This is a genomic window from Streptomyces sp. NRRL B-1347, assembly GCF_000720325.1.
Lineage (GTDB): Bacteria > Actinomycetota > Actinomycetes > Streptomycetales > Streptomycetaceae > Streptomyces.
Genome location: NZ_JOJM01000046.1, coordinates 1 through 86,310 on the forward strand (window position 1 = coordinate 1; position 86,310 = coordinate 86,310).

Annotated in this window: 72 protein-coding genes and 3 pseudogenes; 41 read left to right on the plus strand and 34 right to left on the minus strand. The window is 73.4% G+C overall.

Annotated elements, in window-relative coordinates; genetic code table 11:
* Positions 1-115: 115 nt before the first annotated feature.
* Both IG74_RS0130700 and IG74_RS0130705 read left to right on the plus strand, forming a co-directional pair.
* Positions 116-496 (plus strand): YidH family protein, encoded by a 381-nt coding sequence (locus IG74_RS0130700; RefSeq protein ID WP_030684037.1) that lies wholly within the window; start codon positions 116-118, stop codon positions 494-496.
* A 4-nt stretch (positions 497-500) separates the two neighbouring features.
* Positions 501-821 (plus strand): DUF202 domain-containing protein, encoded by a 321-nt coding sequence (locus IG74_RS0130705; RefSeq protein WP_030684040.1) that lies wholly within the window; start codon positions 501-503, stop codon positions 819-821.
* A gap of 184 nt (positions 822-1,005) precedes the next feature.
* Here the strand turns inward: IG74_RS0130705 and IG74_RS0130710 are convergent, their stop codons facing one another.
* Positions 1,006-1,962 (minus strand): NADP-dependent oxidoreductase, encoded by a 957-nt coding sequence (locus IG74_RS0130710; protein WP_030684041.1) that lies wholly within the window; start codon positions 1,960-1,962, stop codon positions 1,006-1,008.
* 112 nt (positions 1,963-2,074) lie between these two features.
* Here IG74_RS0130710 and IG74_RS0130715 point away from each other — a divergent pair, with 112 nt between their 5' ends.
* The 3 genes from IG74_RS0130715 (at position 2,075) to IG74_RS0130725 (ending at position 4,795) form a co-directional block, all read left to right on the plus strand.
* On the plus strand, positions 2,075-2,371 hold the full coding sequence (locus IG74_RS0130715) for a hypothetical protein (RefSeq protein ID WP_030684042.1): 297 nt from the start codon (positions 2,075-2,077) through the stop codon (positions 2,369-2,371).
* 165 nt (positions 2,372-2,536) lie between these two features.
* A complete protein-coding gene (locus IG74_RS0130720; protein ID WP_030684044.1) occupies positions 2,537-3,571 on the plus strand; it encodes a phosphotransferase family protein in 1,035 nt (344 codons plus the stop codon).
* Positions 3,572-3,580: 9 nt separating this feature from the next.
* A complete protein-coding gene (locus tag IG74_RS0130725) occupies positions 3,581-4,795 on the plus strand; it encodes an acyl-CoA dehydrogenase family protein (RefSeq protein WP_030684046.1) in 1,215 nt (404 codons plus the stop codon).
* Positions 4,796-4,886: 91 nt separating this feature from the next.
* On the opposite strand, the gene IG74_RS0130730 is transcribed toward IG74_RS0130725, so the two are convergent.
* Positions 4,887-5,480: a TetR/AcrR family transcriptional regulator gene (locus tag IG74_RS0130730; protein ID WP_030684047.1), complete on the minus strand. Its 594-nt coding sequence runs from the start codon at positions 5,478-5,480 to the stop codon at positions 4,887-4,889.
* A 122-nt stretch (positions 5,481-5,602) separates the two neighbouring features.
* Positions 5,603-6,361 (minus strand): SDR family oxidoreductase, encoded by a 759-nt coding sequence (locus IG74_RS0130735; RefSeq protein ID WP_420709966.1) that lies wholly within the window; start codon positions 6,359-6,361, stop codon positions 5,603-5,605.
* A gap of 330 nt (positions 6,362-6,691) precedes the next feature.
* Between IG74_RS0130735 and IG74_RS0130740 the strand changes: the two genes are divergently transcribed.
* A complete protein-coding gene (locus IG74_RS0130740) occupies positions 6,692-8,029 on the plus strand; it encodes an erythromycin esterase family protein (protein WP_030684050.1) in 1,338 nt (445 codons plus the stop codon).
* A gap of 73 nt (positions 8,030-8,102) precedes the next feature.
* Here the strand turns inward: IG74_RS0130740 and IG74_RS0130745 are convergent, their stop codons facing one another.
* A complete protein-coding gene (locus tag IG74_RS0130745) occupies positions 8,103-9,122 on the minus strand; it encodes a LysR family transcriptional regulator (protein ID WP_030684052.1) in 1,020 nt (339 codons plus the stop codon).
* A gap of 333 nt (positions 9,123-9,455) precedes the next feature.
* On the opposite strand from IG74_RS0130745, the gene IG74_RS46390 reads away from it, so the two are divergent.
* Positions 9,456-9,974 (plus strand): hypothetical protein, encoded by a 519-nt coding sequence (locus tag IG74_RS46390; RefSeq protein WP_051855706.1) that lies wholly within the window; start codon positions 9,456-9,458, stop codon positions 9,972-9,974.
* Between the two features lie 147 nt (positions 9,975-10,121).
* Positions 10,122-11,396, plus strand: a complete 1,275-nt coding sequence (locus IG74_RS0130755) for a hypothetical protein (RefSeq protein WP_030684056.1) — start codon at positions 10,122-10,124, stop codon at positions 11,394-11,396.
* A 105-nt stretch (positions 11,397-11,501) separates the two neighbouring features.
* Here IG74_RS0130755 and IG74_RS0130760 read toward each other — a convergent pair whose 3' ends face one another.
* A complete protein-coding gene (locus IG74_RS0130760) occupies positions 11,502-14,321 on the minus strand; it encodes a penicillin acylase family protein (RefSeq protein ID WP_030684057.1) in 2,820 nt (939 codons plus the stop codon).
* Between the two features lie 402 nt (positions 14,322-14,723).
* On the opposite strand from IG74_RS0130760, the gene IG74_RS0130765 reads away from it, so the two are divergent.
* Positions 14,724-15,323, plus strand: coding sequence for a hypothetical protein (locus tag IG74_RS0130765; protein WP_030684058.1), 600 nt, complete (start codon positions 14,724-14,726; stop codon positions 15,321-15,323).
* Between the two features lie 13 nt (positions 15,324-15,336).
* Here IG74_RS0130765 and IG74_RS0130770 read toward each other — a convergent pair whose 3' ends face one another.
* Both IG74_RS0130770 and soxR read right to left on the minus strand, forming a co-directional pair.
* A complete protein-coding gene (locus tag IG74_RS0130770) occupies positions 15,337-15,855 on the minus strand; it encodes a hypothetical protein (RefSeq protein ID WP_030684061.1) in 519 nt (172 codons plus the stop codon).
* 187 nt (positions 15,856-16,042) lie between these two features.
* Positions 16,043-16,510, minus strand: coding sequence for a redox-sensitive transcriptional activator SoxR (gene soxR / locus IG74_RS0130775; protein ID WP_030684062.1), 468 nt, complete (start codon positions 16,508-16,510; stop codon positions 16,043-16,045).
* 95 nt (positions 16,511-16,605) lie between these two features.
* Between soxR and IG74_RS0130780 the strand changes: the two genes are divergently transcribed.
* Positions 16,606-17,070 (plus strand): MaoC family dehydratase, encoded by a 465-nt coding sequence (locus IG74_RS0130780; RefSeq protein ID WP_030684064.1) that lies wholly within the window; start codon positions 16,606-16,608, stop codon positions 17,068-17,070.
* Here IG74_RS0130780 and IG74_RS0130785 read toward each other — a convergent pair.
* Both IG74_RS0130785 and IG74_RS0130790 read right to left on the minus strand, forming a co-directional pair.
* Positions 17,061-17,717 (minus strand): TetR/AcrR family transcriptional regulator, encoded by a 657-nt coding sequence (locus IG74_RS0130785; protein WP_030684065.1) that lies wholly within the window; start codon positions 17,715-17,717, stop codon positions 17,061-17,063. The genes IG74_RS0130780 and IG74_RS0130785 overlap by 10 nt on opposite strands.
* Before the next feature lie 98 nt (positions 17,718-17,815).
* Positions 17,816-18,970 carry an acyl-CoA dehydrogenase family protein gene (locus IG74_RS0130790; protein ID WP_030684066.1) on the minus strand — a complete coding sequence of 385 codons (1,155 nt, stop codon included), beginning with the start codon at positions 18,968-18,970 and terminating at the stop codon, positions 17,816-17,818.
* A 71-nt stretch (positions 18,971-19,041) separates the two neighbouring features.
* Between IG74_RS0130790 and IG74_RS0130795 the strand changes: the two genes are divergently transcribed.
* Both IG74_RS0130795 and IG74_RS0130800 read left to right on the plus strand, forming a co-directional pair.
* Positions 19,042-19,686 (plus strand): TetR/AcrR family transcriptional regulator, encoded by a 645-nt coding sequence (locus IG74_RS0130795; RefSeq protein WP_030684068.1) that lies wholly within the window; start codon positions 19,042-19,044, stop codon positions 19,684-19,686.
* Between the two features lie 55 nt (positions 19,687-19,741).
* A complete protein-coding gene (locus IG74_RS0130800) occupies positions 19,742-20,701 on the plus strand; it encodes a DMT family transporter (protein ID WP_051855687.1) in 960 nt (319 codons plus the stop codon).
* A 17-nt stretch (positions 20,702-20,718) separates the two neighbouring features.
* Here the strand turns inward: IG74_RS0130800 and IG74_RS0130805 are convergent, their stop codons facing one another.
* Together IG74_RS0130805 and IG74_RS0130810 are read right to left on the minus strand one after the other, a co-directional pair.
* Positions 20,719-21,801 (minus strand): zinc-binding dehydrogenase, encoded by a 1,083-nt coding sequence (locus IG74_RS0130805; protein ID WP_199818905.1) that lies wholly within the window; start codon positions 21,799-21,801, stop codon positions 20,719-20,721.
* 44 nt (positions 21,802-21,845) lie between these two features.
* Positions 21,846-23,234 carry an aldehyde dehydrogenase family protein gene (locus IG74_RS0130810; RefSeq protein ID WP_030684074.1) on the minus strand — a complete coding sequence of 463 codons (1,389 nt, stop codon included), beginning with the start codon at positions 23,232-23,234 and terminating at the stop codon, positions 21,846-21,848.
* Between the two features lie 234 nt (positions 23,235-23,468).
* Between IG74_RS0130810 and IG74_RS0130815 the strand changes: the two genes are divergently transcribed.
* A complete protein-coding gene (locus IG74_RS0130815; RefSeq protein ID WP_030684075.1) occupies positions 23,469-25,016 on the plus strand; it encodes a CitMHS family transporter in 1,548 nt (515 codons plus the stop codon).
* 8 nt (positions 25,017-25,024) lie between these two features.
* Positions 25,025-26,260: an MFS transporter gene (locus tag IG74_RS0130820; protein WP_078869146.1), complete on the plus strand. Its 1,236-nt coding sequence runs from the start codon at positions 25,025-25,027 to the stop codon at positions 26,258-26,260.
* Positions 26,261-26,304: 44 nt separating this feature from the next.
* Here IG74_RS0130820 and IG74_RS0130825 read toward each other — a convergent pair whose 3' ends face one another.
* Together IG74_RS0130825 and IG74_RS0130830 are read right to left on the minus strand one after the other, a co-directional pair.
* Entirely contained in the window at positions 26,305-28,641 is a 2,337-nt protein-coding gene (locus tag IG74_RS0130825; RefSeq protein ID WP_078869147.1) for a molybdopterin oxidoreductase family protein, read from the minus strand.
* Between the two features lie 73 nt (positions 28,642-28,714).
* Complete coding sequence (locus tag IG74_RS0130830) at positions 28,715-29,347, minus strand: TetR/AcrR family transcriptional regulator (RefSeq protein ID WP_051855690.1); 633 nt, start codon at positions 29,345-29,347, stop codon at positions 28,715-28,717.
* 141 nt (positions 29,348-29,488) lie between these two features.
* Here IG74_RS0130830 and hmgA point away from each other — a divergent pair, with 141 nt between their 5' ends.
* The 6 genes and pseudogenes from hmgA to IG74_RS53620 all read left to right on the plus strand — a co-directional run.
* Positions 29,489-30,823, plus strand: a complete 1,335-nt coding sequence (gene hmgA / locus IG74_RS0130835) for a homogentisate 1,2-dioxygenase (protein WP_030684082.1) — start codon at positions 29,489-29,491, stop codon at positions 30,821-30,823.
* A gap of 52 nt (positions 30,824-30,875) precedes the next feature.
* Positions 30,876-31,625, plus strand: a complete 750-nt coding sequence (locus tag IG74_RS0130840) for a GntR family transcriptional regulator (RefSeq protein ID WP_030684083.1) — start codon at positions 30,876-30,878, stop codon at positions 31,623-31,625.
* A gap of 25 nt (positions 31,626-31,650) precedes the next feature.
* Positions 31,651-32,850, plus strand: coding sequence for a type ISP restriction/modification enzyme (locus IG74_RS0130845; protein WP_030684084.1), 1,200 nt, complete (start codon positions 31,651-31,653; stop codon positions 32,848-32,850).
* A 198-nt stretch (positions 32,851-33,048) separates the two neighbouring features.
* The gene (locus tag IG74_RS0130850; protein ID WP_030684085.1) at positions 33,049-34,053 is read left to right on the plus strand and encodes a zinc-binding dehydrogenase; all 1,005 of its coding nucleotides are present in this window, start codon (positions 33,049-33,051) and stop codon (positions 34,051-34,053) included.
* On the plus strand, positions 34,050-34,340 hold the full coding sequence (locus tag IG74_RS52290; protein ID WP_158857838.1) for an alcohol dehydrogenase catalytic domain-containing protein: 291 nt from the start codon (positions 34,050-34,052) through the stop codon (positions 34,338-34,340). Before IG74_RS0130850 ends, IG74_RS52290 begins: the two co-directional genes overlap by 4 nt.
* Before the next feature lie 152 nt (positions 34,341-34,492).
* Positions 34,493-34,762: pseudogene (locus IG74_RS53620) on the plus strand (helix-turn-helix domain-containing protein); the annotation flags it as partial.
* Between the two features lie 204 nt (positions 34,763-34,966).
* Here the strand turns inward: IG74_RS53620 and IG74_RS0130860 are convergent.
* The 3 genes from IG74_RS0130860 to IG74_RS0130870 all read right to left on the minus strand — a co-directional run bounded on the left by IG74_RS0130860 (position 34,967) and on the right by IG74_RS0130870 (position 36,749).
* Entirely contained in the window at positions 34,967-35,236 is a 270-nt protein-coding gene (locus IG74_RS0130860) for a hypothetical protein (RefSeq protein WP_030684087.1), read from the minus strand.
* Between the two features lie 116 nt (positions 35,237-35,352).
* Positions 35,353-36,096 carry an anti-sigma factor gene (locus tag IG74_RS0130865; RefSeq protein ID WP_030684088.1) on the minus strand — a complete coding sequence of 248 codons (744 nt, stop codon included), beginning with the start codon at positions 36,094-36,096 and terminating at the stop codon, positions 35,353-35,355.
* 74 nt (positions 36,097-36,170) lie between these two features.
* A complete protein-coding gene (locus IG74_RS0130870) occupies positions 36,171-36,749 on the minus strand; it encodes a sigma-70 family RNA polymerase sigma factor (RefSeq protein ID WP_078869148.1) in 579 nt (192 codons plus the stop codon).
* Positions 36,750-36,918: 169 nt separating this feature from the next.
* Here IG74_RS0130870 and IG74_RS0130875 point away from each other — a divergent pair, with 169 nt between their 5' ends.
* The 4 genes from IG74_RS0130875 (at position 36,919) to IG74_RS0130890 (ending at position 43,047) form a co-directional block, all read left to right on the plus strand.
* Positions 36,919-38,466 (plus strand): DUF4331 domain-containing protein, encoded by a 1,548-nt coding sequence (locus IG74_RS0130875; RefSeq protein ID WP_030684092.1) that lies wholly within the window; start codon positions 36,919-36,921, stop codon positions 38,464-38,466.
* Between the two features lies 1 nt (position 38,467).
* The gene (locus tag IG74_RS0130880) at positions 38,468-39,814 is read left to right on the plus strand and encodes a tetratricopeptide repeat protein (protein ID WP_324607524.1); all 1,347 of its coding nucleotides are present in this window, start codon (positions 38,468-38,470) and stop codon (positions 39,812-39,814) included.
* Positions 39,811-41,277, plus strand: coding sequence for a sulfite exporter TauE/SafE family protein (locus IG74_RS0130885; protein WP_078869149.1), 1,467 nt, complete (start codon positions 39,811-39,813; stop codon positions 41,275-41,277). The genes IG74_RS0130880 and IG74_RS0130885 overlap by 4 nt, the downstream gene beginning before the upstream one ends.
* 108 nt (positions 41,278-41,385) lie before the next feature.
* Positions 41,386-43,047, plus strand: a complete 1,662-nt coding sequence (locus IG74_RS0130890) for a serine/threonine-protein kinase (RefSeq protein WP_234334510.1) — start codon at positions 41,386-41,388, stop codon at positions 43,045-43,047.
* A 16-nt stretch (positions 43,048-43,063) separates the two neighbouring features.
* Here the strand turns inward: IG74_RS0130890 and IG74_RS0130895 are convergent, their stop codons facing one another.
* Positions 43,064-43,885 (minus strand): SGNH/GDSL hydrolase family protein, encoded by an 822-nt coding sequence (locus IG74_RS0130895; RefSeq protein WP_030684098.1) that lies wholly within the window; start codon positions 43,883-43,885, stop codon positions 43,064-43,066.
* Positions 43,886-44,119: 234 nt separating this feature from the next.
* On the opposite strand from IG74_RS0130895, the gene IG74_RS0130900 reads away from it, so the two are divergent.
* The 6 genes from IG74_RS0130900 to IG74_RS0130925 all read left to right on the plus strand — a co-directional run bounded on the left by IG74_RS0130900 (position 44,120) and on the right by IG74_RS0130925 (position 52,699).
* Entirely contained in the window at positions 44,120-44,476 is a 357-nt protein-coding gene (locus IG74_RS0130900; protein ID WP_030684099.1) for a hypothetical protein, read from the plus strand.
* A gap of 34 nt (positions 44,477-44,510) precedes the next feature.
* The gene (locus IG74_RS0130905) at positions 44,511-45,614 is read left to right on the plus strand and encodes a GNAT family N-acetyltransferase (RefSeq protein ID WP_030684101.1); all 1,104 of its coding nucleotides are present in this window, start codon (positions 44,511-44,513) and stop codon (positions 45,612-45,614) included.
* Between the two features lie 429 nt (positions 45,615-46,043).
* Positions 46,044-46,940 (plus strand): glycosyltransferase family 2 protein, encoded by an 897-nt coding sequence (locus IG74_RS0130910; protein WP_234334506.1) that lies wholly within the window; start codon positions 46,044-46,046, stop codon positions 46,938-46,940.
* Positions 46,937-47,944, plus strand: a complete 1,008-nt coding sequence (locus tag IG74_RS0130915) for a glycosyltransferase family 2 protein (protein ID WP_030684103.1) — start codon at positions 46,937-46,939, stop codon at positions 47,942-47,944. The genes IG74_RS0130910 and IG74_RS0130915 overlap by 4 nt, the downstream gene beginning before the upstream one ends.
* Positions 47,941-48,744, plus strand: a complete 804-nt coding sequence (locus IG74_RS0130920) for a polysaccharide deacetylase family protein (protein ID WP_030684105.1) — start codon at positions 47,941-47,943, stop codon at positions 48,742-48,744. The genes IG74_RS0130915 and IG74_RS0130920 overlap by 4 nt, the downstream gene beginning before the upstream one ends.
* On the plus strand, positions 48,737-52,699 hold the full coding sequence (locus IG74_RS0130925; RefSeq protein WP_030684106.1) for a hypothetical protein: 3,963 nt from the start codon (positions 48,737-48,739) through the stop codon (positions 52,697-52,699). The genes IG74_RS0130920 and IG74_RS0130925 overlap by 8 nt, the downstream gene beginning before the upstream one ends.
* 24 nt (positions 52,700-52,723) lie before the next feature.
* Here IG74_RS0130925 and IG74_RS0130930 read toward each other — a convergent pair whose 3' ends face one another.
* Positions 52,724-54,148, minus strand: a complete 1,425-nt coding sequence (locus IG74_RS0130930; RefSeq protein ID WP_030684108.1) for a GH39 family glycosyl hydrolase — start codon at positions 54,146-54,148, stop codon at positions 52,724-52,726.
* A gap of 133 nt (positions 54,149-54,281) precedes the next feature.
* Here IG74_RS0130930 and IG74_RS0130935 point away from each other — a divergent pair, with 133 nt between their 5' ends.
* Positions 54,282-55,376, plus strand: coding sequence for a DUF5925 domain-containing protein (locus IG74_RS0130935; protein ID WP_030684109.1), 1,095 nt, complete (start codon positions 54,282-54,284; stop codon positions 55,374-55,376).
* Positions 55,377-55,455: 79 nt separating this feature from the next.
* Here IG74_RS0130935 and IG74_RS0130940 read toward each other — a convergent pair whose 3' ends face one another.
* Positions 55,456-55,839: a GntR family transcriptional regulator gene (locus tag IG74_RS0130940; protein WP_030684110.1), complete on the minus strand. Its 384-nt coding sequence runs from the start codon at positions 55,837-55,839 to the stop codon at positions 55,456-55,458.
* 69 nt (positions 55,840-55,908) lie between these two features.
* Between IG74_RS0130940 and IG74_RS0130945 the strand changes: the two genes are divergently transcribed.
* The 4 genes from IG74_RS0130945 (at position 55,909) to IG74_RS0130960 (ending at position 59,215) form a co-directional block, all read left to right on the plus strand.
* Positions 55,909-56,841: a GNAT family N-acetyltransferase gene (locus IG74_RS0130945; protein WP_030684112.1), complete on the plus strand. Its 933-nt coding sequence runs from the start codon at positions 55,909-55,911 to the stop codon at positions 56,839-56,841.
* Entirely contained in the window at positions 56,822-57,340 is a 519-nt protein-coding gene (locus tag IG74_RS0130950; RefSeq protein ID WP_030684113.1) for a DUF402 domain-containing protein, read from the plus strand. The genes IG74_RS0130945 and IG74_RS0130950 overlap by 20 nt, the downstream gene beginning before the upstream one ends.
* Positions 57,341-57,414: 74 nt before the next feature.
* A complete protein-coding gene (locus IG74_RS0130955) occupies positions 57,415-57,984 on the plus strand; it encodes a TetR/AcrR family transcriptional regulator (RefSeq protein WP_030684114.1) in 570 nt (189 codons plus the stop codon).
* Positions 57,985-58,036: 52 nt separating this feature from the next.
* Positions 58,037-59,215 carry a GDSL-type esterase/lipase family protein gene (locus tag IG74_RS0130960; RefSeq protein ID WP_030684117.1) on the plus strand — a complete coding sequence of 393 codons (1,179 nt, stop codon included), beginning with the start codon at positions 58,037-58,039 and terminating at the stop codon, positions 59,213-59,215.
* 131 nt (positions 59,216-59,346) lie between these two features.
* On the opposite strand, the gene IG74_RS0130965 is transcribed toward IG74_RS0130960, so the two are convergent.
* From IG74_RS0130965 to IG74_RS0130980, 4 genes are read right to left on the minus strand one after another with little or no spacing between them, the layout of a single operon-like run.
* A complete protein-coding gene (locus IG74_RS0130965; RefSeq protein ID WP_051855694.1) occupies positions 59,347-59,832 on the minus strand; it encodes a GNAT family N-acetyltransferase in 486 nt (161 codons plus the stop codon).
* Positions 59,829-61,337 carry a tripartite tricarboxylate transporter permease gene (locus IG74_RS0130970; RefSeq protein ID WP_030684120.1) on the minus strand — a complete coding sequence of 503 codons (1,509 nt, stop codon included), beginning with the start codon at positions 61,335-61,337 and terminating at the stop codon, positions 59,829-59,831. Before IG74_RS0130970 ends, IG74_RS0130965 begins: the two co-directional genes overlap by 4 nt.
* Position 61,338: 1 nt before the next feature.
* Positions 61,339-61,869: a tripartite tricarboxylate transporter TctB family protein gene (locus tag IG74_RS0130975; RefSeq protein WP_030684122.1), complete on the minus strand. Its 531-nt coding sequence runs from the start codon at positions 61,867-61,869 to the stop codon at positions 61,339-61,341.
* Positions 61,866-62,867, minus strand: coding sequence for a tripartite tricarboxylate transporter substrate binding protein (locus tag IG74_RS0130980; RefSeq protein WP_051855712.1), 1,002 nt, complete (start codon positions 62,865-62,867; stop codon positions 61,866-61,868). Before IG74_RS0130980 ends, IG74_RS0130975 begins: the two co-directional genes overlap by 4 nt.
* Positions 62,868-63,025: 158 nt before the next feature.
* On the opposite strand from IG74_RS0130980, the pseudogene IG74_RS53625 reads away from it, so the two are divergent.
* Together IG74_RS53625 and IG74_RS53630 are read left to right on the plus strand one after the other, a co-directional pair.
* Positions 63,026-63,376 (plus strand): annotated as a pseudogene (locus IG74_RS53625) (response regulator); the annotation flags it as partial.
* Between the two features lie 360 nt (positions 63,377-63,736).
* The gene (locus tag IG74_RS53630) at positions 63,737-64,723 is read left to right on the plus strand and encodes a lytic polysaccharide monooxygenase auxiliary activity family 9 protein (protein WP_030684125.1); all 987 of its coding nucleotides are present in this window, start codon (positions 63,737-63,739) and stop codon (positions 64,721-64,723) included.
* Positions 64,724-64,726: 3 nt separating this feature from the next.
* On the opposite strand, the gene IG74_RS0130990 is transcribed toward IG74_RS53630, so the two are convergent.
* The 4 genes from IG74_RS0130990 to IG74_RS0131005 form a co-directional block, all read right to left on the minus strand.
* Positions 64,727-65,626, minus strand: coding sequence for an esterase/lipase family protein (locus tag IG74_RS0130990; protein WP_030684126.1), 900 nt, complete (start codon positions 65,624-65,626; stop codon positions 64,727-64,729).
* Between the two features lie 190 nt (positions 65,627-65,816).
* The gene (locus IG74_RS0130995) at positions 65,817-66,494 is read right to left on the minus strand and encodes a pentapeptide repeat-containing protein (protein WP_030684129.1); all 678 of its coding nucleotides are present in this window, start codon (positions 66,492-66,494) and stop codon (positions 65,817-65,819) included.
* A gap of 309 nt (positions 66,495-66,803) precedes the next feature.
* Entirely contained in the window at positions 66,804-67,772 is a 969-nt protein-coding gene (locus IG74_RS0131000) for a DNA polymerase Y family protein (RefSeq protein ID WP_030684130.1), read from the minus strand.
* Positions 67,769-71,236, minus strand: a complete 3,468-nt coding sequence (locus tag IG74_RS0131005; RefSeq protein ID WP_030684133.1) for a DNA polymerase III subunit alpha — start codon at positions 71,234-71,236, stop codon at positions 67,769-67,771. The genes IG74_RS0131000 and IG74_RS0131005 overlap by 4 nt, the downstream gene beginning before the upstream one ends.
* A 242-nt stretch (positions 71,237-71,478) precedes the next feature.
* On the opposite strand from IG74_RS0131005, the gene IG74_RS0131010 reads away from it, so the two are divergent.
* The 3 genes from IG74_RS0131010 (at position 71,479) to IG74_RS0131020 (ending at position 74,504) form a co-directional block, all read left to right on the plus strand.
* On the plus strand, positions 71,479-72,486 hold the full coding sequence (locus tag IG74_RS0131010; RefSeq protein WP_037826313.1) for a membrane protein: 1,008 nt from the start codon (positions 71,479-71,481) through the stop codon (positions 72,484-72,486).
* A gap of 81 nt (positions 72,487-72,567) precedes the next feature.
* Positions 72,568-73,716, plus strand: a complete 1,149-nt coding sequence (locus tag IG74_RS0131015) for an AAA family ATPase (protein WP_030684135.1) — start codon at positions 72,568-72,570, stop codon at positions 73,714-73,716.
* A gap of 353 nt (positions 73,717-74,069) precedes the next feature.
* Complete coding sequence (locus IG74_RS0131020) at positions 74,070-74,504, plus strand: subtilase-type protease inhibitor (RefSeq protein ID WP_030684136.1); 435 nt, start codon at positions 74,070-74,072, stop codon at positions 74,502-74,504.
* A gap of 129 nt (positions 74,505-74,633) precedes the next feature.
* On the opposite strand, the gene IG74_RS0131025 is transcribed toward IG74_RS0131020, so the two are convergent.
* Positions 74,634-75,716: a hypothetical protein gene (locus IG74_RS0131025; RefSeq protein ID WP_234334508.1), complete on the minus strand. Its 1,083-nt coding sequence runs from the start codon at positions 75,714-75,716 to the stop codon at positions 74,634-74,636.
* 163 nt (positions 75,717-75,879) lie between these two features.
* Here IG74_RS0131025 and IG74_RS0131030 point away from each other — a divergent pair, with 163 nt between their 5' ends.
* Complete coding sequence (locus IG74_RS0131030; protein WP_037826314.1) at positions 75,880-78,684, plus strand: M4 family metallopeptidase; 2,805 nt, start codon at positions 75,880-75,882, stop codon at positions 78,682-78,684.
* Between the two features lie 123 nt (positions 78,685-78,807).
* On the opposite strand, the gene IG74_RS0131035 is transcribed toward IG74_RS0131030, so the two are convergent.
* The 6 genes and pseudogenes from IG74_RS0131035 to IG74_RS53635 all read right to left on the minus strand — a co-directional run.
* Complete coding sequence (locus IG74_RS0131035) at positions 78,808-80,499, minus strand: dipeptide ABC transporter ATP-binding protein (protein WP_051855701.1); 1,692 nt, start codon at positions 80,497-80,499, stop codon at positions 78,808-78,810.
* Positions 80,496-81,488, minus strand: a complete 993-nt coding sequence (locus IG74_RS0131040) for an ABC transporter permease (protein WP_030684142.1) — start codon at positions 81,486-81,488, stop codon at positions 80,496-80,498. The genes IG74_RS0131035 and IG74_RS0131040 overlap by 4 nt, the downstream gene beginning before the upstream one ends.
* A gap of 3 nt (positions 81,489-81,491) precedes the next feature.
* Complete coding sequence (locus IG74_RS0131045; RefSeq protein WP_051855703.1) at positions 81,492-83,264, minus strand: ABC transporter substrate-binding protein; 1,773 nt, start codon at positions 83,262-83,264, stop codon at positions 81,492-81,494.
* A 56-nt stretch (positions 83,265-83,320) separates the two neighbouring features.
* Positions 83,321-84,277 carry an ABC transporter permease gene (locus IG74_RS0131050; RefSeq protein ID WP_234334509.1) on the minus strand — a complete coding sequence of 319 codons (957 nt, stop codon included), beginning with the start codon at positions 84,275-84,277 and terminating at the stop codon, positions 83,321-83,323.
* A 418-nt stretch (positions 84,278-84,695) separates the two neighbouring features.
* Positions 84,696-85,781 (minus strand): S1 family peptidase, encoded by a 1,086-nt coding sequence (locus tag IG74_RS0131060; RefSeq protein WP_030684147.1) that lies wholly within the window; start codon positions 85,779-85,781, stop codon positions 84,696-84,698.
* A 288-nt stretch (positions 85,782-86,069) separates the two neighbouring features.
* A pseudogene (locus IG74_RS53635) lies at positions 86,070-86,310 on the minus strand (slipin family protein); the annotation flags it as partial.

The window sequence follows — 86,310 nt, forward strand, 5'->3', positions numbered from 1 at the left end:
CACGATGACGGGCGGGCCGGGCGGGCCGGGCGGGCCGGGCGGGCCGGACGGGCCGGACGGGCCGAGAACGGGCGAGGCCCCGGCGGCGGCCGGGGACGGGGCCGGGGCCGGGGCTCTGCGGAGCATCCGGCTGTGGTTCAGCCCCGCCCGGCTCCGGGACGAGGGCGCCACCCCGGACTACCGCTTCTCGCTGGCCAACGAGCGCACCTTCCTGGCCTGGCTGCGCACCGCGCTCGCGCTGGTCGGCGGCGGCTTCGCCGTGGACCAGTTCCTGCCGGACCTGCGCTGGGGCGCCCGCGTCGGGCTCGCGCTCGCGCTGCTCGCCGCCGGGGTGCTGTGCTCGCTGCGGGCGGTCAACCACTGGGTGCGGTGCGAGCGGGCCATGCGGCGCGGCGAGGACCTCCCGGCCTCGCGCTTCCCCGCGCTGCTCAGCCTCGCGGTGGCCGTGGTCGCCCTCGCGATGGTGGCGGTCGTCCTCTTCGGGTGGGAGGGGTGAGGCGGTGACGCACGGGGCGGTCGCGGCCCGGGACCCGGGGCTGCAGCCCGAGCGCACCCGGCTCGCGTGGCGGCGTACGACGCTGACGTGCACGGTCGCCGCGGTGCTGGCGGCGCGGACGGCCCTGCACCGCGGCGCGTCGACGGCGGGCGTCGTGGCGTGCGCGCTGTCCCTGCTGCTCTGGCTCGGCTTCCTCGCGGTGGCGCACCGCAGGATCACCGACCTGGCCGTGGCGCGGCCGCGCGCGCTGAGCGCGCGGGCGGCGACGACGGCGGCCCTGTGCACGGCGGCGCTGGCACTGTGCGCGCTGGTGACGGTGTTCTAAGCGGCCTTGGTGAAGTCCGCTGCGGTACGGGCGCGCCCCGAAGGGGCGCGGGGCTGTGCACATGTGCGGCTCCGCCGCGTGGGCGCGACCAGCCACGATGGCGCCGCAGCAGAAGGACGGCACAGCGCGACACTTCCAGCGAAGCGCTTAGGCCTTGCCGCCGGCGCGGCGCCGGCGGCAAGGCCTAGGGCTGGGCCGCCTCCCCCTCCGCCGCCCAGTCCACCGTGACCACGATCTTCCCGCGGGTGCGCCCCTGTTCGCTCAGCCGGTGCGCGTCCGCCGCCCGCTCCAGCGGGAACGTCGCGTCGACGTGGACGGTGAGCACGTCCTGCTCCGCGAGTTCGGTCAGGCGCCGCAGGTCGTCCGCGTCGGGGCGGACGAAGCAGTACTGGCCGCCGAGGCCGATCACGGAGCCGTCGGCGACGGAGGCGAGCCGGCCGCCGGGCGCGAGCAGCTCCGCGGAGACCTTCAGGGTGTCGCCGCCCACGGTGTCGAAGGCTGCGTCGACGCCCTCCGGGGCCAGGGCGCGCACCCGGTCGGCGAGGCCTTCGCCGTAGGTGACGGGCTCGGCGCCCAGCTCCCGCAGATAGGCGTGGTTGCGCTCGCTCGCGGTGCCGATGACGCGGGCGCCCGCGTGCCGGGCGAGCTGGACGGCGAAGGAGCCGACGCCGCCCGCGGCCGCGTGCACCAGGACGACGTCGCCCTCGCCCACGGCGAGCGCCTTGTGCACCACCTGGTACGCGGTGAGCCCGGCGAGCGGCAGGCCCGCGGCCTCCTCGAAGGTGAGGTTGCGGGGCTTGCGGGCCAGGGTGCGCACGGGCGCGGCCACGTACTCGGCGAGCGTGCCGCGGGACAGGAAGTCCTCGCGCACGTAGCCGATGACCTCGTCGCCTACGGTGAACTCCGGGACGGCGACCCCTGGCTGGACCACCACGCCCGCCACGTCCCAGCCGGGGATCACCGGGAAGACCGGGTCGAGGACGGCGTCGAGGTACCCCTCGCGGCACTTGTGGTCGACCGGGTTGACGGCCGCGGCCCGCACCTTCACCAGGACGGTGTCGGGCCCGACCTTCGGGTCGCGCACATCGCCGTACTCCAGGACCTCGGCACCGCCGTACGCGCGGTAGCTGATCGCTTTCATCGAGTCGCCTTACGCAGTCATGACACTACGGAGAACGGTGGCACAACGGGACCAAAGGGGCATCGAGGACTAGCCTGAGAGGGTCATCCGGCCCCTTTCGGGAGGCAGACCCATGACCACCGCCCACCAGGAACACGCCGCCCACGACCACGCGCACGGCCCCGCCTGCGGCCACCCCGAGGTCCCGCACGGCGACCACGTCGACTACGCCCACGACGGCCATCTGCATCGCGCGCACGGCGGCCACTACGACGAGTGCGAACCGGGCGGGCACGTCCCGCACGACGGCCACGACCACCAGCACGGCACGGACTGCGGACACGCCTCCGTAGCGCACGGCGACCACGTGGACTACGTGCACGACGGGCACCGGCACGCGGCCCACGACGGCCACTGGGACGACCACTGACCGCCCGGGTCCCGCACCCGACCGCCTGAAGGCCCCCTGCGGCCGCGATCCTGATCACGTTCGAGCAGCCTCTCTGGACGACATACCGACTGGTCGGCATCATGAACGCCAGCGCATTGTCCGCCAGTTCGACGACTGCCCGTCCACGATCAGGAGCGACCGCCCATGAGCGCAGACCATCCGCCCGGCCTCGACCTCGACCGGCTGCGCGGCCACCTCGACCGCGAACGTCCGGGACTGCTCGGCGGCGGCCCGCTCACCGCCCGCCTCATCGAGGGCGGCCGGTCGAACCTCACGTACACCGTCACGGACGGCACCGACCGCTGGGTGGTGCGCCGCCCGCCGCTCGGGCACGTGCTGGCCACCGCGCACGACATGCGGCGCGAGCACCGCGTGATCAGCGCGCTGCACCCGACCGCCGTGCCGGTGCCGCGCCCGGTGCTGCTGTGCGCGGACGAGTCGGTCATCGGGGCGCCCTTCTACGTCATGGAGTTCGTGGAGGGCACGCCGTACCGCACCGCCGAGCAGCTCGTGCCGCTCGGGCCCGAGCGCACCCGGGCCGCGGTGCTCGGCCTCGTCGACGCGCTCGTGGACCTGCACGCGGTCGCGCCCGACGCCGTGGGGCTCGACGACTTCGGGCGGCCCGAGGGGTTCCTCGACCGGCAGCTGCGCCGCTGGGGCAAGCAGCTCGCGGCCTCGCGCGGGCGCGAGCTCGCCGGCATCGACGAGCTGCACGCGGCGCTCGGCCGGGCGCTGCCCGCCTCGCCCGCACCCGCCGTCGTCCACGGCGACTTCCGCCTGGACAACGTCCTCATCGACTCCTCCGGCGGGACGGACCGCATCGCGGCCATCCTCGACTGGGAGATGTCGACGCTCGGCGACCCGCTGACGGACCTGGGCCTGCTGGTGATGTACAGCGTGCGCCTGGAGGTGCCCGAATCGCCCGTAAGCACCACGGCGGGCGCTCCGGGGCACCCGGACCCCGCCGAACTGATCGAGCGGTACGCGGCCCGCTCCGGGCGCGACGTGTCCGCGGTCTCCTGGTACACGGCGTTCGCCTGGTTCAAGCTCGCCGTGATCCTGGAGGGCATCCACTACCGCTACACCCTGGGCCAGACGGTCGGCGCGGGCTTCGACCGCATCGGCGAACTGGTGCCGCTGTTCATCGAACACGGCCTGACCACCCTCCAGGAAGGCTGATCCGGACCCATGGACTTCGCATTCGACGCCCGTACCGAAGAGCTGCGCGGCAAGCTGCTCGCCTTCATGGACGCGCACGTGTACCCGGCCGAGCGGGTCGCCGACGAGCAGCGGGCCCGGCTCGCCTCCCCCTGGGACACGCCCGCCGTGGTCGAGGACCTGAAGGCCGAGGCCCGCCGCCAGGGGCTGTGGAACCTCTTCCTGCCGGACGCCGAGCACGGCGCGGGCCTGACGAACCTCCAGTACGCGCCCCTCGCGGAAATCACCGGGCGCAGCCCGCATCTGGCGCCCACGGCCCTGAACTGCGCGGCGCCCGACACCGGCAACATGGAGGTGCTCGCCCAGTTCGGCACCGGCGAGCAGCAGAAGCGCTGGCTCACCCCGCTGCTCGCGGGCGAGATCCGCTCGGCGTTCGCGATGACGGAGCCGGAGGTGGCCTCGTCCGACGCCACGAACATCACGACGCACATCCGGCGCGACGGCGACGAGTACGTGCTCACGGGCCGCAAGTGGTACATCTCCGGGGCGATGAACCCGCGCTGTGAGGTCTTCATCGTCATGGGCAAGACGGACCCGGAGGGGCCGGACATCCGCCGCCAGCAGTCGATGGTCCTCGTCCCCCGCGACACCCCCGGCGTCGAGGTGCGCCGCGCCATGACGGTGTACGGGTACGAGGACCACTCCCACGGAGGGCACGCCGAGGTCGTCCTCGACCACGCGCGCGTGCCCGTGACGAACCTCGTCGGCGAGGAGGGCGGTGGCTTCGCCATCGCCCAGGCGCGGCTCGGCCCCGGCCGCATCCACCACTGCATGCGGCTCATCGGCATGGCCGAGCGGGCGATCGAGCTCATGTGCCGCAGGGCGGTCGACCGCACCGCCTTCGGCAAGCCGCTGGCCCGGCAGGGCGTGGTGCAGCAGTGGATCGCCGACGCGCGCGTGACGGTGGAGCAGCTGCGGCTGCTCGTGCTCAAGACGGCGTGGCTGATGGACACCGTGGGCAACAAGGGGGCGCACACGGAGATCCAGGCCATCAAGATCGCGACGCCCCGTGCGGTCGTCGACATCCTGGACCACGCGGTGCAGCTGCACGGCGCGGGCGGGGTGAGCCAGGACTTCCCGCTGGCGGAGCTGTGGGCCGCGGCACGGACGCTGCGCCTGGCCGACGGACCGGACGAGGTGCATCAGCGGTCGTTGGCGCGGCGGGAGCTGAAGCGGTACGTCTGACCTGCGGTGGGCCGGGACGGCGCTGCGACGGGTCAGCGCCCGGGGCCGTGCCCGTCCCGTCGGGCGGGACGGGCACGGCCCCTGCGGAGCCTTACGGGCGGAGGGCCCTCAGCAGCAGGTCCGCCAGGTGGTCCGCGACCTGCTGCGGGGACAGCGGGCCGTCCGGGCGGTACCACGTGGACAGGTGGTGGACCGAGCCGAAGTGGTAGTCCACCACCAGGTCCGCCGGGGTCGCGGAGGAGAAGACACCCGACTCCTGGCCCTCCTCGACCAGCGCGCGGAAGCGTTCGTGGTAGCGGCGGCGCTCGGCCCGCACCTGCTTGTGCTTCTCGGGGCTGAGGTGGTGCATGGACCGGAAGAAGATCGCGGCGTCGTCGAGGTTCGCGATGGTGGTGACCACGACGTCGGCCGCCGCGTCCCGCAGCCGCCGCTCCACGGGCGCGTCCGCGTCCGCGAAGGCGTCGAGCCGCTCCTGCTGGACCCGCAGCATGCGGGCGTAGACCTCGTGCAGCAGGTCGTCCTTGGAGCCGAAGTAGTGGTACAGCGCGCCCTTGGTGACGCCGGCCGCCTCCACGATCTCCTGCACGGACGTGCGGTCGTAGCCGCGGTCGGCGAAGAGCCGGGTGGCGGCGGCGAGCAGCCGCTGCGGGACGGGCGTGCCGTCACCGTCCGTCGTCCTGGCCACTGCCGCCACCTGCCTTCCGTTTCCTGTGGTGCCCGCTGATGCGTGCGCATGACTGTGTTCGATCGTTCACACGGTCTCCGGTGACAACGCGGTTCCCGCCGAAGGATCTTCCCACTGACCGGCTACGGCAGCCGCGTCGCCTCCCACTTCCGCTGGATGTGGTTCATGCTGGTGAGCCACTTGTCGGGGGCGGCGGCCCGGGCCCGGTAGTACTCCGCGACCTCCGGGTGCGGCAGGATCAGGAAGCGGTCGTCGGCCATCCCCGCGAACAGCGCGTCGGCGACGTCCTCCGGCTCGACGGCGGTGGGCACGAGCACGAGTTCGCCCGCGGACCCGGCGGCGGTGAGCATGTCGGTGCGCACGCCCTGCGGGCAGATCGCGTGCACCTTGAGGCCCCGGTGGCGGTAGGTGAGGGACAGCCACTCGGCGAAGGCGTACGCGCCGTGCTTGGTGACGCTGTACGGGGCGGCGCCCACCATGGTGAGCAGCCCGGCGGCGGACACCGTGGACACGAACCGGCCCTCGCCGCGCTCCAGCCAGGCGGGCAGCAGCGCGTGCGCGGCCCGTACGTGCGCCATGACGTTCACGTCCCAGGCGCTCGCCCACACCTGCTCGTCGGCGGCTTCGGTGCCGCCGGACGCGAGGCCCGCGTTGGCGCAGTAGACGTCGACGCGGCCGTCGAGGGCGGCGAGCGCGGCGGGCGCGATCCCGGAGGCGTCGCCCGGCACGGCGAGCCCGCCGATCTCCTCGGCGACGGCGGTGACCTTGGCCGCGTCCAGGTCGTTGACGACGACCCGGGCGCCGGCCGCGGCGAAGCGGCGGGCCAGCGCGGCCCCTATCCCGCCCCCGGCGCCGGTGACGACGACTCCCTTGTCCCGCAAGCTCTCCACGGTCTCCCCTTCGGCCTCGACCACACACTGCCGCACGCGGCCTCACTGCCGCGCGGCCTCACTGCCTCGCTGCTGCCTCGCTGCTGGCTCGCTGGCGTGGCGCGACAGCAGACTAACCGGTCGGTATGCCAGGTGGAAGGGGACATCCGGACCGTGCCGGGCCGCGGCTCCGCGTCCCCTACCGGTTTTCCGGTAGTCCTCAGGGTGCGCGTACCCCCCTCCCGTCCTGGGGGCCTCCCGGCTGGTGACGAGTCGTCGCAGCCGGGATCGTGATTCAGGTCGAGGCGGTTGCGCGGCAGGCGAGTTGAGGGGTGGTTCGGGATGGCACGGACGGCAAGGACGGCGCGGCGCACGGCCCCGCTGCTGGTGGCGGCCGCGGTCGGCGCGGGGGCGCTGATCGCCCCGCAGAGCGCCGGGGCGGCGGCGCGCGAGGACGATCCGGTGCGCGCCCTCGAAAGCGTCGCGCACCCGCTGCGGTCGACCGGACCGGGCGGCGCGGACAAGGACCTGCGGCCGCTGGACGCGATGGTGGGCGGCGCCACGGTGGTGGGCCTCGGCGAGGCCACGCACGGTTCGCACGAGTTCTTCACCATGAAGGACCGGGTCTTCCGCCACCTGGTCGAGGACAAGGGTTTCACCACCTTCGCGCAGGAGGTCAGCTGGACGACCGGGCTGCGCTTCGACGCCTATGTGCGCGGCGGCCCGGGCGACGTGCGCGCGCTCGTCCACCGCGAGCTGGCGAAGACCCCCTGGGACACCGAGGAGTACGTGGACCTGCTCACGTGGATGCGCGCGTACAACGACGAGCACCCGAAGCGGCAGCTCCGCTTCATGGGAAACGACCTCAACTACCCGCAGACGGGCGAGGAGCTGTACGACGGCGTGACGGACTACGTGCGGCGGCACGAGCCCGACCTGCTCCCCCGCATCACCGAGCTGTACGCGCCGCTGCGGCGCCTGACGGACGGCGACGCGCACATGGGCAGGCCCCAGGCGGAGCGCGAGCGCCTCGCGGAGCGGGCCCGGACGGCCTACCGGCTCCTGGAGGAGCGCCGGCCGGAGCACGGCGGCAAGCGGTTCGCCCTCGCCCTGCACCACGCCCGGTCCGTCCAGCAGACCGCGACGATCTACGCCTTCGAGCTGAACACCCCGGACGGCGACCGCGCCGCCATGCTGTACCGCGACCGCATCATGGCGGAGAACACCGCCTGGTGGCAGCGGCACACCGGCACGAAGGTCCTGCTCTCCGCGCACAACGCCCATGTCTCATACGCCTCGTACGACCCGCGCTATCCGAAGATGCAGGGCGCCTTCCTGCGCGACCGCCTCGGCAAGAAGTACGTGAGCGTGGGCTTCACCTTCGACCGGGGCTCCTTCATGGCGCAGCCCGGCGGGGACGGGGCCTGGAAGTCCTTCTCGGTGGGCCCGGCCACCCCGGAGATGAACGAGCACACACTCGACCGGGTCCGCCACGACAACTACTACGTCGACCTGCGCACGGCCCCTGAGGCCGCCCGCTCCTGGCTCCGCACGGCCCGGACGACGTACAGCATCGGCGCGGGCTGGCCCGACGGTCCGTACAAGATCGCGCTGACGCCGTCGCACGACGTGCTCATACATCTGCACGACGTCACGGCGGCCCACCGGCAGTCCTCGTGAGGCAGGGGCGGCGGGACGGTCGGGGCGGGGGGGCGGTCGGGGCGGGGGCTCCGGCCGTGCCGGGCGCGGGGGTTCACTCGCTGAGCCACCAGCGTTCGTTGTCCTTGGCGAGCGCGCCCCACAGGAGGTTCAGCGGGTGGTGCGCGTCGTAGGAGGCACGGTCGCCGCGGCGGGTGAAGACGCCCACCAGGACCTCCGTCCTTGGCCCGACGTCGCCGATGACGTCGAGGCGGCGCAGGCCGCCCGCCTCGGGCAGGCTGCCGGACTCGGCGGCCTCCGCGATGCCGCGCGTGACCAGCATCGCGCCGCTGACCACACCGGAGCGCAGGAGTTCGAAGCCGTAGTGCGCGGCCTCGATCTCGGCCGCGATGGACATCTCCTTGCGGAAGTCGGCGCCGTACCAGGCGGTGAGGAAATGGGCGATGAGACCGCCCGCGGACACCACGAGCGGCAGGCCGGTGAGCGCGCTCGCGGGCAAGGTGGGCCCCGGCAGCTTCCCGGGCGGCAGGTTCGTGAGGATCGAAAGGCCGCTGCGGCGCCACTCGATCACCTCGTAGGGATCGAGCTCCGCCTCCTGGCCCTCGGTGACGACGATGCTGCCGCACACCAGGTCCAGCTCCTTGGACCGCAGCCGGGCGAACAGATCGCCGGTGCGCACATGCGTCACCTTCAGGTCGACGCCCCGGCGTTCATAGGCGTCACTGACGCGCTCCACGGCGTCGAGGAGGAAGCCCAGGGTGTAGCGGGTGGAGCCGACGGACAGGGTGCGGCCGAGCCGGCGGCGGGCGTCGTGGATGCCGTCCGTCCAGGCGGTCAGCGTGCCGCGCGCGAGGGCGACGAGATGCTCGCCGGTCGCGGTGAACAGGACGTCCTTGCCCCGGCCGCGCTTGAGGACGAGCGCCTCACCGCACAGCGTGCCGAACGTGCGGTTCAGCGTGTCCAGTTGCTTCTGCACGCTGGACTGTTCACGGCCGAGCTGGCGCGCGGCGGCGAGCGCCGTGCCGTGCTCATGGACGGCGAGCAGCGTCCGCAGCTGATCCATGGTGGTGTCGAGCAGTTCCGCGGGGTACTGCGGAGGACCGGATAAGACCATGCGAACTTTCTCTCTCCGCTTCCTTTGACGCTCATGGCTGATGCTCTTTGCGTTTTACGGCATTGCAGCATAGCCGCAGCGGAAACTGATCCCCCGATCACCCCAAATTATCTGGGGATTTATTCCAGAAAAACCTGGATGCGTTCGCGGTACCCGTGGAAAGGTCAAGGCAATCCCGATCAACCACCATCTCTGCGAGGAGAGTTGAACCCCGTGAGTCAATACCAGGTCGCGCCCGCGCCGCCCGGCCCCCGCAGCGCGGCCCGAGCGGCCCGCGCGACCAGGCGCCCCGGTTCCCTCACGACCCTGGTCTGGACCTCTGCCGTCTCGGTGGTGTCCGCAGTGATCGGCGCGGTGGTCGTGTTCGCGGGCGGCGACGGCCTGGCCGAGGAGAACATCCTGGACGTCGTCGACGACCACCCGGACGTCGTGGGACTGCCGTCGAATACGTCGGCGGCCGACATCAAGTCCCTCTCCGGACCCCTCTGGGACGAACTGGTCAGCGAACGGGCCGGTACGCTCGCGGCGCGCGCCGGGTTCGCCCTATTCACCGCCGTGGCCGTGCTCGTATTCACGCTCTGCGCCCGTAAGAAGGCGGCGACGTGGACGCGCGTTCTCCTTACCATTTCGGGTGTGATCGCCCTGTTCCCCCATTTCCTCATCTTGGGGGACTACGAACCCGATTCCGTCATGGCGTTCAGTTTCGTGACGCTGCTCGCCACGGTCGCGCTGATCGTGTGTGCCTGGCTGCCGGGCACCAACCGTTACGCGCGCGAACGGAAGGCCGCCGCCGCGCCCGTGGCCGCGCCGCCCGCCGCGCCGGGCGATGGCTACGGCCACCCGCCCCGGTGACGCACGGGGGCCGGTGCGTCCGGGGGACGGCACCGGCCTCCGTGTCCTGATTTGCTGCCTGTTTCCGCCGTCCAGTGTCCCGTGATCACAGGAAACATCCGGTATGTCATGCCGCGGATCTGGCCAGCGGCCCCGTGCGGCGGGACGATGGTGGTCGTGGAGCCCTACTGGGAGTTGACCTTCGACGCCGACGGGGACGTCGACGCCGCGCAGCGCGACCGGCTCCTGTCCGGCGCCGAGGACGAGCGCGTCACCGATCTGCTGGTGTTCGCTCATGGCTGGAACAACGACCAGCGGCGTGCCCGCGCGTTGTACCGGCGCTTCTTCACCCCCTTCGCCGCGCTCGCGGGGCCGGACGTGCGCCTCGGCTACGTCGGCGTGCTCTGGCCCTCGGTGCGCTTCCCCGACGAGCGCATCCCGGACTTCGAGCCGTCCGCGGCCCCCGGGGTCCCCGCGCCGCCCGCCCTCGACGAACCGACGCGGCGGCTGCTCGCCCAGGTGTTCCCCGGACCCGAGCAGGCGGCGCGGATCGACCGCCTGGCCCGGCTCCTCGAAGAGCGCTCCGAGGTCCGCTCCCGCCTGGACGAGTTCGCGCGGCAGGTGCGCGACCTGGTGGCGGTGCGCGAGTCCAGCCCCGCGCACGAGTTCGCCGACGACACCGGCGCGGGCGAGCCCGCGATGCTCACCGACGACGCGGTCGAGGTCTGCGAGGTCCTGGCCGCCGCCCTCGCGAGCACGGGCGACCACCCCGAACTCCTCGGCGGGCTGCGCAAACGGCTGTGGCACGGGGCCCGCGAACTGCTGCGCCAGGGCTCCTACTACGCGATGAAGCGCCGCGCGGGCGCCGTCGGCCAGTTGGGCCTTGGGCCCGCGCTCGGGCTGCTCGACGCGGACGTGCCCCGGCTCCGGGTGCACCTGGTCGGGCACAGCTTCGGCGCCCGCCTGGTGTCGTACGCGCTGCGCGGCATGCCCGCGGGAGTGGAGTGCGTGAAGTCGGCGACGCTGCTGCAAGGGGCCTTCTCGCACTACGCGTTCAGCGAGCGGCTGCCGCACGACCGGTCGCGCGGCGGTGCCCTGCGCGGGGTGCAGCAGCGGGTCGACGGCCCGCTGGTGGCCTGTTTCTCGCGCCACGACGACGCCCTCGGCAAGCTCTATCCGCTCGCCTCCAAGCTCGCCGGGGACTCTGCGAGCTTCCTGGCCCTGTGGGAGCGGTGGGGCGCCGTCGGGTTCGACGGATTCAAAGCCACGGACGGCGCCGGGCGCGTGCGGCTCGGCTCCGCGGTGCCCCGGCGGGGGTGCGTGAGCGTGGACGCCGCCGCGGTGGTGAGGCGGGGTGGTCCTCCCGGCGGGGCGCACAGTGACATCTGCCACGAGGAGCTGGCTCGGGTTGTGTGTGCGGCCGGGCGGATTGGTGGGGTGTGAGCGCCGTTGGGGGTGTGAGCGCCGTTGGAGTGTGGGTGGGTGGGGAGCTGCGCGTTCGTTGTGGCTGAGCGCGCAGTTCCCCGCGCCCCTTCGGGGCACGCACCGTCAGCGGTGTCGGGGGAACTCCACCACCTGTTGGTACGTCGGGCGGTTCTGCCATTGGATCGGGCGGTGCGTGATGCCGCCGAGGGGGCGGTGGATCACCGCGTCCGCGCACCACTGGTCGCCCGCCTTGCAGGCGGCGTCACCGGGGTAGACCTCTGACGCCGGGGCGGCGACGGCCTGCTTGAGGGTGGTGAGGAGCGTCTCACGGCAAGCGTCGAGCGTGCCGCCGCCGCAGTACGCGGTGCGGCTCCAGCCCTCGGCTGGCTGTCCGAGTACGGTCCGCAGGTCCTTGTCGACATAACCCCACCAGCCGTACTGGAAGGCGGATCCGGCGTGCGCGCCGGTCGGGCCGTGGCCCGCGGACGGTGCCTCGTCGACGCCGAGCTGCGCGGTCAGCGCGTCGTAGAGGTCCTTGCCGAGACCGGGCTTGAACGCGGCCTCGACGAGCCTCGGCCACCAGGCGTCCATGACGCGCACGGCGTCGGGGTGGGCGTAGGTGTGCGAGCCGCGCGCCGTCTCCTTGCGCTGGGCGCCCGCCTTGCGCCAGGCCTCCAGCTGCTGCACGGCCTTGGCGAGTTCGGGGTCGTCGACGGCCTTGGCGCCGATGACTTGGAGCAGCTCCGGCAGCACCTGTTCGCCGCGCAGGTCGGTGACGGCCGCCTCGGCCATGGCCCGGGTGAGCGAGGCCCGGGTGACGCCGCCGCCCGCGACGAGCGCCTTGACCCGGTCGTCGAGCAGGTCGCCGCGGTGCACGGCGCCCATGCCGAAGCCGCCGGAGGTGTAGTCGGTGGCCTGCTTGTTGTTCCAGGAGACGTAGTAGTCCTGGTTGACGGACTGCGGGTGCGCGGCGGGCGGTGTCTGCGCCGAGGTGTTGTCCCGCGGGTCGAAGTCCCGCCACTCGTAGGCCTGCTGGGCGTGGACGGGGAAGTTCGGGTCGACGCCGTCGGCGCGCTCGGGGTTGGCGCCGCTGTTGTAGTACGCGGTGTCGCGGGAGTCGGCGTAGAACCAGTTGAAGGCGTAGGAGATGTGCTGGGCCGCCTGCTTGAAGGAGGCGGCGTCCTTGACGTGTCCAGGGTCGTTCAGCATCTGGAAGCCGATGATCGAGTCGGCCTCGTGGCGGTAGGTGGAGCGCAGCGAGACGTACGCGACGGGCTTGCCGTCGATCGTGGCGCGGTGCGTGACGACGCCGAGCTGCGTGCGGAACACCTGCATGCGGTAGGAGCCGGCGGCCGTGGAGTCGGCGACGGTCGGCTTCCAGGCGTTCTTGCGCTCCAGCTTCTCCATGGGCGTGCAGGTGCCCCGGTAGCGGTAGTGCGCCGACTGCTTGGTGGGGCTGCCGCCGCCCGGTTCGCACAGCTCGACGGCGTACGTGTCGGTGATGTCCTGCGTCGCGGAGGTCGCCGACCACGCGTAGTCCTGGCCGCGGCCGAGCTGGACGTACATGCCGACACCGGCGAAGGACACGCCGCGCGCGCTGATGCCGGGGCCCTGGAGCTCCTGCTGCATCAGGAGCTGCGGGGCGAAGTAGCCGGTCTGCGGCCCGAAGACGGCGACGGGGTGGCCGCTCGCGGTGTGCCTGCCGGAGACGAGCAGGGCGTTCGACATGCCCTTGTGCTGCCCCGTCCTGCCGAACAGGTCGGCGGGCAGCACCCCGTCGTCGTACATCCCCTGGAGGGGCTTCAGCTTCTTCGGGGCCCTGACGGGGTCCTTGGCCCGGGTCTTAGCGCCGCCCTCGCGGTCGTACACGAGCTGTTCGCGCTGGACCGAGCCCGGGTCGGGCAGGGCGGTGCCGCGCGCTTCGTCGGGCTTGCCCGCGTACGGGAAGCGGGTGCCGTCGTGGATGGTCTGGACGGTCTCCGGGTCGTTGCGGGCGCGGAACTCCTCCCAGATCCGGCTGCCCTTCTCGACTCCGTACTTGTTCTGCGCGGCGAGCAGCGAGAGCGCGGACTCGACCTCTCCGCCGCCGCCGTTGCCGAACAGGCCGCCGACCACGGACGCCAGGGCGATCATGTCGGTGACCTTGAAGGGCTCGATCTCGCCGACGTTCGTGATCGCGTCGATCTTGCCGGTCAGGACGTACTCGCCGGGGAAGTAGCGGCCGTTCTTGGACTGCGTGCGGTAGGCGTTGAGGCCGTCGATGTAGGCCTGCGCGTCCGCCATGGCCTGCCGGCCGCGCTCGCCCTGCGTGGTCCTGATGTACTCGACCTGCCGCTCCAGGTCCTGCTCGGTGTACGGGGCCTGCGGCCAGAACTGCTGCTCCAGGCCCTGGTTCGACGGCGCGCCGCCCGCGAACGGGGTCAGCTGGCCGCGGCCGATGTGCCGGAACAGGTCGATGAGCCAGAGCCGGTCCTGGCCCGCGGCGTAGCCCGCGCCGAACTCGGTGCCGTAGCGGGTGCTGCCCTGGATGTGCGGGACGCCGTACTTCTTGTCGCGCGTGATGGTCACGTCGTCGCGCGGCTTGGTGACGGAGGCGACCTGGTCCGGCTCGACGCCGAAGGAGGAGTCGCCGAAGAACTCGCCGAGCTTGTCGTCGGTCAGCGAGGGGTAGCCGGTGGCCAGCGCGTCGTACGGGCCGACCTGGTCGTCGGCGTGGGCGGGCCGGGTGCCGAGGACGCGGTGGCTGAGGATCTCGGCGAGCGTGGCGTTGCCGTTGGCACCGGGCGGCAGGACGTCCGCGCAGCCGTCGCCGCAGAAGTCGGGGGCGGCGGGCGGCGGTTCGGCGGCGGCCGCGCCGGGGCCCGGCGCGAGCAGCAGGGAGGCGCCGAGGGCCAGGGCCGCCGAGGTGGTGAGGGTTCTGAGCCGTGCGCTGCGTAGTCGCATGGATGCTCCTCCGGATGGCCGTCGCGGCGGAGGTTACTGCTGGGTTGTCGAACCTGAAAGATGAACAACCGTCGCCTTTTCACAACCGCCACAAGCCGTCGCTCCGCCGTGGCCGCCCGTCTCCGCCGCGGCCGCCCGTCACCGATGCGGCCGCCCCGCCCCGGGCGGTCCGCGGGTGCGCGCGGGGGCTCGCTCCGGACCTGTGCGAAGTCTGTGCGCGACCTGTGCGCCCCGGCCCCCACGGCACCTCCACATCCGTCACGCATTGACGCTGACCTGCGGGGAACGCGCTGATGAGTAGCCATCGGAAATCGGATGGCACCAAATCGCGTGTCGATACGTCTACTCGATGTCCGCCGGGTCACTGGCGACGTCCGAGAAGTGTGACGGAGGTGCAGGGCGATGGCCGGATTCCGGAGTCTCGCGAGACAGGTGCGTGACCCGCACAGCGACTTGGCGCTGCGGCGGTACTCACTGCGCAAGTGCTTGGAGAGATTCGCCCCCTACGGCCACCGGGCGACCTGGGACCACCTGTGCTCCCGCGCGGGTTTCGGTCTCGAGGACCGGTCGCCCGACCCCGCGCGGCTCGTGGCCGCGCTCGACGAACTGCAGGCGGCCCGCACGGTGTGGCTCGCCTATGAGGAGAGCTTCGCGCGCCGCCGCCGCCGGGAGAAGCACGACGGCCTGCGCCGGCCCGGCAGCGTCGACGACTGGCACCGCTGCACGTGGGGCGGGCACGGGGTCGCCTGGTGCGACGACCCGGACGTGCACCCCTCCGCGCCGCTCGCCGACGTGCTGCGCAGGCTCATCACCGCACTGGAACGAGAGCCGGGCGCCGCCTGCCCCGTGTGCGGCGACGCGGCCCTCGAATGGCGCTACGGCCTGGCGCACGTCCCGTCGGCAGGCCCCGTCTGCACCGGCTGCGGCATCGTGGTGCCCGCGCCGGTCCTCACCCCCGAGGCGGTGCGGCGGTCGCGCTCGCGATCGCTGGTCTCCGCCTGAGGGACAGCCGAACCTAGGGCCTGACGACGTCCGTCTGGATGGCCAGCTTGAGCTCGGCCAGCATGAGCGGCGCGGCGAGCTGCACGTCGCCGGGGCCGCGCGCGGAGATCTTCAGGCCCACCGGCGTCCCCGGGTGCACGAACATCTGCCAGCTGTACGTGCGGTACTGACCGCCGCGGGTGGGCACGAAGTCGGTGGTGGCGGTGGAGTCGTAGCCCGTCGAGAGGTTCAGCGGGTCGCGCACGAAGCGCGCGCGGTACTCCGTCGGCCTGCTGTCGGGTTCCCAGAAGACCATCGCCGACAGCGTGCCCCAACCGTCGTGGCTGGGCCATATCAGGCCCGAGCGCGCGTCGGGGAACTTCGACGGCTTGGTGGCGCCGTGCAGCGGGTCGTGCATGCGCCAGGGGTCGTACGCCTCCTCGTCCGCGGCGTACGGAAAGCGCACCAGGTGGTACCCGTCGCTGTCATAGGTGATGCGCTGCCGGCCCGAGCGGGCCGCTTCCCATTTCAACGAGCAGATGACGACGCTCATCGGCTCTCCCCGTGTGTGTGGTCCCCGTGTGTGTCATGACGCCGTGCCCGGGCGGCGGCCGAAGCGATCGCCGCCGGGGCGCGTGACGTACATGTACACCTCACGGCGCCGCGCGGAAAGGACTCGGGCGCGCTCCGGGGTGCGACGGCGGGAGTTCCCGGGCGGTCGGCGCGGGGGCCGCCGCGGGTCAGCGCGCGGCGCGGCGTTCGTTGAGGAGGCGGGAGCCGACGAGGCGGTCACCGAAGACGTCGTCCGGGTTGGACAGGACGCAGGTCTCCAGGGACAGGCAGCCGCAGCCGATGCAGTCCGTGAGGTGGTCCCTGAGGCGGCCCAACTGCTTGATGCGCTCGTCGAGTTCGGACCGCCAGGTCTGGGAGAGCCCGGCCCAGTCCTCCCGCGTCGGCGTCCGCCCCTCCGGCAGCTCCGCCAGGGCGTCGCGGATGGTCGCGAGCGGGATGCCCACCCGCTGCGCGGCCCGGATGAAGGCGACGCGGCGCAGCGTGTCACGGCTGTAGCGGCGCTGGTTGCCCGAGGTGCGGCGGCTGCTGATGAGCCCCTTGGCCTCGTAGAAGTGCAGCGCCGACACGGCGGCGCCGCTGCGCGCCGACACCTGGCCGACGGTCAGTTCGTGGATCTTCTCTGGGATCTGGGGCACCCCTCGAAGCCTACTGGTCCGTGCGTTGACACCGGTCGGCGCACCCAGCATGCTGAGCAAGCGCTTAGTTTCGCCCATCTACGGGAGGCCCGCACATGGCAGAGCCGAGGATCTTCACGTCAGCCGATGAGCTGCGCGCCGCGGTCGGCGAGCAGTTGGGGCACAGCGACTGGCTGGAGGTCGACCAGAAGCGGATCGATCTGTTCGCGGAGGCCACCGGCGATCACCAGTGGATCCACGTGGATCCGGAGCGGGCGGCCGCGGGGCCGTTCGGGGCGACGATCGCGCACGGGTATCTGACGCTGTCGCTGCTCCCCGTGCTCGTCCCGCAGGTGCTGCGCGTGGAGGGCATGCGGATGGGCCTCAACTACGGCACGAACAAGGTGCGCTTCCCCTCCCCCGTACCCGTCGGCTCACGGCTGCGCGCGACCGTCGCGCTGACCGAGGCGGAGCCGACGAAGGACGGCGGGGTGCAGGTGACGGCGGCGGTCACGGTGGAGCGCGAGGGCGCGGACAAGCCCGCGTGCGTGGCCGATTCGGTGTCGCGCTACTACTTCTGAGCCGGTTCCGGCTCCGCGTCGGCAGGGGTCCGCGCCCCCACCATCCGCAGCACGAGGTCGGCGTACAGCGCGCCGACCTCGTCCGGCGTCCTGCGCCCCTCGACGTTGAACCAGCGGGCCACGTCGATGCACAGGGACAGCACGGCGAGGGTGGTGCCGGGGACGTCGGGGACGTCGAACTCGCCCGCGCGCACGCCGTCGTTGATGATCTCGCGCACGGCGGCGTCGGACCTGCGGCGCAGCGCCACGATCTCGGTGCGGTGCTCGGGGCCGAGCGCGTCGAGTTCGTACTGCACGACCCGTGCGGTCATGTGGTGCCCGGCGTGCCAGCGGACGAAGGAGCGCACGGCGTCGGCGAGCCGCTCGGCGGCGCTGCCCCCGCCGTCGGCCGCGCTGCGCAGGATGGCCAGGGCCTTGTCGTGGCCGAGCCTGCTGATGCGGTGGAGGAGCTCCTCCTTGGTCTTGTAGTGGATGTAGAGCGCGGCCGGGCTCATCCCGGCGCGGCCCGCGATGTCACGGGTCGTCGTGGCGTGGTAGCCGCGCTCGGCGAAGGCCTCGACCGCGGCGACCAGCAGCCGCCTCGCCGCGTCGGGACTGACCTCGGCCCACGGCTGTTCCTCGCCGAGAGTCTCCTTCGCCGCGCCCATGCGCACCCCTTCCACCGATCCGGACCGTCACCCTACCCTGAGGGTGAGCAAGCGCTTAGGCAAGTGGCCCTGCCGCCTCCGGAGGGCGGAAGGGCCGGTCAGAAGGCGGAGACTCCGGTCAGCGCGCGCCCGATCACCAGCTTCTGGATCTGGCTCGTGCCCTCGTAGAGGGTCATCACCCGGGCGTCGCGCACGAGCTTGCCGACCGGGTACTCGTCGATGTAGCCGTAGCCGCCGAAGACCTGGAGCGCCTGGTTCGCGGCGCGCACGGCGGCCTCCGACGCGAACAGCTTGGCCTTGGACGACTCGGTGGCGAACGGCAGGCCGCGGTCGACGAGGTCGGCGACCCGCCAGGTGAGCAGCCGGGCCGCGTCCACGTCCACGGCGATGTCGCTGAGCAGCTCCTGGACGAGCTGGTGGTGGGCGATGCTCCGGCCGAACTGCTCGCGCTCGGTCGCGTAGGCCACCGCCGCGTCGAGGGCGGCCTGGGCTATGCCCACGCACCCCGCGGCCACCGACATCCGCCCCTTGGCGAGGGCCGCCATGGCCACCGAGAAGCCCTTGCCCTCGGGGCCGAGCAGCGCGCCCGCGGGCACCCGGACGTCGTCGAGGACCAGCTCGGCGGTGGCCTGGCCGCGCAGGCCGAGCTTGCCGCGCACGGCCCGGCGGGTCAGCCCTGCCGCGTCCGTCGGCACGAGGAAGGCGGAGACGCCCTTGTGCCCGGGCGCGTCGTTCGTCCGCGCGAACAGGAGCACGACGTCGGCCCAGGTGCCGTTCGTGATGAACATCTTGGTGCCGTTGACGACGTACGCGCCGTCGCCGTCGCGGACGGCCCTGGTGGTGAGGTTGCCCGCGTCGGAGCCCGTGCCCGGCTCGGTGAGCCCGAAGCAGCCCACGGCCGTGCCGGAGGTGAGGCAGGGCAGCCACTGCCGCTTCTGCTCCTCGCTCCCCCAGGCGGCGATGGACTTGGCGACGAGCCCGAGGGAGACCGAGACGATGCCGCGCACGGAGGAGTCGCCGCGGCCGAGCTCCTCGGTCACCAGGCAGTACGCGAGGTGGTCGCCGCCGCTGCCGCCGTACGCCTCGTCGATGGTGAGGCCGAGGAAGCCGACGTCGCCGAGCTTGCGCACGATGGCCTTGTCGACGCATTCGGCCCGGTCCCAGGCGGCCGCGTGCGGGGCTATCTCGCGCTCGACGAAGTCCTTGGCGAGCCGCCTGACGGCGTCCTGCTCCTCGCTGAGCTCCAGGTTCATCGAAGCCTCCCCGCCCGACGGAGTTTTAATTAGCACTGCTAGTTTCTGGTGGCAGCCCTACTATGTGCCGCATGGCCCGACCGCGCAAGCCCCTCCTCAGCCGCGACCGCATCGTCGACGCGGCGCGCTCCCTCGTGGACGCCGAGGGCCTCGCCGCGGTCTCCACCCGCCGCCTCGCCGCCGAACTGGGCGTCAGCGGGCCCTCCCTCTACAACCACTTCGCCACCAAGGACCAGATCCTGGAAGCGGTGGCGGACTCGGTGAGCGCGCAGGTCGACCTGTCGATGTTCGAGGACGGCCGCGACTGGCGCGCCGCGCTGCACGACTGGGCCGTCTCCTACCGCGCCGCGCTCACCCGGCATCCGAACATCGTCCCCGTGCTCGCCCGCGGCCCGGGCCGCCGCCCCGCGGGCCTGCGCCTCGCGGACGCGATGTTCGGCGCCATGGTCGACGCGGGGTGGCCCCCGGCGCAGGCCACCTCGATCGGGGCGCTGATGCGGTACTTCATCATGGGCTCCGCGCTCGGTTCCTTCGCGGGCGGCTTCGTCGACGACGAGGCGGCGTACGACCCGGCCGACTACCCCCACCTCGGCCAGGCCCATCTGCTCGCGGAGCACCAGGAGCTGGTGGACGAGCGGGCCTTCGACGCGGGGCTCGCGGCCCTGCTCGACGGGCTCGCCCTGCAGTACGAGCGGGTGTGCGCCGCCACGGGCTGAGCCCGCGCCGGACCTTTCGGCCGGGGCCGAACTGTCGGCCCCGTACGTTTCGTTCATGACTGTCACTCAAGGCGCGACCGGGACCGCGGCGTCGTCCACAGCGGCCCCGTCCCGGCGCCCCCAGCTGCTCGCCGCGGGTGCCGCGGCGTTCACCGTGGTCCTGTGGGCCTCCGCGTTCGTGTCCGTGCGCAGCGCGGGCGCCAGTTACGCGCCGGGGGCGCTCGCGCTGGGGCGGCTGCTCACCGGGGCCCTCGTGCTCGGCCTCATCTGTGTCGTCCGCGGGGAAGGGCTCCCGCCCCGGTCCGCGTGGCGCGGCATCGCCCTCTCCGGGCTGCTGTGGTTCGGGCTCTACATGGTGGCGCTCAACTGGGGCGAGCAGCAGGTCGACGCGGGCACGGCCGCGCTCCTGGTGAACGTCGGGCCGCTCCTCGTGGCGCTCTTCGGCTCCCGGCTCCTCGGCGAGCCGCTGGCGCCGCGGCTGCTCGCGGGCCTCGCCCTCTCGTTCGCGGGCGTGGTCGCCGTCGGCCTCTCGATGTCGGGGGGCGGCGACGCGTCGCTGCTCGGCGTGGTCCTGTGCCTGGTCGCGGCCCTGGGGTACGCGGTGGGGATCGTCGCCCAGAAGCCCGCCCTGGGCAGCGCGAGCCCGCTCCAGGTGACGACGTACGGCTGTCTGGTGGGCGCGGTGGCGTGCCTGCCGTTCGCCGGACAGCTCGTCCACGACGCCGCGCGCGCCCCGGCGTCGGCGACGCTCAACATGCTGTACCTGGGCGTGTTCCCGACCGCGCTCGCCTTCACCACCTGGGCCTACGCCTTGTCCCGTACGACCGCGACGCGGATGGGCGCGACGACGTACGCGGTGCCCGCCCTCGTGGTGCTGCTGTCGTGGGCGGCCCTGCACGAGGTGCCGGGCGCGGTGACGCTCGGCGGCGGGGCGCTGTGCCTCGCGGGGGTGGCGGTGTCACGGTCGCGGTCCCGACGCCCCGACAGCGGGGCTGAGTCCCGACAGCGGGGCTGAGGTGCCCGACCGCCGCCCTAGAACACCACCAGCGCCCGGCCGCCCTTCCCCGCCACCATGTTCTCGAACGCCCCCGGAATGTCCCCCAGGCCGATCCGGTCCGTCACCATCAGCCCCAGATCGAGCCGCCCGGCCCGTACGTGCTCGGCGATGACCGGCAGGTCCCGTGCCGGGTCCGTGTTGCCGTAGACGCAGCCGGAGAGGGTGCGGCCCCAGTGGAAGATCTCCAGGGCGTTGAAGGTGACCTGCTGGTCCTTGCCGCCGATGCCGACGACCGTGGTGCGGCCGCCGCGGCGGGTGGACTCCCAGGCGGTGCGGATGGTGACCGCGCGGCCCACGCACTCCACGGCCACGTCGACGCCGTGGCCGCCGGTGAGTCCGCGCAGCTCACGGGCCGTGCCGTCGGAGGCGACGACGTAGTCCGTGGCGCCGGCCGCGCGGGCCAGGGCCTCCTTCTCGGGGGACACGTCGACCGCGAGCACCCGGGCCGCCCCGGCGATCCGCGCCGCCTGGAGCGCGGCGAGGCCCACCCCGCCGACGCCGAAGACGGCGACCGTCTCGCCCTCGCGGACGCGCGCCGCGTGGTGCACCGCGCCGTAGCCGGTGAGGACGGCGCAGCCGAGGAGGGCGGCGTCGGCGAGGGGCACGCCCGCGGGCGCGGGCAGGACGCAGGCCGCGGCCACCACCGTCTCCTCCGCGAACGCGGCCACGTTCAGGCCGGGGTGCAGCTCGGTGCCGTCGGCGCTGCGGGCGTACACGGCGCCCGCGCCGGTGAGCGCGTTGCCGCACAGCCAGACCTCGCCGAGCCCGCAGGCGTGGCAGTCGCCGCAGGACGGCGCCCAGTTGAGGACCACGCCGTCGCCCGGCGCGACGTGGGTGACGCCCTCGCCCACGGCGAGCACGGTGCCCGCGCCCTCGTGGCCGAGCACCGCGGGGACCGGTACGCGCATCGTGCCGTTCGTCAGGGACAGGTCGGAGTGGCAGACCCCGGCGGCGGCCAGGCGCACCCGCACCTGGCCAGGACCCGGGTCGGGCAGCTCGATGTCGGTGATCTCCAGCGGGGAACCGATGGCGGGCAGTACGGCGGCGCGGACCACGATGGCGAATCCTCCAGGGGAGTGGGAAGGGCTTGTCGGAGAGGCGGCTAGAACTGGAGCGACTTGGTCTGGAGGTACTCCGCCAGGCCGTGGCGGCCCAGTTCGCGGCCGACGCCCGACTGCTTGTAGCCGCCGAAGGGGGCGAGCGGGTTGAAGCCGCCGCCGTTGATGTCGACCTGGCCGGTGTCGAGGCGGCGTGCGAAGGCCACCGCCTCCGCGTCGTCGGCCGCCCACACCGCGCCCGCGAGACCGTACACGGTGCCGTTGGCGATCTCCTCGGCCTCGGCCTCATCCGCGTACCGGATGAGGGAGACGACCGGGCCGAAGATCTCCTCCTGGGCGATGGTCATCCCGGGAGTGACGTCGGCGAAGACCGTGGGGCTCACGTAGTAGCCGCGCTCGCGCGGTGCCTCGGGGCCGCCCACCACGAGGCGGGCCCCCTCCGCCACGCCCCGCTCGATGTAGCCGCGCACGCGGTCGCGCTGCTTCTCGCTGACGACGGGGCCGATGCGCTCGCCGTACTTGCCCGCGGCGCGCGCGGCGAGCTCGACCGCCTCGTCGTAGCGCGAGGTGTGGACGAGCATGCGGGTCCAGGCGCTGCACGTCTGGCCCGAGTTGGCCATGACGTTGGCGACGCCGACGTGCACGGCCTTGGCGAGGTCGGCGCTCGGCAGGATGACGTTGGCTGACTTGCCGCCGAGTTCGAGGGCGACGCGCTTGACGGCCGCGCCCGCGATCGCGCCGATCTTCCTGCCGACCGCCGTGGAGCCGGTGAACGAGACGAGGTCCACGCCCTCGTGCTCGGCGAGCGCCTGGCCCGCGACCGGGCCGAGCCCTGTGACCAGGTTGAACACCCCCGCGGGCAGGCCCGCGTCGTGCACGATCTCGGCGAACAGCCGCGCCGTGAGCGGGGTGTCCTCGGCGGGCTTGAGCACCACGGTGCAGCCCGCGGCGAGGGCCGGGGCGACCTTGGCGACGATCTGGTGGAGGGGGTAGTTCCAGGGGGTGATCGCGCCGACGACGCCCACGGGTTCGGCGTGGACGACGGAGTTGCCCACCTTCTCCTCGAAGGGGTGGGTCGCCGCGAGTTCGGCGTACGAGCCCGCCACGAGGATCGGCACCCCGGCGTGGACGGCTTCGGCGAACGGCAGCGGGGCGCCCAGTTCGGCGGCGACCGTCTCGGCGATCTCTCCCTTGCGGGCGACGAGGCCGTCGCGGATCGCGGCGAGCCGCGCGGCGCGCTCCGCGGGCGGGGTCGCCCGCCAGCCGGGGAGCGCCGCGCGCGCGGCCCCGACCGCGGCCGCGACGTCCTCGGCGGCGGCCGCGGGGACGTGCGCGATGACCTGCTCGTCGGCCGGGTTCACCACCGGGGTGGTGTCCTGGGTGGTGGCGGGGCGCCACTGCCCCGCGATGTACATGCCGGTGTGGGGCTTCATGAGGTCAAACTAGCGCCGATAGTTTTCTGCCGCCAGGGGCCGCTTCCGGCGACTCGGAGCCGGGTAGGACGAGAGGGAGCGGAACGAGCCCGTCCCCCACAGCACCGCGTTGACCTGGAGTTTTGCGCTTATTGCTCACACGTCAACATCTTGTTAACGCTCGAAAGCGGGTCCTACCGTCATCCGAACCGCCAGACCTGGTGGCAGTTCGATGGTGAACGATAGGTAGCTCCCATGCTGACAATCCTCGGATTCGTCATGATCGCCACCTTCCTGGTGCTGATCATGATGAAGAAGATGTCGCCCATCGCGGCACTGGTGCTCATCCCCGCGCTGTTCTGCGTCTTCGTAGGCAAGGCCGCCCACTTCGGGGACTACGTCCTCGAGGGCGTGGGCAATCTCGCGCCCACGGCCGCGATGCTCATGTTCGCCATCGTGTACTTCGGCGTCATGATCGATGTCGGCCTCTTCGACCCGATCGTCCGGGGCATCCTGCGGTTCTGCAAGGCGGACCCGATGCGGATCGTCGTCGGCACCGCCGTGCTCGCCGCGATCGTCTCGCTCGACGGCGACGGCTCCACCACGTTCATGATCACCGTGTCGGCGATGTACCCGCTGTACAAGCGCCTGAAGATGAGCCTCGTCGTCATGACGGGCGTCGCGGCCACCGCCAACGGCGTGATGAACACGCTGCCTTGGGGCGGCCCCACGGCCCGCGCGGCCACCGCCCTCAAGGTCGACGCCAGCGACATCTTCGTCCCGATGATCCCCGCGCTCGCGGTCGGCCTCCTCGCCGTCTTCGTCCTCGCGTACGCCCTCGGCCTGCGCGAGCGCAAGCGCCTCGGGGTGCTCTCGCTCGACGAGGTCCTGGAGAGCGAGACGGTCGCGGGCGAGCCGGTGCTCGTCGGCGCGGGCGGCGACGAGGGCCGGGCAGAGCGGGTCAGCTTCGTGAAGGGCGGGGGCTCGGCGGGCGGGTCCGGGCGTACCGGTGCCGGTGCGGGCGCTTCCCATGCGGGCGCTTCCAGTGCGGCGGCTTCCGGTACGGCGGCCTCCGGCGCGGCAGCTTCCAGTGCGGCGGCCTCCGGCGCGGCGTCCGACTCCGCCGGAGACTCCCCTACGGACGACTCCGACGACGACGGCTTCCAGGGCCTCGACCCGAACCGCCCCACCCTGCGGCCCAAGCTCTACTGGTTCAACGCGGGCCTGACCGTCCTGCTGCTCACCGCCATGATCATGGAGTGGCTGCCGATCCCGGTCCTGTTCCTGCTCGGCGCGGCCCTGGCCCTGACCGTCAACTTCCCGCACATGCCCGACCAGAAGGCCCGCATCGCCGCGCATGCCGAGAACGTCCTCAACGTCACCGGCATGGTCTTCGCCGCCGCCGTCTTCACCGGCGTGCTCACCGGCACCGGCATGGTCGACCACATGGCCGACTGGCTCGTGAACGCCATCCCCGACGGCATGGGCGGCCAGATGGGCCTGGTCACCGGGCTGCTCTCGATCCCGCTCACGTACTTCATGTCCAACGACGGCTTCTACTTCGGCGTGCTTCCCGTGCTCGCCGAGGCGGGCAACGCGCACGGCGTCTCCACCATCGAGATCGCCCGCGCCTCCATCGCCGGGCAGGCCCTGCACATGTCGAGCCCGCTCGTGCCCGCCGTGTACGTCCTCGTCGGCATGGCCAAGGTCGAGTTCGGCGACCACACGCGGTTCACGGTCAAGTGGGCGGTCCTCACCTCGCTCGTGGTGCTTGCCGCCGGGATCCTGTTCGGCATCATCTGAGCGCACCGATGCCGCGGATACGTCGTCCTCGTACGACCCGGAAGAGCCCGGCCGGGACCTCACCGGCCGGGCGGGCGGCCGGTGGCAGGGGCTGGCTGCTGCGCCTCGTCATCGCCTTCAGCTGTGCGCAGGGCGCGGTGTCGATGGCGCGGCCCGCCGTCTCCTACCGGGCCCTCTCGCTCGGCGCCGACGAGCGGGCCATCGGTGTCATCGCGGGCGTGTACGCGCTGCTGCCGCTGTTCGTGGCGGTCCCGCTCGGCCGCCGTACCGACCACGGCCGCTGCGCGCCGCTGCTGCCGCTGGGCGTCGCGCTGATCGCGGGCGGCTGCGCGCTCAGCGGCACCGCCGGATCGCTCGGCGCGCTCGCCGCGTGGAGCGGGGTGATGGGCCTCGGCCACCTCTGCTTCGTCATCGGCGCGCAGTCCATCGTCGCCCGCCGGTCGGCCCCCGCCGAACAGGACCGCAACTTCGGCCACTTCACCATCGGCGCCTCCCTCGGCCAGCTGATCGGACCGCTGGCGGCCGGCGCGCTGATCGGCGGCGACACGGGCACCACCAGCGCCCTCGCCCTGGTGGTGGCGGCCGGGGTGGCGGCGGTGGCCTGCACCTCGCTGTGGCGCGTGGAGCGGCCGCGGGGCGAAGGGCCCGGGCCGCGGGAAGCGGCCGGGGCCGCTCCGGCAGGGGCCGTTCCCGTGCGGCGCATCCTGGGGGCCCGGGGCGTGCCCGCCGGGATGTTCATCAGCCTCGCCGTGCTGTCCGCCACCGACATCCTCACCGCGTACCTGCCCGTCATCGGCGAGCACCGGGGCATCGCGCCCGCAACCGTCGGGATCCTGCTCGGCCTGCGCGCGGGCGCGACGATCGCCTGCCGCCTGGTGATGACGCCCCTCATCCGGCTGCTCGGGCGCCGCGCGCTCACCGCCGTCACCTGCGCCGCCGCCGGGCTCCTGTGCGCCGGGGTCGCGTTGCCGCTGCCCGTCTGGGCGCTCGGCGTGATGCTCGCGCTGCTCGGGTTCTGCCTCGGCGTCGGCCAGCCCCTGTCGATGACGACGGTGGTCCGGGCGGCGCCCGCCGAGGCCCGCTCCACCGCCCTCGCCCTGCGCCTCACCGGCAACCGGCTAGGCCAGGTCGCCGCGCCCGCAGGGGCGGGCCTCGTCGCCGGAGTGGCGGGGGCGGCGGCCCCCTTCGTCACGCTGGGGCTCCTCCTGTGCGTGGCCGCTGGGGCGGCGGTGCGCACCGAGTGACTACCCCGGCCCGCCCGGGGCAGGGCCTAGTGGCCCCGGGTGCTTCATGGTCCGTGCCACTCCGTGACGTCGGGTGTCTGCGGGCCCGCGGTGGCCGGTCGCGCAGTTCCCCGCGCCCCTTCGGGGCACTGCCGCACGAGCGGAGTGACCCTGACCGCGAAGCCGTTGAGCACCGCCGTGCCCGAGAGCGGGTCGAGGAGGCTCCCGTCGAGGAGCTGGTTGACGTTGGCGCCGGGGTCGGCCGCGGCGACGGTCAGCCGGGTGCCCGGGCGGTCGTGGCCCCAGCCGTGCGGCAGGCTCACCACCCCCGGGCGCACCGCGTCCGTCACCTCCACCGGGACCGCGATCTCGCCACCAGCGGCCGTCACGCGCGCGTGTTCGCCGTCCGCAACGCCGAGCCGGGCCGCGTCCTCGGGGTGGACGTGCAGGGTGCAGCGGTTGGAGCCGCCGGTGAGGGTGGGGACGTTGTGCATCCAGCTGTTGTTGGAGCGCAGATGGCGGCGGCCGACGAGGACGAGGGCGGCCGGGGCCTCGCGCACCGCGCGGGCGAGCCGCGGCAGGTCGGCGGCGATCGGGTCCGGAAGGAGTTCGATCCGCCCGCTGCGGGTCTTGAGGACCTCCGGGACGCGCGGGCGCAGCGGGCCGAGGTCGATGCCGTGCGGGTGGTCGAGGAGGCGGGCCAGGCTCAGGCCTGCCGGCTCCGCGCCGAAGCCGTCGCCGTACGGGCCGAGGCGCAGCATCATGTCCAGGCGCCGCTCGGGGCCGCTCTCCCCGGTGAGCCGGGCCGCGAGGTCCCCGGGGTCGCGGCCGTGCACGGGCGAGTGCGGGGCGGCGACGGCCTCGGCGAGGGTGCGCTCGACGACCATGGCGTCGACGGCGGCGGGGTCGGCGTCGTGCCGCCCGGTCGCGGCGAGCACGAGCCGCGCGAGGATCTCGGTCTCCGGCATCCGGCCGTCCTCCAGGGGCACGGCGGCGCGGGTGTAGCGGACCTGGTTGCGCACGGCCAGGGCGTTGAAGGCGAAGGGGAAGTGGGCGCTCTGGGCGGGCGGGGGCGGCGGCAGGACGACGTGGGCGTGGCGCGCGGTCTCGTTCAGGTACGGGTCGACGCTCACCATGAAGTCCAGGGACTCCAGGGCCTTGTCGAGGCGGTCGCCGTCGGGCGCGGACAGGACGGGGTTGGCGGCGATGGCGATGACCGCGCGGACGGGGCTCTCGCCCAGGCCGCCGTCCGGGACGCGGGGCGGGGTGTCGATCTCCTCGGCGAGCGCGGCGACGGGCAGTTCGCCCTTGGCCTCGGGGTGCCCGCTCACGCGGCTGCGCCAGCGGCCGAGCGCGAAGCCCCGGCCCGGCCCTGCGGGGCGCGGCGCCCTGCCGGTGGCGGAGAGCGGGAACATCACGCCGCCGGGCCGGTCGACGTTGCCGGTCAGGACGTTCAGTACGTCGGCGAGCCAGCAGGTCAGCGTGCCGTGGGCGACGGCGCTCGCGCCGACCCTGCCGTACACGGCGGCGGTGGGCGCGGCGGCGAGCTCGTGGGCCAGGGCGCGGATGGTGTCGGCGGGCACGTCGCAGGCGGGGGCAACGGCCTGCGGAGTGAAGTCCCTTACGGCGGCGGCCAGTTCGTCGAGCCCCGTGACGTGGTCCGCGAGCGCGCCGAGGTCGGTGAGGCCGTCCGCGAACAGGACCTGCGCCATCGCGGCGAGCAGCAGCGCGTCCGTGCCGGGCCGGATCGCCAGGTGCCGGTCGGCGAGGAGCGCGGTGCGGGTGCGGCGCGGGTCGACGACGGTGAGCCGACCGCCCCGGGCGCGCAGCGCCTTGAGCCTGCCGGGGAAGTCGGGCGCGGTGCACAGGCTGCCGTTGGAGTCCAGCGGGTTGGCGCCGAGGATCAGCAGGTGGTCGGTGCGGTCCAGGTCCGGTACGGGGATCGCGAACGGGTCGCCGAAGAGGAGGCCGCACGAGACGTGCTTGGGCATCTGGTCGACGGTGCTCGCGGTGAACAGGCTGCGGGTGCCGAGGGCGCCGAGCAGCACGGGTGGGTACAGGGCGCCCGCCATGGTGTGCACGTTCGGGTTGCCGAGCACGACGCCCACCGCGTGCGGCCCGTACCGCTCGACGACGGGGCCGAGGCCCGCGGCGACGGCGTCGAACGCCTCGTCCCAGCCCGTCTCCACGAGGCGTCCGCCGCTGCGGACGAGGGGCCCGCGCAGCCGGTCGGGGTCGGCGTCGGCCGCGCCGAAGGAGGCGCCCTTGGGGCAGACGAAGCCGCGGCTGAAGACGTCGTCCCGGTCGCCGCGGGCGCCGGTCACGCGCGCGCCCTCGACGGTGAGCGTGAGCCCGCAGGTGGCTTCGCAGAGCGGGCAGATGCGCGGGGCGGTGCGGGTCATGGGCCCTCCCGGGGCGTGGCGCGGCGGCGCGGTGCGCCCCCAGCATACCGACCGGTACGTACGGCGCCAGGGCTCAGCCGAGCGCCCGCTCGACGTACGCGTACAGCAGGGTCCGCGTCTCGGCCACGATCTGCGGATCCCCCAGCGGGTCGGTGCGGAAGGCCAGTTGCAGCAGCGCGTCGACGGCCTCGACGCTGACGAGCATGGTGCGGCGGAGCCGGGCGTCCAGCGGGCGGCCGAGGTGGCCGGCGAGGAGCCGGGCGACGCGGTCGGCGACCGTCTCGTTGGCGTCGGGCATCGCGTCGGGCGCCGACGGAATGCCGAAGTCGACCCGCCCGAAGCCGGGGACGGTGCGCTTCATCAGCAGGTACTCGTCGAAGGCCGCCGCGACGGCGCCGCGCAGGTCACCGCGGGGCACGGCCGTCATGCGCGCCGCGACCCGACGGGCGTAGGCGTCGAGGTTGCGGTGGGCCAGGGCGTCGGCCAGGGCGCGCTTGTTGTCGAAGAAGCGGTAGACCGAGCCGATGGGCACGCCCGCGCGCTCCGCGACCGCGCGGGTGGTCAGGTCCTCGTAGCCGACCTCGTCGAGGAGGGCGGCGCAGGCGTCGAGGATCCGGGTGAGCCGCTCCGCGCTGCGGCGCTGCACGGGGGTGCGGCGCAGGGCCGCCGGAGGGTTCGGGTCACGCGTTCCGGAGGAGTCACGCACTCCCGGAGAGTAGAACACCGTTCACATTTCACGGATCCCTCTTGCGCGGGGAAATGCCGAATCCTACGGTGTTCCATAGGAATCGTTGGCGAGGGCGCCGGCGTGGGCCCCGTCGTGGGCCAGGGAGCCGAGGGAGCTGTCATGAGCGGGGACCAGCCGAAGGACGACAGGGGCAACGCGCGCAAGCTCGCCGAGGGGCTCACCTACCTCTCCGGATTCGGCAACGAGCACAGCTCGGAGGCCGTCCCCGGCGCCCTGCCGCTCGGCCGCAACTCACCGCAGCGCGCCCCCCTCGGTCTGTACGCGGAGCAGCTGAGCGGCACCGCGTTCACCGAGCCGCGCGCCCACAACCGCCGCTCGTGGCTGTACCGCGTCCGCCCGTCGGCCGCGCACCCGTCGTTCACCCGGGTCGACAACGGCGCGATCCGCACGGCCCCGTTCACCGAGACCGTGCCCGACCCCAACCGCCTGCGCTGGAACCCGCTGCCGGAGCCGGCCCCCGGCACCGACTGGCTGGCCGGCCTGTGGACCCTCGGGGGCAACGGCGACGCGACCCAGCGCACGGGCATGGCGGTGCACCTCTACCACGCCAACGCCTCCATGGACCGGGTGTTCAGCGACGCCGACGGCGAGCTGCTCATCGTGCCCGAGCAGGGCGGCCTGCTGCTCCGCACCGAGCTGGGCCTGCTGCACGCCGAGCCCGGCCACGTCGCCCTGATCCCGCGCGGCGTCCGCTTCCGCGTCGAGCTGCTCGACGAGAGGGCCCGCGGGTACGTCTGCGAGAACTACGGCGCGGTCTTCCAGCTCCCCGACCTCGGCCCGATCGGCGCCAACGGCCTGGCGAACGCGCGGGACTTCATGGCCCCCGTCGCCGCGTACGAGGACGTCGAGGGCCCGGTCGAGGTCGTCAACAAGTTCTGCGGCAACCTCTGGGCGGCCACCTACGACCACTCCCCGCTCGACGTCGTCGCCTGGCACGGCAACCACGTGCCGTACGTGTACGACATGCGCCGCTTCAACGTCATCGGCACCATCTCCTACGACCACCCGGACCCGTCCATCTTCACGGTCCTCACCTCGCCTTCGGACACCCCTGGCCTCGCGGGCGTCGACTTCGTGGTGTTCGCCCCGCGCTGGCTGGTCGGCGAGGACACCTTCCGGCCGCCGTACTTCCACCGGAACGTGATGAGCGAGTACATGGGCCTGATCGAGGGCGCGTACGACGCCAAGGCGGAGGGCTTCGTGCCGGGCGGCGGCTCGCTGCACAACATGATGTCGGCGCACGGCCCCGACCGGGAGACCTTCGAGCGGGCCAGCGCCGCCGAGCTGAAGCCGCAGAAGATCGACGACGGTCTGGCGTTCATGTTCGAGACCCGCTGGCCGGTGACCGCCACGGAGCAGGCGGCTTCGGCGGACCATCTGCAGCGGGGGTACGACGACGTGTGGCAGGGTCTGGAGCGTCATTTCCGGCCGTAGCACCACCACTTCCGGCCGCTGTCCGCATCGTCTCGGAAGTACGGAGTTCCCTGTGACCGCTTTCGCCCCGGACTCGATCGTCCTGAACCGAAAGCTGCCGCTGTGGTATCAGGTGTCGCAGTCGCTGCGCGCCTCGATACTCGGCCGCACGCCGGACGCCCCGCTGCGCCTGCCCACCGAGGAGCAGCTGGCGGGGCACTACGGCGTCAGCGTGCTCACCATGCGCCAGGCCCTCAAGGAGCTGGAGGACGAGGGCCTGATCAGCAGGCACCGGCGGCGCGGCACGTTCATCGAGCCGGACGTGCGGCGCGGCTCGCCGGTGCGGCTGCTCGGCTCGGTCGACGCGATCGTGGCGCAGCAGTCCGGCATGGACACCAAGCTCTTGTCCCACGGCCGGGAGCAGGTGCCCACCGACGTCGCCGAGCACTTCCCCGGGCTCGCCGAGGTCGCCACGTACCACCGGCTGCGCAGCGACGCCAGGACCGGCGAGCCGACCAACCACGCGCGCAACCACGTGCGCCCCGACCTCGCCGAGCGCATCGACCCGACCGACCTGGAGCGCTGGCCGATGACGAAGGTCCTGCGCGACGTGGTGGGCGTGGCGATCTCGCGCATCACCGACACCGTGGAGGCCCGGCTCGCCGACCCGGAGACGGCCCGCCTGCTCCAAGTGCCGCTGCTCAGCCCGATCCTGCACTACACCGGCATCACGTACGACACCGAGGGGCGGGCGCTCGACGTGGCCAGGATCCAGTACCGGGGCGACCGCTTCTCCTTCACCGTCACGCTCGACGCGACCTGATGACCGCCTCCCGGCGCGTCGTACGATGCCGGGCGTGACGTACGACGACGCGCCGCCGCTCGCCGATCTCATGCCGTGGTCCGTCGCGCCGCTCCGGCCGGGGCGCGGCTGGCCGATGGCGCCCGACGCCGCGTCCCTCAAGGCCCGTTGGGACACGTTCGTCCGCGCCGACGCGGCCGGGCGCGAGGCGCTGTTCGGGCCCACGCGGGCCCGCACCCTGCACACCTCGGTGGCCCAGCTGCCCGGCTGCGGCGGCGGCACCGGACGCCTCGCCCGCGAGGACGGGCCCTGCGCCGAACCCGTCCGGGTGGTGCACGGCCCCTTCGACGAGCAGTGGCTGATACCCGATCACCGCCTCCTCGACGCGGCCCGCCCCGAGCTGTGGCGGGTGGCGGGTGCCGGGCAGCTCTTCCTCACCGAGCAGGGGTACGTTCCCGACGCGGACGCCGGGCCCGCCGTCCTCGCCTCCGCGGTGCTGCCGGACGGGCGCTCCCCCGCCGGGCGGCCCGGCCGCATCCGCCCGCTGTACCGACGTCCTGACGGCACTGAAACGAACGTTCTACCCAGTCTGTTGGAGTACCTCGCCCGGCAGTACGGGACGGACGTCGCCCCGGAGGACTTCCTGGCCTGGACCCTGGTCGCCGCGCGGGCCGCGCCCGCGGGCCCCGTCGTGCCGCTCCCCGCCGCCGCCGACGTGTGGGCCCGGGGTCTTGAGCTCGGGCGCCGCGCGCTCCGGCTCCAGCTGCGCGGGGCCGCGGGCGAGCGGCCGAAGCTGCCCGGCGGGCGACGGCCGTACGTGCGGGCGCCACTGCCCGCGCGCCCCTCGGGCATCGCCTACGACGCCGACGAAGAGGCCCTGCGGATCGGCGGGGGCGGGCTCATCTCGCCCGTGCCCGCCGGGGCGTGGGACTTCCGGGTCAGCGGCGTGCGCGTCCTGGAGCTGTGGTTCGAGCGGCGGACGGCTCCGGCGGAGCCCGGCACCCTGGAGGCCGTCCGGCCGTCGGTGTGGCCCCAGGCCTGGACCTCGCAGCTCCTGGAGCTGATCACGGTCCTGGCCCTGCTCGCGGAACTCCCGGCGTTCACGGAGCTCGCCGCGGACGACGCGCTCACGGCCACGGAGCTGCACGCGGCGGGCGTCCTGCCCGTCCCCGCGGCGGCCCGGCGCCCGGCCTCGGTGCTCGACCACCACGAGGAGGGGCCGGAGGGACAGTTCGCCCTGCTGTGAGGGTCAGGCACGGCCGCCGCGGGGCCCACGAGCCCCTTTGGGAACGGCCGCCCCCGCGTCGCCTCTGTCACGTGACCGGGTTCCCCCGGCCCGGTCCTGCGGGCGGTACCCCAGTCACGTGACAGAGGCGACGGCACACCGCCCCCGCCTAGCGTCGGGCGTGTCATCGCCCTCCATCACCGTCCGGGAGGAACTCCCATGCACGCCATCCGACTGCACGCCTTCGGCGGTCCCGAGGAACTGCGGTACGAAGAGGTCGCCGACCCCGAGCCGGGCCCCGGCCAGGTCCGGATCGCCGTACGGGCGGCGGGGGTGCATCTGCTCGACACCGCCCTGCAGCGCGGCGCGGGCGACGAGCTGCCGTTCCCGCTGCCCGACCTGCCCGTGACGCCCGGCCGCGAGGTGGCCGGGGTCGTCGATCGGCTCGGCGACGGCGTGGCCGAGGAGTGGCTCGGGCGGCGCGTCGTCACGCACCTCGGCCTGGTCAACGCCGGGTACGCCGAGCTGGCCGTGCGCGAGACGGAGGCGCTGTTCCCGCTGCCGGACTCGGTGTCGTACGAGGCCGCGATCGCGATGGTGGGCAGCGGCCGGATGGCCCTTGGCGTCCTGGAGGTGGCCGCGCCGACGGCCGACGACGTGGTGCTCGTGACCGCGGCGGCGGGCGGCATCGGCACGCTGCTCGTGCAGGCGGCGCGGAACCTCGGCGCCACCGTCGTGGGCGCGGCGGGCGGCCCGGACAAGGTTGCCCGGGTGCGGGCGCTCGGCGCGGACGTCTCGGTCGACTACGACCGTCCGGACTGGGCGGACGAGGTGCGCGCCGCGCTCGGCGGCCGCGAGGTCGGCGTGGCCTTCGACAGCGTCGGCGGGGCCGCGGGCCGCGCGGCGTTCGACCTCCTCGGCTACGGCGGGCAGTTCGTGATGTACGGCTGGTCGGCGGGGGCGCCGACGGAGTTCACCTCCAAGGACCTGCACGAGCGCCTGATCACGGCGACGTACGCGCTCGGCCCGCGCGTCCTGCGGGTGCCCGGCGGGCTGCGGGCCCTGCAGGAACGCGCCCTCGCCGAGGCCGCGAGCGGCAGCATCGAACCGGTCGTCACGACCTTCCCGCTGCGTGCCGCGGCCGCCGCGCACACGGCGCTGCTCGGCCGCGCCACGGTCGGCAAGGTCGTCCTGCTCGCCTCCGCCGAGACGGTGACGTCATGACGATGCGCGCGATGGCCTTCACGGAGTACGGCGGCCCCGACGTCCTTCGCCCCCTGGAACTCGACGTCCCGGAGCCGGGGCCCGGGCAGGTGCGGGTGCGGGTCGGGGCCGCGGGCGTCATGCCCTCCGACACGGGCGTACGGCAGGGCGCGATGCGCCCGCCGGGCACCGCCTTCCCGATCGTGCCCGGCAACGAGTTCGCGGGGACACGGTGCTCGTGGACACCGCGGCGGCCCTCGCCGAGCGGGCGCCGGAGACTGCGGCGCGCCTGCTGTACGAGGCGATGACGGCGGCCTGGGCGTCCGGCAGGCGCGCGGCGGTCGACACCGCCCTGGAGCGGGCGACATCCCTTGGCGTCGAGCTGGCCGCGGACCTGGAGCGCGAGTGCCGGGAGCAGGGCGCGGTGGGGCCGCTGCCGCTGGTGCTGCTCCAGCGGGCCCGGGCGCGCGCGGAGCTGCGGGCCACGGGCGAGAGCCGGGCGCGGCAGGGCGGTGAGCGGGTGCCGCTGGAGCGGCTCACGCCGCAGGAGCGTCACGTGGTGCGGCTCGCGGCGGCGGGTCTGACCAACCGGGACATCGACGCCCAGCTGTTCCTGTCCCCGCGCACGGTGGGTTACCACCTGTACAACGCGTATCCGAAGCTCGGGGTGTCGTCGCGGGGCGAACTGGCCCGGCTCGGTGTCGGGGCGGAAGAAGAGCTGAGCGCCTGAGCGTGCTTGCCGGTGGCGTCCCGAAGGCGCGCGGGGAACCGCGCGACCGGCCACGCACGGCCCGCAGGCGAGCACGGCGCACCGGCCGGACAGCAACAGACGCTGGGGGGAGTTACCGGCGCCCGCCGCGTGCCGGGAGTGACGGCGGGGATACGGGGAGACGCGGGCGCCCCAGGGCGAGGCCGGAGGCGCCCACGCCAGAGATCAGTGGCCGCCGAACAGCGAGCGGCGCAGTCTGCGCAGCGGTGCGAACAGCGAGACACGGCGCACCTGCGCGCGCTTGCCGCCCCGCTCGTGCGCGGCGCCACGCGAGGTCAGCTCGCGCATCAGCAGGGTGGCCTCGGCCGCCTCGCGCTGCGGGACGGCGGGACCGCCCAGCACCGAGAGATGACGGTCGAGGCGCCTACTGCTCGCGCCGCTCCCACAAGTGATCGCAGGGACCCTCGCCCTGCTGCGCACTGTTATCTGTTCCATGTCACTCCCCACCCGTACGAGGGCACCCGGCCCAGGGCAGGTTAACCCTATCGCCCCACCATGACACTCGTGTATCCCGGTGGCGGGATTCACCTTCTCCACAAGGAGGTTGACGGTTACTCTCCGAATCCAACTGATTCCAGGGCGAGTTGGACCAGAGGCTTACTCGTGGGCTTCGCGGAGCCGCCGTCGGGTTCCATGGTGACAGCGAGTGATCTCGCTCGCGTGCTGAGATCCTTCGCAACCACCGGCGTTTCGCCATCGAGCAGCCCGAGCGAGCGGGGCGCGGACCCGGCGCGCATCACCCACAGTTGATGCGCGCGCCCGTCCGGGGGCCTGCCGAGGCCCGTGACGCTCACCACGGCCCGCCGCTCCGCACGGGACACGACCACGGCGATGCCCCGCCCCCGCGCGTCCCTGCCGGTGCTCGCGCGGGCGTCGGGCGCGGCCAGGACGTGGGCGATCTCACGTGCGGCGGCCCGTTCGTCGGCCAGTTCGCCGTCGGTGCGGGCCAGTGCGAGGGCCAGGACGCCGACGGCGAGGAGGGCGAGGACCGCGGCGGACGCGGCGAGCGCGAACAGGGCCCGGCCGGGTTCGCGGCGCGGCGGCGCGCGCAGGGGCTCGGGCCCGGCCCGCCGCTCGGCGGGCTCCTGGGCCGTGGTGCGCACGGCGGCGAGTATGCGCTCCCGCAGGTCCTCGGGAGCGGGGACGGAGGCCGCGCGCGCCAGGCGCACCGTGTCGGCGGCCAGCGCGCGCACCTCGTCGGTGCATCGGGCACAGGTGGCGAGGTGCTTCTCGAAGCGGCGGGTCTCGTCCGGGTCGAGGGCGTCGAGCGCGTACGGCACGGCGAGGGAGTGCATGGAGTGGAGGGGCCCGAGCCCGAGGTCGCTCGCGTACCGGCGCAGGCGGCGCAGCGGTCCGGTCTCCGCAGGGCTCATGCGGCGGCGCCCAGACAGTCGCGCAGCCGCAGCAGGCCGTCCCGCATGCGGGTCTTGACGGTGCCGAGCGGCACGGACAGGCGCCGGGCCACCTCGCGATAGGTGTAGCCGTCGTAGTAGGCGAGCGTGAGCGCCTGGTGCTGGAGGTCGGTCAGGCGCTCCAGGCAGCGGCGCACCCACTCGCGCTCCAGGCTGCCCTCCACCTCCTCGGCGACCTGGTCGAAGGGCGGTCCTTCGCCGCGGTGGGCCGCGCGCCGCTCGCGGTCGCCGGCGGCGCGGGCGCTGCGCACCCGGTCGACGGCCCTGCGGTGGGCGAGGGTGAGGATCCAGGACAGGGCCGTGCCCCGCGCCGGGTCGAAGCGGCCCGCCGTGCGCCACAGTTCGAGCAGCACCTCCTGGGCCACCTCCTCGGACTGCGCCGGGTCGCGAAGGACGCGCCGCACCAGGCCGTAGACCGGCCCGGACACCAGCGCGTACAGGTCCTCGAAGGCCTTGTGGTCGCCGTCGGCCACCCGTGGCAGCAGTTCGTCCGCGTCCACCCGTGTCCCCCCTCTCCCGGTTTCCCGGGCGCTCAATTCTGGACTCGGTGGGGATTCGGGGCGAGCCCTTGGACCGGATTGGCGCGCCGCCGCCGGATTCCCGGGCCGCGGGCCAATCCGCCGCCGCCCCGGCGCCGAATGGCATGCGTCAGGCAGGCCGTGCGGTCAGCGCGCGGCCCGTACCGCCGAAGTGAGGACGGACGCGATGACAGCAGTCTGCACACACCGCGTGAGGCGCCGGGGGATCCGTGGTGTCGCCGCGCTGGTCTGTGGGGCGCTGGCCGCAGGGGGGCTCGCAGCCGCCGGGGTCAGCACGCTTCGACCGGAGGCCGCGAGCGCCTCCAGCCACCGGGAGGCCCCGCTGATCTCGGGGCAGCCGGAGTACGACAACACCGACGTGTACGCCTTCGTCAGCCCGGACCGGCCGGACACGACGACGCTCGTCGCCAACTGGATTCCGTTCGAGGAACCAGCGGGCGGCCCGACCTTCTACCCCTTCCCGGAGGACGCCCAGTACGACGTGCACATAGACAGCGACGGCGACGCGCAGGGCGACCTGCTCTACCGCTGGACGTTCGACACGCGCACGAAGAACGGCAACACCTTCCTCTACAACACCGGTCAGGTCACCAGCCTGGACGACCCGGACCTGAACGTGACGCAGTCGTACGACATCGACCTGCTGCGCCTGAAGGACCAGAAGGTCGTCTCGACCAAGAAGATCGCCGACGATCTGCCGGTCGCGCCGTCGCACGTCGGCAAGGCGTCCATGCCCGACTACGGCAAGCTGCGCGGCCAGGCGGTGCGCAAGCTACCCGGCGGGACCACCGCGTTCGCCGGGCAGGCCGACGACCCCTTCTTCCTCGACCTCAGGGTCTTCGACCTGCTGTACGGGGGCGACCTGTCGGAGGTCGGCCGGGACACGCTCGCCGGGTACAACGTGAACTCCGTGGCCCTGCAGGTGCCGACCGCCGAGATCCGGCAGTCGGAGAAGCAGCCGATCGTCGGCGTCTGGTCGACGACGCAGCGCAAGAACGCGGCGGGCAAGTGGACCCAGGTGTCCCGGCTCGGCGCGCCGCTGGTGAACGAGGTCGTCGTCCCGATGAAGGACAAGGACAAGTTCAACGCCTCGTCGCCGTGGAACGACGCGGACTTCCTGCCGTACGTCACCAAGCCGGAACTGCCGCGGCTCATCGAGTCCATCTACAAGATCAAGGCGCCCAAGGAGCCGCGCAAGGACCTGGTGTCGGTGTTCCTCACCGGCGTGAAGGACCTCAACCAGCCGCCGAACGTGCGGCCCGCCGAGGCGCTGCGCCTCAACACGTCCATCAAGCCCGCCGCGTCGCCCAAGCGGCTCGGCGTGATCGACGGCGACAACGCGGGCTACCCCAACGGACGACGGCTCGCCGACGACGTCGTGGACATCTCCCTGCAGGTCGTCGAGGGCGAACTCGTCGGCCAGAAGAACGACTTGGGGGACGCCGTGAACACCAACGACCAGGCCTTCGGGAACTCCTTCCCGTACCTGGCGCTGCCCACCTCCGGGTCGCGGGGACCGGTGGCCGAGAAGGGCGGCACCAGCGCGCGTGACGCCCTCGTCGGCGGGGGGCGGCCGGTGGCCGGCAGCGGCTCGTCGGGCTCCGACGACACCGTCCTGATCGCGTCGTCGGCCGTGGGCGGCGCCGGGGCGCTGCTCGTCGCCTGCGGGCTCCTGTGGTGGCGGCGCACCCGCGCCACGGCCGGGGGTGCCTGAGGTGAACCACGTCTCCGGGCGCGGGCTCCTCGCCGCCGTCGCCCTCGCGGTCGCCATGACCGGTGGGGCGCTGGCGCTCGGCGGGGTGCCTTCGGACTCGGGTGAGGGGCGGCCGCCAGCGGCGGCCGCCCCGCCCGCCGCCGCGCGGAACCGCGCGCCGGACACCTCCTGGAACCGGCTGCTCGCCGCCGACCTGGACCGCGGCGTGGCCGCGCTCCGGGCGCGGGTGCGCAGCCAGCCCAAGGACGCCCGCTCCTGGGCCGCGCTCGGCACCGCCTACGTCGAGCAGGCCCGGCTGCGCGCGGACCCGTCCCGCTACGCGGAGGCCGAGCAGGCCCTGCGGCGCGCGCTCGCGCTGCGCCCCGACGACGACTCCGCGCTCGCCGGGCAGGCCGCGCTCGCCGCCGCCCGGCACGACTTCGGCAAGGCCCTGCGGTACGCGGAGCGGGCGCTCGCCGTGAACCCGTACCACGAGGGGGCGCTGTCGTCCCGCGTCGACGCGCTCGTCGAACTCGGCCACTACGACCGGGCGGCGCAAGCCGTGCGGGAGGCCGACGCGCGCCGCCCCGGCGTCCCCGTCTTCACCCGGTACGCGTACGTACGGGAGCTGCACGGCGACGTGGCCGGGGCCCGGCGCGTGCTGCGCCGGGCCGCGACGGCGGCGCGGTCCCCCGGGGACGTCGCGTACGTCGCCACGGCGCTCGCGCAGCTGGCGTGGCGGCAGGGCGAGTACGCCGCTTCCCTGCGCCACTGCGCGGCCGCGCTGCGGGCCGACCCCGGGAACCTTCCCGCCCTGGAGACGCGCGGGCGGGCCAGGGCCGCGCGCGGCGAGACGGCCGCCGCCATCGCCGACCTGCGGTCCGTGGTCACCCGGCGGCCGCTGCCCGGGCCGCTCGTGGCCCTCGGCGAGCTGTACGAGGCCCGCGGGGACCGGGCGCGCGCCCGCGAGCAGTACGGGCTGATCGGCTCCTGGGTGCGGCTCGCCCGCGCGCACGGGGTCAACCCCGACCTCGACACCGCGCTCGCCGCCGCGGACCACGGCGACCGGGCCGCGGCGCTGCGCGCGGCGCGGGGCGAGTGGGAGCGGCGGCACACCGTGCACACGGCGGACGCGCTCGCCTGGGCGCTGCACGTCAACGGGCGCGACCGGGAGGCCCTGCGGTACGCGCGGCACGCGACCGGCACGGGGGTGCGCGACGCGTCCTTCTTCTACCACCGCGGCGTCATCGAGTCGGCCCTGTCCCCCAAGGCGGGCCGCGACTGGCTGCGGGCCGCCCTTGACCTCAATCCGGGGTTCTCTCCCCGGGGTGCCGAGGAGGCGCGACGCCTCCTGGGGGTGAAGCCATGACCGCACGTGCGTCCCTGCGCCCCTTGCCGGTGCCGGGCAACCGGTGTGCCAGGGGCTGGCGTTGGCTCCTGCGCGGGCTCGTGGCCGGCGCTGTCGTCCTGGGGGCGGCCGCGCCCGCGGGGGCGCACCCCCTGGGCAACTTCACCGTCAACCAGTACGACGGCCTGCGCCTGACCCCCGGCCGGCTCCACATCGACCACGTGGAGGACCTCGCCGAGATCCCCGCCGCCCAGGCGGAGCCCGCCATCGAGCGGGAGGGAAGGGCCCGTTGGGCACGGGAGCGGTGCCGCGCGGCGGCCGCGCGCAGCGAGGCGGAGGCGGGCGGGCGGCCCCTCGCCCTGCGCACGGCCGCGGCCACCGCCCGGCTGCGCCCCGGCCAGGCGGGCCTGCCCACCGTCCGCGTCGAGTGCCGCCTCACGGCCCCCCTGCCGCCCGGCGCCCTCACGCTGCGCTTCCGCGCCGCGTCCCAGGACACCCCGGGCTGGCGGGAGATCACCGCGCGCGGGGACCGCATGACCCTCAGCGGGTCGAGCGTGCCGCGGAAGTCCCGCTCCGAGCGCCTCACCCGCTACCCGTCCGGCGCCTCGTCGCCCGACGCGGTCTCCGCCTCGCTGCGGGCCGGGCCCGGCGGCCCCGCCCTCGCCGACGAGCCGCCCCCGGCTCCCGGCTCCGCCCTGCCGCGCGCCGCGACCGACGCCCTCACCGGCCTCGTGGCCCGGCACGACCTCACCCCGGCCTTCGCGGCGCTCGCGCTCGGCACCGCGCTGCTGCTCGGCGCCCTGCACGCGATCGCGCCGGGCCACGGAAAGACCCTGATGGCCGCGACCGCCGCCGCGCGCGGCCGCGCGTCACTGCGGGACGTGCTGCCGCTCGCCGCTTCGGTGACGGTCACGCACACCCTCGGCGTGGTGGCGCTCGGGCTGCTCGTGGCGGGCGGCTCGGCGGCCGCTCCCTCGGTCGTCGCCTGGCTGGGCGTGGCCAGCGGGGCCCTGGTGACGGGCGCGGGCGCGCTGCTCGTACGCCGGGCCTGGCGCCGCAGGCGCAAGCCCCACCACCACCATCACCACCATTCTCACTCCCACTCCCCTTCCGACTCCCACCCTCACTCCCACTCCCACTCCCACCACCACCCGCCGCCCACGTTGCGCGGCACGCTCCTGCTCGGCTTCGCCGGGGGCCTCGTGCCCAGTCCCTCCGCCGTCGTCGTCCTGGTGGGCGCCGCCGCCCTGGGCGAGGCCTGGTTCGGGCTGCTGCTCGTCCTCGCGTATGGGGCGGGCCTCGCCGTCACGCTGACGGCGGCCGGGTTCCTCGTGGTGCGGCTCGGCACCGCGGCCGGGCGCCGCCTGACCCGCGGCCGGGCGCCGGGCCTCGCGCGCCGCTTCGCACCGCTGGGCTCCGCCTGCGTGGTACTCGCCCTCGGGTGTGGATTGGTGGTCAAGGGGGCTGCAACCGCGCTCGGTTGAGCTACTTTTGTGGAGAATCGCACGGCTGCGAATGGGGGGACCGTGACCGGTCAGGCGCGCGTGATCGCGGGGCGTTACCGCCTCCTCTCCCCGCTCGGCGAGGGCGGCATGGGCACGGTGTGGCGGGCCCGGGACGACGTGCTGGGCCGCGAGGTCGCGGTCAAGGAGGTCCGCGCGCCCGCGGGCCTCCCGGCCGGCGACGTGGAGCGCCTGTACGCGCGCCTGGAGCGGGAGGCCTGGGCCGCCGCCCGCATCCCGCACCGGAACGTGGTCACGGTGTACGACGTGGCGCGCGAGGAGGGCCGCCCCTGGATCGTCATGGAGCTGATCCGCGGCCTGGCCCTGGCGGACGTCCTGGAGGCCGAGGGGCCGATGCCGCCGCAGCGGGCCGCGCGCGTCGGCGCCGAGGTCCTCGGCGCGCTCCGGGCCGCCCACGGAGCGGGCGTCCTGCACCGCGACGTGAAGCCGGGCAACGTCCTGCTCGCCAACGACGGCCGCGTGGTCCTGACGGACTTCGGCATCGCGATGGTGGAGGGCAGCTCGGCCCTGACGATGACGGGCGAGGTCGTCGGGTCGCCCGAATTCCTCGCGCCGGAGCGGGCGTTGGGGCAGCGGCCAGGGCCCGAGTCCGACCTGTGGTCACTCGGCGTCCTGCTGTACGCGGCGGTGGAGGGCGTGTCGCCGTTCCGGCAGGACACCCCGCTGAGCACGCTGCGCGCGGTCGTCGACGAGGAGCTGCCGCCGCCGCGCGACGCCGGACCGCTGCTGCCGGTCATCGAGGGCCTGCTCCGCAAGGACCCCGCCGAGCGCGTCACGGCCGCCGACGCCGAGCGCGATCTGCGGCTGATCGCGGAGGGCCATCCGCCGAACAGCCGACGGGACGTCCCGTACGCGCCGACGGCGGTCTCCCACCAGCGGCCCGACCCCGTACCGCCCCCGCCACCGCCGCCGCCCGGCGGCCACGCGGCCGCGGTCACCGTGGGCGCCCCGCAGGGCGGCACGACCACCACGACCACGCCCGGGACGACCCGCTCGCGCCGCACGGCCGCGGTCCTCGTCGCGGGTGCCGCCGCGCTGGTGCTCGCCATCGCCGGGATCACGTACGCCCTCGTCAACGACGACGACGGGGGCGGCGGAAGTGACGGCGGCAGCACGTCCGGCGCCGACGCGGGCGGCACCGGGGGCGGCGACTCCGGCGGCAAGGGCGGCGGGAGCGGGGGCGGCGGCAGCAGCGGCAGCGGGGGCTCCGACGGCGGCGGCAGCGGCAGCGGCGGGTCGAGCAGCGGGGGCGGCACCAACGGCGGTGGCGGCAAGGGCGGTTCGACGGACGGCGGCTCCACCCACGGCGGCGGCACCGGTGGCGGCAGCGGCGGCACCACCAAGCCCCCGCCCCAGTCCGTGCGCGTCGTCCTCACCGGCCACGGCACGGAGTACCAGGGGACCTGCCCGCCCGCGCAGGGGCCCTCGTTCACGGCGACGTTCACGGTCGGGCGCGTCCCGGTGACCGTCGAGTACCGCTGGGTCACCGCCGAGGGCGAGTCCAGCGACCCGGGCTGGAAGTCGCTCTCGTTCCCGGCCGCGGGCGGCAAGACGAGACAGGTCAACCACACGGAGTCGACGGGCACAACGAGCGGGACGTACCACAACGAACTCAGCGTCGAGGTCCGCTCCCCCGTCCAGGCGACGTCCAACTCCGTGGCGTACTCCGTGACGTGCGAGGAGGAGCCCACGACCGGCGGGGGCTCCTCCTCTTCCTATTCGGCGTACTAGGCGCGCGGGTCCGGCCTCAGGACGCGTTCCTGCTGAAGACGGGCAGATAGCCGCCGGACTGGCCCGCGGCGTTCGGGTGGTACGACTCGCCGATGTTGGTCCAGACGACGCTGTGCAGCCACGGGGCGCCGGAGCAGATCTCGTGCCCGGCGAACGTGGAGGTGACGTCGCCGAAGGCGAAGCCGTGGTCGGCGGCGCGCTTGGCGAGCGCCGCGTTCAGGTGGTCGGCGCCGCCGTTGATGGCGGTGCGCTCGCGCTCGGACAGACCGGCGAGGCAGCTGCCGCCGAGCTTGTAGAAGCGGGGGTAGCCGAGGACGACGACCCGGGCGGACGGGGACTTGCTCCTGATCGTCGTGTACACGCGGTCGAGCTTGCCGGGCAGCGTCGAGTCGACGTACGCCTTGGCCTGGTTGACGCGCGCCACGCAGTTGTCCTCGGACTGCAGGACGCAGGTCGTCATGACGTCGCTGAAGCCCGCGTCGTTGCCGCCGACGGAGATCGAGACGAGGCCGGTGCCGGAGTTGAGCGGCCCCGTCTGGTTGGCGAGCACGTCGTCGGTGCGCGCGCCGGAACAGGCCGTGAAGCTGAAGCCGGCGGGCGCGTTGGCCGCGGCCCACAGCGCCGGGAACGCGCGGGTGCTGCGCTTGCAACTGCCGCTGCCGCTGTCGTAGTTGCCGGCGCCGACGCCGGACGAATAGGAGTCCCCGAGCGCCACATAGGTGGGGGCCGCGCTCCGTCCGCCGCCCGAGTCGGCGTGCGCGGCGCCCACCCCGGTGAGGGTGGCAGCCGCGGCGAGGAGGAGCGAGGAAGCGTATGCCGCGAAACGGGACAATCTCATGGAACCTCCCTGAGCAGGATTTCCGCCTCGACAGTGGTAGCACCGCACCACGCGCTGTCGATAGTGTCCATGACAATCAATTCTTCAGTAATTCCCTTGCCCGCCCTGGGAGTTCACCGATCATCCGTCGGGGTGACGGCGAACATCTGCACACTCCCTTTGCATCTTGACGAGCCGCCGCCCGCTGGGCCACATTGAAGCCCGGCATCCGGCGCTTCGGGGGGCAAGTCGCCCATGCAGACCATCAGGTTCAAGTCGGCACGCAGGGAGCTGAGCCCGCTGCTGGCGGGCGCGGCCGTCACGGCCGGGTGCGTCGGGGCGCTGTTCGCGCTGCTCGACCTCTCCTCGCCGGTGCGCGGCCCCCTGACCCTCTTCTTCCTCGTCGCCGCCCCCGCCGCCGCGCTCGCGCACTGGCTGCGCGGGCTCGACCCCTGGGGCCGTGCCCTCGCCGCCGTCTCGGCGGCGATCGTGGTCGACCTGCTGGTCGCCCAGGCCATGCTGGCCCTGCACGTGTGGTCGGTCCGCGGCGGGGTCGCGGCGGTCGCGGGGATCAGCTCGGTCATCTTCCTGTCGGCTTTGGCGCGGCGCTAGCACCACCGCGCCCCGAGGAGACGGACTTGATGTCGTGGAGATCACCGTCCACCGCCCCGGCGAACTCACCGCGGCGGACCGGGCGGCCTGGACCGCCCTGCAGTCCAAGGCCCATCTGAACGGCTCGCCGAATCTCGCGAACCCCTTCCTCTCCCCCGAGTTCACGCTCGCCGTGGCCCGGGTGCGGCGCAACGTGCGGATCGCGGTCGCCCGGGAGGACGGCGAGCCCGCCGCGTTCTTCCCGTACCAGAGATCCAGAACCGGCGTGGGCCGCGCCGTCGGCCTCGGCGTCTCCGACAGCCAGGGCGTCGTGCACCGGCCGGGCTTCAGCTGGGACGCCCGCCACCTGCTGCGCGCCTGCGGCCTGGTGATGTACGAGTACGACCACCTCGTGGACGGCCAGCCGGCCTTCGAGGCGGGGGCCACCGGCTCCTTCGCCTCCCCCGTCATGGAGCTCGACGAGGGCTACGACGCCTACCTCGGCCATCTGCGGGAGCATTCGCCCAAGTTCCTCCGCAGCACCCGCGCCAAGGGCCGCAAGCTCGCCCGCGACCACGGCGCGGTGCGGTACGTGCACGACGAGCGCGACCCCGGGGCGCTGCGCACGCTGATGGCCTGGAAGTCCGCGCAGTACCGCAGGACCGGCCGCAGCGACCGCTTCGCGCGCGCCTGGATCACCGACCTTGTGCACCAGCTCTTCCACACCCGCTCGGAGACCTTCCAGGGACTGCTCTCCGTGCTCTACGTCGACGACGCGCCCGTCGCCGCGCACTTCGGGCCGCGCACCGAGCGCGTGCTCTCCTGCTGGTTCCCGGCCTACGACCCGGCGTTCGCGAAGTACTCGCCCGGCCTGCTGCTGCATCTGCACATGGCCGAGGCCGCCGCCGCCGACGGCATCGCCCACCTCGACCTCGGGCGCGGCCAGAAGCAGTACAAGGACTCCCTCAAGACACGGGAACTGACGGTGTCCGAGGGGTGGGTGGCGCTGCGCCACCCCATGGCTCTCGGCCATCGTGCGCACCGCGCGCCGGTCCGGGCGCTGCGCAACACGGTCGTATCCCGACCGGAATTGTTCGAACCGGCGGATCGCCTGCTCAAGGGCGTGGGAAAGATCCGTTCCCGGCGTCGGAAAGAGTGAGAAGCGCGCAGGAAGCGCCAGCGAACGTCAGAGAAGAGCCAGTGAACAGGGCGCATCCAAAGTGTCCTAAGACAACGGTCAATTTATCGAAAACGTGAGACCTCGTTCCAGGTCTTGCCATACGGTCGCAAGCATCAATACCGTCGTACATCCACCCGCAACGGTCCATCGGCGTCGGTCTAGGGGAGGGCTCAAGACCGCGATGGTCCCGGTGCGGGGCGCGGTTGGGGGGTGCCTGTGCCCGGTGACCACAAGTCGTCCGGGTCACGTGCCGCGCAGTCATGCCAGCTCACCCGGGCGTGTCCCGGAGTTCACCGCACATGGTGCGCTCCGCCATGACCGGACGTGAGAACCCCCCCTTTCGAACCGGACCCACAACCGGACCGCCCGGGGGCGGGCGGTCCACCGGACGAGAGGGACAAGAGACTCATGAGTTCCGCTGTGCGCCCGTTCAATTCGGGCCAAGATCCTTTAATCGACCCGTCAGAGAACGGCTCCGCCGCGAAGTCGGCGCGGCCGTCGAAGACCAAAGGCGGATTGCCCGCCATTCCGAGTCAGCACCAATACCGGCCGGTCTCCTCACACCTGGCGATTGCTCCTCCGGTGAGCGTCGTGATTCCCGCGATGAACGAAGCGGAGAATCTTCCCTATGTGTTCAAGACCCTGCCCGACTGGATCCATGAAGTCGTCCTCGTGGACGGCAATTCCACGGACGACACGGTCAAGGTCGCGCGCGAGCTGTGGCCGGAGGTGAAGGTCGTCCGGCAGCTCGGCAAGGGCAAGGGCGACGCGCTCATCACCGGCTTCGAGGCGTGCACCGGCGACATCATCGTGATGGTCGACGCGGACGGCTCCGCCGACGGCCACGAGATCGTCTCCTACGTCTCCGCGCTGGTCTCGGGCGCCGACTTCGCCAAGGGCTCCCGGTTCGCCAACGGCGGCGGCACGGACGACATGACGCTCATCCGCAAGCTCGGCAACTTCGCCCTGTGCGCGGTCGTGAACGCCAAGTTCGGCGCCCGGTACACGGACCTGTGCTACGGCTACAACGCCTTCTGGCGGCACTGCCTCGACAAGATCGAGCTCGACTGCACCGGCTTCGAGGTCGAGACGCTGATGAACATCCGCGTCGTCAAGGCGGGGCTCAAGGTCCAGGAGATCCCGAGCCACGAGTACCTGCGCATCCACGGCGTGAGCAACCTCAGCGCGGTGCGCGACGGCCTGCGGGTGCTCAAGGTGATCCTCACCGAGCGCTCCAACAGGCGTACCCAACGGCGGAGCACACGCACCGCCGCCCTCCCGGCGGGCCAGGGAGAGGTTTCTTGATCACTATCTCGGTGGTCATCTGCGTGTACACCGAAGACCGCTGGGAGGACATCCTCTCAGCGGTCGCCTCGGTGCGGGCCCAGTCACGCGCGGCCCACGAGACCCTCCTCGTGGTCGACCACAACGAAACGCTGAGAGAACGCCTCGCCAAGGAGTACAAGGAGGCGCCGGACGTGCGGGTGCTCGCGAACGCGGGCCCCCGCGGCCTGTCCGCGGGCCGCAACACCGGCATCGCCGCGTCCGGCGGCGAGGTCATCGCCTTCCTCGACGACGACGCGGTCGCCGAGCGCGACTGGCTGCTGCGCTTCGCCGAGGCCTACGACGATCCGCAGGTGTTCGCCGTCGGCGGTGCCACCCGGCCGGTGTGGGCCTCGCGGCGCAGGCCCGCCTGGTTCCCCGAGGAGTTCGACTGGGTCGTCGGCTGCATGTACCGGGGCCATCCGACCGGCCGGGTGCGGGTGCGCAACGTGCTCGGCGGCAACGCCTCGTTCCGGCGCACCGCCTTCGAGTTCGCGGGCGGCTTCGCCACCGGCATCGGCCGCGACGGCGACAAGCGCCCGCTGGGCTGCGAGGAGACGGAGCTGTGCATCCGGCTCAGCCGGGCCAGGCCCGACGCCGTGCTGCTCATCGACGACCGGGCGGTCATCCACCACCGGGTGCCCGCCGCCCGCGAGCGGTTCCGCTACTTCCGCACCCGCGCCTACGCCGAGGGGCTCTCCAAGGCCCTGGTGGCCCGCAGCGTGGGTGCGGACAAGGGCCTGGAGTCCGAGCGGCGCTACACCACGCGGGTGCTGCCCGCCGGGGTGGGGCGCGGCCTGCGGGACGCGCTGCTCGGCCGCCCCGGCGGCGCGGGCCGCGCGGGCGCCATCGTGACGGGCGTGGTCGCGGCGGCCGGTGGGTACGTCATCGGGAGCGTTCGCGCGCGCAGGGCGGGGACGGAGTTCTCCGTCGTGGACGTGGTGGAGGGCCCCGAGGAGAGACGCAGCGAAGGGGCGGCCGGATGACCCGAAGAGGGATCCCCATATTCATGTACCACTCGGTCGCACCGCTGCCGAACGACGCCACGCACGAGCTGTCCGTGTCGCCGGAGGCGTTCGGGGAGCAGATGGAAGTGCTCCGCGCGCTCGGCTGCACTCCGCTCACCACCGCGCAGCTGGCCTGGCACTGGCGCAACCCGAGCCGGCCGCTGCCCACCCGGCCCGTCCTGATCACCTTCGACGACGGCTACGAGGGCGTGCACCAGCACGCCCTGCCGGAGCTGTCCAAGCAGGGGTTCGCCTCGACGCTGTTCATCGCGACGGGCTGGCTGCGCGGCACGTACGACACCGGGGGCGGGCTCGACACCATGCTCAGCTGGGACCAGGTGCGCGGCCTCGCCGAGTCCGGCGTCGAGATCGGCGGGCACAGCCACACCCACCCGCAGCTCGACCAGCTCTCGGACGACGCGCTGTGGTTCGAGGTGATCCGCTGCAAGGAGATCCTGGCGGCCGAACTCGGCACCCCGCCGGTGTCGTTCGCCTACCCGTACGGCTACTCCAGCCGCCGGGTCCGGCGCACGGTGCGGGGCGCCGGGTTCTGCCAGTCGCTCGCCGTGGGGAACACCCTGGCGCGCAGATGTCAGGGCCCGTACGCGCTGCGCCGGGTGACGGTGCGGCGCAGTACGGGCCTCGAGGAGTTCGAGCGGCTCGCCGAGGGCCGGTCGATCACCCGGACCTTCGCCAGGGACCGGGTCCTCACCAAGGGATACGCGATAGTCCGCCGTTGCCAACAAGCCCGCCGGAAGGCAGCTCGCTCCCGTGTCTGACACGACCACCGCACAGGCAGAGGTCACTGGGACCACCAGCAGTACCGGCGGCGCACCGCCGACCGGCGGAAAGGAGAGAAGGTCCCGGAGGATGCGGCTGCCAGGGGCGGGCGGGGGCAGCCCGCTGTTCCGCAACGCGTACGCGCTCATGGTCAACACCGGCATTTCCGGCCTGCTCGGCCTGGGCTTCTGGCTGGCCGCCGCCCGGTACTACTCGGAGTCGGCGGTCGGCCAGGGCTCGGCGGCCATCGCGGCGATGAAGCTCCTCGCGGGCGTCACCGCCGTGACGCTCACGGGCGCCCTGGCCCGCTTCATCCCGGTGGCGGGCCGCGCCACCGGCACGCTCATCTTCCGTACGTACGCGGGAAGTTCGGTGATCGTCGGGTTCGTGGCGCTGCTCTTCCTGTTCACGCTCGACCTGTGGGGGCCCTCGTACCGCTTCCTGCACGGCCCGCTCGCCGGGATCGGCTTCGTCGCGGCGGTCGTGGCCTGGTGTCTGCTCACGCTCCAGGACGGCGTGCTCACCGGGTTGCGCAGCGCGTTCTGGGTGCCGGTGGGCAACACGGTGTTCTCCGTGGTCAAGCTCGCCCTGCTGATCGTCCTCGCCGCGGCCATCCCCACGGCCGGGGTGTTCGTGTCGTGGGTGGCCGCCATCGCCCTGTCGGTGGTGCCGCTCGGCTGGCTGGTGTTCCGGCGCCTCGTGCCGTGCCACGTGCGGGCCACCGAGGGCAAGGCGCAGCCGCCCTCGATGCGCGAGATAGGCCGCTTCCTGGCCGGTGACTACACGGGCTCGCTGTTCTCGCTCGCCGTGGTGTACCTGGTCCCGGTGATCGTGGCCTCGCAGGTCAGCTCCGAGGACAACGCGTACTTCTACATCACCACCACGATCGCGGGCACCATGAACCTGCTGGCGATCAACATGGGCGCCTCGCTGACCGTCGAGGGGGCGCACGACCCGGCGCGGCTCGCCGCGAACACCCGCGCGGCGCTGCGCCGCATGCTGCGGATCATGCTGCCGATCTGCGCGCTCACCTTCCTGGCCGCGCCCTACATCCTGCACGTGTTCGGGCAGGGCTACTCCGAGGCGGCGACGCCGCTGCTCCGCTGGTTCGCGGTGGGGACGGCGCTGCGGGTCGTCATGGAGACGTACTTCGCCGTCCTCAGGGCGCAGAGCCGCACGTCCGGCCTCGCCTGGCTGCAGGGCCTGCTGTGCCTGCTCGTCCTCGGTCTGACGCTGATCCTGCTGCCGCGCATGGGGCTGACGGGCGCGGGCGTCGCGGAGATCTCCAGCCTCGCGGTGATCGTGGCGATCGCTGCGCCCAAGCTGTACGCGATCACGCACCGGACGGCGCCGGAGGCGGCGCCGGACGGCGACCTCGCGGACCTCGGCACCCCGGACGTCCCGCCGTCGCCGCGGGCCCGCACGCAGGGCGCCACCCTCACCAAGGCCCCCGGGCACCGGCTCGGCCCGGCGTGGGCCCTGCGCGAGTCCCTCGACGCGGACACCTTGCAACTGGCCATCCACCGGGCCGACCTGGACCATCAGGAGCGCAGGCCGGACGTGCGGCCGGGCCCGGCGACGCCGGTGTTCGGGACGCGGGCGTACCCGGGCTCGGGGAACACGACGGGGGGCGGCGGCATGGACGGGCACCGGCCCACCTGGGCCGTGGGGCGGCCGTTCGGCGGCACGCCGTCGCGCGGGACACCGGTGGAGCGCCCGGACACGGCCCGCGCGCCGGGTTCCGCCACGGGGTCCGCCGCCGTGCCGTCACCGGGTCCCGCCTCACCCGGTTCACCGGGCATGAAGACACCGACACCCGTCACGGGCGCCCCGGCCGTCAAGGGCGCGGCCGGGGGCTCCGCGGCGACGTCGCCCGCGCCGCCCGCCGGTGCGCCCGCGGCCGCCGCCCCCGCTCCCCCGGCGCCGCGGCGCCCCGCCCCGGCCGCGCGCCGCACGCCGCTGGTGCTCGGGCTGCTCCTCGTGCTCGCCCTCGGCCTGTACTGGGTGCCCGCGCTCGGGCTCGGCGAGAGCGACCTCGACGCGATGGGCGGGCTCGGCCTCGTCACCGTGCTCCCGATGCCCACGCTGGTCGGCGCGGTGCTCCTCGTGGTCGTGTTCGCCTCGCTGCTCCGCCTGGAGCGGCCGCTCACCTGGCTGCTCGCGCTGACGCTCGTCGCCACCGTCGTGTCGCTGCACGCGCTGCCCGCCGTCATCGAGACCGAGCCGCGGTTCGCGACGGCCTGGCAGCACCTGGGCTTCATGGAGTACATCGACAGGACCGGCACGGCGGCGCCCGACCTGGACGCGCGCTGGAGCTGGCCCGGGTTCTTCGCGGGCGCCACGTTCCTGGCGGAGGCCTGCGGCGTCTCGGACCTGACCGAGCTGATCCGCTGGTGGCCGCTGGCCATCCAGCTCCTGTACCTGCCGCCGATGTACCTGCTCACCCGGCACATGCGGGCGAGCTGGCGGGCCAAGTGGACGGGCCTGTGGCTCTTCGTCCTGAGCGGCTGGGTGGGCCAGGACTACTTCTCGCCGCAGGGCTTCACGTACGCGCTGTACATCGCCTTCGTGGCGATCCTCCTGGTGTGGTTCCGCGCGCCCCGCGTGCTCTGGTCGAAGCGGCGGCCCGGCGAGGCCGAGGTGGAGCTGGCGAACCGGCGGCAGCAGGCGGTGCTGCTCCTGGTCCTCATGGGCCTGTTCGCGGCGACGGTGCCCGCGCACCAGCTGACGCCCTTCGTGATGCTCGGCGTCGTCACGGTCCTCGTGCTCGTGCGCCGCTGCGAACTGCGGGGCCTGCCGCTGCTCTTCGGCGTCCTCGTGGTGCTCTGGCTCGGCTTCCTGGCGGAGCCGTACTGGTCGGGCCACTTCGACGAGCTGTTCGGCGGCGTCGGCGGCGTCGGCGGCAACGTGTCGTCGTCCGTCTCCGGGCGGATCGAGGGCGGCGACTCCACGCACAAGCTGGTCCTGTACACGCGCGTGGCGCTCGCCGGGAGCGTGCTCGCGCTTGCCTGCTGCGGCTGGCTGCGCAGGCGCCGGCTCAAGTACCGCGAGGTGTCGCTCGTCGTCCTGGCCTTCGTGCCGTTCCTGGGCTTCGGCATGCAGAGCTACGGCGGCGAGATGGCGCTGCGCGTCTTCATGTTCGCGCTGCCCGGGGCGACCCTGCTGGGCGGGCTCGCGCTGTTCCCGCGCACCGGGGCCACCGCCAAGGAGCGGGACCGCGACCGGGTGAGCCTCGCGCCGTTCGCCGCGCTGCTCGCGGGGCTGGTCCTGGTGGGCGGCTTCCTGGTGGCCCGCTGGGGCAACGAGCCGTTCGAGCGGGTCAGGACGGGCGAGGTCGCCGCCATGGAGTACGTGTACGCGCACGACGACCCGACCGTGCGGCTGCTGTGGATGAGCAACGACACCGTCAACAACGTGACGCCCGCGATCCCCTGGGGCGAGCGGGACCCGGAGAAGGTCGAGTACGTGCCCACCCTCGCGCCGCCCGACCCGGCCCTGGTGTCGGGCGTGGTGAAGGCGCTCAAGGACGCGGGGCCCAACTCGTACCTGATGGTCAACCGCGGTCAGACGGTGTACCTCCAGATGGACTCGGGCTATCCGAAGAACTGGGACACCCGGCTCGTGCGGAACCTGGACAAGCGCGCGGATCTGAAGAAGGTCTTCAGCAACGCCGACGCGACGCTGTACACGCTGCGCGAGCGGCCGGACGGCGCGGTCCCGGAGGCGGACCCGGGCGCGGTCGGCCCCAAGGTGACGTGGACGCCGTGGTCGGTGGTCGGCGGCCTCGCGGTCGTGGCGCTGGTGCTGCTGCTGGCGGCGCGCGAGGTGGTGCGGGTGGCGGCCGCGCCGAGCGTGGCGCAGCAGCGCTGGCTGCAGAGCAGCTTCTGGTTCTCGCTGCCGCTGCTCGCGGTGTTCCTCGCGTCGCTGATCCAGCGGTTCCTGACGATGGCGTAGCCCGCGGGGCGGGGGTGGGGCGGCTCAGCGGTCGAGCCACTTCACCCCGTACCCGGCGAGGTCGAAGCGCTTGCCGCCGATCTCCGCGCTGATGGGCCGGTCGAGCGTGTTCACCACGAGGACGGTCTTGTCGTCGGCGAGGACGCGGACGTTCGGCACGTCGTCGTCGGCGACGGTGACCTTCTCGTACTTCGTGCCGGGCGGGAAGGCGTCGGAGAACCGTGCGAGCAGGTCCAGTATCGGCTTCTCGCGGCCGCCGTCGGCGAGCTGCGTCGAGCTCCACAGACAGCCCGCGCAGTCGCCGGAGCGCTTCTGCGGGTTCCAGTAGAAGCCGCTCGTGGCGCCGCCGCGGACCAGGGCGATGAGGCCGGAGGCGTGCACGGCCACGCGGTGCGCCTCGGACCAGTCGTCGCGGTTGTCCTTGCTGTCGCCGGGCTCCACGTAGTACTCGGCCCACCACAGGGGCAGTCCGTCGGTGCGCTCGCGCAGCCAGCGGCTGACGTCCGTGAGCTTGTCGGTGGCCCCGAACTCGTCGGGGATCATCTCGTCGTCGACCGTGTAGCTGGCGCCGTCGACGACCACGAAGTCGGCGCCCGCCTTGTGCTTGTTCCAGTAGTCGAAGGCGTCGAGCGAGCGCTGGTCCATGCTGCCCCAGGGGCCCTTCAGGTCCTTGGAGACGCCGTCGGTCTGGCGCGGGTCGACGCTGTTCATCACCACGTACGGGCCGCCGACCATGATGTCCTTGTTGACGGCCTTCAGCGCTTTGTGGACGCGGTTGTACAGGTCGGTGTAGCCCTCGTAGTCCCAGCGGTGCTCGGTGGTGTTCCAGAAGCCCTTGAGTTCGTTCCAGACGACGAAGTGCCGTACGTCCGGATAGCGCTTGGCGACGGTCGCGGCGAGGCGGGCGAAGTCGTCGAAGTGCTCAGGCTTGGGGGCGGTCTCCAGGGAGGCCTTGCTCCAGTTCGTGTTGTCGGATCCTGGCTTGCCACCCTTCATCCAGTCGGGGGCGCAGCACAGGGTGACGACGGGTGTGCCGCCGGTGGCGCGGATGAAGTCGACGCGGCGGTCCATGGCGTCGAAGTCGTAGCGCCCCTTGACCGGTTCGGGGTTGCCCGAGCCCCAGCCCATGATGTGCTGGACCTGCGGCAGCGGGCGCGGCTGCTCCTTGATCAGCTTCTCGGCGCGCGCGACGGCGGCGTCCTCGCCCTGGTCCGCGCTGTACTGGGTGTGCGTGAAGCCCCAGCCGACCTCCGCCTGCCCCGGGGGCGGCGGGGCCACCGGGGTGCCGTGCACCTTGTCGCCGTCCCTCGTGGTGCCCGCGGTGCTGCCGCCGCGTTCCTCGGGCAGCGTGAGCACGGTCAGGACCAGGGCCAGAGCGGCCGCACCAACGCCGAGCAGAGCGGCGAGACGCCACTTCCGCGCATCCGAATTCCACCCATGCCGTCGCATCGAGGGCCAGCGTATCGGCGACGATTCCCGGTCGGGCGCGTTCCGTACGAGTGTCTGGGACTCGCGCGTGGCGTTCGGGCGGAGTACCGAAACCGGGGTGCACACGGGCGCATTCGTGGCGGATCATGGCGGCATGTTTGCGAACCCTCAGGACGCCCTGCCGATCCGGCTCAACGTCGACGACAGCGACTCGCCGTCGGACGTCGTCGACGCGCTGTTCCTCGGCCGCTTCGCGACGGGCGAGCAGCCGTACTCGCACAGCGCGAACATCGACCGCGTCAAGGCCGGCTCGACGCTCCTTCCGCCGGGCGCCGCCGTGCTGCGGGCCGCCCGGGACGACGACCGCTGCGCGACGCTCGCCGAGGGCGAGGGCTGGACGCTGCTCGTCTCGCGCTGGAACCGGGGCGCCGACGTCACGGTCACGGCGACCTCCGCGGAGCTCGCCGAGCGGGTCCTGAAGCAGGCCACGGACGGCGCGCAGGACGACCCTGAGCCCCAGCCGGAGAACGTGACCATGGGGTTCTGGTACGTGTCGCCGCGGCGCGGCCCGTACCGCACGACGCGGCAGATCTCCGCGGGCACGTGGTCGGAGGTGCGGCAGAACTACACCGCGCCGGTGGCCGACGCCATGGACAAGCTGATGAAGACCACGCCCGAGGACATCTCCGGGCGGCTGCTCCTGCTGCACGGGCCGCCGGGCACCGGCAAGACGTCCGCCCTGCGCACGCTCGCGCGCTCCTGGCGCGACTGGTGCCAGGTGGACTGCGTCCTCGACCCGGAGCGCCTGTTCACGGACGTGGGCTATCTGATGGACATCGCCATCGGGGAGGACGAGGGCACGGCGAAGGGCCGCTGGCGGCTGCTGCTCCTGGAGGACTGCGACGAACTGATCCGCGGCGAGGCCAAGCACACGGCGGGGCAGGCCCTCTCGCGGCTGCTCAACCTCACGGACGGGCTGCTCGGCCAGGGGCGCAACGTGCTCGTCGGGGTCACCACCAACGAGGACCTGGAGCGGCTGCACCCCGCGGTGGTGCGGCCCGGGCGGTGTCTGGCCCGGATCGAGGTGGGCGCGCTCACCCGGGCCGAGTCGGTGAGCTGGCTCGGCACCAACGAGGGCGTCTCCCGCGAGGGCGCGACGCTGGCCGAACTGTACGCCCTGCGCCGCGGCACGACCCCGCCGTCCATCCCGCCCACCCGGGACGGAGCGGACGCGGGGCTGTACCTTTAGGGCCCGTTGTGGGCAATCGTCCCGCAGGGCGGGACGGGTGGGCACAACGCGGAGGTGCCGAGCAACCGTTGACCTGGGCTCAGGCCGAGGAGCCGTAGACCGCACGCAAGGCATCGCGGACCGCCGAAGCCGCCTCGGCCTCGGAGAGCCCGAGGCGGCGGACCTGCTCGGCATAGGCCTGCGCGGCCCCGGCGGCCGCGCGAGCCGCGGCCTCGCGAGCGGCCGCGACGAACGTCCCGTTCCGCCCCCGCGTCTCGATCACCCCGTCCGCCTCGAGCGCCCGGTACGCCTTGGCCACGGTGTTCGCCGCGAGCCCTAGCTCCTCGGCGAGCCCGCGTACCGTCGGCAGCTTGTAGCCGACGGGCAGCACCCCGTCCCGCGCCTGCCCGGCGATCTGCGTGCGTACCTGCTCGAACGGCGGCGCGGCGCCCGCGCCTTCCTTGATGAGGATCTTCAGAGCCACGCGCCGATTGTCCCGCACGCGCGGAAATTCGGAGGCACCCGGGCCCGTCCCGCGCGTACCGTCCGGGCCATGACTGAGATCCGGGTGCGTGACCTGCGCACCGCAGACCCGGAGGACGCCGCCGCCTACGCGGCGGTGCGGCGCGCGGCGGTGCCCGCGCTGCTCGCCACCGCCGCGTCCGTGGCGTACGGCTGCGAGCACGCCCACCCCGACGCCCGCTACCGCGCGCTCGTCGCGGAGGCGGACGGCGAGGTGGTCGGCACGGCCCAGGTGGGGATCGCCCACGACAGCCCGGAGCCGGGGCAGGGCTTCCTGAACGTGTACGTGCATCCGCAGCGGTGCGGCCTGGGCGCGGGCTCGCTCCTGGCGCGTGCGGCGGAGGAGCACCTCGTGGGCGCGGGCGCGACGGCGCTGTACTCGTGGGTCCTGGACACGCCGCGCAACCGCGCGTTCGCGGCGCGGCGCGGCTACCGCGCGAGCCGCACCGCGCACTTCCTGCGCCTGGACCTGGCGCGGGGCGGCCTGCCGCCGCTCGCGGAGCCGCCCCCTGGTGTCGAACTGCGCTCGGCGGCCGACTTCCGGGACGACCCGCGCCCCCTGTTCGCCCTGGACGCCGAGACGGCGGCGGACGAGCCGAGCGACGTGCGCGCGGAGTTCTCGGACTACGCGTACTGGCTCACCGAGACCTGGCACCACCCGCTCCTGGACCACGAGTTGACCACGGTGGCCGTGGTGGACGGGGAGCCCGCCGCGTTCACCCTTGCGCACACCGACGGCGCGTCCCGGTACGCGTCGGGCATGACCGGCACGGCCCGCGCCCACCGCGGCCGGGGCCTGGCCAAGCTCGCGAAGAACGCCTCGCTGCACCGGGCGCGGGCGGCGGGCTGCACGGAGGCGTTCACGGGCAACGACAGCGAGAACGGCCCGATGGTCGCGATCAATCAGTGGTTCGGTTACGAGAAGTACGACACGGAGGTACGTCATGTCCGCACGATCGACTGAGGCTGGGGCCTCGACCGACGTCGAGGTCGAGCTGCGCAAGGCGGGGCGCACGAAGATCCGCTATCCGGCCCGGCTGCTCTCGGACGACGGCACCCGCGTCACGGTCCGCGCGCCCTGGGCGGGCGCGGGCGTACGGGACTTCGGCTTCGTCCGCTTCGAGCCGGGCGACACCTTCGTGGAGCACTACTGGCGCGACCGCTGGTACGCCGTCAAGGAGGTGTACGCGGCGGACGGCGCGCTCAAGGGCTGGTACTGCGACGTGACCCGGCCCGCTGTGCGCGGCGGCGACGTCCTCACCGTCGAGGACCTGGACCTCGACCTGTGGTGCGCGGCGGACGGCAGTGCCGTGCTGCGCCTGGACGAGGACGAGTTCGCGGCGAGCGGCATCACCGAGGCCGACCCGGCCGCGGCCGACGCGGCCGTGCGGGCCCTGTCCGACCTGGAGCGGCTCGCCGTGGCGGGGCTCCTGCCGCGGTCGTCCGCCGCCCTCTCGGCCTAGCCTAAGGGGAGTTCCCGTTTGCCTAAAACCTTTAGGTAACTGCATAATCGGTTCTGTCGAAGGAGAGGACCGATATGGCACGCGTGGGACTGACCCCGGAACGCCTGGCCCGGGCGGGCGCCGAGCTGGCCGACGAGGTCGGCTTCGACCAGGTGACCGTCTCGGCGCTCGCCCGGCGGTTCGACGTCAAGGTCGCGAGCCTGTACTCGCACGTGAAGAGCTCCCAGGACCTCAGGACGAGGATCGCCCTGCTGGCCCTGGGAGAACTCGCCGACCGGGCCGCCGACGCCCTGGCCGGGCGCTCCGGCAAGGACGCCCTGACCGCCTTCGCACACGTCTACCGCGACTACGCCACGGAGCACCCCGGCCGCTACGCCGCGGCCCGGCTGCGGCTCGACCCCGAGACGGCGGCCGCGAGCGCGGGCGTCCGGCACGCGGCGATGATGCGGGCCATCCTGCGCGGCTACGACCTCGCCGAGCCCGACCAGACGCACGCGGTCCGGCTGCTCGGCAGCGTCTTCCACGGCTACGTCAGCCTGGAGACGGCGGGCGGATTCAGCCACAGCGAGCCGGATCCGCAGGAGAGCTGGGTCCGGATCCTGGACTCCCTCGACGCCCTGCTGCGGAACTGGCCCGCTGCCTGAGGCCGCGCGCCGCGCGGAAACGCTTCCCCACTCCACCCCAACAGGCTGAGACATGCGCACCGAGCACCCCTTGACCACCACGCCCCTCACCGCCGAGCTGCTGCGCGGCGCCCTCGACCTGGAGCGCACCGCGTCCGGTCTGCTGCCGCACCGGCTGCCCGCGCGGGCCCGCGCCCAGTGCGCCGACGGCCAGCTGGCCATGGCGGAGTCCCAGCCCTCCGGCGTTCGCATCGCCTTCCGCAGCCGGGCCACGGCCGTGGAGCTGGACGCGCTGCCCACCAAGCGGATCTACGTGGGCGCGCCGCCCCGGCCCGACGGCGTGTACGACCTGCTCGTCGACGGCGAGCTCGTCGACCGGGGCAGCCTGGCCGACGGCAACACCCTGACCATCGACATGGCCGCCGGGTCCGCTGAGACGCGGCCCGGCCCCGCCGGCACCCTGCGCTTCACCGGCCTGCCGGACCGCGTCAAGGACATCGAGATCTGGCTGCCCCACACCGAGACCACCGAGCTCGTCGCCCTGCGCACCGACGCCCCGGTCGCGCCACTGCCCGAGCGCGGCCGCAAGGTGTGGCTGCACCACGGCAGTTCGATCAGCCACGGCTCCGACGCGGCGAGCCCCAGCACCACCTGGCCCGCGCTCGCCGCGGCGCTCGGCGGCGTGGACCTCGTCAACCTGGGCCTGGGCGGCAGCGCGCTGCTCGACCCCTTCACCGCGCGCGCCCTGCGGGACGCGCCCGCCGACCTGATCAGCGTCAAGCTGGGCATCAACGTGGTCAACACCGACCTGATGCGGCTGCGCGCCTTCGGACCGGCCGTCCACGGCTTCCTCGACACCATCCGCGAGGGCCACCCCGACGTGCCGCTGCTGGTCGTCTCGCCCATCCTGTGCCCCATCCACGAGGACACGCCGGGGCCCAGCGCGCCGGACTTCAGCGGCCTCCGCGAGGGGAAGCTCCGGTTCCTGGCCACGGGCGACCCCGAGGAGCGCGCCGCCGGAAAGCTGACGCTCACCGTCGTCCGCGACGAGCTGTCCCGGATCGTGCGCGAGCGCTCCGCGGAGGACCCTCACCTGTCCTACCTGGACGGCCGCGCCCTGTACGGCGAGGCCGACGCCGCCCGCCTCCCCCTGCCGGACAACCTCCACCCGGACGCCGCCACGCACCGCCACATCGGCGAACGCTTCGCCGGGCTGGCCTTCGCCCCCGACGGCCCCTTCGACGCCCCGTAAGGGGCGCGGGGAACTGCGCGCTCGGCGCGCGAAGAGCCGCAGTCGCGTCTGCTGCGTACCGAGCAGACGCGACTGCGGCTTTGTTGTGGCTGGTCGCGCAGTTCCCCGCGCCCCTTACGGGGCACCGGCCGTCAGGCCAGCACGGCCTTGCGGTAATGGAAGCGGTCGTAGACCCCCTCGACGCGCCGCTCCACGAACTCGTAGCCGAAGCGCGGGTAGATCTTCTGGTTCTCCCACATCATCGCGTTGGTGTAGAGCCGTATCTCGGGCAGGCCAAGGCCGCGCGCGTGCTCCTCGACGAACTCCAGGAGGCGGCGGCCCAGGCCCGTGCCCTTGGCGTCGGGGTGGACGGCGATGTTGTCCAGGTACAGGTGGTCGTCGTAGGGGTACACGACCACCAGACCGACCACGGCGCCCCCGGCGTCCTCGGCGACGTGCACCCGCCCCGCCGCCACGTTCCGGGCGTGGTCCGACTCCATGGGCGCGGGCACGCGGCCGATGCGCTCGATGTAGTGGTGGTACGCCGCGTGCGTGACGTCCCGCACGGCGGGCACGTCGGCGGCGGTGGCGGGGCGGATGACGGCCTGCGCGCCGCCCGGGGTGATCTTGTCGGTCATTCCCTCACCGTACGGCGGGAGTTCGACAGGGCGCGCGCCGGTTTCCGCAGCAGGGGCCAGAGCAGGATCAGCGCGATCAGCGCGTAGACGGTGATCGAGAAGGGTGTGTCGACCAGGCCCCGTGCGCTGCCGTCGCTGATCTGCAGGGCGCGGCGCAGTTGCAGCTCGGCGTTCGGGCCGAGGATGACGCCGATGACGGCGGGCAGGACCGGCAGGCCGTAGCGGCGCATGCCGAAGCCGATCAGGCCGATGACGAGCAGGACGACCAGGTCGAGCGCCTCACCGCCGACGGCGTACGCGCCGACCGCGGCGAAGAACAGGATCCCGGCGTACAGGTACGGGCGCGGGATGCGCAGCAGCTTCGCCCACACGGGGGCCAGCGGCAGGTTCAGGGCGAGGAGCAGCACCATGCCGACGAACAGGGACGCGATCAGGCCCCACACCAGCTCCGACTCGCGTTCGAAGAGCAGCGGCCCGGGCTGGATGCCGTACTGCTGGAAGGCGGCCAGCATCACGGCGGCGACGGCGGTCGTGGGCAGACCGAGGGTCAGCATGGACACGAGGGTGCCCGCGGCCGACGCCGACGCGGCCGACTCCGGTCCCGCCACGCCCTCGATGGCGCCCTTGCCCCACTCGTCCTTGTGCTTCGACAGGCGCTTCTCGGTGACGTACGAGAGGAAGGTGGGGATCTCCGCGCCGCCCGCGGGGATCGCGCCGAACGGGAAGCCGATGAGGGGGCCGCGCAGCCAGGACTTCCAGGTGCGCCTGACGTCCTGCCTGCCGAGCCAGGGGCGGCCGACGGGGATCGCCCGGCCGCTGGTGCGGCGCAGGTGCGCGGCCACCCACAGGGCCTCGCCGATCGCGAACAGGCCGACGGCGACGATCACCACGTCGATGCCGTCGGCGAGTTGGAGGGAGCCGAAGGTCAGGCGCTGCTGTCCGGTCATCTGGTCGAGGCCGACCAGGCCGAGGGTCAGGCCGATCAGGAGGGACGCCAGGCCCCGGATGCGGGAGGAGCCGAGCACCGAGGTCACGGCGATGAACGCGAGGACCATGATGGCGAAGTAGTCGGGCGCGCCGATGTCGACGGCGAGGTCGGCGACCTTCGGCGCGAGCGCGACGAGCAGGACCGTGCCGATCATGCCGCCCGCGAAGTGGCCGATGGCGGCGGCCGCGAGCGCCTGCGCGCCCCGGCCGGACTTGGCCATCGGGTTGCCTTCCATGGCGGCGACGACGGCGGCGCTCTCCCCCGGCGTGTTGAGGAGGATCGACGTGGTGGAGCCGCCGAACATCGCGCCGTAGTAGATGCCCGCGAACATGATGAAGGCGCCGGTGGGTTCGAGCCCGTACGTCACCGGGAGCAGCAGTGCCACGGCCATCGCGGGGCCGATGCCGGGAAGGACGCCGATCGCCGTGCCGAGGAGCACGCCGATCGCGGCCCAGAGCAGGTTGGCGGGCGTGAGCGCGGTGCCGAAGCCGTCCATGAGGGAGCTGAAGGAGTTCATGTCACAGCACTCCCATCAGGGGGCCGCCGGGCAGCGGCACGCCGAGCAGGTTGTTGAAGACGGCGTAGGTGGCCAGGGAGAGCCCGGCGGCGATGAGCGGGTCGCGGTGGACCGCGCGGCTGCCGAGGGCGTAGGCGGCGCCCCAGAAGAGCAGGGCCCCGGCGACGGGGAAGCCCACCGGCTCGATGAGGGCGGCGGTGGCGAGGAAGACCCCGGCGAGCAGCAGCACGGTGCGCCAGTCGGCGGGTTCGGACAGGTCGACGTCCTCGCCGCCCTCGGCCTCGCCGCGGCCACCCCGCAGGACGTCCACGGCGAGCAGGACGGAGATGAGGAGCAGACCGCAGCCGACGGCGATCGGCACGGTGCGCGGGCCGATGGGGCCGCGCTGGGCGATGGCGACGTCCATGGTGAGCGCGTCGGTGAGGACGACGGCGCCGAGGGCGAGCAGCATGACGCAGACGCCGAGTTCGGAGTGCTCGCGCAGCCAGGCGCGGCGGCCGCGGGCGGCGGGCGCGGCTTCGGTGGTGGTCACAGGCCGAGCTCCTTCAGGACGGAGACGACGCGCCGGTCCTGGGCATCGAGGAAGTCGCCGAACCCGTCGCCGACGAGGAAGGCGTCGTCCCAGCCGTTCTTCTTGAGGGACGCGCGCCACTCCTTCGATTCGTGGAGCTCGCGGACGAGCCCGATGAGCTTGTCGCGCTCGGTGTCGGAGAGGCCGGGGGGCGCCACGATGCCGCGCCAGTTGGTGAAGTCCACGTCGTAGCCGGACTCCTTGAGCGTGGGCCCGTCGAGTCCCTTGACCCGCTTCGGCCCGGTGACGGCGAGCAGGCGCAGCTCGCCGGACTTGATCTGGTCCAGGTACTCGCCGACGCCGGAGACGCCGAAGGCGACCTTGTTGCCGAGGATCGACGCGAGCAGTTCGCCGCCGCCGTCGAAGGGCACGTAGTTGACGTCCTTCGGCGGGATCCCGGCGGCACGGGCCATCAGCATGGGCGCGATGTGGTCGGGCCCGCCGGGGGCCGAGCCGCCGCCGACGGGCAGCTTCCCCGGCCGTTCCCGCCACGCGTCGACGAGCTCGTCGATGGTGTCGTACGGCGAGTCCTTCGACACCACGACGACGTCCTGCTCCTCGGTGAGCCGGGCGATGGGGGTGGTGTCGGCGAGGGACCTGGGCGCGTCGTTGGAGCGGACGGCGCCGACGACACCCAGGCCCATGGACATGGCGAGCCTGCCGTTGCCGTGCTCGCCGACGAGGCGGCTCAGACCCACGGTGCCGCCGGCGCCGGGCAGGTTGAACACCTCGATGTTGTGGGTGAGTCCGGCGTCCTCGGCGTTCTTCGCCGCGGTGCGGGCGGTGATGTCGTAGCCGCCGCCGGGGGTGTTGGGGACCATGAGGCGCAGGCCGGGGATCCGGGTGCCGGTGTCGTCGCCGTCGCCCGGGGTGAGCAGCGGCGGGCCCACGAGCACGAGGAGCGCGGCACCGCACAGGGCGAGGGGGACGCGCAGTCTCCTGGGAGTGCGTAGTCGCACGGGTGCCACCGCCTGTCTGACCGGTTCCGTGGGTGAGGTGGCCCACATGCTGCCCACGCGTGCGGAACCTGTCTCCCTTCCGGAAGCAACGGACGTTGTGGTCGTTGTGGTCGCGCTCGTACCCTGCGGCGACGACAAGGGGCCGAGGGGGCCGGGCGATGACGAAGGTGCTGGTCGTCGACGACGACTTCATGGTCGCCAAGCTGCACAGCCGGTACGTCGCCGCGGTGGACGGGTTCGCGGTGGCGGGCGTGGCACACAGCGGCGCCGACGCGCTGCGGGCGGCGGAGCGGCTCCGCCCCGACCTGCTGCTCCTGGACGTGTACCTGCCCGACATGGACGGGCTCGCGGTGCTGCGGGAGCTGCGCGCGGCCGAGGGGCTCGACCCCGGCCGGGTGCCGGTGGACGTCCTGTTCATCACCGCCGCCCGCGAGGCCGGGGTGATCCGCGCGGCCCTGCGCGCCGGAGCCCTGCACTATCTGCTCAAGCCCTTCAACCAGGCGGCGCTGCGGGAGCAGTTGCGGCACGTGGCGGCCCTGCGCGCCCGCCTCGACGGCCTCGCCGAGGCCCGCCAGGAGGACGTCGACCAGCTCTTCGGCGGCCGTCCGCCCGGCTCCCGCGAACTCCCCAAGGGCCTGGCCCCGCACACCGCGGACCTGGTGGCCCACACCCTGCGCGCCCACCCGCGGGGCCTGTCGGCCTCCGAGTGCGCCGAGGCGGGGCGCCCCCCCCCCCCCCCCGCCCCCCTAAGGATCGCCCGCGGCCCCTCTCAGCAGGGGATTTCGGGGTCGGCGGGGGCTAACTTGCTGATCGCCGCGGGGTTTTCGCCCCGCTTCCCCCACCCCGTACGTCGTCTAGGAGATCCCCCCATGACTGCTGCCCGCAAGGTCGCCGCGATCGCCACGGCGGGTGTCGCACCGCTCGCCCTCTCCGTGCTCACCGCCGCGCCCGCCGCCGCGCACGGGTCGATGACGGATCCGGTGAGCCGGGTGGCCGCCTGTTTCCAGGAGGGGCCCGAGGCGCCGAAGTCGGCGGCCTGCAAGGCGCTCGTCCGGGCGGGCGGCACCCAGCCGCTGTACGACTGGAACGAGGTCAACATCGCCAACGCCGCGGGCAAGTCGAAGCAGATCATCCCCGACGGCAAGCTGTGCAGCGCGGGGAACGCCAAGTACAAGGGGCTCGACCTGCCCCGCACCGACTGGCCCGCCAGCAAGCTCAGCGCCGGGAAGCACACCTTCCGCTACCGGGCCACCGCCCCGCACCGGGGCTCCTTCGAGCTGTACGTCACCAAGGACTCGTACGACCCGGCCAAGCCCCTGAAGTGGTCGGACCTTCAGGCCCGGCCCTTCGCGAAGGTCACCGACCCGAAGCTGGTGAACGGCTCCTACGAGTTCAGCGGCACCGTCCCGGCCAGGTCGGGGCGGCACCTCGTCTACTCGATCTGGCAGCGGTCCGATTCCCCCGAGGCGTTCTACACCTGCTCGGACGTGGTCTTCGGCAGCGGCAAGGGCGCGAGCAAGGGCAAGGGCGTCACCACCAAGGCCGCCGCCCCGGCCGCGGCCCCTGTCGCCGCCGCGCCGTCGGAGCAGGACATCCGCGACGGTGCCGCGAAGTCCACCGTGGAGCACAACGGCCACGGCGACCTCGGCACCCCCGGCGGGAAGAAGGCCCCGGGCAACACCCCGGAGGCCAAGGGCGGCGCCGCCCGGCCGGTGGCGGCCACCGGCGAGAACCTCGCCGAGACCGGTGGCGACGACTCCACCTCGTACTACGCCGTCGGCGGCGCCGCGGCGCTCGCGCTGGGCTCGGGCACGCTGTTCGTGGCGGCACGGCGGCGTGCCGCCACGAACCGCTAGGGCCTAGGGCAGGCAGGTCGTCGGGGTCGCGTGGGCCGGGTCGAGCGCGTTGGCCACCTCGTGGTGGGCGACCGGGTCCAGGACCCCGACGGCCACGTGCTCGGAGAGGTCCAGGGGGCACAGGTCCTGCACCAGGACGTTGCGCACGTTCGGCCCGTCGAGGAACTGCGAGCGGTAGGGGGTGACCACCTCGTCGTACCGGGTGGCGATGACGGTGTAGCGCACGCCGGGCACGGTGTCGCCGCCCGCGTTCAGCTCGGTCAGGAACGGCGATCCCGCGATCTGGTCGGCCAGGCTCGGGGTCGCCGTGGTGAGCAGGGCCTCGATGCCCGGGAAGTACGGCAGGAGCCTGGTAAGACCGAGCAGGGTCGTGCCGTGGTTGTCGGGCGCGAGGCCGACGAGCGCGTTCACCTTCGGGGCGCCGCCGAGGAACTTCAGGTAGTAGCGGGGCATCATGCCGCCCTGCGAGTGCCCGACGAGGTCGACCTCCTCGGCCCCGGTGGCCGCGAGGACCTCGTCGACGTAGGTGTCGAGCTGTTCGGCGGACTTCGCGACGGGGCCGAGCCCGTGGATGAGGGGCACGTGCGGCAGTTGGCCGTAGTCGAGCGAGAAGACGCAGTAGCCGCGGGCCACCAGGTAGGGCGCGAGGACGAGCCAGTTGTCCACGGAGTTCGCGAAGGTGCCGTGGACGAGGACGACCGGGCGGGGGTGGGCGGCGGACGGCCGGCAGTCGTAGTCGTTCCAGCCGCGGGTCGAAGAGGGCCCGGCGGAGGACGCGGTGGAGGCGGGTCCGGCAGTGGGGGCGGCGGCTTCGGCGGCCGTGGCGGTGGGGGTGAGCGTGGCGGCGCCCGCGATCAGCAGGGCGGCGGTGAGCGCGCGCAGCGCTCGTCTCCAGGGCAGCATCGGGCGATCTCCTCGCGGCTCAAGGCAGGTGCGACGACCGGCTAACGACCGACTGTGACCCGGATCACGGCATTGACGCGTTCACGCTAAATTACGTGCCGGTAGTAGAAGTGTGAAGTTGCGCGCGGGCAAAACTTCCCAGCGACCGCTGGCACGGTCGCGCACGCCGGACGGCCCGCCGCGGCCGGGCTCAGCCGTCCTTCACGTCGAGGCCGAGCGTCGCCGCCAACACCGGTGCCAGCTCCACCAGTTGCAGACCGCTGATGGTCGCCCCGCGCAGCGACGCGAACCCGGAGGCGATGCCCAGGGCCGCGGCCCCGCTGAGGTCGGCCCGGTCCACGGTGACGTTGTCGAAGCGCACGCGCTCCAGCGTGGAGCCGGGGAAGGCGACCCCCGCGAGCCGGGCCCCGCTGAAGTCGACGTCGCGCAGCAGGCAGTCCACGAAGGTGACGTCGCGCAACCCGGCCGCGCGCAGGTTCACGGAGTCGAACTTGCACTGGTGGAACACCACCCGGCGCAGCCGCGAGCCGTGCAGCTCCACCCCGGCGAGCAGCCCGGCGCCCACCTCGCAGTCCGTCCACTGGGTCTCGGCCAGGTCGACCCCCACCCAGCGGGTCTGGTGCGCCCAGACGTCGTTGAAGCGGGCCCGGCGGTAGCGCCCGCCCTCGAAGGCGACCGCGGAGAAGGCGCACTCCAGGAAGGCGGTGCCGCCGCCGTCCAGGTCGGCGAAGGTGCCGCCGTCGAAGTGCACGGACTCGTGGTCGCCGTCGCGCTCCAGCTCCCCCGCGAACACGTCGAGCCGGTGCGCGTACGGCAGGTCCGCGAGGTCACGGGGGGCGGGGGCGGCGCGGTGCGGGGTCGCGGCCATGGCGGTCCTCTCGAAGGGGGGGTGGGGTGCCGTCGTTGTATCGCGTACGGGCGGAGGCGGCCCAATCGAGCGACGGCGAACGCCCCTCGGCGACGCACCAGCCGTCGTCGCGAAGCGCCTTCAGAGAATCATTCCAAATCGCTATCAATCACCCATGCGGCTTGTGACGTGCATCACTGCACAGTAGGTGCCACCCAAGGCCCGAGGTCGCCCAACTCCCTTCACTGGAAGGTGAGTTGGAGTACAGGGAGCCTCCCGGCCGGGCGTCCGCGGCCGGTTCGCTCAGACGGATCCTGCGCCCGACACGCCCTACGCCGCCAACGACCCCGGCACGATCGCCCCCGCCCCGAACCTCCGCCGGGCCCGGTCGGCCACCTCCTCGATGCGGCGGGCCTTCTCGTCCGCCGGGTCGAAGGTGAGCTGGTGGGCGGCCTGGTCGGCGGGGCCGAGGCCCTCGGCGCGCAGGGCGATCGCGCGGACCCGGGCCCGCTGCAGGCCGAGCGCCTCGTACATGCCGTACGCCGCCCGCGTCAGCTCCGCCGAGTGCGCGGTCGGCTCCTTCAGGGTGCGGCTGCGGGTGGTCGCGGAGCGGTCGGCGTAGCGGACGGTGAGGGTCAGGGTGCGGCAGACCTTGTCGAGGGCGCGCAGCCGGGTGCCCAGCTCCTCGGCGGCCGAGAGCAGGGCGCGGCGGTGCCGGCCGGGGTCGATCTCGTCGTGGGAGAAGGCGCGCTCGGTGGCCAGGGAGCGGGAGACCGCGTTCGGCACCACCCGGCCGCGGTCGACGCCGCCCGCCCTGTCGCGCAGTTCGCGGCCCGCCTTCGCGCCGATCAGGCGCTGGAGCGTGGACAGGGGTGCGGCGGCGACCCGGCCGAGGGTGTCGAGGCCGTACTCGCACAAGGTGCGGGCGGTCGCCGTGCCGACGCCGGGCAGCGCGGCGACGGGCCGCTCGGCGAGGAACTCCGCGGCGGCGCCCGCGGGCACCGCGCACGGCACGCCGGGCCGGGCGTCGCGCAGCGCGACGCGGGCGAGCATCGGGCCCGGGCCCGCGCCGATCACGCAGTCGACGCCGTGCAGCGCGAGGGCGCGTACGCGGATCACCGAAGCGAGGGCGACGGCGTCGCGCCCGAAGTACCGCTCGGCGCCCCGCAGATCAGCCAGGGCCCCGTCCGGCGGCAGCGCCTCGACGACCGGGGTGAACTCCTCCAGGAGCCCGAGGAGGCCCGGCAGGGCCGCCTCGTACATCGGCGGCAGCTGGAAACGTACGCAGAGGATGGTCATCCCGCACTCCCCGGGCTCTGGTGCCACAACTTCCGTCCCGTGGGCGCCCGTTCGCCGGGCGGCTGGAGGTCGGCCCACGGGTGCATCTCGCATCCGGTCTCCATCCGGATGCGGCGGCCGCCGCCGGGGTCGCCGCCGGGGCCGGACGCCTGCTCCGCCCCTGCCCCGGCCGCCGCGCCGCCCTCGGCGAGGCGGGGCGCCACCGCGTCCAGGCCGCCCTCGCGGCGCAGCTCCACCAGGTCCGCGAGGTTCCACGCCGCCGAGCCGACGACGCTGAGGCTGCGCGGGCCGCGCCGCTGCACCACGCCCCGGACCAGGAGCAGCCAGGAGTGGAAGACGGTGTGCGCGCAGGCGGCGTGGGCGTCGTCGAAGAAGGCCAGGTCGACCAGGCCGGTGCCGTCGTCGAGGGTGGTGAAGATGACGCGCTTGCCGGAGCGGATCGGCGGGGTCTGCGTCGCGGCCTTGGCGCCCGCGACCAGGACGGTGTCGCCGTGCCGCGCGGCGCGCAGGCGGCGGGCGGAGGTGACGCCCAGCTCGTCGAGGAAGGCGCGGTGGTCGTCCATCAGGTTCCGCGAGGCGTCCATGGAGAGCACGCCGAGCTCGGCGCTCAGCCGCTCCGCGTCGTCGAGGTCGGGCAGGCCCGCGGGCGCGGTGTCCCGGCCGCCGGTCAGCGGCAGTTGGGGGCCGCGTGCGCCGCGGGCGCCGCGCTGCAGCTCCGTCAGGTGCAGTTGCAGGTCACGGCGGTTGGCGCCGAAGGCGTCGAGGGCGCCCACCTGGGCGAGCCGGCCGGCGAGCGGGCGGCTCGGCCGGGCCCGCTCCCAGAAGTCGAGCAGCGAGGAGTACGGCTGTCCGGCCGCGATCCGGGCCGTCTCGGCCTCGCTGATGCCGTGCACGTCGCAGAGCGCGAGCCGCACGCCCCACGCCCCGGATTCGGACTCCAGTTCGATGCGATGGGCGGCCGCGGACCGGTTCACGTCGAGGGGCAGGATCGGCACCCCGCGCCGCCGCGCGTCCGCGAGCAGCAGCCGCTTCGGGTACATCCCCGGGTCGTGCGTGAGCAGGCCCGCGTAGAAGGCCGCCGGGTGGTGGGCCTTCAGCCACGCCGACTGGTACGTGGGCACGGCGAAGGCCACGGCGTGCGCCTTGCAGAAGCCGTAGCTGCCGAAGGCTTCGACGATCTCCCAGGTCCGCCGGACGGTCTCGGCGTCGTAGCCCTTCGCGGCCGCCGTCTGCGCGAACCAGAGGCGGATGCGGCCCTGCGACTCGGGGTCGGACAGGCCGCGCCGCACCCGGTCCGCCTCGTCGCGCCCGCAGCCGGTCATGATGTCGACGATGTGGATGATCTGCTCGTGGAAGACGACGACCCCGTACGTCTCCCTGAGCGGTTCCTCCAGGTCGGGGTGCGGATAGCGGATCGGCGCGCGGCCGTGCCTGGCCTCGATGAACGGCCGCACCATGTCGGCGGCGACCGGCCCGGGCCGGAACAGCGAGATGTCCACCACCAGGTCGTGGAAGGTCGCGGGCTGCAGGCGCCCCACCAGGTCGCGCTGGCCCGGCGACTCGATCTGGAAGCAGCCGAGGGTCTCGGCGGAGCGGATGAGCCGGTACGTCGCCGCGTCGCCCTCCGGCACCCGGCGCGGGTCGTCCAGGTCGACCCGCTCCCCCGTGGCCCGCTCGACCTCGGCGACCGCGTGCGCCATCGCCGACTGCATCCGCACCCCGAGCACGTCGAGCTTGAGCAGGCCGAGGTCCTCCACGTCCTCCTTGTCGAACTGGGACATGGGGAAGCCCTCGCCGCTGGTGGGGACGACGGGGGTGCGGCGAAGCAGCGAGGCGTCGGAGAGCAGCACGCCGCACGGGTGCATGGCGACGCCGCGCGGCAGCGCGTCGAGGCCCTCGACCAGCTCCCACAGGCGGCCGTGCCGGTCCGCCTCGGCCGCGACGTCCTTCAGCTCGGGCAGCTCCGCCAGCGCCGCGCGGGCGTCGCGGGCGCGGATGTGCGGGAAGGCCTTGGCGATCCGGTCGGTCTCGGCGGGGTCCATGGACAGGGCGGCGCCCACGTCGCGGATGGCGTGCCGGACCCGGTAGGTCTCCGGCATCGCGACCGTCGCCACCCGCTCCTGGCCGAACCGGCCGAGGATCGCGCGGTAGACCTCCAGGCGGCGCGCGGACTCCACGTCGATGTCGATGTCCGGAAGGACCGGCCGCCGCGCGGACAGGAACCGCTCCATCAGCAGCCCGTGCGCGACCGGGTCGGCGTGCGCGATGCCGAGGAGGTGGTTGACCAGGGACCCGGCGCCGGAGCCGCGCGCGGCCACGCGGATGCCCAGGGCCCGTACGTCGTCGACGACTTGGGCGACGGTCAGGAAGTACGAGGCGTAGCCGTGGTGGGCGATGATGTCCAGCTCGTGGTGCGTCCGCTGCCAGTACGTCCGCCGGTCGGGGCGTCTGTCGTAGCCGCGCAGCACCAGGCCCGCCGCCGCCCGGGAGGCGAGGACGCGCTGCGCGGTGCGGCGCCCGGCGCCGACGAGGGCGGGCTCGGGGAAGCGCACGGAGCCGATGCCGAGGTCGTCCTGGGGGTCGACCAGGCACTCGGCGGCGGCCGCCGCCGTCTGTTCGAGGAGGCGGTGCGCGGCGTCGCGGCGGAACCCGGCGGCCTCCACGACCCGCTCGGCGGCGCCCAGCATGGCGGCCTCGCCCTTCAGCCAGCGCTCGCCGCCGTCGTGCTCCCCGCGCGGGTCGATGGGCACCAGGCGGCGGGCGGCGTCCAGGACGTCGGCGACGGGGCCCTGGCCCGGGTCGGCGTAGCGGACGGCGTTGGTCAGGACGGGGCGCAGGCGCTGCTCGGCGGCGAGGCCGACGGTGCGGGCGGCGAGCCGCAGCGAGCCGGGGCCGGTGCCCGAGCGGCCGTGCCACACCGCTTCCAGGCGCAGCGCGTCGCCGTACCGCTCGCGCCAGGGGACGAGGAGGCGGGCCGCACGGTCGGGGCGCCCGGCGGCGAGCGCGCGGCCGACGTCGGAGGCGGGGCCGAGCAGCACGGTCAGGCCTTCGCCGTGGTTGTCGTCCCAGGGCAGCACGGGCCCGCCGTCCCGGTGGGCCGCGCTGACCAGGCCGCACAGCGCGGCCCAGCCCGTGGCCCCGTCCCTGGCGAGGAAGGTCACCCTCGGGGCCGACTCGTCGACGAAGGCGCCGCCGCGCACCGGGGTGCGGCGGCGGGCACCGCGCTCGCCGCCCTCCCGGGGCGCGGGCGGGTCCACCGCGAGCTCCGTCCCGAACAGCGGCCGCACGCCGGCCTTCTCGCACGCCTTGGCGAAGCGGATGGTGCCCGCGAGGGTGTCCCGGTCGGTGAGCGCGAGCGCGTCCATGCCCCGCTCGGCGGCGCGCTCGGCGAGCCGCTCCGGGTGCGAGGCCCCGTACCGCAGGGAGAACCCGGAGGCGGTGTGCAGATGCGTGAAGCCTGGCACACGCACCTCCTGAACCTTCCGTTTCTCATCCCCCGCCTCCACCATAGGCCATGTTCGAATATTAGTTCGACTTCGCGTGCGGGGCGCCTTCACGGACACCGTGCGGGGCACCTCCCCGGACACCGCGCGGAGCGCTTCCCCGAGCACCGCGAGGCGCCCGTACGAGCGCCGCGGAACGCCCCCGTCATCCATTCGGCCCCGCCCCGCCTGCGTGCCCCGCGAGCGCCTCGGAGCGTGGGGGCATGACCTTCGCCGACGAGTTGAAGAGCGCCGTCACCCCGCGAGCAGCCCTGCTCGTCATCGGCGTCCTGGCCCTGCAGCTGCTGTTCATCACCTCCTACGTGGGGGCGCTGCACCACCCGAAGCCGACGGACGTGCCCTTCGGAGTCGTCGCGCCCGGCCCCGCGGCCGAGCAGACCAAGGACCAGCTGGCCCGGCTCCCCGGGAAGCCGCTCGACCCGCGCGTGGTCAAGGACGCGGCCGCGGCCCGGAAGCAGATCATGGACCGGAAGATCGACGGGGCCCTGGTCGTCGACCCCCAGGGCACGAACGACACCCTCCTGGTCGCCTCCGGCGGCGGCAAGGCGCTCGCCAACGCCCTGGAGATGATCAGCACCCAGGTCGCGGGCGCCGAGAAGCGCACCGTGAAGACCGTGGACGTGGCCCCGGCGTCGGCCCAGGACTTCAACGGCCTGTCGTCCTTCTACCTGGTCGTCGGCTGGTGCGTCGGCGGCTATCTGTGCGCGTCGATCATGTCGATCAGCGCGGGCTCCCGGCCCGCGACCCCGCAGCGCGCGGCGATCAGGCTCGGCGCCATGGCCCTGCTCTCGATCGCGGGCGGCATCGGCGGCGCGGTCATCGTCGGCCCGGTCCTGGGCGCTCTGCCCGGCTCGGTCCTGGCCCTGTGGGGCCTCGGCGCACTGCTCACCTTCGCGGTCGGCGCGATCACCCTCGCCCTGGAGGCGCTCACCGGCATCGTCGGCATCGGCCTGGCGGTCCTGCTCATCGTGGTCGCGGGCAACCCGAGCGCGGGCGGCGCCTTCCCGCTGCCGATGCTGCCCCCGTTCTGGGAGGCGATCGGCCCCGCGCTGCCCCCGGGCGCGGGCACCTGGGTCGCCCGCTCGATCGCGTACTTCAAGGGCAACGCGGTGACCGGACCGCTCCTGGTCCTCTCCGCGTGGGCGGTGGCCGGGACCGTGATCACCCTCGCGGTGGCGAAGCTGCGCGGGAAGCGCCTGTCCGGCGTCTGAGGGCGAGCCGCGAAGCGGCAGCAAAGGGAAGGAAGGGGGTAAAGCTCCCGGGTGTCAGACCCACCTGCGACGCTGAAGGGCATGATCCGCACACTCGCTGTCGAGAACTACCGCTCGCTCCGCAAACTGATCGTCCCCCTGTCCGGACTGAACGTGATCACGGGAGCGAACGGCAGCGGCAAGTCCAGCCTGTACCGCGCCCTGCGCCTGCTGGCCGACGCGGGCCAGGGCGGTGCCGTCACGGCGCTCGCCCGGGAGGGCGGCCTCCCCTCCGCCGTCTGGGCGGGCGACAGGAAGCAGGAGCCCGCGGGCCTGCGGCTCGGCTTCGCCGGTGACGAGTTCGGGTACGCGGTGGACTTCGGCGTCCCCCAGTCGAGCGGTGCGCAGCCGGGCGGCGGCCCGTCCATGTTCGCCCTCGACCCGGAGGTCAAGCGGGAGTGCACCTGGGCGGGGCCGGTGCTTCGCCCCGCCGCGCTGCTCTGCGACCGCGCGGGCCCGGCCGTGCGCACCCGCACGGCCGACGGCGGCTGGCACCGCTCCCAGGGCATCCGCCCGTACGACAGCATGCTGAGCGAGTTCGCGGACCCCCAGCTCGCGCCCGACCTGCTCAGGCTGCGCGAGCTGATCCGCTCCTGGCGGTTCTACGACCACGTCCGCACGGACGCCGAAGCGCCCGCCCGCGCGGCCCGCGTCGGCACCCGCACCCCGGTGCTCGCCCACGACGGCGCCGACCTCGCGGCCGCACTCCAGACCATCCGCGAGACCGGTGACGACGAGGCCCTGGACGCCGCCGTGGACGCCGCCTTCCCGGGCAGCCGGGTGCGGATCGCCGACAACGGCGGGCGGTTCGAGATCCAGCTGCACCAGCGCGGACTGCGCCGCCCGCTCGGCCCGGCCGAGCTGTCCGACGGCACGCTGCGCTATCTGCTGTGGACCGCCGCGCTCCTGACGCCCCGGCCGCCCGCGCTGCTCGTTCTGAACGAGCCGGAGACCAGCCTCCACCCCGACCTCCTGCGCCCCCTCGCGGAGCTGATCCTGACGGCCGCCAAGGACACCCAGGTCGTCCTGGTCACCCATGCGCAGGACCTCGCGGACGCGATCGCCGAGGGCGCCCGCAGCCACCGCACGGACGTCAACTCCATAGAGCTGTTCAAGGAGTCGGGCCAGACCGAGGTGGCGGGCCGCGACAGCATGCTAGACGAGCCCCTCTGGTACTGGCCCAAGCGCTGAGGGCGGGGCCGACGGCCGATCGGCCCCCGCCAGCAGACGTGTTCGAGGAGCACCCTCCGGCCAATCCCTCCCCCTCGGCGGGGCGCGCGGCGCGACGCAGACCACCCATTCGCAGCCATGCGCCCCGCTTTCCGGCGATCGGGAGATTCCACCCCAATGCCCACTCCCCGCCGGTCACACGGGGTGCCCGGCGCCCCGGCGCGCCCGTCGTGGCACACCACTTCACGCCACTACCCTCAGTTCTCAACTAACGACTGAAAGTAAGTGCCCGATGTGCTTTCAGTGGCGCCCTGAGCAAGACTCGCTTCCGGTTCCGTTCGTTATTCGGGAAATCAAGCAAGGGAGTGTTCGAAATGCGGTACATCACTGGAGGGATCGCGCTGGGCGCCGCCCTCGCGCTCGGCGGCCTGACCACGTCGGCCATGGCCGGTCCCGCGCCCGAGCCCACCGGGGCCCGGGGTTACGCGCCCTCCGAGCTGGTGCTCACCATCGGCTACGGCGACAAGGCCGAGACCGCGAGCATCCAGCGCGCGGTGACGCTCGGCTGCTCCTCCGGCGGCGTCGGCAGCCACCCCGACGCGGCCGCCGCGTGCGACCAACTGCGCTCGGTGGGCGGCAAGTTCGACGCCGTGACCAAGAAGTCGTCGTCGCGCCCCTGCACCAAGGAGTGGAACCCGATCGTCGTCACCGCCCAGGGCGTGTGGGAGGGCCGCCGGGTCTCGTACGAGCACACCTTCGCCAACCCCTGCGCGCTGACCATCGGCCAGGGGCAGGTCTTCGCCTTCTGAGCCTTCTGAGGCGCCTGAGCCGTCTGAGCCTTCCGAGGCGGCGCCGCCCACCGCGGCCCCCACGGCCGCCGTGCCTTCCGCAGCCCCGTCACGCCGGGACGAGTTCCCCGCGCGGCGGGGCTCATGCGGTCACGGACCCGCGAGCCAGCCCCGCAGCGCCGCCTGGGCGCCCGCCTGGAACCGGGTGTCGGCGTCCAGGTCGTCGAGCAGGCGGCTGATCCGGCGGCGCGCGGTGTGCACGTGGACGCCGAGGCGGCGGGCGATCGCCTCGTCCTTGAGCCCCCCGGCGAGCAGCCGGAGCAGGTCGCGGTGCTCCTCGGGCGGGCGCCGCGCGGCACCGCCGAGCGGCAGGGCCCGCTCCCAGTGCGCCTCGAAGAGCGGGCCGAAGACCTGGCGCGCCAGCGTGCCGCGCACCACCACGGCCGTGCCGTCCCCCTCGGCATCCCCCGCGGGCAGGAGCAGTGCGGCGCGGCCGTCCACGGCGACGAGCCCGGTGGGCAGATGCGCCGCCGTCCGCACCTCCAGGCCCCGCTCCAGGAGCGGGGCGAGCGGACTGAGCAGGCCGGGCGGCGCGGCGCCCGCGCGGGTGAGGACCGCCCGCACCGCGACCCCGCGCTCCAGGAGCGCCGCGACGCCCGCGCCGGGGGCCGCGCCGTCCGCCGCCCGGGAGTCCGCGCCGGCCGCCGTCCAGGAGTCCAGGCCCGGCGGCCGGTCCAGGATCAGCACCTGCCGCTCGGCGTGGGCCAGCAGATGGTCGACGCGGCGGCGGACCGCGGCCGCCCCTCTGACCGTCTCGACCGCCGCGACGGCGCCGGGCGCGCCCGCCGGGTCCGGCGCCAGGTGCTCGGCGATCTCGTCGGCCTCCCGGCGGAGGCGCTCCAACTCCGCCGCCCGGTAGTGCAGTTCCGCCTGTCTTCGGCGGATCAGGGCGCGTACGGCGGGCGCGGGCGGCACCGGGCGCGGCAGCGCGGCCCGCGGGCGGCCCGCGCCGGGCGCGGCGTCCGGCTCCGGCAGGGTGAAGCCGTGCTCCCGCAGCCGCGCGAGCGACCCCTCCAACTCGCCGCGGGTGATCCCCAGTTCCCGCCGCAGCTGCTCCGCGTCCAGGGCCGCGGCGGCCCTGCGCCGCAGCAGCGCCCCGTACACCCGCTCGTCCGACTCCCCCAGGCCCAGGTCGCGCAGCGCGCTCCCCTTGCCGCTCCCCACCATGGTCATGACGGGAAGTCTCACCCCGCCCCTGGGTGCACACAAGTGTGCGGCCCCACTTGTGACCCGTAGTTATTCCTTGATCAACACTCGGGCAACGACTTGCATGGCTAGCGCACGTACATGACGTGCGCTCGGTTGACGTGCGCCTTTTCGGCGTGTGGAGGGGAACATGAGCAAGTCACACAGACGGGCCCGAATATCCGGGGGCGCCGCGCTCCTGGGGGCGGCGGCGCTGCTCGCGTCCGGCGTCCCGGCGGCGCAGGCCGCCGACGAGACGCCCCCGGGACCGGCCACCGAGGTCGTCCCGGGCGCGGGCACCAGGACCCCGGCCCTGGTGGACGGGATCGAGGAGGCCGCCAAGGACTCGGGCAGCCCGGCAACGGCGGCCCGCGGCCACCTCGCGGCCAAGAAGGACCGCTACGGGATCGCCGACCCGGCACGGGACCTGACGGCCGAGCAGACGCTGAAGCAGGGCGACGACGAAACGGTCCGCTTCCAGCAGAAGCACCGCGGCGTGCCGGTCCTCGGCGGCCAGTACCTGGTGCGGATGGAGAAGAAGGACGGCGACCGGGTCGTCACCGGCACCTCCGGCAAGTACTTCACGGGTCTGACCGTGGGGACGAAGGCGCGGGTCGCGGAGAAGACGGCGGTCGCGCGGGCCGTCGCGGCGGCCGCCGCCGGTGACGGCCGCACGGGCAGCCTGACCAAGCTGTCCCCCAAGTCGGCCGGCGCCAAGGCGAACGCCAAGGCGAAGAAGCGCACCGCCAAGGGCGGCACCCCGCTGTCCGGCTCCTCGCACGGCCTGGTCGTCCTGCCCCAGGGCAAGGGCGTCCTGACGTACCACGTCACCGTCACCGGCACCGACCCGGTGAGCGGCGCGCCGGTCAAGCAGGAGGTGTACGTCGACACCGCCTCCGGCTTCCCGGTACTCCAGTACTCGGGCATCCAGTCCATCGCCGACGACGCCGACTTCCCCGGCACGACGGGCAGCGGCGTCAAGCTCGACGGCAAGAAGGTCGACCTCGACCTGACCCAGGACGCGGCCTCCGGCTCCTACCGGCTGCGTGACTACCGCCACCAGTGGGGCGGCAGCAAGAACGCCCTGACCACCTGGGACGCGCGCGGTGTCGACGCCAACGACGCGTCGGGCAAGTGGCCGAGCGGCATCTCCGAAGTGGCCTCCAAGACCAAGGAGTTCGGCAAGGACGCCACCGAGTCGGGGGCCGTCGACGCGCACTGGGCGGCCGGGCAGGTCTACGACTACTACAAGCAGAAGCACGGCCGCGACAGCCTCGACGGCAAGGGCATGGCCATCAACTCCCTGGTGGGCGTGACCGACGGCGGGTTCCCGTTCGTCAACGCCTTCTGGGACGGCCAGAAGATGGTGTACGGCGGCGGCGACGAGGAGACCAAGACCCTCTCCGCCGACCTGGACGTGGTGGGCCACGAGATGACGCACGGCGTCGTCGAGCACACCGCGGGCCTCGTCTACGTCGGCCAGTCCGGCGCCCTGAACGAGGCGGTCGCCGACTACTTCGGCAACGCCATCGACGTCAACGCGTCCAAGACCCCGATGAGCGACCCGAAGGCCGCCCTCATCGGTGAGGACCTGTGCCGCACCAAGGCGCCCGAGGACTGCGCGTTCCGCAACCTGGGCGACGGGCGAACTACCGCCAAGGACTTCCTCGGCGTCACCATCGGCACCGACAGCGGCGGTGTGCACCTCAACTCGACGATCTTCTCGGGCGCCCTGTGGGACATCCGTGAGGACCTCGGCGGCACCCTGGCCGACCGGATCGTCTACAAGGCGCTCGCCGAGTACCTGACGCCGCTCGACGGCTACACCGACGCCCGCAACGCGGTGGTCGCCGCGGCCAAGGACCTCGGGGTCAAGGGCGCGAAGCTGCGGTCCGTGAACCGGTCCTTCGACGCGCACGGCATCACCAAGGGCTGGGAGAAGGCCATCGGCGCCGACTCCGACAAGCTGCTCGGCGACGTGAACGCCACCCGCGTCGGCGGCAGGCTGCCGAACACCGGCGCGGGCGCGGGCGGCGGCTGGTGGGCCGCGTCGAAGTCCGACGACGAGGGCCAGGAGGCCTTCTCGGTCTGGGCGGGCCGCACCGACGGCAAGGGCACGAAGAAGCTGATCAGCCCCAACGACGGGCGCTACCACGTCTACCCGGACACCGACGGCAGGACCGTGGCGTGGGTGGCGTACGGCCCCACCAGCGTCGAGGTCCTGTCCCGGCCGCTGACCGGCGGCCCGGTCAAGAAGCTGTGGTCGGCGGGCACCACCGTCGCCAACGTGCACGTCTCGGGCTCCACCGTGACCTGGCAGGAGTCCAGCCCGCACGGCCAGCAGCGGGTCGCGTACCTGCGCAAGGGCGAGCGCGAGCCGGTGTTCGTGGACGGCGGCCGCTACGACGTGGTCACCGCCCTGCCCACCCTCAGCGGCGACAAGCTCGGCTACGCGAAGGTGTACGTCGACCAGGACGGCCAACAGCAGGTCTCCACGGAGATCACTGACGTCAAGAGCGGCAAGCAGACCCTGGTCCCGGCCAAGGGCGCCCACCTCGGCGTCGCGACCCCCGCGATCAACGGCACGTACCTGTACTGGCTGGTCGACGACATCGCCGACGACAACCGCATGGGCCTGCGGCGCGCCAACCTCGACGGCACCGGCCTGACGGACGTCATCCCCGAGAACTCGGCCGGCGCGTACTTCTGGAACGTGGACGCCTCGGACTCCGCGGTGACCCTCACCCAGTGGCGGCCGCAGCGCGGCTGGAGCAACGGCAACCTCACCAAGCTCGTCCAGACCGACCTGGACGGCAAGGGCCTGAAGCGGGTCTCCTGCAACCGCGGTGAGCAGACCGGCCACGCCGCCGACACCGGCAAGCGCGTGGTGTGGATCGACGGCACGACGGGCCACACGGACCTGGTGACCCGGGCCCGCCCGGCGGGCACCTGCTGATCCCGGTACGCGAAAGGGCGGTGCCCCGCTCCCCCTCACCGGGGGGCGGGGCACCGCCTTTCGTGACCCGGTCCACCGTCCCGCCCCCTCCACGGGACGGTGGTCCGGGACGTACCGGGCCGGTCAGACCACGGCGGCGAGCAGCTCGCGGGTGTACGCGGCGCTCGGCCGGTCGAAGACCTCGTCGCGGGTGCCGGTCTCGACGAGGGCGCCGTGCCGCATGACCGCGACCCGGTCGCAGAAGTGCCGTACGACGGCCAGGTCGTGCGAGACGAACAGGAGCGAGAGGCCCAGCTCGTCGCGCAGGTCCATCAGCAGGTTCAGGACCTGCGCCTGCACGGACACGTCGAGCGCGGAGACCGGCTCGTCCGCGATGATCAGCCGGGGGCGCAGGGCGAGCGCGCGGGCGATGCCGATGCGCTGGCGCTGGCCGCCGGAGAATTCGTGCGGGTAGCGGTCCAGGTGGTCCGCGGACAGGCCGACCTGTTCGAGGAGTTCCGCGGCGCGCTCGCGCCGCTCGGCCGCGTCGGCCCGGGTGTGCACCCGCAGCGGCGTGGTGACGATCTCCTGCACGGTGCGCCGCGGGTTCAGCGAGGCGTACGGGTCCTGGAAGACCATCTGCACCTCGCGGCTGAGCTCGCGGCGCAGCGCGGCGGACCCGGCGGCGCCGGAGATGTCACGCCCTGCGAAGCGGACCTCGCCCGCGGTCGGCCGCTGGAGCCCGGCGAGCACCCGGGCCGTGGTGGACTTACCGGATCCCGACTCGCCGACCAGGCCGAGGGTCTCGCCATCGCGCACCTGGAGGCTGACGCCGCGCACCGCGCGGGCAGGCTCGCGGCGCCGCCCGAGCAGGGTGCGGCCGCCGCCGAACTCGACGTGCAGGTCCGCGACTTCGGCGATCGGCCGCTCGGGCGGCGCCACAAGCGCCCGGGCCGTCGTGCGCGGCCCCGGCTCCGGCTCGTCGACCGTCGGCAGGCGGGTGCCCGGGACGGTGGCGAGCGTGGGGGCCGCGCCGATCAGGGCGCGGGTGTAGGGGTGCTCGGGGGCGGTGAGGACCCGCTCGGCGGGGCCCAGTTCCAGCTGCTGGCTGTCGCGCATGACGAGGACGCGGTCGGTGGCGTGCGCGACGACGCCCACATCGTGGGTGACCAGGACGACGGCGGTGCCGTGCTCGTGCCGCAACTCGTCGAGCAGGTCGAGGACCTGGCGCTGGACCCGGGCGTCGAGCGCCGTCGTGGGCTCGTCCGCGATCAGCACGTCCGGGCTGTTGATCAGCGCCATCGCGATCATCACGCGCTGGCGCATGCCGCCGGAGAACTGGTGCGGGTAGTCGCGGGAGCGGGCGGCGGCGATGCCGACCCGTTCGAGCATGTCGACCGCCCGGTCCCGGGCCTCGGCGCGCGAGGCGCTCCGGTGGTGGACGCGGTAGGCCTCGGCGAGCTGCGCGCCCACCGGATGGAAGGGAGACAGGGCGGCGAGGGCGTCCTGGAACACCATCGCCACCCGGGAGCCGCGCAGCGCGCGCAGCTCCGCGTCGGACGCGCCGACGACCTCCGTGCCGCCGATCCGGACGCTGCCGGTGACGCGGGTGCGCGCCGGGTCGTGCAGGCCCATGGCGGCCAGGCCCACGGTGGACTTGCCCGATCCTGACTCCCCCACCAGGCCGAGAACTTCGCCGCGCGCCAGGTCGAAGGAGACGCCATCGGCGGCGGTGACGGCGCCGCGCGGCCCGGTGAACGTCACGCTCAGATCGCGTACGCGCAGCGCGGGAGCGGCCGTCGGAGCGGGAGCGTCCGTTGCGGCTGGAGCGGTCATGCGAGCCTCACCCTCGGATCGAGCCACGCGACCACGAGGTCGGCGACGGCGACGAACACCACGACGAAGAACGCGGCGAGCAGCACGGTGCCGACGACGGTCGGCAGGTCGTTCTGGACGACCGCGTCCACGGCGAGCTTGCCGACGCCGCTGAGCCCGAAGACGGTCTCGGTGATGAACGCGCCGCCGAGCAGCGCGCCCACCTCCAGGCCGAGGAGCTGCACCAGCGGCGCCGCGGCCCCGCGCGCGGTGTACTTGAGATGGGCGCGCAGCGGGCTGAGGCCCTTGCCGCGCGCGGTGCGCACATAGCCCTCGTGCATGACCTCCAGCATCTGGGCGCGGGAGAGCCGGGCGAAGACGGCCGCGTTGACGAAGCCGAGCACGAGCCAGGGCAGCAGCAGCCCGGCGAGCCAGCCGCCCGGGTCGTCGCCGGGCGGGGTGTAGCCCGGCAGCGCGAACCAGCCGGTCCGGTAGACGAGCAGGTACTGGAGCGCGTAGCCGAGGAAATAGATCTGCACGCTGGCGCCGACCAGGGTGAAGGCGGACAGGAGCCGGTCGGAGGGCCTGCCGCGGCGCAGCGCGGACACGAAGCCCGCGCCGACGCCGACGACCAGGATGACGGCGAGCGCGCCCGCCGCCAGCGAGAGCGTGACCGGGAAGCGGCTGGTGATGGCCGCGCGGACGGGCTCGTGCAGGGCGTAGGAGTAGCCGAGGCAGGGGGCGTCGCAGGCGATCGGGGTGCCGTCGACGTCCGCGATGGTGCGGCCCGCGAACAGGCCGCGCACGTAGTCGGCGTACTGCGCGACGACCGGCTCGTCCAGACCCATGGAGTCGCGCACCGCCGCGATCTGGGTGGCGTCGCACTTGGGGCCGCAGGCGATGACGGCCGGGTCGGACGGCGCCGCGTAGAAGAGCGCGAAGGCGGTCGCGGAGATCGCGAGGAGCACCACGACCGCCTGCAGGGCCCGTCGGATGACGTAGGCGAGCATGGGTCAGGACTTCTTCAGGTACAGCCAGGCGGGGCTGATGGTGCCGTAGATCGGGTGGATGAAGGCGCCGCCGACGTTGGCCCCGCGCACCTGCTGGACGCGCTGGTGCAGGAACGGCACGACCGGCATGTCCTTCATGATCGTGTTCTTTTCCAGGGCGATGAGCTCCTTGGCCTTCTTCGTCGCGTCGCCGATCTTCGCGATGCGGTCGAGCTCCTTGTCGACGGCCGGGTTCTTGTAGCGCGGGTCGTTGTCGAGGGAGTCGCGGCGGCTGTCGAAGCGGTAGGGCACGCCGGTGGCCGGGGTGGGCCAGTCCACGGAGGAACCGGACAGCCACAGGTCGTACTTCGGGTCGGCGCCGCGCAGGACCTCGTTGGTGAACGCGGGCAGCGGCAGCGGCTTGGCGACGAGCTCGATGCCCGCCTTGGCGAAGGCGTCCACGAGGACCTGCGCCATGCGGTCGTTGACGGCCGTGGCCTCGTAGGCGTACGCGAGGCGCTTGACCTTCTTCTTGGCCTTGGCCAGGTGCTGCTTGGCCTTCTCGATGTCGCCGGTGGGCCGGACCGGGTAGGTGTCGTAGCTCTCCCAGCCGACGATGGCGGGCGAGGAGTACGTGGTGGCGAGGTCGCCGACGCGCGGGCCGCCGAGGGCCTGACGGGCCTGCTGGCGCGGCAGCAGGTAGTGGATGGCCTTGCGCACCTCGGGGTCGGCGACGCGGTCGTTGCGGAGGATCAGGTGGTACGTGAACGCGCCGCGCCGGCCGTCGACGATCAGGTCCTTCTTCTTCGGGTCGCGCCGCGCCTCGCCGATCAGCTCGGGCGGGAACTCGTTCTTGGTGGTGACGGTGTCGGCGCCGTCGCCGCGCCCGTTGAGGATCTCCTGGGCGGTGTTGAGCTCCTTCTTCTCGAAGGTGAACTCGAACTTGTCGGCGTACTGGTGGCGGATCGGGTCGGTGTCCGCCTTCCAGTGCGGGTTCTTCTCCAGGCTCAGCGACTGGTTCTGCTTGTGCTCGACGATCCGGTAGGGGCCGGACGCGAACGGCTTGAGGTCGTAGCGGGTGCCGGTGTCCTTGTCGGGGCGGACCGGCGAGGAGGAGGACTGGGCGGCCATGAACGGCACGTCGGACTGCGGCTTGTGGAAGCGGAAGACGATGGTCTTGTCGTTGGGCGTCTCGATGCGGTCGAAGTCGCCGTCCTTCTTGGGGCCGCCGTAGACCTTGCGGGCCTGGGCGAGGTCGGGCTTGCCGGTGAGCCACTGCGGCCAGTAGGGCGGACCGATCTCGAAGCCGGGCGCGAAGGTGCGCTCGATGCCGTACTTGACGTGCTTCGAGGTGATCGGCTTGCCGTCCTCCCAGGCGATGCCGTCCTTGAGCTTGTACGTCCAGGTGCGGCCGCCGTCGGAGGCCTTGCCGATGTCGGTGGCGAGGTCACCGACGAGCTTGGGCTTGCCGTCGACCACCTGGTACTGGGTGAGCTGGCGGCCCCACAGGAGGGAGGTGTTGTACGCCTCTCCCGCGTAGATCTTCTGCGGGTCCAGGTGGGAGAAGTCGCGCAGGTTGGCGACGCGGACGGTGCCGCCCTTCCGGGCGCCCTCGACGGCGGGCGCGGGGCCCGCGCTGTCCTTGGCGCTGCCCACCCCGGCGACCAGGTCGCCCTCCTTGCGGGGCGCGGCCGCGTCGCTCTTGGAACCCGCCCCGGCCGAGCAGGAGCACAGCACGAGCATGGCGGAAGCGGCGGCGACGAGGGGAACCGCGGTGCGCGAACTGATCCTGGGCATGGTGAACTCCATTGCGGATGGTGCGGGTCGGTGGTGGCGCGCGGGCGCGCCGGGTCTCAGCGGCCGGTGCGCGGGTCGAGTGCGTCCCGGACGGAGTCGCCGAGCAGGTTGAAGGCGAGGACGAAGAGCAGGATCGTCACGCCGGGGAAGATCATGTAGGTCGGGTCGTCGTAGAAGACCTCGGAGCCGCGGGCGATCATGCGGCCCCAGTCGGGGATGGGCTCGCTGATGCCCACGCCGAGGAAGGACAGGGCGGCCTCGGCGGTGACGATGCCCGGCAGGGCGACCGTGATGTGCACGAGGACCGGCGCCCACACGTTCGGCAGCAGCTCGCGCAGCACGATGTGGCGGCGCGAGGCGCCCACGGCCCGCGCGGCCTCGACGAACTCGCGCTCGCGCAGGGAGCGCACGGTCGTCCTGAGGACCATCGCGAGGGGCACCCAGCCGAAGGCGGCGAAGATCAGCACCAGGACGGTGAACTGCATCCAGGCGGGCTCGTTCTCCCCGGGGTCGACGAAGCGGGTCTGCACGATGGGGCTCAGCGCGAGGAAGAGCAGCAGCGTCGGGAAGGCGAGGAGGACGTTGCAGACGAAGGTGAAGACCCGGTCGACGAGGCCGCTCAGATAGCCGACGGTCACGCCGAGCAGGACTCCGAGGACCGCGATGACGGCGATGGCGGCGCCCGCGACGAGCAGCGAGGTGCGGATGCCGTACAGGAGCTGGGTGAACACGTCCCGGCCGAGGCCCGGCTCGAGGCCGAACCAGAACTCGCCGGACATGCCGCCGTTGGGCAGCACCGGCAGGCCCTCCGGGCTGAGCAGCCCCGCCTCGTTCTGGCCGTAGTGCTCGGTGGGGTTCTTGCCGTAGAGCGCGGCGACGAGCGGCGCGGCGAGCGCGAGCAGCACGAAGAAGACCACCACGCCGAGCGCGGCGAGGCCGACCCGGTCCCTGCGGAAGGCGCCGACGGCCGCCGCGAGCGGGCCGCGGGGCTCGGTTCGTGGCGCGTCGGCCATGCTGCCCAACTCCTGATGACGTGCGGACGCGGAGGTTTCCCGCGTCGGGGTGCGCATCATTAGAGCCAGCAATACGGCGCCCTTGCAAATCCTCCACAGAAGACATTTCCGGAATGCTGCGGAGATTTACAGGGGCGCAACATTCCAGGCCCCCATACAGGAACTAAACGGGCATCTTGCCCACATTGAGATCTGCGCCACACACCCTCATCATGGAAGGCGCATGAGCATCTCAACCTTGCTTAAGAAGGCTCCCGAGCCGATCGACCTGCACATCATGCAGCAATCTACGCGCGTAACCCCTTGTGAATTCAGGGCGGAAGATTTCTTCAACCTGCTTTCTTAATCCCGACGCGAAAAACCCGGAGGCCCCGGAAACCGAAAGGTTTCCGGGGCCTCCGGGCCACCGAACCAGGCGTCAGCCGATTTTCGCGCCAAAGGCTTCCAGGGCCTCCGGCACCGGCTGGAAGAACGTCTCGCCGCCGGCGGAGCAGTCACCGCTGCCGCCGGAGGTCAGACCGAGCGCGGTGTCGCCCGCGAAGAGGGCGCCGCCGCTGTCGCCGGGCTCGGCGCAGACGTCGGTCTGGATGAGGCCGTTGACGACGTCGCCGTTGCCGTAGTTCACGGTGGCGTCGAGACCGGTGACCTTGCCGTCGTGCAGCTGCGTGGTGGAGCCGCTGCGCTGGACCTGCTGACCGACGGTCGCCGCGCCCGCCTTGGTGATCTTCTGCGTGCCGCCGTTGTAGAGGTTGACCTCGCTCGGGTGGGCGGTGTCACCGCTGTACTTGACGATGCCGTAGTCGTTGTCGGGGAAGCTGGAGCCCGCGTTCGCGCCGATGGCCGGGCCGCCCTGCTTGTCGGACCAGCTGGTGACGGCCTCCGTGCAGTGGCCCGCCGTCAGGAAGTGCGGGGCGCCGTCCTTGACCACGTTGAAGCCGAGGGAGCAGCGGCTGCTGTCGCCGAAGATGGCGTCGCCGCCCGCGATGAGGGGCTTGAACTCCCCCTTGGTGCGCTGGAGTTCGGCCTTGCCGCCGAGCTGCTTCACGACCTTGTCAAGGCGCTGGAGCTCGGCGCCCTTGACCGTGCGGTCCGCGGTCACGACGACCTTGTTGGTGGCCGGGTCGGTCGCCCAGGACGTGCCGGGGATCGACGCCTTGTCGCCGAGCGTGGTGCGGGCGCTCTTCAGCTCGGCCAGGGAGTTCTCGACGACTCTGGCCTTGGCGCCCGCCGACTCGGCGGTCCGCACCGCTTCCTTGCCCAGGACGTTCACGACGAGCTGCTTGGCCTGGGCGTCGTAGTACGTGCCCGCGGCGTCGGCGCCCAGCTCCTTGTCGAGCGACGAGGCGAGCTTTCCGGCCTGTGCCACCGACAGCGTGTCCGGTGTGGGGGTGGGGGTGTCGTCGCTCGCGTTCGCAGTCTGGAAGGTGACTGCCGCGCCGATCAGGGCGACGACGCCCGCGCCCGCCACGGCGGCACGCCGCTTGGGTATGCGTCGGTGCTTCAACTCTTGTCCTCCTGTGGGGGGTCGGCCCGCTCCGGTGTGGGGACCTCGGCGGCCGGAAAGCGTGAGCGCATGGCGGCGCGACCCTGGTGAAGCCGCGTCCATGCCAATAGGACGCGGCCCACTATTCCCAGCCTCACAGGCAGCACACAAGGTCGACTTCCGGACGCCCGACCGACAACTCGGGTGCGTCCGCGGCCCGTTGACCCAGCGTGGTCACGCCTAGTCGTCCCGTCGCCGGTCCCCGTTGCAAACACCCGGCGCGAGTGGGTGGTGGGCAGCGGGTGAGGACTAGTCCTGTCTGGATTCCGATGCGTCGGCACCGCCGGAGGGCGTGGCGGGACCGGTGGTTGAAGATTCCACTCCGCTTTCCGGCGGGGCAGCGGGGGGCGCCGGCTGCCCCGAGGGGCCGGGCCCGGCACCCGTCTGTGCGCGCTCCAGGAACCGGAGCAGCTCGACGGGGAAGGGCAGCACGAGGGTGGAGTTCTTCTCGGCTGCGACGGCCACGACGGTCTGGAGCAGGCGGAGTTGG

Excerpts from the sequence above, each read along its gene's own strand:
- IG74_RS0130820 (WP_078869146.1), top strand. The coding sequence starts at position 25,025 with ATGCCGCGGATACGTCGTCCTCGTACGACCCGGAAGAGCCCGGCCGGG.
- IG74_RS0130895 (WP_030684098.1), bottom strand. The coding sequence starts at position 43,885 with ATGAGATTGTCCCGTTTCGCGGCATACGCTTCCTCGCTCCTCCTCGCC.
- IG74_RS0130770 (WP_030684061.1), bottom strand. The coding sequence starts at position 15,855 with ATGAGCGTCGTCATCTGCTCGTTGAAATGGGAAGCGGCCCGCTCGGGC.
- IG74_RS0130890 (WP_234334510.1), top strand. The coding sequence starts at position 41,386 with ATGGGCACGGTGTGGCGGGCCCGGGACGACGTGCTGGGCCGCGAGGTC.
- IG74_RS0131020 (WP_030684136.1), top strand. The coding sequence starts at position 74,070 with ATGCGGTACATCACTGGAGGGATCGCGCTGGGCGCCGCCCTCGCGCTC.
- IG74_RS0130710 (WP_030684041.1), bottom strand. The coding sequence starts at position 1,962 with ATGAAAGCGATCAGCTACCGCGCGTACGGCGGTGCCGAGGTCCTGGAG.
- IG74_RS0130745 (WP_030684052.1), bottom strand. The coding sequence starts at position 9,122 with ATGGTCTTATCCGGTCCTCCGCAGTACCCCGCGGAACTGCTCGACACC.
- IG74_RS0131030 (WP_037826314.1), top strand. The coding sequence starts at position 75,880 with ATGAGCAAGTCACACAGACGGGCCCGAATATCCGGGGGCGCCGCGCTC.
- IG74_RS0130955 (WP_030684114.1), top strand. The coding sequence starts at position 57,415 with ATGGCACGCGTGGGACTGACCCCGGAACGCCTGGCCCGGGCGGGCGCC.
- IG74_RS0130945 (WP_030684112.1), top strand. The coding sequence starts at position 55,909 with ATGACTGAGATCCGGGTGCGTGACCTGCGCACCGCAGACCCGGAGGAC.
- IG74_RS0130815 (WP_030684075.1), top strand. The coding sequence starts at position 23,469 with ATGCTGACAATCCTCGGATTCGTCATGATCGCCACCTTCCTGGTGCTG.
- IG74_RS0130740 (WP_030684050.1), top strand. The coding sequence starts at position 6,692 with ATGGCACGGACGGCAAGGACGGCGCGGCGCACGGCCCCGCTGCTGGTG.
- IG74_RS53630 (WP_030684125.1), top strand. The coding sequence starts at position 63,737 with ATGACTGCTGCCCGCAAGGTCGCCGCGATCGCCACGGCGGGTGTCGCA.
- IG74_RS0130755 (WP_030684056.1), top strand. The coding sequence starts at position 10,122 with ATGGTGGTCGTGGAGCCCTACTGGGAGTTGACCTTCGACGCCGACGGG.
- IG74_RS0130930 (WP_030684108.1), bottom strand. The coding sequence starts at position 54,148 with ATGCGACGGCATGGGTGGAATTCGGATGCGCGGAAGTGGCGTCTCGCC.
- IG74_RS0131035 (WP_051855701.1), bottom strand. The coding sequence starts at position 80,499 with ATGACCGCTCCAGCCGCAACGGACGCTCCCGCTCCGACGGCCGCTCCC.
- IG74_RS0130860 (WP_030684087.1), bottom strand. The coding sequence starts at position 35,236 with ATGGAACAGATAACAGTGCGCAGCAGGGCGAGGGTCCCTGCGATCACT.
- IG74_RS0130995 (WP_030684129.1), bottom strand. The coding sequence starts at position 66,494 with ATGGCCGCGACCCCGCACCGCGCCGCCCCCGCCCCCCGTGACCTCGCG.
- IG74_RS0130790 (WP_030684066.1), bottom strand. The coding sequence starts at position 18,970 with ATGAACCTGGAGCTCAGCGAGGAGCAGGACGCCGTCAGGCGGCTCGCC.
- IG74_RS0130965 (WP_051855694.1), bottom strand. The coding sequence starts at position 59,832 with ATGACCGACAAGATCACCCCGGGCGGCGCGCAGGCCGTCATCCGCCCC.
- IG74_RS0130875 (WP_030684092.1), top strand. The coding sequence starts at position 36,919 with ATGACAGCAGTCTGCACACACCGCGTGAGGCGCCGGGGGATCCGTGGT.
- IG74_RS0130795 (WP_030684068.1), top strand. The coding sequence starts at position 19,042 with ATGGCCCGACCGCGCAAGCCCCTCCTCAGCCGCGACCGCATCGTCGAC.
- IG74_RS0130825 (WP_078869147.1), bottom strand. The coding sequence starts at position 28,641 with ATGACCCGCACCGCCCCGCGCATCTGCCCGCTCTGCGAAGCCACCTGC.
- IG74_RS0130935 (WP_030684109.1), top strand. The coding sequence starts at position 54,282 with ATGTTTGCGAACCCTCAGGACGCCCTGCCGATCCGGCTCAACGTCGAC.
- IG74_RS52290 (WP_158857838.1), top strand. The coding sequence starts at position 34,050 with ATGACGATGCGCGCGATGGCCTTCACGGAGTACGGCGGCCCCGACGTC.
- IG74_RS0130960 (WP_030684117.1), top strand. The coding sequence starts at position 58,037 with ATGCGCACCGAGCACCCCTTGACCACCACGCCCCTCACCGCCGAGCTG.
- IG74_RS0130910 (WP_234334506.1), top strand. The coding sequence starts at position 46,044 with ATGAGTTCCGCTGTGCGCCCGTTCAATTCGGGCCAAGATCCTTTAATC.
- IG74_RS0130715 (WP_030684042.1), top strand. The coding sequence starts at position 2,075 with ATGACCACCGCCCACCAGGAACACGCCGCCCACGACCACGCGCACGGC.
- IG74_RS0130785 (WP_030684065.1), bottom strand. The coding sequence starts at position 17,717 with ATGGGCGCGGCGAAGGAGACTCTCGGCGAGGAACAGCCGTGGGCCGAG.
- IG74_RS0130920 (WP_030684105.1), top strand. The coding sequence starts at position 47,941 with ATGACCCGAAGAGGGATCCCCATATTCATGTACCACTCGGTCGCACCG.
- IG74_RS0131010 (WP_037826313.1), top strand. The coding sequence starts at position 71,479 with ATGACCTTCGCCGACGAGTTGAAGAGCGCCGTCACCCCGCGAGCAGCC.
- IG74_RS0130780 (WP_030684064.1), top strand. The coding sequence starts at position 16,606 with ATGGCAGAGCCGAGGATCTTCACGTCAGCCGATGAGCTGCGCGCCGCG.
- hmgA (WP_030684082.1), top strand. The coding sequence starts at position 29,489 with ATGAGCGGGGACCAGCCGAAGGACGACAGGGGCAACGCGCGCAAGCTC.
- IG74_RS0130800 (WP_051855687.1), top strand. The coding sequence starts at position 19,742 with ATGACTGTCACTCAAGGCGCGACCGGGACCGCGGCGTCGTCCACAGCG.
- IG74_RS0131000 (WP_030684130.1), bottom strand. The coding sequence starts at position 67,772 with ATGACCATCCTCTGCGTACGTTTCCAGCTGCCGCCGATGTACGAGGCG.
- IG74_RS0130765 (WP_030684058.1), top strand. The coding sequence starts at position 14,724 with ATGGCCGGATTCCGGAGTCTCGCGAGACAGGTGCGTGACCCGCACAGC.
- IG74_RS0130900 (WP_030684099.1), top strand. The coding sequence starts at position 44,120 with ATGCAGACCATCAGGTTCAAGTCGGCACGCAGGGAGCTGAGCCCGCTG.
- IG74_RS0130845 (WP_030684084.1), top strand. The coding sequence starts at position 31,651 with ATGCCGGGCGTGACGTACGACGACGCGCCGCCGCTCGCCGATCTCATG.
- IG74_RS0130810 (WP_030684074.1), bottom strand. The coding sequence starts at position 23,234 with ATGAAGCCCCACACCGGCATGTACATCGCGGGGCAGTGGCGCCCCGCC.
- IG74_RS0130950 (WP_030684113.1), top strand. The coding sequence starts at position 56,822 with ATGTCCGCACGATCGACTGAGGCTGGGGCCTCGACCGACGTCGAGGTC.
- IG74_RS0131050 (WP_234334509.1), bottom strand. The coding sequence starts at position 84,277 with ATGGCCGACGCGCCACGAACCGAGCCCCGCGGCCCGCTCGCGGCGGCC.
- IG74_RS0131040 (WP_030684142.1), bottom strand. The coding sequence starts at position 81,488 with ATGCTCGCCTACGTCATCCGACGGGCCCTGCAGGCGGTCGTGGTGCTC.
- IG74_RS0131025 (WP_234334508.1), bottom strand. The coding sequence starts at position 75,716 with ATGACCATGGTGGGGAGCGGCAAGGGGAGCGCGCTGCGCGACCTGGGC.
- IG74_RS0130970 (WP_030684120.1), bottom strand. The coding sequence starts at position 61,337 with ATGAACTCCTTCAGCTCCCTCATGGACGGCTTCGGCACCGCGCTCACG.
- IG74_RS0130885 (WP_078869149.1), top strand. The coding sequence starts at position 39,811 with ATGACCGCACGTGCGTCCCTGCGCCCCTTGCCGGTGCCGGGCAACCGG.
- IG74_RS0131015 (WP_030684135.1), top strand. The coding sequence starts at position 72,568 with ATGATCCGCACACTCGCTGTCGAGAACTACCGCTCGCTCCGCAAACTG.
- IG74_RS0130990 (WP_030684126.1), bottom strand. The coding sequence starts at position 65,626 with ATGCTGCCCTGGAGACGAGCGCTGCGCGCGCTCACCGCCGCCCTGCTG.
- IG74_RS0130760 (WP_030684057.1), bottom strand. The coding sequence starts at position 14,321 with ATGCGACTACGCAGCGCACGGCTCAGAACCCTCACCACCTCGGCGGCC.
- IG74_RS0130850 (WP_030684085.1), top strand. The coding sequence starts at position 33,049 with ATGCACGCCATCCGACTGCACGCCTTCGGCGGTCCCGAGGAACTGCGG.
- IG74_RS0130865 (WP_030684088.1), bottom strand. The coding sequence starts at position 36,096 with ATGCACTCCCTCGCCGTGCCGTACGCGCTCGACGCCCTCGACCCGGAC.
- IG74_RS0131045 (WP_051855703.1), bottom strand. The coding sequence starts at position 83,264 with ATGCCCAGGATCAGTTCGCGCACCGCGGTTCCCCTCGTCGCCGCCGCT.
- IG74_RS0130720 (WP_030684044.1), top strand. The coding sequence starts at position 2,537 with ATGAGCGCAGACCATCCGCCCGGCCTCGACCTCGACCGGCTGCGCGGC.
- IG74_RS0130725 (WP_030684046.1), top strand. The coding sequence starts at position 3,581 with ATGGACTTCGCATTCGACGCCCGTACCGAAGAGCTGCGCGGCAAGCTG.